Raw genomic sequence first — 111,381 nt, forward strand, 5'->3', positions numbered from 1 at the left:
TCAGTAACGCCGAGCGAGTCGGAAAGTGATCATAAACCACGGGTTTAGAGACACCGGCACGTACAGCCAAATGTCCCAGAGTCAGTCGATCTGCATTTTCCTCTCGCACGATCATCAGCGCGGTGTCGAGGAGTTGCTGTCGCCGTTCTGCCTTCGATAATCTCCGTGCAGGCGACCTGGCTAACGAAGCGTTTTGTTCTCTCATTATATTTTTCTCATACAACCTACTAAAAGTAGCTTATGCTCGCAAGTGGTGCTACCTTTCCTACTATTGGTAGCTTATCACGTAAATAAGGAACCACGCTTATGTCATTTGACCCTGTGTTACTACTGGGCGGCTCCGGAGCAATTGGCCGTCAGACTGCTCGGGCAATCCACGCGACTTATCCTCACCTTCCTTTGCTGATAGGCAGTCGAGATCTTTCCAGAGCGCAGAACGCAGCGAAAGAAATGGGTGGCGCGCAAGGGGTAGTCATCGATACCGCATGCGCAGATCTCGGCCTCGGCGAGCAAAAAATCAGCGCGGTGGTCGTTCTCTATAAAGACCATTCTCTCGCTGCACTCCGTTTTGCTCAATCCCGTGGCGTATCACATCTCAGTATTTCTTCTGGTGTGTTCGAGATTGCTCCGGAAATTGCTAACTTTATGAATGCCCCGCATGCGGCGGCAGTGGTGCTTGGCTATGAGTGGTTGGTAGGTGCCACGACAGTTCCTACGCTTCATCTGAGCAAGGCGTTCAGCCGGGTACATAAAATCCGTATTGGGGCGTTAGTCGATGAAGAGGATGTCGGCGGCCCAGCGGTCGCCGCTGATTTCGAACATCTGAATCACTTGATGCCTGCAGCGCTCACGCGCCGGGCCGGCGTCTATATATGGCGGGAGGGCAATAATGCCAGGACTACATTCTCATCAGTCGACGGCACCGAAATAGACGCTACCGGTTTCTCGTCGATTGACGTTGCTGGACTGGCATCAGCAACTGGCGCGCATAGTGTCCAGTTTGACCTGGGCACGGGTGTCAGTTCGAGTCGGCGTAACGGCGGAAAATTCTCGACCGAAATCATTATTGAAATTTCGGGGCTGGATCTGGCTGGACAAGCTCTTCATACCCGACATGCGGTAGTACATCCGGGTGGCGCAGCACCCTTGACAGGTATTGGAATTGCCTTGCTTCTTGAGCGACTGGTCGGCCTGGATGGAAAGCCACCGGTTGCGCCAGGCCTCTATTTCCCTTATCAGATTCTGGAAACGTCGCACTATTTAGCCCGGCTTGCGGAAGAAGGAGGGCAGCTTATGGAACTGTCGTTTCCATCCGTGTCAGGAACAGAGCAATAACTGAAAAACTTATCCCGCACCTGCGTTTCCTGAATATTTTTCCTGTGAACGTAACGATCTAATATCGGGGTAAGCGTGAAAGCTGGCTGATAGCTTTTCAGCCAGCATGTATACCGTCGCGTCCGAGCAGGAACTCAGTTACGGTCCATTTTAGGCACCCGCCTGGCACGCTGGGCAATGCGTCTTTCAGATAACGAAACACCGGGTGCGTTAAGGCGCCGTTGACCTCAACTTTCTCGAACATCGGGAAGCTCACGCCATAATTGATGTGGCAGGTCTGCGCGATTTCGTTAGCCCCGCCGAGCTCCATGGCACAACTTTCTCTAAAACTGTTTAAAATAGCTGGAAAAACAGGCTGTTAAGGGATAATGCATGAAGTTTTGAAAGTCAGATTTTTTTATGTAATCCATTGAATGATGATGGAATCACTCCTTCTCTATCCCGTGCTTCTTCATCATCGCCCGCAGCTGATGATAGGTCACGCCCAGCAGCTCCGCGGCGCGGCGCTGATTATATTTCGCCTGCTGCAGGCTGGCTTCTACCAGCGCGCGCTCCTGCTGGTTCTGCCACAGCCGCAAATCAAGCGGCAAAGCGGGAAGGGAGCCTGAAGAGTCATCCGGCGCGGCGGCCGTCGGCTGCGTGCGCGGCGCAAAGGGATTGATAATAATCCGGTCGAGCGGCTCGTCGCTGCTGTGATGACGGTAGACCGAGCGCTCCACTACGTTTTTTAGCTCGCGCACGTTGCCAGGCCACTGATACCCCAGCAGCGTCTCCTGCGCCTCGGGCGTAAAGCCCGGAAACAGCGGCAGGCCCAGCTCGCGGCACATCTGAATAGCGAAATGCTCCGCCATCACCAGAATGTCGCTGCGCCGCTCGCGCAAGGGCGGCAGTTGCACCACGTCAAAGGCGAGGCGGTCAAGCAGGTCGGCGCGGAATTTCCCCGCCGCCGCCAGCGCGGGCAGATCCTCGTTGGTGGCGCACACCAGCCGCACGTTAACCTGCAACGCGTGATTGCCGCCGACGCGCTCCAGCTGGCCATACTCGATGACGCGCAGCAACTTCTCCTGCACCAGCATCGGCGCCGTCGCCAGCTCGTCGAGAAACAGCGTGCCGCCATCTGCCCGCTCGAAGCGGCCCAGATGGCGCTTCTGCGCACCGGTAAAGGCGCCCGCCTCATGGCCGAACAGCTCGGAGTCGAGCAGATTTTCATTCAGCGCGGCGCAGTTAAGCGAAATAAAGGGGCCCTGCCAGCGGTCGGAGAGGTAGTGCAGACGGCTGGCGATCAGCTCTTTGCCGGTGCCGCGTTCTCCTACCACCAGCACCGGCTTCTCCAGCGGCGCCAGCATGGATACCTGCTCGAGGACTTCAAGAAAGTTATTGGATTCGCCTAACAGGTTATCGTTGCTGTCTGCCATGATGAAATTCACCACCTCTTAATCAATTTAACTACCTTACGCGAGCTGTGCGACGCTGTAAAATATAAATGCCTTTATAAATCAAAAACATAAAAATTGGCACGCCTTTTGAATATAACAATCAGCGCATGGCGCACCAACATAATCAAAGAGGAACATCATTATGGGTATTTTTTCTCGTTTCGCCGACATCGTTAACGCCAACATCAATTCGCTGCTGGAGCGTGCGGAAGATCCGCAGAAACTGGTACGCCTGATGATTCAGGAAATGGAAGACACGCTGATTGAAGTACGCTCCACTTCGGCGCGCGCGCTGGCGGAGAAAAAACAGCTGAACCGCCGCATCGAACAGGCGGAAATCCAGCAGGCCGAATGGCAGGAAAAAGCCGAGCTGGCGCTGCGCAAAGAAAAAGATGACCTGGCGCGTGCGGCGCTGATCGAAAAACAGAAGCTGACTGACCTGATCGCCTCGCTGCAGCAGGAAGTGGTTCACGTCGAAGAGACGCTGGAGCGCATGAAGGGCGAAATCGGCGAGCTGGAGAAAAAGCTGAGCGAAACCCGCGCTCGTCAGCAGGCGTTGACCCTGCGTCATCAGGCCGCTTCTACTTCGCGCGACGCGCGTCGTCAGCTCGACAGCGGCAAGCTGGATGAAGCCATGGCGCGCTTTGAATCTTTTGAGCGCCGCATCGACCATATGGAAGCAGAAGCGGAAAGCCAGCGTTTCGGCAAGTCGAAATCGCTGGACGCGCAGTTCGCCGATCTGCAGGCCGATGATGAAATCAGCCAGCAGCTAGAAGCGCTGAAAGCCAAAATGAACCGTAGCGAATAACACTATTTGATCTGCGAGAGTGATTAAGGAGAGTCAATGAGCGCACTTTTTCTCGCTATACCGCTGACCATATTCGTGCTGTTTGTCGCGCCGATCTGGTTATGGCTGCACTACAGCAATCGCCGCAGCGGCAACGAACTGTCGGCAGGCGATCTTCAGCGCCTGCAGCAGCTGACGCAGGATGCGGAACGTATGCGCGACCGCATCCATGCGCTGGAGTCTATTCTGGACGCCGAGCATCCTAACTGGAGGCAGCCATGATTAAACGCAAGCTGTGGCGCAAGCCGGACGAAGGGAAGCTGATGGGCGTCTGCGCCGGCGTGGCGGAGTACCTGGATATTCCGGTGCGGCTGCTGCGCGTTATCGTGGTGCTGTCGCTGTTCTTCGGCCTGTTCGCGATTACCATCTGCGCCTACTTCATTCTGGGGTTCGTGCTTGACGTGAAACCGGCGGATGCCGAAGAGGGCGCGGCGAAGCCCAACGCCGGCGAACTGCTCGACCGGCTGGAAAGCGCGCTGCGTCGCGATGAGTACAGCGTGCGCGAGATCGAACGCTACGTCACTTCTGAAACCTTCAGCGTGCGCAGCCGCTTTCGCCAGCTCTGACTTTCCCTGAACGGGGCCGCTTCGGCCCCGTTATACCCGTCAACCGGAGGTATACTTTGTTATATTCACGCACGTCCTCATTTCGCCGCCGCGCGACCCCCGCGTTGAAGTCGGTCGGGAAATTCATCATTATCAATGCCGTGAGCTATGGACCGGCCGGACTGACCGGCTGGGCGGTAAAATCGGTGGCGCGTCGCCCGCTGCGCATTCTGCTTTCCCTGGCGCTGGAGCCGTTGCTGCAGCGCGTCATGAAGCGGGCGGCGGCGCGCTTCATCAGGGAAAAAGATGATAAACAAGTCTGAACTACTGTCACTCCTCAACCGCGGCGCGGATCGTCATCTGCGCCTGGCGGTAACCGGCCTGAGCCGCAGCGGTAAAACCGCCTTTATCACTTCATTAGTTAACCAGCTGCTTAACGTGCACAGCGGCGCGCGGCTGCCGCTCTTTTCCGTAGTGCGCGACGAACGTCTGCTGGGCGTCAAGCGCATCCCGCAGCGCGATATGGGCACGGCGCGCTTCACCTACGACGAAGGGCTGGCGCAGCTCTACGGCACGCCGCCCGCATGGTCGACCCCGACGCGCGGCGTCAGCGAAATGCGGCTGGCGCTGCGCTACCGCTCGCAGGATTCGCTGCTGCGTCACTTCAAAGAGAGTGCCACGCTCTATCTGGAAATCGTCGACTATCCCGGCGAATGGCTGCTCGATCTGCCGATGCTGGCGCAGGATTATGTCGACTGGTCGCGGCAGATGGTCGGGCTGCTGCAGGGCGATCGCGCCCAGTGGGCCCAGCCGTGGCGCGAACTCTGCGCCTCGCTCGATCCCTTTGCGCCCGCCGACGAAAACCGGCTGGCCGCCATCGCCGCCGCCTGGACCGACTATCTGCACCGCTGCAAAGCCGAAGGGCTGCACTTTATCCAGCCGGGGCGCTTTGTGCTGCCGGGCGAGATGGCGGGCGCGCCCGCGCTGCAGTTTTTCCCCTGGCCGCTGGCGGACGAGGCGGAACGCGGCAAGCTGGCGCAGGCTGACAAAGGCAGCAACTTCGCCATGCTGCAGCAGCGTTTTCGCTACTACTGTCAGCATGTGGTGAAGGATTTTTACCGCAATCACTTTTTGCGCTTCGACCGCCAGATCGTGCTGGTGGACTGCCTGCAGCCGCTGAACAGCGGCCCGCAGGCGTTTAACGATATGCGGCTGGCGCTGACTCAGCTGATGCAGAGTTTCCACTACGGGCAGCGCACCCTGTTCCGCCGGCTCTTTTCGCCGGTGATCGACAAGCTGCTGTTCGCCGCCACCAAAGCGGACCATATCACCGCCGATCAGCACGGCAATATGGTGTCGCTGCTGCAGCAGCTGGTGCAGGACGCGTGGCAAAACGCCGCCTTCGAAGGCATCAGCATGGACTGCGTCGGCCTGGCGTCGGTGCAGGCCACCCAGAGCGGACTGGTGGATCACCGCGGCGAAAAGATCCCGGCGCTGCGCGGCGAGCGGCTGGCGGACGGCGAGGCCCTGACCTTCTATCCAGGGGAAGTGCCGCCGCGCCTGCCGGGACACGCCTTCTGGCAGCAGCAGGGATTTCAGTTTGAACAGTTCCGGCCGCAGCCGCTCGATATCGATCGACCGCTGCCCCATATCCGCATGGACGCCGCGCTGGAATTTTTATTAGGAGACAAGCTGCGATGAACGACGAACAACTCAAGCCGCGTATCGATTTCGCCCGTCCGCTGGACGCCCCGCGCGAGCCTGCGCTGCGTCCGGCGCAGGCGTTCGACGGCGAGGCGCGGCAGGCGTTTCTCGCCGTCGACGAGCAGGCCGACGAGGTGGTGGAAGAGGGCGCGGGCGAGCGGGCGGTGGAGCAGGCGCTGCGGCCGAAGCGCAGCCTGTGGCGCCGGCTGGTCGGCGTGGGCGCGGCGCTGTTTGCCGCCAGCGTCGCGGCGCAGAGCGTGCAGTGGATGCACGACGCCTGGCTGACGCGCGACTGGTTTGCCCTCGGCAGCGGCGCGGCGGGCGCCTTGATTGTGATTGCCGGCGTCGGCGCGCTGACCAGCGAGTGGCGCCGCCTCTATAAGCTGCGCGCCCGCGCCGAAACGCGCGACGTCGGTCGCGAACTGCTGCACAGCCATAGCGTCGGCAAAGGGCGCGCCTTCTGCGAAAAACTGGCGCAGCAGGCGGGTCTCGATCAGGCGCATCCGGCGCTGCAGCGCTGGCACGCGTCGCTGCATGAAACCCAGAACGACCGCGAAACCGTCACGCTCTACGCGCAGCTGGTGCAGCCGGTGCAGGATCGCCAGGCGCGACGCGAAATCGGCCGCCACGCCGCGGAGTCAACGCTGATGATCGCCGTCAGCCCGCTGGCGCTGGTGGATATGGCGTTTATCGCCTGGCGCAACCTGCGGCTGGTAAATCGCATCGCCGCCATCTACGGTATTGAACTGGGCTATTTCAGCCGGCTGCGGCTGTTCCGGCTGGTGCTGCTGAACTTGGCGTTCGCCGGCGCGTCTGAGCTGGTGCGCGAAGTCGGCATGGACTGGATGTCGCAGGATATCGCCGCCCGGCTCTCTGCGCGCGCCGCGCAGGGCATCGGCGCCGGTCTGCTCACCGCGCGGCTCGGCATCAAGGCGATGGAGCTGTGCCGTCCGCTCCCCTGGCTGGAGGAGGATAAGCCGCGGCTGGGCGATTTTCGCCGCGATCTTATCAGCCAGCTTAAAGAGACGCTGCCGAAAAGCGGCGCGAAGCGCGAAGGCTAAGCGCTTTCCCCTGCTGGTGCGCCGCTGCTCGCGCGGCGCGCACCCCAGGCTGAACACCACTGTCAACTTTTGCTTCCACGCCTCTTCAGACCTGCCGCAAGTTAGCGTATTATCTCCAGATTCTTCACCTGACTAAGGCCATCGCAATGCGTCTTGAAGTCTTCTGCCAGGACCGCATCGGTCTGGCGCGCGAGCTGCTCGATCTGTTAGTCGCCCGTAACATCGATTTACGCGGCATTGAAATCGCGGCGCTCGGCCGTATTTATCTTAACTTCTCTGCGCTTGAATTTGACCAGTTCAGCAGCCTGATGGCGGAGATTCGCCGCACGCCCGGCGTGACCGATGTGCGCACCGTCGCCTATATGCCCTCTGAGCGGGAGCACCGCGCCCTGAGCGCGCTGCTGGTCGCCATGCCGGAGCCGGTTTTTTCCATCGATCTCAAAAGCAAGGTGGAGCTGGCTAACCCGGCGGCGCAAAACCTGTTCGACCTCGACGAGCAAAAAATTCGCAACCACAGCGCGGGCAACCTGATTAACGGCTTCAACTTTCAGCGCTGGCTGGAAAGCGACCGCGTCGAGGCGCAGGCGCAGCATGTGGTGATCGACGGCCGCGACTTCCTGATGGAGGCACGTCCCATCTACCTGACCGCCGACGAGGGCGCGGGCGACCAGCCGGTCGGCGCGATGGTGATGCTGAAATCCACCGCCCGTATGGGACGTCAGCTGCAAAACCTGGTGGTGACCGACGAGTCGGAGTTCGACCATATCATCGCCGTAACGCCGAAGATGCGTCAGGTGATCGATCAGGCGCGCAAGCTGGCGATGCACGATGCGCCGCTGCTGATCGTCGGCGATACCGGCACCGGCAAAGATATGCTGGCGCGCGCCTGCCACCTGCGCAGCGCGCGCGGCAAAAAGCCGTTCCTGGCGCTTAACTGCGCCTCGCTGCCGGACGACGTCGCGGAGAGCGAACTTTTCGGCCATGCCGCCGGCGCCTATCCCAACGCGTTAGAGGGGAAAAAGGGCTTCTTCGAGCAGGCCAACGGCGGCTCGGTGCTGCTCGACGAGATTGGTGAAATGTCGCCGCGTATGCAGACCAAGCTGCTGCGTTTTCTCAACGACGGCACTTTCCGCCGCGTCGGGGAAGAGCATGAGGTGCATGTCGACGTGCGCGTCATCTGCGCCACGCAGAAGAACCTGATCGAGCTGGTGCAGCGCGGCGAGTTCCGCGAAGATCTCTTTTACCGTCTGAACGTACTGACGCTGCATCTGCCGCCGCTGCGCGAGCGCCCGCTCGATATCCTGCCGCTAACCGAGATGTTTGTGGCGCGCTTTGCCGACGAGCAGGGCATTCCGCGCCCGCGCCTCTCGCCGCAGCTTAACGGCCTGCTGACGCGCTACAACTGGCCGGGCAACGTGCGCCAGCTGAAGAACGCGCTCTATCGTGCGCTGACGCAGCTGGAGGGGCATGAGCTACGTCCGCAGGATATCGTGCTGCCAGAACAGGCGCTGGACGCCTCGCTGGGCGAAGAGGCGATGGAGGGCACGCTCGACGAGATCACCAGCCGCTTCGAGCGTTCCGTGCTCACCCGTCTTTATCTTTCCTATCCCAGCACCCGTAAGCTGGCGAAACGCCTTGGCGTCTCGCATACGGCTATCGCCAACAAGCTGCGTGAGTATGGATTAGGACAGAGGCGCGGCGAGCAGGAAGAGAAAAACGGCGGCTAATCGCCGCCGGGGTTACGCTATTTCAGTACGGCCAGCGCCGCGTCGTAATCGGGTTCCGTAGTGATCTCGTCGACCAGCTGGCTGTACAGCACCTTGTCATGCTCGTCCAGCACCACCACCGCGCGCGCCGTCAGGCCCGCCAGCGCGCCAGCAGCAATCGCCACGCCGTAATCCTGTTTGAATTCCGCGCCGCGCAGCGTCGAGAGCGTCACAACGTTATTCAGGTTGTCGGCGCCGCAAAAGCGCGACTGCGCAAAAGGCAGATCGGCTGAGACGCAAAGCACCACCGTGTTGGTCAGCTCGCTGGCCAGCTGGTTAAAGCGGCGCACCGAGGCGGCGCAGACGCCGGTGTCGACGCTGGGAAAAATATTCAGAACCTTGCGTTTTCCTGCATACTCAGAGAGCGACACGTCGGAGAGATTTTTCGCCACCAGCGAAAAGGCTTTAGCCTGCTCGCCTGCATGGGGAAAGTGACCAGCAACCTCAACCGGGTTGCCCTGAAAATGAACAGTGTGAGACATAGCGATTCCTTAAACGTCAGATAACTGGCTACAGGTAAGTATGGTTTCAAAAAAGGTTTATGACATATCTATAAAAGACTTACGAGCGGAAAACGCAGATTATCCGAGACGACGCGCAGTTATCGAATGACATGGAGAGAGTATGAGAACGGTAAAAAGCTATCCCGAGTCCTGGCCGCTGCATACCCCATTTGTCATTGCCCGCGGCAGCCGCACCGAAGCGAAAGTGGTGGTAGTAGAGATTGAAGAGAATGGCGTCAAAGGCACCGGCGAGGCGACGCCCTATGCGCGCTACGGCGAAACGGAAGCCTCGGTGCTGGCGCAGATCGCCGAGATCCTGCCGACGCTGCAGCAGGGAATGACGCGCGACGCTCTCCAGCAGGCGATGCCGGCCGGCGCGGCGCGCAACGCTATCGACAGCGCGCTGTGGGATCTGCAAAGCCGCCAGCAGCGTCAGGATCTCTGGGCGCTGAACGGCGTTGCGGCGCCCGCAGAGGTGGTGACGGCGCAGACCGTCAGCATCGATACCCCTGAAGCGATGGCGAGCAGCGCCCGGGCGCTCTGGCAGCATGGCGCGACGCTGCTGAAAATCAAACTGGACGACTCCTTTATCACCGAGCGGCTGGTGGCGATCCGCACGGCGGTGCCGCAGGCGACGCTGATTGTCGACGCCAACGAGTCCTGGCAGGCCGAAGGGCTGGCGGCGCGCTGCCAGCTGCTGGCGGATCTGGAGGTGGCGATGCTGGAGCAGCCGCTGCCTGCCGGACAGGATGCGGCGCTGGCGAACTTTATCCATCCGCTGCCGATCTGCGCCGACGAAAGCTGCCATACCCGCGACAGCCTGCCTGCGCTGCAGGGACGCTATGAGATGGTGAATATCAAACTGGATAAAGCGGGCGGGCTGACCGAAGCGCTTGCGCTGGCGGCAGAGGCGAAGGCGCTTGGACTGGAGGTAATGCTCGGCTGCATGATCTGCACCTCGCGCGCGATTCATGCCGCGCTGCCGCTGGCGCCGGCGGCGCGCTTCGCCGATCTCGACGGGCCGACCTGGCTGGCGGTGGATGTCGAGCCCGCCATTCAGGTCAGCGCCGGCAAAGTGGTTATCGCTGCCAGCGCAGCAGGCTGATCATCGACTCCAGATAGCGCTCTGTCGCTTCATCCACTGAAATCGCCGGCATTTCGGCGGTTATGCAGGGCAGACCGAGGTCGTTGCACCAGCTGCCGAACGAGCCGGGCGTGTCGTAACCGACGCTGCCCACCAGCGGCAGCGCGGTCTGCTGCGCCAGCCAGTGGCCGAGCTCGCTGCTGCGCGGATCGTCGATACAGGCCAGCGGCTCGTGCCAGGAGACCACCCAGCGCGGCTTCAGCCCGTGGATCAGCTCGCACAGCGCCTGGGTCTCCGGCTCGGAGCCGGGCCGCTCCCCGGTCGAGAGCAGCACGTCGCGCGCTTCGGCGGCGCTGTTCCAGCGATAGACCGTCTCGCCGCTCTGCCAGTTGGCAGCCGGAAAGTTGCGGTTGAGATCGACGCCGTGCGCGTTGGCGCGCAGGCCCAGCTGACAGCCGTCCGGATTGACCGCCAGCACCACGTGATGACGGCGCAGCCGGTCCGGCAGCGTGCGCATCGCGGCGGACAGAGTGGCGACGGCGGCGTTTTCATCGCCATGGGTGCCCGCCAGGATCAGCCCGCTGTCGCTATCGGCGGCCGGCGCGGGAAACCAGAGCAGCGGCGCACCCAGCACGCTGTCGCCGTAGCGCTGATACGGAATCTCAAGTTTGCCGCGTCGTGGTCGCGGGTGTAACACCGTCATCGGCTTTCTCCTTTATTGCCCTGTTCAGACAAAGTAGCGGAAAAGCCGCGCGCGGAAAATCGCTATTTATCCTTCAGGCATTTGCGCTACAGTGCCTGGGTCATGCTGCGCCCTGCAGTGCGTTGCGCAGCGCTTCATTAGGGTAAGGGAGTGAAGATGAAAAGCACATTTCGCAAGACGCTGACGGCGCTGATCCTCGCCGCCATCGCAAGTCCGGCGCTGGCGGCGCAGCTGCCGGCTGGCGCGCAGCTGGCCGCCCAGCAGGAGATTATCCGCCATATCAAAGACGAGCCCGCCTCGCTCGATCCGATGAAAGCGGTCGGCCTGCCGGAAATCCAGGTGATCCGCGATCTCTTCGAAGGACTCACCAGTCAGGATGCGCAGGGCAATATCGTGCCGGGCGTGGCTGAAAGCTGGAGCAGCAGCGACAACAAAACCTGGATCTTTACGCTGCGCGGCAATGCGAAATGGTCCAACGGCGAGCCGGTGACGGCGCAGGATTTCGTCTATAGCTGGCAGCGACTGGTCGAGCCGAAAAACAGCTCGCCTTTCGCCTGGTTCGCCGGGCTGGCGGGCATCAGCAACGCGGGCGCGATAACCAAAGGCGAGATGCCGGCGGATCGGCTCGGCGTCAGCGCCGTCGACGCGCAGCATCTTAAAGTGACGCTGGATCGTCCGGTGCCCTGGTTCCCGGCGCTGGCGGCCAACGTGGCGCTCCTCCCAGTGCCGCAGCGCGTTATCGCCAGCGCAGGCGATGGCTGGACCGCGCCGGGCAAGCTGGTGGGCAACGGCGCCTATCAGCTGGAATCGCGCGTGGTGAATGAGAAGATCGTGCTGACGCGCAATCCAGCCTACTGGGATGACGCGCATTCGGTGCTGACCAAAGTGACCTTTATTCCTATCAACGAAGAGTCCAGCGCCACCAAGCGCTACCGCGCGGGCGATATCGATATCACCGAGTCGTTCCCGAAAAACCTGTATGCGCAGCTGAAAAAAACGCTGCCGGGCGAAGTCTATACGCCTGACCAGCTCGGCACCTACTACTACGCCTTTAACACCCAGAAAGGCGCCACGGCGGATGCGCGCGTGCGTAAGGCGCTGTCATGGAGCATTGACCGCCGCATTATCGCGGAAAAAGTGCTGGGCACTGGCGAAAAACCCGCCTGGCGCTTTACCCCCGACGTAACCGCAGGCTTTAAACCGGCGCAGTCGTATATCGAGCAGCACAGCCAGCAGGAGCTTAACGCTCAGGCGAAGGCGCTGCTGGCCGCCGCTGGCTACGGCCCAGGCCGACCGCTGCACCTGACGCTGCTCTACAACACCTCGGAAAGCCATCAGAAAATCGCTATCGCCGTCGCGTCGATGTGGAAGAAGAACCTCGGCGTTCAGGTTACGCTGCAGAATCAGGAGTGGAAGACCTATATCGACAGCCGCAACAGCGGCAATTTCGACGTGATCCGCGCCTCATGGGTCGGCGACTACAATGAGCCGTCTACCTTCCTCAGCCTGCTGACCAGCGGCAACAGCAGCAATATCGCGCGCTTCAGCAACGCTGACTACGACGCGGTGCTCGCCAGAGCGAGCGGCGAAACCCAGGCTGAGGCGCGCAACAGCGACTACAACAAGGCGGAGCAGATTCTGGCGGACCAGGCGCCGATCGCGCCAATCTATCAGTACACCAACGGACGCCTGATCAAGCCGTGGGTGAAAGGCTATCCCATCAACAACCCTGAAGATGTCGCCTACAGCCGCGAGCTGTGGATCGAAAAGCACTAAGCCCTGCGCGGCCTGCCTGGCAGGCCGCCTGCAGACACCTTTGCTCACAGCCTGAGGATTGCAACTCAACCGCGCCGCGCTAGACTGTATCGTATTGATTTTTGTAGTGAGGCAAGTGAGTGAACGTCATTGAAGGCAAAGCGTTGCAGGTATCCGACGCCATAATCGCCTGCCAGCTTGATGGCAAGGGCGGCTTGATCCCCATCGAAGATAAGGACGTTATTCACTGCGAGCGTCCCTGCTGGCTGCATCTTAACTATACCCATCGTCAGAGCGCCGACTGGCTGCAGTCTACGCCGCTGATCCCCGACACGGTGCGCGACGCGCTGGCGGGCGACAGCATGCGGCCGCGCGTCAGCCGCCTTGGCGACGGCTTTATGATCGTGCTGCGCAGCGTCAACCACAACGCCGACTCCCGGCCGGAACAGCTGGTGGCGATGCGGGTTTTTATCAACGACAAGCTGATCGTGTCGACGCGTCGCCGCAAGGTCTATGCAGTGGATGCGGTGCTGACCGATCTGCAGAACGGCAACGGTCCGGAAGATGGCGGCAGCTGGCTGGTGGATATCTGCGACGCGCTGACCGATCACGCCAGCGAATTTATCGAAGAGCTGCATGACAAAATCATCGTGCTGGAGGACGCGCTGCTGGACCAGCGCGTACCGGCGCGCGGCGAGCTGTCGCTGCTGCGCAAGCAGCTGATCGTGATGCGGCGCTATATGACGCCGCAGCGCGACGTCTATTCGCGCCTCGCCAGCGAGAAGCTGCCGTGGATGGATGACAGCGACCGTCGCCGTATGCAGGAGGTCTCCGACAGGCTAGGGCGCGGGCTGGACGATCTCGACGCCGGCGTGGCGCGCACCGCCGTGCTGGCCGATGAGGTCGCCTCGCAGATGGCGGAGGCAATGAACCGCCGCACCTACACAATGTCGCTGCTGGCGATGATCTTTCTGCCGACAACTTTTCTGACCGGGCTGTTCGGCGTTAACCTCGGCGGCATACCGGGCGCCAACTGGCATCTCGGCTTCAGCATGTTCTGTCTGCTGCTGCTGATTATGATTGTCGGCGTCGCCTGGTGGCTGAAACGGCGACGCTGGCTGTGACAATAATGTAATCAATCAGATGCAAAGGTTAACGTAAGGGCAATAATGCGCGGCAAAAGGCAAAAAGGGAAAAAAAGCTGATCGATGTCAATACCCCTCCAGGGCAATAGCGGCAAACTCAGTTCCGCAGGTGAATGCAACGTCAAGCGATGGGCGTTGCGCTCCATATTGTCTTACTTCCTTTTTTAGAATTACTGCATAGCACATATTAATTCGATACGCCGGCCTTATCCGCCGGCTTTTTTTTTGCCCCTGCGGCTGAGTTATATCTATGCTTGAAGGACAACGACCACAGAGGAGCAGGGTATGACATCCATTTTCGCCAGCGATCCGATTCCCACCGATCCCGTCCCGATCCCCGAGCCAATACCGCAGCCGCCGCCGAGTCCGCAACCGGATCCGCAGCCAGAACCGGGCTATCCGCCAATCCTCGATCCGCTGCCGCACAGGTAAAAAAAGGGCGCGCTGACTGAACAGCGCGCCCTTTTTAGTTCGGCTGCGAATCAGGGCAGCTGCAGCACGTCGAGGCGTACCGCCGGTGCAGCATCGTCCTCTTCCTGCCAGCCGGCAGGCTGAACGGGCAGCGTTTCGCGGTCAAAGGCGAGATCGCCGCCGTCTACGACCGCATCGCCATGCTGGATGCCTTTAAAATCGAACAGCGCGGTATCCGCCAGGTGCGACGGCACGACGTTTTGCATCGCGCTGAACATCGTCTCGAGCCGTCCTGGATAGCGCTTATCCCAGTCGCGCAGCATATCGCCGATCACCTGCCGCTGCAGGTTCGGCTGCGAACCGCAAAGGTTGCACGGAATAATCGGAAACTTGCGCGCCTCAGAGAAGCGTACGATATCTTTTTCCCGGCAGTAGGCCAGCGGACGGATCACGATATGCTTGCCGTCGTCGCTCATCAGCTTCGGCGGCATGCCTTTCATTTTCCCGCCATAGAACATGTTCAAAAACAGCGTCTGCATAATGTCGTCGCGATGGTGGCCCAGCGCGATTTTCGTGCAGCCCAGCTCGGTGGCGGTACGATAGAGAATGCCGCGGCGCAGGCGCGAACAGAGCGAGCAGGTGGTTTTGCCTTCCGGGATTTTCTCTTTAACGATGGAGTAGGTGTCTTCCTCGACGATTTTGTATTCGACGCCCAGCGATTCCAGATATTCCGGCAGGATATGCCCCGGAAAGCCCGGCTGTTTCTGGTCGAGGTTGACCGCCACCAGCGAGAAGTTAACCGGCGCGCTCTGCTGCAGATTGCGCAGGATCTCCAGCAGCGTATAGCTGTCTTTGCCGCCTGACAGGCAGACCATAATGCGGTCGCCCTCTTCAATCATGTTGTAATCGGCGATAGCGGCGCCGACGTTGCGACGCAGGCGCTTCTGGAGTTTGTTGAGGTTGTACTGTTCTTTCTTGTCAACCGTTTGATTTTCTTGCATTAAGTTATATCTCAGCAACCAAAAGAGGGCAGATAACGCGCAGCGCTTCGGCGCGCCATCCTGCTATTCAGCATAGCCAGCAGGCAAAAGTATGCCGCGTATGGTACGGATTACGGCGGCGAATGCCAGCACGTTTTATCGCGACGTCTCAGCGTGAACCGATACGTTCCAACGCGGGCAGATACTGGAAAGCGAGTAAAAGGGGCAGGGGCTTATCTCCTGCCGCTGGGGTTGTGAGATCTGAAGGGACGAGACTACAGGAAGTACTGCCTGCGTAACATTAATGAAGTACAGAGGCATATAGCGGGATATCGGCTTTAATTTTTTACTAATTTTTAATAAGCGTAAAATTTTGTTAATCCCGTCTGCAGGTTGCTTTTTTATCTGGGCTCTGTAAAAGGCTGCTTTTTATTTAAGTTTATCTGCTTGTCGTTTGGCTTAATATCCCTCTTGATTCGACTCGCTTATTTAAATTTACCGTCTGGTTTACCTGATCTCGCTTGAAAATGGCGGCGCCTCTTCTAGAATAAAAACCGTAACACGAAAACGGCTGGCATAACTGATTTATGCTGGTTGCCATTTTTAATAGCACTATATATCCAGGAGGATAATATGGCCGAACATCGTGGTGGTTCAGGTAATTTTGCAGAGAATCCTGAAAAAGCATCAGAAGCAGGCAAAAAAGGCGGGCAGAACAGCGGTAGTAATTTCGCCAATGACCGCGAGAAAGCTTCCGAAGCGGGTAAAAAAGGTGGCCAAAACAGCCACGGCGGCGGGCGTAAGTCTGAATAATCAGTAAGATAAGAACTGATTAAACCGCAGGCCCCGGCATTCGTGCCGGGGCTTTGAGTTTGCTTTCTTTTAAACTGACTTCATAAGTTGCCAGGCAATATATTTGCATTGTATAGCATTGCGTTTACAAATTATTAATGACCAACTACCTGGTATGAAAGCATGGGTTAAATGCCGTTCACATATTGAGTGGTATTATATCCCCACAAAATTTTCGGGAGATAAGTGGCGCTTTATCAAAAGGTTCGATTAAATATTTCGATTATTTATTATTGCGCAGTTTTTGTCTGGGAGGGGCGTCAGGATTTAGCTCGCTTTTTTCGGCGTACGTAATGCATTTCAGAGTCGGTTTTTCGCTTTTGTTGTCGAAGGACGCGGCGACGGCCAAAAGCGGTAGCGGTTAACTATTTTCCTGGTGTCATAGATACTTAATGCGTGGATTTGGACGGGGGCTTTTCCATGCCATATTTATGCTCTGGTACTGACTCGCTTTTTAGTCAGGCAGGTAATCCGTTACCATTATCAGAACATGTCGTTCGTTTGTAACGACTCCATAAAAAAGCCCGCGTTACACGGGCATGAATTCGTTCAAGGGGACAGGGAAATCCAGAATGCCAGACTTGCTGGCAAGGCCACCATACAGCGTTCACGTCAGATAGATACCATTAGTCAGCGTTTGCCTAAAATTCAGCACTAAGTGGGGCTGGGACACAACAAAACAGCACGCGACAGGCTAGTTGGCATAGGCTCGTCAGCTGAACCTGAGGCCTTCAATGTGCCGAACGCATGTTTTTCATCGCAGAAACCAGCCTGTTTACGCTTTTTTATCCCGAGCTTTTTTAGCCCGTCTGTATTCTTCGAAGTAGGGAAGCATCTCCAGAAAAAAAATTGATATAAAGACAAACGCAATATAGCCCGTTGGTAGCGGATCTGCTCTTAGCGTTAGCTCATACCTTGCAGGTTCGTTACCAAATCCAAACAGTGCCTGAAACTGACCCCAGTGCCTTGAAATGACCAGCAGCAGAGCCATTAGCGGAACCATTTCAAGGAAGCTGTGTATGTGTTGCTCGACGGGAGAGACTTTCCTGGCTGTAACCGCATAACTAACATCCCACAGAGCTGTAGCCTCATGGCAGAAAAAAAGAACAATCATACTTAATATAACCAGCGCGTTAACATCCAGGAAAAATGCCGAGAGCAACGGAATACTCATCTCCAGAAACATAAGTATATGAATATAAGTCTCCTTTAATCCTGTTGTCGTTTCAATATTCGTTGCTCGGTGACAAATCCAGTCAGCAAACCCGGCGATAAGCCACACGGGTAATACAAAGTAGAGCAACAGAAACATTTGTGGATCCAGTGGGTTCATATAAGCATCCTGTCGGTTTAAATTTCTGAACATAACGCTGCCAATCTGCCTGGGTTCGCCTGAATTTTGCAGGTTGAAGCTTAACCTGACATGCAGGATATATTCATGCATCCTGATAAATAGCCATCCTCATATTAGCTCACTCTTTATACGAGCAGCTTAACATCGTTTGCAATCAACAGAATATAATTCTTATCCAGCTGATGTCAGAGACTCTGGTTCGCATTCCTGTGGCTGATTAAGGCAGGGTATTAGATCCGGTGTAACTGGAGTTAAAAAGGTTATTCGACCTTTTTAAATGCCAGGCGAACATCCCGAGGCATGATAATAAATGGCACTTCTGGCTATAAATGCGCTAATGAATGTATGCTTATGATTTAAGTTTTATGACTAAAACCTATCAATGAAAATCGGATGTTGCTTTTTTTATCATAAAATCATCAGCTTGAATTAAATCTCAGTAACGATATGTGAAAGGAGCAGGTGATTATATCTGTTTTTATGATGGCCATTATTGTGAGTAAAATCACATTATGGCACATTTTGCAAAATTGTACATCTGGCTATTATGTTGTACAAAAAGGCGGAAATTTTTGTGTTGCATGAGTTATTTATACTGAGTGATAAAGAGGTGCTTATTATTAGCGTAACGGCTAACCGGATGAGGTGTTGTATTTTTTTGTTGAATTTTTTCTATATCAAATCCATATTTCATTCATCCTGACTAAATAATCTTTTTAAGCCTGAGGTGATGATATGGAAAAGCGTCGTGGTGGGGCAGGTAATTTCGCAGAAAACCCTGAGCGAGCCCGTGATGCGGGTCGTAAAGGTGGTCAAGTTAGCCGCGGTAATTTCAAATATGACAGAGAGCGTGCCGTCGAGGCTGGGCGAGCAGGCGGAAAGGTAAGCAAGAGAACGTCAAGCAATAGTATTGAGTAAATTTTTATCTGGTTGATATCATATCGACTGGTTACATTACCTATTTACTATTCCCTGTATTTACACTGTCAGTGTCATAAAAGTAGTGAGCATTTTTATTTTTTTTTTTTTTTTTCGGGCGCAAAACAATTTTAAGCTGCGCCTGGACTATTAAGCCGGGGTAATTATGCATAATAGCGGCAACAGAAAACCGGCGGACCGTTTCAGAAATCATTATGCCAGCGACGAGGCTGAGGCTCGTGCTTTCAATATGGGCACCGTTGTTTATGAACTGATAGATTCAGGAACAGTAATAAGCAGAAAATCTGTCTGTTGTAAATTGCTGGCAAGACTGGAACGCTGTGAAAGCCCGGAGGAAGAGCATTTATATTTCCGTATGATTCGATCGCTTTTTGGTCGCCATTAAACCGGCGGCAAGAAGGTGTAATAAATTCAGGTTGCGTTCTTCTTTCCTTATGGTTTTTCTGTGGTAAAGCGGGCAGTAAGAGTCAATTCAGCTGTACCTCACTGTATCGCAGTATGGCTCTCTGCCCGTAGTGCCTAATCAGCAGCGCTTCTTACCAGGGGTACAGATTAGCCTTTTGATTCAGTCAGAATCTTGATCTCCGCGTTTCTATGAGCCAGCAAAGGCACCGCGGCGTTAGCGTACTTCACTGTTACAGTCTCCGTTATGTGAGCTTAAGGCTATCTCGATTCATAAACCAGATCCCCAGCGCCAGAAATCCCGCCGCGCCGATCATGACCGCGCTCCAGCCGCCAGCGTGCCACAGTATGCCCGCCAGCGCTGATCCTATCGCCGCGCCGATAAAGTTAGAGACGACAAAGATGGTGCTCAGGCGACTACGCATCGCCGGATTAATTGAAATGATGCGTGTCTGATGCAACACGTTCAACGTCTGTACGGCGATATCGATCAGGATAATCGCCAGGATGATCAACCAGATGCTATTGCGGCCCCACGCGGCCACGCCGATAGCCACCAAGGCCAGTAACAGCGCCATGCCAGTCGCCGCCACCGAGTGACCCCGATCATGCAGAATGCCTGCCCGTCTGGCCATCAGCGCGCCGGCCAGTCCTGCCAGCCCCGTCAGGCCGATCTGGCTGACCGTATAAGAGTAGGGTGCAGCACTTAACAGAAACGTCAGGCTGGTCCAGAACATCGTGAAAACCAGAAAGCCGCAGGCGGCGATAAGCAGGGTGATACGCACCGTGGCGCTTTCCGCTATCACCGACAGCAGCGAGCGCATTAATGCACTGTAACTGAGATGCTGGCGAGGAATATCGGCTGGAAGCATACGCAGCATCAGAAACGCCAGGATGAAAGCGCCGCCCGCAGCGATAAAATAGACCGCACGCCAGCCGAGCAAATCGGCAATTACTCCGCTGACGGTTCTGGACAAGAGAATGCCGATAAGCATCCCGGAAATGATAGTGCCCAACACTTTTCCTAACTGCGGCGGGCTCGCCAGATCGCCGGCAAACGGCGTCAAAAGCTGGCCAGCAACGGTCGTCAGCCCTGTCAGCGCCATCGCCGCCATCAGTAATGGCATAGAGGGCGCGACCGCTGTCAGACACAGAGAAAGCGCTGAGAGAAACAGGATGGCAGGAATAAGCCTGCGGCGATTCCGGATGTCACCCAGCGGCACCAGCAGCAAAATGCCAGTGGCATAACCTAACTGGGTGAAGGTGATTAGCATACTTGCTGAGTCTGGCTGAGCGCCAAATGAGAGGGCGATATCATTCAGCAGCGGCTGTGCCCAGTAGAGATTACCGACCGCCATCCCGCCAGTAATGGCAAACAGCAGGATAAGCATGCGGTTTAAAACTGACTTTTCTGACGTGTCGATATTCTCAGGGCTATTGATCTTCACTCAACCTCCATTTCATCCGTTACGGGCTCATTCCCCTGTCTTATGGCTCAGAAATCCCACTGCCGGACTGCATTGCCCGATCACCACTGAGGCGAGGGGAGGCGCGGCAGAGGAATTTCTCCAATGATGCGAGCCATATAATCCGGATGTTCAATAATAGCCTGCTCCGCCCTCGGCGTATGAGCCGCGCGATTTTTCCATCCCCCCAGATAATACAAAAGCCGCCATCGCTGGCGGCTTTAAAATAATCTCATCGCGATAAATATTGTCAGCCAGGCTGCCGTTGGCGCTGTGCTATTAACTCGCCGTCGCGGTCTTCATCGCCGCACGCTGCGGCAACAGCCAGAGAAACGCAATGATAATCAGCGCCAGCGTCAGCGAGGCGCTATAGCGGCTCAGCGCAAGGCCGCCCGATGCGACGGGCTTATCCAGGAAGTCGCCCACCACCGCGCCCAGCGGTCGGGTCAGGATAAAGGCGGCCCAGAACAGCGCGGTACGCGAAAGCGCGGTAAAGCGGCTGGCGGCCCAGATAACGGCCAGCGCGCCGACAAACAGCAGGATCCCGCCGTCGTAGCCCAGTCCTTCACTGTCTGCGGTCCAGTCGCCCAACGCCGTGCCCAAGGTTTGCGAGAACATAATGGTGACCCAGTAAAAGCACTCGGTCACGCCGTTGTTGACGGAATTCACGGCGATAGTGCCGCAGGTAATGCGCCAGATAAACAGCGAGAGAACCAGCAGCGTGCTCAGCAGCAGGGTGCCGCCCAGATAGCCTATCCCCAGCGAGCGATCGGCAAAGTCCGCCAGCGTGGTGCCGACGGTGGTGGTGGCAACCACGGTAAACCAGTAGATCCACTTATTAAAGCTGTCACGTTTAATCTGCACCACGACAGCGACTAAAAAGATAATGGCGAAAATCAGCGTACCGGTCAGGTAGCCCAGATTCATCGACATGGTCACCGCATCGCCGCCAGTTTCACCCAGCGTGGTTGCCGCGATTTTAGTTAACCAGAAGGCCAGAGTAACGGCAGGTACTTTGCTGAGGGATTGAGAATCTGCGATCTTATTTTGCATGAGGGTAGGCTCCGGAAAAGCCCGAATTGGGCTAATACAGTGGCCACTTTATAAGATTATTCTTAAGCGAAGATTAAGCGCTATGAATGTTTAAGCGAAATTATGAGGTAAGCAGAAGCTGTTTTAGGGCGGTCAAACAGAGATGTCTGCCGTTTCCGCCAGCCGCGTCGACTGGACGCAGGGACAGCGAATCCTTAACGGCTGCATTATCCGTAAGCAACGGTGCGTTCAAGGGTTGATAACGCAGGCGCTCAGCATCACTATGCCTCTCCTGAGAGAGTAAATGGACGTTCTGAACGACAAGGGGGAAAGATGACAAACCGAGCCCTGGCTTACCGACGTTTCGGCCAGCCGGAAGAGGTATTGCATCTGGAGGCGGGAGAAAAAGGCGAGCTTGCTGCCGACGCGATCAGGGTAACGATGCACTACTCACCGGTTAACGCTTCCGACCTCATCCCGATGACGGGCGCCTATCAGCACCGTATCACGCTGCCGCAGGTTGCCGGCTACGAGGGTATGGGCGTGGTCACAGACGCGCCGGCAGCATACCGTCATTTAATGGGGCGACGGGTACTTGCTCTGCGAGGCGAAGGCACCTGGCAGAGTCAGGTAGATATTCCCGCCGCGCTTGCCATTCCCGTCCCCGATAATATTGACGACAGGCTGGCTGCGCGAGGTTATATCAACCCTCTTGCCGCAAAGCTGATGCTCGAGCACTTTTCACCGGCAGGTAAAGATATCCTGCTGACAGCGGCCGGGAGTGAGTGCGCCATGCTGCTAGGCCAGTGGGCGCTCCGCGCCGGCGCGCGCTCAGTGACGGGCATTCACCGCTCGCCAGTGCATGCGCTGAAGCTTGAACAGTGCGGCATTACGCCGGTTCAGGAGCAGGAGAGTGAGGCCATCGGCTATTATGCCGCGCGCGCTGGGGTCGTTTACGATGCCACCGGCGGCAGGCTGGCAGAAACGCTCCTTGAGCTGATGCCGCTGACCGCGCTGTTTATCAGCTATGGTCTTCTCTCCGGCGAGGTGTTCCGCGCTAAACATCACCTGCCGAAGATTCACTGGTTTCATGTGCGGCATTATCTTGCGGCAGCGGGCACAGACGGCTGGCAGCAGATGTTCAGAGCGCTGTGGCCGCTGCTCGCTGAAAGTCATACTCACGACGTGCAGATATTTGCCGTTGAGGAGTGGAAAGCCGCCATAGGGGCTTACCGCACAGCGGGAAGGTCGGCTAAACCGCTTATTAAGCTGGACCCTTAAACGGGATTTCCCCCGCAGATTGCGCCATGCGTCTGGCATAGCGCAACCTGCACGTCAGAGACCAGACAAGCTCTTTGAACATAAAGCGACCCGAGGCCGACGAGTTCCGCTACAATACTGTTTCCTTTAACAGCAGGAAAAAAAAGTGAAAGCTTTCATGGCCGCCGTTTTAATGCTGGCGCTGATAGCCTGCTCCAGCTCCACGGGGCGAAATTTTGATACGGCGAGCATTCAGAAAATACGCGTGGGAGCGACCACCCGCGCCGAGCTTATCGCGATGTTCGGCCCGCCCGATACGGAAACGCCTTATCCCAACGGGCAGCAGCTGCTGATGTGGAACTACAGCGAAGCGAGAACGCTTGATACGACGGCAGGCAAAACGCTTACCGTGCAAACCAAAAATGGCCGCGTGTTTAATTACACGCTGAGTAAAAGCTGACCGGCATAGCGCCGTCTCTCTCAGCGCAAAAAAAGCGCATAAACGGGGTTTTTTTCGCACCATTGCCAGCTGCCGTGCTGGGGTAGTCTGTCCCTCTTATCTCAAGGGGGAAATTATGGATACACGCACCATCGCTGTTTCGCTTGTCATGGCCATCAGTTTGCTCTGGATACGGGCTTCGGCGGCGCAGTCGCCGCAGCAGACCGACGATCAGGTCCGTCAGCTGATTATTGAAGACTCCATCGCCTCTTACCCGGGCGTATGCGCGTGTCCCTTTAACTCAGCGCGCAATGGCAGCAGTTGCGGTAGGCGAAGCGCCTGGAGTAAACAGGGCGGCTATGCGCCAGTATGTTATAAAAAAGAAATAACCCAGGAAATGGTCGATGAGTGGCGTAACAGTCATGGTGCCTGACCGAACTTCAGGTACCCGGCGCTACGCCGTGCGATAAACCTGCCAGGATAGTCTATTGAAAAACGATCGCCGCAGCGCCGCCTCACTGATCATGCTAATGAGCTTTAGCGCGCTAGCGGGCGTGGCGCTGCTCTCTCTTTTCGCCCGGCACTGGGGCGAGTTTGTGCAGTATTGTCTTACCCTGCAAATTTCACTGCATCGCTATCTGGTGCAGTACCTGCTTCTGCAGCGCGACCATCACATCAAAGGCGGACTGATGCTGATAGCAGGCAGCTTTACCTACGGGTTTCTGCATTCGGTCGGTCCCGGCCACGGCAAGTTTGTCATTACCACCTGGCTGGCTACGCACCGGGAAAAACTCAACGCCAGCCGCCTGATTACGCTGGCAGGCAGCCTGATGCAGGGCCTCGTCGCGGTTCTGTTTGTCCTTATTCTCGCCATCTCGCTGAATCTCTCTATGGGCGATCTCAGCGTAAGCCGCTTCTGGATGGAAAAAGCGAGCGCATTGCTTATCGCGGGCTTTGGTATCGCGCTTATCGGACGGGCGATCGGTCGCGATCGCCTGCGACTCTTCGGTGCCAGAGCGTCACGCCATCAGCATGATGCGGCCTGCGGCTGCGGACATCAGCATCAGCCAAACGCCGCAGATCTGACCGGCGGCTGGCGCAATGCGGCCTGGGTTATTGCCGGTATCGGCATCCGTCCCTGTAGCGGGGCGCTGATGATTCTGGTCTTTGCCAACGCCGTAGGCATGTTCAGCTGGGGCGTGGCGGCGGTGATGGCGATGTCGCTGGGCACGGCGGTGTCGATTATCATCCTGGCCACCTGGGTGCATCACTTCAGAGAGTGGATGCTTGCCGCAAACCAACCCGTGATAATGCGCTACGCGGCCACGCTCGGCAGAGTGGCGATAGTCGCGGGCGGAATGGCGCTTATCCTTTTTGCGGCGGTGCTGTTTTCCACCGTGATCCCGATCAGTGCGAACGGCGATTTTATCACGGCAGGCTGCTAGGCCGTCTGGCGCAACCCGTTCACCAGCAGCGTGAACACCTGAACGACTTTCGGCAGCGCTCGCTGCGGATCGTCGCTGGCGGCAATCCACTGGGCGGCATTGAGCGCAGCGCTATTCAGCAGGCAGGCGGTTGCGTCCGGGTCTACCGTTTTAATCACGCCGCGTTCCAGCATCTCGGCAATGCGCTGGCGGGTGGATTCAAGGCAGCTGTTCTGGCTTGGCCACTGGGCCGGATTGCCTAAGAAAGCGGGGCCGTCCAGCAGCACGATGCGCCGCACTTCCTCATCCAGCGCCATCTTGATGTAGGCGACCCCTTCCGCCAGCAGCTTTTCCCACTCATCTCCAGCATCCACCGCGGCATCCCTGGCGCGCTGCGCCATCTCGCTATCTATCTGGGTGACGACGGCGGCCAGTAACCCCTTTTTATCGCCGAAATTATGGTACAGCGCGCCGCGCGTCAGATTAACGCTGGCGGTCAGCTCATCCATCGATGCGGCGGCAAAGCCCTTTTCCGCAAAAGCTTTTCGCGCGGCGGCAATCAGCCTGGCGCGGTTTGCCTCCATGGTTTCGGCGCGGCGTTTCACAGCCATAGCGACTCCTTTTCACATACGTAGCGTATCTGAGTTGACATACGGCGCGTATGTGTGATTAATGTGACATACGCCGCGTATATTAAATGTTTTATGCCGGCTGCGCATCCCGCTTCATGACCTCACAGAAGGAAATACCATGAACCAGCCTCAACCCGTTTTCCCGGCTAACCGCCACGCGCTCTATGAAGAGCATGGCTATTCCGCCGCCATCCGCTCCGGCGATTTGCTGTTTGTCTCAGGCCAGGTCGGCAGTCGCGCCGACGGAACGCCGGAGCCCGATTTCGCCGCGCAGGTAGCGCTTGCTTTCGACAACCTCCGGGCGACGCTGGCCGCCGCCGGATGTACCTTTAACGATCTGATTGACGTCACTACCTTTCATACCGATCCGGAAAAGCAGTTCCCGACCATTATGCAGGTCAAACACGCCGTATTCCCCGAACCGCCTTACCCGAACTGGACGGCCGTTGGCGTCAACTGGCTGGCAGGCTTCGATTTTGAAATCAAGGTGATTGCCCGCATCCCCGCCCAGTAAACAGGGCGACGCCTTTACTCCATTTTTATTTGCGCGCGTCCCATTAATACAAAATTTTTATACGCCCCATGGTTGAATCTCCTGCAGCACCTGCTTAAGGAGAATCAACCTGATGACATACCTCAACCTGACCTGTCCGCGCTTCCCTTTAATCTGTCCAGTTCACGCTCGCCGTCCGGTAATAATCTGGAGGCACTACAGGATCCTTCCATGTCAGGCTTAATTCTGGTTTCACATAACTACTCTCAGCACGCCACGCTCTCGGCGCTGTATGAAACTATCCTGTCGCGCCGCGGCGGACTATGGGTTAGCTGGAACGGGAAATGCGAAGCGATCGCGCCCGACACGCTGCGCACGCTTTCATTCCGCCACGGAAATAAGTTCGACACCCTGACGTTTCCGCTGACGCAGGAAGAGTCGGATGCCGGCTACCACGGCTACGTGCATCAGGGGCTGTGGCCCGTTTTTCATCAGCGCCCCGATCTGGCGCGCTTTACCCACCACAGCCGGCATCACTACCAGAAAATCAACGAAGCCTACGCCCGGGCGATCGCGGAGTATGCGATGCCGGACGATCGGCTCTGGATTCAGGACTATCATCTGATTCCCTGCATAAAACTGCTGCGCGAGGCGGGGCTGCTCAACCGCATCGCATTTTTCTTTCATCAGCCGTTTCCTGCGGGACAGGGATTCGAGGCGATTCCAGACTGGCAGTGGCTGGCCGAGTCGCTGCTGTGCAGCGATCTGATCGGCTTTCAGACCCTTCAGGACATGAATAACTTCCTGCTGTGGATCGAAAGCGAATACCGCACCGAGCGTCTTAGCGCCACTCGCGTACGCGTCCATGGCCGCATCATTACGACCGGCGTCTTTCCGGTGGGGATCGACCTGGAGGATGTGGAATATCTAAAAGAGAGCAACAGCTGTCGCCTGATGGAGCAGCAGTGCCGCGACACGCTGCCGGAACATACCGTGCTTAGCGGCGGCCATCTGGATAGCAGCGCCGGGCTGCCGTATCGCCTCAGCGCCATGGAGGTGCTGCTGCGCGCCCATCCCGAGCATGAAGGATCGATTCGCCTGCTGCAGCTCGCCTCAAAGGCCGCCGGGCATCTTCCGCGGGTCAGAGAGGTCGCTCAGGATCTGGAAAGCCGGTGCGGCGAAATGAACGGCGCGCACGGCATGCTAGGCTGGTATCCAGTTAGCTGTCTGACGCACGCCTACAGCCGGGAAGAGCAGGCGGGCATCTACCGTGCATCGCGCGTCGCGCTGGTGACGCCGCTGATGGCCGGCATGAGCCTGATGGCGAAAATGTATGTGGCGCTGCAGGACCGCGCCAATCCCGGCGTGCTGATTCTGTCGCAGTTCGCGGGCGCCTCGGAGCACATGGACGGCGCGATTGTCGTCAATCCATACGATCCCGACGCCATTGCCGACGCTATCCATACCGCGCTGCGGCTGCCGCCAAAAGAGCGTCAGAACCGGCACGCCAGACTGATGAAAGGCATCCGGCGCCTCGACTGCCACTGGTGGGCCGACAGCCTGCTCGCCAGCCTGAACGAGGCGGAGGGCAATGACCGCCAGGCCTCGCCGGAGCACAGCCTCTACGTTACGGCGCCAAACGGACGCATCCGCTACTAGCAGACATCGCCTGCTAATCTTGCCGCAGGCGCGCCGCCCGCATCGTGCGCCGGTACAGGCCGGGAGGCATGCCGTATTGACGGCTAAACGCCCGGGTAAGCGTCTGCTGCGACTCAAACTGATAGCTGACGGCAATATCGGCAATACGGCGATCGCTGGTTATCAGTTCGCTGGCGATCGCTTTCATGCGTTCCAGACGAATAAACGCGCCGAGGCTGATGCCGTGATAAAGAAGAAAGCGCCGGTTTAAATACCACTGCGAATAGCCAAACCGGGCGGCAATATCCCGAAGGAGGAGGCGATGAGCAACATTTTCCCCTATCCAGCGCGCAAGGTCGGCGTACATCTGCTGTTCTGGCAACATAGAGAGATTCCCTTTTGAGGCTTCAGCCAGCGTCTGCTGCGATATCAAAAGAGATAGATCGCCCAGGCTAGCAGATAGATCGCTACGCACGCTAAATAGACGGCGACAAGCGTGAGCAGGTCCTTTGTTGAATACATCGTCAAAAGCTGTAGGTGATGGCGATCGTGCCCACGCCTTCGCCGCGGCGGAAAACCACCGGACTCTCCGCCGCACGATCGCCGAGCCAGCTGTAGCCTGCGCTGGCCAGGCTTCCCCAGTTGGCATCAAACTGATGACTCCAGCTGAGCGTGGTTTGCACCCCATAAAATCCGCCGGGCGCGCGATAGCGTTCAAAACCGGCGCGGCGGCTTTGCGCGGCGCTGACGCCATACCAGCTGTTCATATAGCGCGCATCGCCGAACAGCGCCGCCGACTGCAGCGCCAGGGTATCGCGCGTGGATTGCAGCGGCACCAGCGTCAGCGACGCCTGATAATTGACCCCTTGATCGTCGCTGAGCGGCAGCACCGCCTTGCCCTCAGCGCTAAGCCAGGGCGTGACCTGCCAGCCCAGCGCCAGCGCAGTATTGACGCTGGCGTCGATGTTGCCCATACCTTTGAGCCTGTCGGCGCCGTCGCGCCAGTCGGCGTCTTTATCGGCGCGGCCCAGGCTGTAGCCCAGCGTATGCTCAAGGTAGAAGCCGCCGTCGCTCTGCAGATCGTAGCCGACGCCTTTCTGGGCATCGGCAAAAAAAGCGCCGCGCCTTGCCTGAAAAATCGGCACCGGCTGCAGCCGCATCTTATCGGAGCCGCTGTAGCGCGGGGCAGACTGCGCGCCCAGGCCGACCATGACGCCGTCCTGCGTCTCGCCGTCATCAGCGCGCGCCGCCGCGGCGCTGGCGAGCAGTGCCAGTCCGGCCATGTACAGCGTCGTATTTCTGGTTATCATCATCTCTCCTCGTCATCCGTTTTCTCCGCCCTGTGACGGGCGATCGTACCGCCAGCCGCAACTATCCGGCGGACGTGTCAATAAACGGCCAGGGATTTATGAAGAAAGTGTCAAGGTGAGCCATGCAGAACAAAAAGATTCTGATTATCGAAGACGACGCCAGCGTGGCGGAGGTGCTGGAAGCCTATCTGCGCCGGGAAAACTATCTGGTCAGAGTGGCGGCGGACGGCGTGTCCGGGCTGGAGCAGGCCGAGCGCTGGCGGCCCGATCTGGTGCTGCTCGACGTTATGCTGCCTGGCCTGAACGGCACAGAGGTGCTGGCAAAGATCCGACGCGGCAGCGATGTGCCGGTTATTATGGTCACGGCGATGGGCGATACGCCGGATCGCATCGGCGCGCTGCGCTACGGAGCGGATGACTACGTGGTCAAGCCTTATCATCCCGGCGAGGTGGTGGCGCGCGTGCAGGCGGTATTACGACGCAGCCACCCTAAGCCGCCAGCGGAAGAGGTGCTGCGATGGGGCGCGCTGGAGGTCAATACCGCGGCCATGACGGTGACGGTGGAGCGAGGAGAGGGCGTGGCCAGCCTCGATATCACCCCGACAGAATTTTCCTTGCTGGCCACCCTGATGCGCGCGCCGGTGCGCGCGCTGAGCCGCCAGTATCTGCTTGAGCAGTGCCTGCCCGAAAGCGACGCGCTGGAGCGCGTCGTGGATACGCACATCTATAACCTGCGGCGCAAGCTGGAGGCGGCGGGCATCGCGGAGGTGCTGCTGAACGTGCGCGGCATCGGCTACCGGTTCCGGCAGCCATGAAAAAAACGTATCCGCAAACCCTGTGGCGCTGGCTCTGCGTACGCATTCTCACCCTGGCGATCGGCACCGTGGTGCTCATCGCGCTGTGCATGTGGCTGCGCTTCACGGCGCAGTATCTCTGGATCACCTGGCATATGCCGCCTGATGTGCTGAAAACCTTTTTGATCCTGCGTGAGAATCCGCAAATCGATCCCGCTCGCTTTCACCAGATTGTCGATAGCTGGTGGGGCATTCGCTATTCCGATCCCTCTATCGCCTCGGCCGACTGGATCACCGTCGGCATTCTGGTGCTGGTGACCATTCCGTTTATCGCCTATTTTGGCCTGCGTCACGCCCGGCCGCTTTCGGCGCAGTTCAGCCAGCTCAGACGCGCCGCGGAGAGCGTAACGGAGGGGGATTTCGGCGCGCAGGCCGCGCTCACGCCGGGCGCGCCGGCGGAGCTGGCGCATCTGGCGCAGAACTTTAACGCCATGACGCGACAGCTGGCGCGCTATGACAAAGAGCTGCGCGCCTCTCACGTCGCTATGGCGCATGAGCTGCGCTCGCCTCTGACGGCGGCGATGGTGCGGCTGCAGGCGCTGATCGACGGCGTATTCACGGCGGATCGACGGCAGCATGGGCTGATTATGGAGCAGTTAAGCTGTCTGCGCAGGCTGATTGATGAGTTGCATCTGCTTTCGCTGGCCGATGCGGGGCAGCTCAGCCTGGACACGAAACCCTGTAATCCAGCAGATCTGCTGCGCGAGCGCCTGCTGTGGATTAGGCCGCAGCTTGATGCGGCGGGCATGCGCGCGGAGACGGGGGTAACGGAGAACGCGATGCTGAATATCGATCCGTTTCGGCTGGGACAGGTATTGACCATCCTGCTGGAAAATGCGCTGCGCTATGCTGGCTCCGGCGGCAGGATAATGCTCAGCGCCCGCCGCTGCGATGAGGGATATGAAATCAGCGTTCAGGATAGCGGCCCCGGCGTGCCGCCCGCCTTTTTGCCGATCATGTTTGAGCGCTTTACGCGCGGCGAGGCGTCGCGGGCGCGTCACTCCGGAGGCAGCGGGCTGGGCCTCTCTATCGCACAGGCGATCTGCCAGGCGCACGGCGGCGCCATCGCGGCGTCGCTTCCGCCTGAAGGCGGGCTGCGGATGCGCATTCTGCTGCCCGAACGTCTCTTGACACACTCTTGATGGTTCACCGCAAGAATCTCGATAATTAAGCGGTGTAATGGCGCAAACGTTACTAAGGAACTGCGCCATGTCTGATGAACTTACCGCCCTGATCGAGCAGGGCGCCGGGCATTTGCTCGTTACCCGCCATCTCAACTGGCTGCCGCCGCTGCTGCCGGGCCTGATGCTGATGGTCGCCATGCTGACCGGCTGCGATCGGCAGCGGCCAGCCAGCGCGCCGCCGCCCCCGCGCCCGGTTAAATGCGTGACGGTCGCGCCTGCCGCCGTCACGGCGCCTCTCCTGACCGGCGACATACGCGCTCACGATGAGACCACGCTGAGCTTCAGGCTTGAGGGCAGGATCCTGACGCGCAGCGCTGAACCGGGCGCGCGATTTCGGCGCGGCGACCCCCTGGCCACGCTCGACAGCCCGCTGGCCCTTAGCCAGATGACCCGCGCGCAGGCGGACCTCGACAGCAGCCGCGCAGCCGAAAAAGTCGCCGCGCTTACGCTGCATCGCATGCGGCTGCTGATGCCGTCCGGCGCCGTTGCGCGGGCGCAGCTCGATACCGCTGCGGCGGACTGGCAGGCCGCGCTGTCGCGGCTGCAGAGCAGCGAGGCGGCGCTAAAAAATGCGCAGGGAAACCTACGCTGGCGCGCGCTGACCGCGCCCGATGATGGAATAGTGATCGGCGTCAGCGCCTCGGCAGGTCAGGTCATCAGCGCCGGAGAGGCGGTTTATAGCGTCGCCTTCGGTAGCCGTCGGGACGTGGTATTTGACGTCGCCGCGCCCGACAGCGTTTCCCGACGGCCCGGCGCGGTTTTTCAGGTCGCGCTGCTGCGTAATCCTGCCGTCGTTACCACCGGCCATTTGCGCGATGTCAGTCCGCAGGCCGATGCCCAAACGCGCAGCTGGCGGGTACGCGTCACGCTGGATAACCCGCCGTCGGACATGGTACTGGGCGCAAGCGCCACGATCGCGCTGCCAGCAGGTGAGGGCGAGCCGCTGATAAGGCTGCCGGCCGCCGCGCTGACGCGGCTGGCGGGAGAGCCGGCGGTGTTCGTGCTGGATCCGCTTCGCAGCCTGGTCCGCCGTCGCGCCGTGCGCATCGCCGGCTATGCGTCTGAGTCGGTGCTGATTCGCGCTGGCATTGCGCCGGGCGAGCGAGTCGTGACGGCTGGAGTCAGAACCCTGCGCGACGGCGAGCGGGTGACGCAGACAGAAGGAATATCTTTATGACGCCCGCCTTCAATCTTTCCGCCTGGGCGCTGCGCCGCCAGCAGCTGGTGGCGTTTCTGATGCTGCTGATCGTGGCCGCCGGCGTCGTCAGCTACCAGCAGCTTGCGCGCAACGAAGATCCCGCCTTTACCATTAAAACGGCGGTGGTCTCCGCACAGTGGCCCGGCGCGACGCTTGACGACACGGTTCATCTGCTCACCGATCCGCTAGAGAAAAAGCTGCAGGCGATCCCCATGCTCGACTACGTTCAGAGCGAAACGCGCGCCGGACGCAGCGTGATCTTCGTTAATCTGCGCGATGAGACGCCGCCGGCGCGGGTTGCCGATATCTGGTATCAGGTACGAAAAGCGATGCAGGACGTCGCGCCCGCGTTACCGCAGGGCGTGCAGGGTCCCGCCGTCAACGATGAGTTCGAGGATACGTTCGGCACAATTTACGGCTTCACCAGCGACGGCTTTAGCCTGCGAGAAGTGCGCGACCGCGTCGAGGCGATCCGCCGCGACCTGATGAGCCTGCCCGACACAGGCAAAGTGCAGCTGCTGGGCGAGCAGCAGGAACAGCTGGTGATCGCCTTTTCACCGCGCCAGCTCGCATCAATGGGGCTGGATCTACAGCAGGTTGCGGACGCCCTGCGCGCGCAGAATGTGGTGGCGCCAGCAGGGACGGTGCGCACAGCGGAAGATAATATCGCCCTGCGCGTCAGCGGCGCCTTCCGCGATGAAGCGAGCCTGCGCGCGGTGACGCTGCGCCTCAACGGGCGCTATGTGCCGCTTACCGATATCGCCACGGTGACGCGCCGGGTGGCGGAGCCTCCGGCTCCGCTGTTTCGCATCAACGGCCAGCCGGCAATCGGCCTGGCCATTTCCATGGCGCCCACCGGAAACATGCTGGCGTTCGGCCAGGCGCTGCGCGCGCGCATGCGTCAGGAGGGCGCGCAGCTGCCGCACGGCATAGAGATGACCCAGGTTGCCGATCAGTCGGCGGTGGTGAAACAGGCGGTTAGCGGATTTCTCCGCGTGCTCGCCGAAGCGGTGCTTATCGTGCTGGCCGTCTCCTTTGTTTCGCTGGGAATGCGGGCCGGCCTGGTGGTAGCGGCTGCCATTCCACTGGTGCTGGCAATGACCTTTGCCTGTATGCATCTGGCCGGTATCGGACTGCAGCGCATCTCGCTCGGCGCGCTGATTATCGCGCTGGGTCTGCTGGTCGATGACGCCATGATCGCGGTGGAAACCATGGTGGCGCGCCTCGAAGCGGGCGAGTCGCGCGCCGACGCTGCGATCGGGACCTTTAGCGCGACGGCCTGGCCGATGCTGACCGGCACGCTGGTCACTATCGCGGGTTTCATTCCGGTTGGCTTTGCAGCCTCGAGCGCCGGCGAATACTGCTACACCCTGTTTGCGGTGGTGCTTATCGCGCTGATCTGTTCGTGGATCGTGGCGGTGCTCTTCTCGCCGTTGACCGGCAGCTGGCTGCTGCCGGCCCGACTGCCGCCGCAGGCGTCAGGCCATCGCGGGCTGAGCGCGCGCTATCGTCGTCTGCTTGAGCGCATTCTCCGGCATCGGCTTATCACCCTTGCTCTCGCTCTCGCCGCGTTGTTGCTGGCGGGCGTGGGCGCCACTTTTATGCAGGGCGAATTTTTTCCGGCCTCTGATCGGCCTGAACTGCTGGTCAGCCTGGCGCTGCCGGCGAACGCCTCGCAGGCGGCGACGCTGCGTCAGACCCAGCGGCTGGAGCGCGCGCTGTCGGCCAGCCGCGATATCGATCGCTACTCCGCTTACGTCGGAAGCGGGGCGGTGCGCTTTTATCTGCCGATGGATGTTCTGCTGGAGGATGAAAACACCGCCCAGCTGGTGGTGGTGGCGAAAGACCTGGCGGCACGGGCGCGGCTTCAGCGCTATCTCGCCGCGCTGCTCGCCCGGGAATTCAGCGATATCACTACCCGCGTGTCGCCCCTTGAGCTGGGGCCGCCGGTCGGCTGGCCGGTGCGTTATCGCGTCAGCGGGCCGGATGACGGACGCGTTCAGGCGCTGGCGGAACGGCTTGCCGCCGCGCTCGGCCGCTCCTCTCTGACGCGTGAGGTAAATCAGACGGCAGGCGAGCCTGAGCGGGTGGTGACCCTGAAGGTTAACCAGACGGCCGCGCGCGCGGTAGGGCTCTCCTCAGAGCAGATCGCCAGCTATCTCAACACCATCTGGTCTGGCGCGACCATTACTCGCGTGCGCGATAATGGCCGGCTGGTTGACGTGGTGTTGCAGGGCAACGCGGCGGAGAGAAACGATCTCAGCAGCCTCCAGGCACTGATGATAACGGCGCTGACGGGCGTGAAAATCCCACTGGCGCAGGTCGCTACGCCGCAGTGGGCGCTGGAGGATCCGGTAATCTGGCGTCGCCAGCGTCTGCCGTTTATCACCGTGCAGACCGACCTGCCGCCCGGCCTGCGCGCCGAAGCGGTGTCGGCCGGCCTGGGCCCGATCCTCGACAGATTCAGAGCCAGCCTGCCGCCAGGCTACAGCATCAGCGAAGAGGGTGCCGTAGCCGAGTCGAACAAGGGCAACGGATCGGTTTTCGCCGTGCTGCCGGTCACGCTGCTTTGCATGCTGACGCTGCTGATGATCCAGCTTCAGCGCTTCTCCCGCATGCTGCTTGCGCTGCTGATGGCGCCTTTTGCCCTGCCGGGCATCGTCCTGGCGATGCTGCCGACCGGCACGCCGATGGGGTTTGTGGCGCTGCTGGGCATTATCGCGCTGGCAGGCATGATTATCCGCAATGCGGTGATACTCATCACCGAAGCGGAGAGCCAGCTAAGCGCGGGACGCCCCTGTAACGAGGCTATTGCCGCCGCCGCCCTGCACCGCGCGCGTCCCGTGCTGCTGACCGCCAGCGCAGCCATTCTGGGCATGATCCCGGTTTCGCATCAGATTTTCTGGGGCCCGATGGCGCTGGCGATTATCGGCGGGCTGATTGCAGCGACGCTGGTTACGCTCACGGTGCTGCCGGCGGCGCTCAGCCTGGTGATGCAGGCGGAAGCACGTATCAGGGCGAGGCGCTGGTCCGACAGGCATCCTTCAGCGAGCTGACACGGCCGCCAGCGAGGCGGCCGCTTTTCAGCACGACGTCAGACGCTGCCTTCGACCAGCACAAAGGTGCCGGTGGCCGCGCCTGCGCGCAGCTTTCGTGCGGCCTGATAGGCCGGGCTTTCATAGAAGCGCTTCGCCTCGGCAAAAGAGGCGAATGCGAAAATCACGTGCCGCTCATGCACCTCGCCTTCCAGATTTTCATATTGTCCGGACCAGGCGACGATTTCCGGGCTGAATTCCCGCATCGCCTCGCCGGCTGCGCTGGCGTATTCCGCGTAGGCCGCGGCGTCCGATACGGTGACGTGAGCGATTAAATAACCTTTTGCCGTCATGATAAGTACCTTCATTGATGAACAGAGTTTAAAAGCAGGGTGTAAAACCACTCTATTGACTATTAAACTGCGCATAAACAGTCGAAATAAGAACGCGCTGTTACCGGAAAAGTGAACAATGAAGAATCTTGATGCGCTAATGGTGTTTGCGCGCGTGGCGGAGATGACAAGCTTTACCCGCGCGGCGGAAAGCCTGGGTATGCAGAAAGGACGCGTATCGGCGGTGATACGCGAACTGGAGGCGGAGGTCGGCGCCACGCTGCTGCACCGCACCACGCGCAGCGTGCAGCTCACCGAGGATGGCCGCGCCTTTTATTCCCGCGCGCGGGACCTGCTGGCGGAGGCGGAAGAGTTGCAGTCGATGTTCGCGAATCAGGGCGCGCCGCTGCGTGGGCGGCTGCGCGTCGATATGCCCACCGTGCTGGCGCAGTCGGTGGTGATACCGGCCTTGCCGCAGCTGATGGCGGCGCATCCGGCGCTGGAGATTGAGCTTTCCAGCACCGATCGCCGCGTCGACCTGGTGCAGGAGGGGTTTGACTGCGTGATCCGTCTTGGCCCCGTCGCGGATGAGACGCTGATTGCCCGGCCCTTAGGCAAGCTGCGCATGATCAATGCCGCAAGCCCGGCCTATCTCGCCCGTTACGGCACGCCGCACACTCTCGAGGAGCTGGTCACTCAGCAACACAGCATGGTGCACTACGTGAGACATTTCGGCGCGAAACCCGACGGATGGGAATATCCGTCGGGCGACGGCTATAAAACGCTGATGCTGCCGGGCATGATGAAGGTGAACAGCGTGCAGACTTATCACGAGGCCGGGCTGGCGGGGATGGGACTCATCCAGGCGGGCTACTCCGCGCTGGCGCCGCATCTCGCCGCCGGCGCGCTGGTGGAGGTGCTGCCCGATCTGCGTCCCGCGCCGCTGAACGCCTTTTTCGTGGTGGCGCACCGCCGAAGCCTGTCGCAACGCGTCAGAGCCTTTATGCACTGGACGGAGGCGCTGCTCAAACCCTATTTTGACTGAGGGGTCTCCAGCGGACGCAGACCGTTGCGGCTTTCTTCAGGCCCGGCGATGCGTTTTACCTCGCCTACCAGCAGGATATAGGAGAGCGCGCCGATCAAGGCCACCGCCGCGATATAGATCAGGGCCGGGCCAAAGCCGTAATCCTGCGCCAGATAGCCAATCACCAGCGGAACGGTTATGCCGCCCAGCCCGCCGACGAAATTGAACACGCCGCCGGTCAGGCCAATCAGACGCATCGGCGCCAGCGACGATACCAGCGACCAGGTGATTGAGGCGAAGCCGTTGCCGAAAAAGGCCACCGCCATCAGCGTCATAATCCAGACGGGATCGTTGGTGTAGTTGGCGCCCATAATGCAGGTGGAGATCAGTAGTCCGCAGATAATCGGCGTTTTACGCGCCGCGCCGAGCGAATAGCCTCTCTTCACCAGTCTGTCCGCCAGCCAGCCGGAGAGCAGCACGCCAACAAAAGCGGCGAGAAAGGGCACCGTGGTCATAAAGCCCGCTTTCAGCGCGGTGATACCTTTCTCCTGTGTCAGATAATTAGGGAACCAGGTCAGGAAAAACCACAGCGTCGAGGTCACGGCGAACTGTCCCAGATAGACGCCCAGCAGCTTGCGATGAAACACCAGCTTCCAGTCGGGTTTGCTCAGCGGCTGACGCGCCTCGCGGGTGGCGGGCGCATCGCCGTCAACCAGGCCGCCGCCGCGCTGTATATAATCGAGCTCCGCTTTGCCGATACCTTTGGTAAGACGCGGCGGCTGATAAACCCTGAACCAGACCAGCGACCAGATAATGCCGATACCGCCGGTGACGATAAAGACCCAGTGCCAGCTCAGCAGCTCCTGAATCCAGATTAACAGCGGCGTCAGAAAAGCCAGGCCGACAAACTGCCCGGAGGTGAAGAAACCCACCGCGGAGGCGCGCTCCTGTTCCGGAAACCAGCTGGTGACCATGCGGTTATTGGTGGGAAAGGCGGGCGCTTCGAAGATGCCGGTTACGGCACGCAGGGCGATCAGCGATATCAGCCCGGTGGCGAAGCCCTGCAGCAGGGTCGCCACCGACCAGCCCAGAATGGCGATAAAATAGGTCAGCCGCGAACCAATGCGATCGAGAAACCAGCCGCCGGGGATCTGGCACAGGGTATAAAGCCAGGCGAATGCGGAAAAGACATAGCCCATCTCCGCTTTCGTGATGCCGAACTCCTGCTGAATATGCGCGGAAGCCACGGCCAGATTAGCCCGGTCGACGTAACAGATCACGACGGTAATAAAGATCATCAACAGCGTGAGATAACGACGTCGCCCTGGTTTTGCATTATTTACGGAAATATCCATCGCAATCTGTCTCCAGATTTTGGGCATGGCGAAGCCGTTCACCATGCCCTGTTATTTACAGAGGGTGTGTTTTCTATTTATTTATTGTCAGAGAATCCGCGACGAGCGGAGCCGGGTTAAATAATCCGCCTTACCACTCCGCGACGGAACCGTCCGCATGGCGCCACAACGGATTACGCCAGTCTGGCGCGTTTTTGCTGCGTTCGATCACCTGCTCCTCGTCGATTTCCACGCCGAGTCCCGGTTTCATTAAGGGTTTAAAGAAGCCGCCTTCCATGCTGAAGTCCGCTTTGTTTTTCACAAAGTCGAGCAGCTCCGCGCCTTGGTTGTAATGAATGCCCATGCTCTGCTCCTGGAAAACCGCGTTGCGCGAGACGAAATCGACGTGCAGACAGGCGGCAAGGGCGATCGGGCCGAGCGGGCAGTGCGGCGCGAAGGCGACGTCGTAGGCTTCCGCCATCGCGGCGATTTTTACGCACTCGGTGATGCCGCCGGCATGGGAGAGATCGGGCTGCAGAATCGCCAGTCCGCCCGCCTCGAGCACGCGTTTGAACTCAAAACGCGAAAACATGCGTTCGCCCGCCGCGATAGGGATAGCGGTTTGCGCCGCCAGCCTGGGGTAATATTCCGCCTGCTCCGCCAGTACCGGCTCCTCGATAAACAGCGGGCGGTAGGGTTCAAGCTCTTTAATCAACACCTTCGCCATCGGCGCGCTCACGCGGCCGTGAAAGTCGAGGCCGAACTCAATCTTATCGCCGAACGCATCGCGAATTTGCGCGACGGTATTCACCGCGGCGTCGACTTTGCGCGAGTCGTCGATAATGCCCAGCTCTTCGCAGCCGTTAAGCTTGAAGGTGTCAAAGCCGATTTCGCGTAACGTATGGATGCCGGCGATCACGTCCGCCGGTCGATCGCCGCCCACCCAGCTATAAGCTTTGATTTTATCCCGCACCAGGCCGCCCATCAGTTGCCATACCGGCGCGCCCAGCACCTTGCCTTTGATATCCCACAGCGCCTGATCGATGCCGGCGATGGCGCTCATCATGATCGGGCCGCCGCGGTAAAAACCGGCGCGGTACATCACCTGCCACAGATCGTTAATGCGCGCCGGATCCTGACCAATCAGGTAGTCGCCGAGTTCATGCACGGCGGCTTCGACGGTGCGCGCGCGTCCCTCGATAACGGGTTCTCCCCAGCCGACGACGCCTTCGTCGGTTTCGATTTTAAGAAACATCCAGCGCGGGGGTAAACGGTATGTGGTGAGCCGGGTTATTTTCATTTCACTGCCTCTCTGTATGCCTGAACAAATGCGGCCGCCTGCTGCGCGGTTCGCTCCACGGGCTGACCGGCGCGATAGAGATCGCTGCCGAGCCCGGCCCCTGCGCAGCCCGCCTCAAGCCACTGCGCCAGGTTTTCCGGCGTAACGCCGCCCACGGCCAGCACCGGCACGTCGTCGGGCAGCACCGCTTTTAGCGCCTTGATGTAGCCCGGGCCGAACGCGGAGGAGGGGAATATTTTTAACGCCTGCGCGCCGGCCTCCAGCGCGTTAAAGGCTTCGCTGGCCGTCGCGCAGCCAGGACAGACGATCATGCCGAGGTTTACGGCGTGGCGGATTAGCGCCGGCTGAATATTCGGCGTCACGATAAGCTTGCTGCCCATCTCCGCCAGCCTGTCCACCTGTTCGGTTTTCAACACCGTTCCGGCGCCTATCAACGCCCTGTCGCCGTAAGCCTCAAGGATCAGTGGGATGCTGAGCTCCCACTGCGGCGAATTGAGCGGAATTTCCACCGCATCGAAACCCGCGTCGATAACGGCGCCGACGTGCGCCACGACCTCGTCTGGCGTGACGCCGCGCAGAATCGCGATAAGGGGAAGTTCAGTTTGCCATTGCATTAACGATGCTCCTTATGCCTGCCTGAAAGGCGGTATCGCCGGCTATTACGCTGGCCTGCTGGCCAGCGGCGGCCAGCGCCTGTTGATATCGGCGGGTCAGCGATTCTCCGCCGACGAGGGCGATCGGCTGATGACCAAAGCGTTCGCGCATCGTGGCGACCTCCGCACCAATCAGCAGACCGGATAAAAATTCGCTGACCTCTTCAGGGGCCAGGCTGCCGAGGATATGCGCGGCGCGGATCTCGAAGAGCTGCGCCAGCAGCGCCGGTGTCGCAATTCCGCGCGCCAGTCCGGCGTCAAACGCTGTCTGCGACGGCTGCTGTTCAGGCAAACCGGCGCCAAGTAGCGAGTGGCGCAGCAGCAGCGCGTGAAGTTCGCCGGTCATCACGGTGTGAAAGTCGAGAATACGTTCGTTGTCGATCTGCACCCACTTACAGTGGGTGCCCGGCATCACGTAAACGGGCGAGGGCGCCAGCGCGTGGGCGCCGAGCAATTGCGTCTCTTCGCCGCGCATCACGTTATGGTGATCCTCGCGGCTGACGCACATACCGGGCACGATCCAGACGTTCTCGGCGACGGGCGTCAGCTGCTCGCCGATGGCTGATAAGCGGGCAGGCAGCGGCAGATAGGGCACGCTTTTCCAGCCCACGTTGCTCCCTACCATCCCGGCCATCAACACCGGCGTCGCGCCGTCGCGCCACCCCTGCGTGATCTCGTCTAATACCGCCTGCGGGCGCTTCCCGTTCAGCCGGGTGACGCCCGCTTCTGACTCTCTGCTTTCCTGACAGCGTTCGTTGTCGAAAAGCCAGGCGCGCAAATTGGTGGAGCCCCAGTCAACGGCGATATAGCGAGATCTCATGTAATGTCCTTTAACCTGTGTGTCGAGCTGGCGATCATGGTGTACGCCGCCTGCTCTGCCGCATCGCCGTTCTGCAGCCGTATGGCGTCGAACAGCGCTTTATGTTCGCTTAGCGTTTTCGGCATATTGGCCTCGTCGCCCTGCCAGGTACGCTCGAAGACGGCGCGCTGGAGGGAGCTGATCGCCACGCTAAGCTGTTCCAGCACCGGGTTGTGCACCGCGCGCAGCACCGCTTCGTGATAGCGAATGTCCGCTTCGTTAAAGGCGTCCCGGTCCTGGTTGTTGGCGATCATGTCGTTGAGCGCCGATTCAATCTGCGCCAGATCCTGCGACGTCGCGCGCTCCGCCGCCCAGCGGGCGATGGCCGGTTCAACCAGATTGCGCACTTCGCTCATGGCCGCAATCAGGCGCGGATCGTCGTCGTTTTCCAGCACCCACTGCAGTACGTCCGAGTCCAGGTAGTTCCACTGATTGCGCGGCGTGACGAAGGCGCCGTAATAACGCTTTATTTCAATAAGCCGCTTCGCCGTCAGCGAACGGAACACCTCGCGGATGATATTGCGCGAGGTGGCGAATTCGTCACACAGCTCCGCCTCGGCCGGCAGCGGCGCGCCGGGCAGATATTTTCCGCTGACGATCTGCTGGCCCAGCGTAATCACGATACGGTCGGTTTTGTTGAGGGTCATAGAAGCTCCTTGTGCCTGCCTGTTTGCTTCTACTTTACCCTGAACGCTCAGTTTCGCCTCATATTTGAAGTACAAAGTAGAGGTAAGCAGCTATCAGTGTGGCGTCATTGTAGTACGATAAATAATATGTGTACTACAATGTGGATCACAAAACAGCCATATTGATAATGGTGTTTGTCGTCAGCGCGTTGCGCAAAATGTGATCAACTAAAGAGAAAGATGTTTTGTAATCGATTACTTTTTTAGCGGGCATTAATTGTAATCGATTACTTTTCTCTGCGAGGCTGCTATGGTTTCTTATACGCAAAGTAATGATAACGCCGTAGCGGCGCAGCGCATGCTGGTGCCGCGGCTGTCGCTGATGATGTTTCTGCAGTTCTTTATCTGGGGCAGCTGGTCGGTGACGCTCGGGCTGGTGATGACGCAGCACAATATGTCGCTGCTGATTGGCGATGCCTTCTCCGCCGGGCCAATCGCGTCGATACTGTCGCCCTTTGTGCTGGGCATGCTGGTGGATCGCTTCTTCCCGTCGCAGAAGGTGCTGGCAGTGATGCATCTGGCGGGCGCGGTAATTCTGTGGTTCGTGCCGCAGGCGGTGGTGGCGGAAAACGGCGGCCTGCTGATCGCCTTACTGTTCGGCTACACCCTGTGCTACATGCCGACGCTGGCGCTGACCAACAATATCGCCTTTCACAGCCTGGCGAGCAGCGAGAAAAGTTTCCCGGTGGTGCGGGTATTCGGCACCATCGGCTGGATCGTGGCGGGAATTTTTATCGGCGTTGTCGGCATAGCCTCCAGCGTCGCTATCTTTACGCTGGCGGCCATTAGCTCGGTCGCGCTGGCGATCTACAGCCTGACGCTGCCGCATACGCCAGCGCCGGCGAAAGGATCGCCTTTTCACCTGCGCGATCTCTTCTGCGCTGACGCCTTCGCGCTGCTGAAAATCCGCCACTTTTTTATTTTTTCGCTCTGCGCCACCCTGATCTCTGTCCCGCTAGGTACCTATTACGCCTTTACCGCCTCCTGGCTGGCCGACGCCGGGGTGAAAAACGTCAGTACCCTGATGTCGTTTGGTCAGATGTCGGAAATCTTTTTTATGCTGGTGATCCCGCTGCTGTTCCGTCGCCTCGGCGTGAAAATCATGCTGCTGGTGGGCATGGCCGCCTGGTTTGTACGCTATGCGCTGTTCGCCATGGGCATGGGCGAAGAGGGTCGCGCCCTGATCTGGCTGGGCATCTTGCTGCACGGCGTCTGTTACGACTTTTTCTTTGTGGTCGGCTTTATCTATACCGACCGCATCGCGGGCGAGAAAGTAAAAGGGCAGGCGCAGAGCATGATCGTGATGTTTACCTACGGCATCGGCATGCTGCTGGGGTCGCAAATCTCCGGCGCGCTCTATAACCATCTGGTAGCCGGCCAGGTTTCCGCCGCCAGCTGGGCGCTGTTCTGGTGGATCCCGGCGATTGCCGCCGCGGCGATCGCTGTGCTGTTCCTGTTCACTTTTAAGTATCGCGACTGAGCTGTTTTTATGGGAGGTGATTTTTGAAAACGTTGAAAGGTCCGGGCATTTTTCTTTCGCAGTTTATCGGGCTGCAGGCGCCGTTTAATTCGCTGGAGGGGCTGGCGCAATGGGCAGCGTCGCTCGGCTATAAAGCTCTGCAGATCCCCTGCAATCATCCTGGGATATTCGATCTGCAGCGTGCCGCCAGCAGCCAGACCTACTGCGACGAGGTGCGCGGATTGCTGCAGGAGAAGGGGCTATGCATCAGCGAACTCTCAACGCATCTGGAGGGACAGCTGGTAGCGGTGCATCCGGCGCACGACGCCACCTTCGACAACTTCGCGCCGGCAAGCGTGCGCGGCAAGCGCGAGGCGCGCACCGCCTGGGCGACAGAGCAGGTGGCGCTGGCGGCGGCCGCTTCGCAAAACCTCGGGCTGCGCGCCCATGCGACTTTCTCCGGTTCGCTCGCCTGGCCCTATATCTATCCCTGGCCGCCGCACAATCCGCAGCTGTTCGAGGAGGCGTTCGCCGAGCTGGCGTGCCGCTGGCAGCCCCTGCTCGACATCTACGATCGCCACGGCGTTGACCTCTGCTATGAGCTGCATCCCGGCGAGGATCTGCATGATGGCGTGACCTTTGAGCGCTTCCTGGAGAAGGTTGATCATCATCCGCGCTGCAATATTCTCTTTGACCCCAGCCATCTGCACCTTCAGCACATCGATTACCTGCAGTTTATCGATATCTATCACGCGCGCATCAAAGCCTTTCACGTTAAAGATGCCGAGTACTTGCCGAACGGCCGCAGCGGCGTCTACGGCGGCTATCAGAAATGGATCGACCGCGCCGGACGCTTTCGCTCGCCAGGCGACGGCCAGATTGACTTTAAGGGCATTTTCAGCAGGCTGGCGCAGTACAACTATGATGGCTGGGCGGTGCTGGAGTGGGAGTGCTGCCTGAAAGAGGCGGAGACCGGCGCACGCGAGGGCGCGGAGTTTATTCGCCGCCACATTATTCCGGTGGCGGAGCATGCCTTTGATGACTTCGCTGCCCGACAGAGCAGCGCCAGCGTGCGCGCCGCGCTTGGCCTGCCGGAGTGATACTGGCCTGACCGGCAGCAGCGGCAGTGAGGTTGCGCTCTGGCTCACCGGCGCGTACAGGCGCGCCTTGCTGCTGCACGACAGCGGCCGATTTGCACTAACGTCTTGTCTCGCGGGGGATTATGATAGCCAGCAGACCAGAAACCGACCCAGGAAGTCATCCCACCATGTCCATTCAAAAAATCGCGAAGCTGGCCGGCGTCTCCGTTGCCACGGTCTCTCGCGTCATTAACAACAGCGACAGCGTCAAGGAAATCAACCGGGATAAAGTGCTAAAGGCGATTGAAGCCAGCAACTATCAACCTAATCTGCTGGCGCGGCAGCTTCGCACCGCGCGCAGCTCGATGGTGCTGGTGCTGGTTTCCGATATTTCCAACCCGTTTTGCGCGGAAATCGTCAAGGGGATAGAGGCGCAGGCAGAGCAGAACGGCTATCGCATTCTGCTGTGCAACTCCGGTGCCGATATCAATCGCTCACGCTCCAGCCTGCAGCTGCTGGCGGGGAAAATGGTGGAGGGCGTGATTACCATGGACGCCTTCACCCGGCTGCCGGAGCTGACGCAGCTGATCGGCGATATGCCCTGGGTGCAGTGCGCGGAGTATGCTGACGCTGGCGATATCTCCTGCGTAGGGATCAACGATACCGACGCGGCGCGCCAGCTGGTCGCCCATCTGGCCGACGGCGGCCGTCGTCATATCGCCCTGATTAACCACGATCTCAGCTACAAATATGCCCAGCTGCGCCAGCAGGGCTATCAGCAGGAGCTGGAGAGCCGGGGTTTGAGCTGGCAGGCGATCGGCTACGCCAGCGATCTGAGCTTTAGCGCCGGCAAACAGGCGATGCAGGCGCTGCTGAGGCGCAACATCCGGCCCGACGCGGTGTTTGCCGTATCAGATACGCTGGCGGCTGGCGCGATGTCCGCCATCGAGTCGGCGGGTCTGCGCATTCCGCAAGATATTGCCGTGGCCGGTTTTGACGGCACCGAACTCGCTGAAATCGTTTCGCCGGCGCTCACCACCGTCGCTCAGCCGTCGCGCGAGATTGGCCGCACGGCCTTTGACCTGCTGCTGAAGAAAATAGCCGATCCGCAGGCGCCCACGGAACGGGTAATGATGGCATGGCGGCTAATTTTGCGCGCCAGCGCCTGAGGCAAACCCGTGCGCCGTTTATGTTAATTTATTAATAGCGTATTAATGCCTTACATATTCAGCGGGCGGATTTCTCTCATCCATACATTTTTATTGATTAAAGTCAGCTAATTATCAGGTCTGAAAATATCAGCGCAGGCTGTTTAAGACTGGTTTAATTTTTACGCGCCAGGATTGCAGGCGAAATTAACACTTTTTGATTCTGTTTAACAAAAGGAGCATGGTCATGCTGATTAAAAAGGCAGCGGTTAGTTTAATTATGCTGGCGGCAGCGTCAACGCTTTCAGCCTGCGCGGGACGCTATATTATTTCCACGAATGACGGACATATGATTAATGCGAAAGGTAAGCCCGTCATTGATAAAGAAACAGGCATGATCTCCTATGAAGATGCCAGCGGAAATATGCACCAGCTACAGAAGCATGATGTAAAAGAGATCGTAGAAGAATAATGACGCGGCGTCTTTACAGTGCCGCACCTTAAACCCTCTCGCAAGAGAGTCTTTCGAGACGTAAGCGAATAACGTTGCGTTTTGCCGCAGCAGGTTCAGGTTTTATATTGAATCAGGGTTGAAAGTAGTAATGAAAAAAATGATTTTGCTGATATTGCTTCTCTTGCTGACAAGCTGCGCAGAATATAAATGGGTAAAGCAGGGGGCAAGCGACCGCGATGAGACAGTGGTTGAAACCGCCTGCGAGGCTCAGGCGCTGCGCGACTTGCCGCCGGATAACGTCGTGAGCGGCAAGTCCGTATCCCATGATAAAAAACATGACGAATCTGACGTTAGCTATACCGTAAGCGATTCCAATCAGTATCAAAGAGAGGTTTTAGTTAAAGACTGTATGTACAAACAAGGCTGGAGCCAGATCGAGGTTCAGCACTAATTGATCGCCATTCCGATGCCTGCCGTGGCGCGCCGTTCAGGCATGGCAGACTGAATGTATCTTTATCATCCTGCAGGGACAGGCGAGCGCCAGCGCCTCCCAGCGGCTGATTTCTTCTGAAAAACGGAGGTAAACACGTGTCTAAAACCGCTAAAGCGATACTTCTCTCAGCCGCTATGCTCGTCACCGGCAGCGGCATCGCATCGGAAAGTACGCCTGATATTACCGTTTTTGCTTCGAAGGATGCGCAGGGCAGCGTCTGGAACAGCGTGACGGATAAAGCGCAGTACCAGGTTTCCTACAAAGTGACGATCAATAACAATGGGAAGCAGGCGTTTACGCCGGGAAAAAATAATAAGATGTGCCTGTTTCTCTTCGATAGTCAGGGACATCAGTTGATGAGCAACGGTATCCAGCTTGAACTGCTTTCGCCTTATAAAGGAGGAGAGTCGCGTTATGGCACCGTGATGTTTACCAGCGATAACGATGCGCTGTTTGATCTGCCTTTTGTGAAGCTCGCGACGGGGGAGAAATGCCTTACCGCGGCGGTGAAACGCTGACAATAATGGCAGGTCATGGGCAAAAAAAATCCCGCTTCGTGAGTCGTTGGCGACCGGTAGGTTGAAGCGGGAGAGCCATAATGGCTGACACCAGGGAAAGGCATAACACATACTCCTTACAGATTAATCTAACAATTTTATTTCGCTAACTAATTATTTGGCGATAGCTACTGGCGTTGATCTAAGTCAAAACCGGACGTAAATAATTATCAAACGAAATGCTGTTTATTTAATGCGTTTATTTATTATTCGTATTGGTGCTGCAATATTATCGTCAGCTCTTTCAGACGGGGCGAGTATTAAAATATCGGTCTTGATCAAAAATCAGAGGAAATAAAATGTTTAAGCAATTGATCGCGAGTCTGACAATAATGATGGGATGTACCGCAGTGTCGGGCTGCGTAATGGCTGACGGAGGTGGGCATCGTCACTATGCACCCGCCTCTGATAAACATCATCGCAGCGCGCCCAGCGCTTCGCACCATATGGGGCCGCCGCCCGCGCAAGACAGCGCTTTTCAACATATGGGCCCGCCGCCCGCGCCAGGTAGCGCGGCTCAGCATATGGGGCCGCCGCCCGCAAACGGCATTCACCGCCGCTAAGCCACAGGCTCGCTCGCGCGGGCAGCTGGTTTCTGCTTAACCCGGCCCCTCGCTGCCCGCCGCCAGCAGCGGCACCAGCACATCGCTAATGGGCGTCGCGATGCCGTGCGCGCGGCCGTAACGCTGTATCACGCCGTTGCGGATCTCCCACTCCAGCGGACGATTCGCCTGCCGGTCGGCAAGTATCGAGGTGCCTAAATCCGCTGGCGCCTGATGAAACACGTCAAGGATCTCCTGCGGCACTCTATCACTCAGGATCGCGCCCTGCGCCCGCGCGACGCTCAGGCACTCGCGCAGGTAATCCAGCGCCAGCGCGGTGATATCGGCGCGCGCAAACATGCCGGCACGACGGTTAGCCAGCACCATCAGACCCGCCACTGCGTTTTGCAGCAGCTTGCGCCAGGCGATCGAGACAAAGTCTGCTGTGAGCGCTACCGCACAGCGCGTGCCGCTCAGCGCCTCCACCACCCGCTGAGCCTCCGGCCGATCCGGCAGCGTCAGGCGCGGCGCGGCCCGCAGCCAGACCGAGGCATCCGGCTCGCGCTGCGCCGGAAACCAGACCACCGCCGGCAGCACGACGGCGCCATTTACCCAGGATTCCAGCTGCGTCTGCTGCTCCACGCCGTTTTGCAGCGCGCACACCACGCTGTTTTTGTCGCACAGTTGCGCCAGCCAGTCGGCACAGTCGGCGACCTGGGTGGTTTTCACCGCCACGAAGAGCAGATCGACCGGGCGCTCAATAGCGGCCGGATCGGTCATGACGGGGCCAGGCACCACGATTTCACCCCGATCGTGACGCAGGATAAGCTGCGGATGCGCGGTGCGCCCGCACAAACGTGGCGTGCGGCCCGCTTCATGCAGTGCGGCGGCGATGGTGGTGCCAATCGCGCCCGGTCCCAGCAGCGCAGTGGTAAAGCGATCTGACATGGTAAGCTCTCCTGACTGAATTAATTCATCATAAAGGTGCCCGCGGCTATCACCGCGCACGCCAGCATTTTCCTGATCGTTAAGGCCTCGCCAAGGAACAGATAGCCCAGCACGGCGGCAAACAGCACGCTGGTCTCGCGCAGCGCGGAAACCGCACCCATCGGCGCAGAGGCCATGACCTCAATAATAATGCCGTAGGCCAGCAGCGATACCAGCCCGCCCGCCGCCGCGACCGGCAGGCCCGGGCGCCAGCGCAGCAGGCTTTTCGCATCGCGCAGCGCAATATAGATCGCCGGCATCAGCGCGCCCCAGCAGGCGCTCATCCACAGCGTATAGGAGAGCGCGCTGCCGGAGAGGCGCACTCCGATACCGTCCACCACGCTGTAGGCGGCAATAAACGCGCCGGTCGCCAGCGGATAGCGCAGATTAGGCATTCGCCCTTTGCCGCCGCTTATCGCCAGCAGCAGGATGCCGCCGGAAATCAGCGCGATGCCGATCAGCGTGCGCAGCTCGATCTTCTCCCCGGCGACGATGGCCGCCGCGCAGGTCACCATCAGCGGCGACGAGCCGCGCGCAATCGGGTAGCTCTGCCCCAGATCGCCGCTGCGATAGCTGCGCACCAGGCAGAGGTTGTAGCCGACATGCAGCAGCGCCGATAGCAGCGCCCAGGGCCAGCTGGCGCGCGCTGGCATCGGCATAAAGGGCGCGATAAGGACGCAAACCGCGGCGATGGCCACGCACATGATGTTCATCGACCAGAGCCGATCGTCGCCGCCGCGCAACAGGACGTTCCAGCCTGCATGCAGCAGGGCAGCAAATAAGGTCAGTAAAATAAGATAGCTGGGCATGGGGTGATGCTATCAGCCCATACCCTAATGAAAAGCGAAGTCTCATCATTGCGGTATGAGCAATAGCTCATGTCTCAGACATAGCTACGTTGCGCTTCGCGGGATTGCGCCAGCAGCCAGCGGCGAAACGTCACGATATGCGGCTCGGCTTCTGTCCCTTTCGGGCAGACGAAGTAATAGGCGGCGGGCGAGGGAAATGGGATGGCGAACAGCCGCACCAGCGAGCCTTCCGCCAGCTCTTTTTCAACGTGTCCGCTGCGCGCCAGCGCGATGCCCTGGCCCAGCAGCGCGGCCTCAATTGTCATATTGGTGTCGGCGAAGCGCACGCTTTCGTGCAGCACATCGATCGGGATGCCATTCAGTCTGAACCAGACGTCCCATTTCGGCACCAGATCGGCGCCGTCGCGCGTCAGCAGCGGGTAGCGCAGCAGCTCGGCTGGCTCTTCCGGAACGCCGAAGCGCTGTAGCAGCGCCGGACTGGCGACCGGAAAGAGCTGCTCGCGGAACATAAACTCCGTGTGCAGCGCCGGGTAATCTCCCTGACCGAAGCGAATGGCCACGTCTGCATCGGTGCTGGCGAAGTTGATGGCGCTGTCGGTGCTCTCCAGCGTTACCAGAATCTCCGGGTGCAGGCGCGCTAAATCGGGCAGGCGCGGCAGCAGCCACTTCAGGGCGAATGAGTAGGTGGTGCTGACGCGCAGCCGCACGCGCCCCTTTTGCTCGCGCAGATCGGCAAGCGTCGTATCCAGCTTGCTGAAAAACTCGCGCACCAGCGGCGCGAGGGCGGCGCCTGCGGGCGTCAGGCTCAGCGTTTTACCGCGCTGAAAGAGCTGCACGCCCCAAACGGCTTCCAGGTGCTTCAGCTGGTGGCTGACCGCGCTTTGCGTTACGCACAGCTCTGCGGCGGCCGAGGTAAAGGTGGTGTGGCGCGTCGCGACTTCAAACGCGCGCAGCGTCGCGGTAGGGGGCAAATCACGCATCATCGATTCCAGTTTATGAGCTAAGACTCATGACACATTAAGGCGAACGCCGCTGAAAAGACAGCTGGGCTTCTTAAAGCCGGAAGCCAGCGTCGCCAGCGCGGGCAAAATTCGCTACTATCCGCGCTCATCTCTCAACGGACCGCCTGATGTCAGCTATTGTCGATACCTTTATCGCCCCGCCGTGTCTGGAACAGATAGAGACGCTCTATCAGGACGACCATCTGGTGCTGATCAACAAACCCGCCGGGCTGCTCAGCCTTTCGGGGAAAAATCCGCTTAACCTCGATTCGGTGCACTACCGGCTGGCGGCGCGTTTTCCCGGCTGCACTCTGGTGCATCGGCTCGATTTCGGCACCTCAGGGCTCATGGTGATCGCGCGCAATAAAGCGATTAACGCTGCGCTCTGCCAGCAGTTCAGCCAGCGCACGGTGAGCAAGGGCTACAGCGCGCTGCTGTGCGGACATGTGTCGGAGGATGAGGGGATGATCGAGGCGGCGATCGCCAAAGATCCGGCGCGCTTCCCGCTGATGGCGATTTGCGCCGCAAGCGGCAAGCCCGCGCGATCTCGCTATCGTGTCGTTGAGCGCTTTTATCAGGCGGGGGAAGGCGGCGTGGCGCTGCCGTTAACGCGCGTCGCGCTGACGCCGGAGACCGGGCGTACCCATCAGCTGCGCATTCACTGCCAGCTGATAGGGCATGCTATTTTGGGCTGCGATCTCTATGGCGGGCGTCTGCTGCCGGGGGCCGACCGCGCGCCGCGGCTGATGCTGCACGCCAGCGAGCTGCATTTTACCCATCCGGTGAGCGGAGAGCGGATAGCCGCGCGCCATGCCAGCCCGTTTTAACTGCGTTTCAGCGGACGTTTGCCTCGACAGCGCGCGTTGGGGCGGGCATTACCACATCAGATCGTCAGGCACCTTAAAGTCGGCGTAGGGATCGTCTTCATCCTGCTCTTCCTGACTGAGCGCGCTGTTTAATACGATGCTGTTGGCGTCGCGCTGCGCGATCTTATCGGCGACGCTGGCGGGGATAATGGCGTACTCGCTTTCACCGTTCTCCGCCGCCAGGCGCGCAATGGCGAGTCGGCCGCTAATCAGCTGCGCCTGGGTCGCCTTATCTACCTCGATTTTTTTGATCAGATTATTATCGGTGAAGTTAAAACCGATATTGCCGCGTGAAATGTCGATGCGGTTCATCTCAATCAACTGCTTGATCTGCGCCTTATACTCGCGCGACAACACCGCCTGCTTTTGCTGTTCGTTAAGCAGCTTATCGCGCTCCTGTTGCGCTTTTTTATTCTCTTCCACTGCCTGTCGCGCCTCACGCGCCTGAACGCGCGATTTTTTGGCGGTTCTCTGCACCTTGTCCATTTTCTTGCTGCTGACCAGGCCAGCTTTGAGCATCTGCTCTTGTAAGGTAAGTTTCGTCATCGTTGTTTCTAAGCCCGTTGAAAAATTTTTCTGATTATACCTGTAAATCGGGTGGCCGCCGAGGGCCGCTCGCCCAATCCCGTACCGCGCGCCAGCCTGCCGCTGCGCTAGCGATAGCGCCAGGACGCCTGTTCTCGCCGACACACCGCGATAAGCGTCTCCCGCAGCCAGCGGTGCAGCGGATCCGCCTGAAGTCGGGGATGCCAGATAGCGGCGATGCTAATGGCGGGCGTGACGACGGGCAGCTCAAAGGGGACCACATCGCCTGCCGCCATGCCGGACGCGACGCCGTTGAGCGAGGAGAGCGTCACCAGACCGAGCATATCGGAGGCGCGAACCAGCGGGAGCGCGTTGGCAAAGGCGGGAACCACCACGCTCACGCGCCGCTGCCAACCCAGCGAGGCGAGCGCGACATCGACTGGGCCCCACTGTTTATTGTGGCGCGAAACCACAACGTGTGGGTAGCTGGCGTAGCGTTCCGCCGTCACGCCTGGCGCCTGCAATAGCGGGTGATCGCGGCGGCAGATGCCGACAAAACGATCGCTGAAGAGCGTTCTCAGCTTCAGCTCAGGCGCATCCGTGCCGAGCACGCCGATCTCCAGGTCGATTTCACCGCTGCGCAAGGCGTGCGGCGCTTTGTCACGTTTGGCGACGAACACCAGCTGGGTCAGCGGCGCTTGTTGCTGCAGCTCCGACGCCAGCGCGGCGGCGGCGAGATCGACAAAGCTTTCATTGGCGCGAATAAGAAAGGTGCGCTCAATGCTGGCGAGGTTTAGCCGATCGGCTGGCGGCTGTAGGATCGCCTGCGCGCTGCGGGCGATATGGGCGACGCGCCCGGCCAGCTCAGCGGCGTAGGGCGTCGGCACCATCTGGCGGCCGGCCTGCACCAGCAGCGGGTCGCCGGTTGCCGCCCGCAGGCGGGTCAGGGCGCGGCTCATGGCGGAGACGCTGAGGCCCATCCGCCGCGCCGCGCCGGTCACGCTGCACTCTGTCAGCAGGGCATCCAGCGCGGTCAGCAGATTCAGATCGATATCAGGCATAGGGATAAGGTTGGTTGCGTGCGATGCAAACTATTGTTGCACGTAGCGCGTCTGGTGTAATGGTTTGCTGCCGATTAGGGTGGAGATCCCTGAATTCCCCGTGGAGATCGCCATGACCCTTAACAACGAAGAGACCACATCGCCCCATTTTTTACTGATCGGCGCCTCGCGCGGCATCGGACTGGCTATGGCCGAAGCGCTGCTCCGGCGCGGCTGGCGGGTCACCGCCACAGTGCGCGCGGCCGCGCCAGCGCTGGCGAGCCTGGCGCTGCGCTATGGGCAGGCGCTAACCACCGAACAGCTGGATATCACGGATGAGGCGCAGCTGGCCGCTCTGCGTCATCGTCTCCGGCATCAGCGCTTCAGCGCGCTGTTCGTCAATGCTGGCATTACCAACCACGACCAAAACCAGACTATTGCAGAGGTCAGCACCGAAGAGTTCGCGCATCTGATGATCACCAATGCGCTGGCGCCGCTGCGGGTGATTGAGGCGCTGCAGGACCGGGTGGATGCGGACGGACTGATCGGCGTGATGTCTTCCGGACAGGGGAGTATCGGCAACAATCACCAGGGCGGCAGAGAGGTTTATCGCGGCACCAAGGCTGCGCTGAATCAGTATATGCGCAGCTACGCCGCGCGGCAGGCGAAACTCGCGCCCGCTCGCGCGCTACTGCTGCTGGCGCCAGGCTGGATCCGCACTGCGCTGGGCGGAGAGGAGGGGGCCTACAGCCTGGAGGAGACGATTCCCGATATCGTCAGCGTCATCGAAAGCCGGCGCGGTCAGCCCGGCCTGGCCTTCCTGGATCGCTTCGGGAAGAGCGTGCCGTGGTAACCCCGCGCTTCGCCGCGCATAATAAAAAACCTCGCCATAGCGAGGTTTTTTATTATGCGAGTTTAAAGATCGCGGTCGAACGGCTGAGCTGCGCTGCCTGATCTTCCAGTGACGCGGCGGCGGCGGCGGCCTGTTCCACCAGCGCGGCGTTTTGCTGGGTCACCTCATCCATCTGGGTGATGGCGATGCCGACGTGCTCGATGCCGTTAACCTGCTCGCCGGAGGCGGTATAGATTTCCGACATGATCGTCGAGACGTCGCCGATCGCGGTGACGATGCCGGTCATGGTTTTGCCCGCCTGGGCGACCAGGTCGGTGCCTTCCGCTATGCGATGGTTCGAGGCTTCGATCAGCGATTTAATCTCTTTCGCCGCTGTCGCGCTGCGCTAGGCGAGGGCGCGCACTTCGCTGGCCACCACGGCGAAACCGCGGCCCTGCTCGCCGGCGCGAGCCGCTTCCACCGCGGCGTTGAGCGCCAGGATATTGGTCTGGAAGGCGATGCTTTCAATGGTGCCGATAATATCGACCACGCTCTTCGAGCTGTCGAAAATAGCGGCCATAGTCGTGACGACTTTTTCCACCACCTCGCCGCCCTGCTGCGCGACCTGTGAAGCGTCGGACGCCAGGCTGCTGGCGTTTTGCGCGTTAGCGGCGTTTTGCCGGACGGTGGCGGTCAGCTGCTCCATGCTTGCTGAGGTCTCTTCCAGCGAGGCGGCCTGCTGCTCCGTTCGCGCAGAGAGATCGGTATTGCCCAGCGCAACCTCTTTAGAGGCGTTGTCGATAGAGAAGGCGGCGGTCTGAATATCGGAAACCACCTTTTTGAGCTGCTCCTGCATAGCGGTAAAGGTGGCGATCAAAATACCGGTCTCATCTTTTGACCGCGCCACCAGCGTGGTGGAGAGATCGCCGGCGGCAATTGCCTTAGCCGCTTTTACCGCTTCTTCAAGGGGAAGGGTAATCGAGCGGGCAAGAGCATAGCCTAATGCGGAGGCGATGCCTAAGCCCAAAAGCGCGCCGATACACAGCGTCAGCCGGGTCTGGGTTTCAATGGAGTCGACAGAGTGCTGCCGTTCGCCGAGCAGGCTTTTTTCGCCGTTGACGATCTCATCGATGGTTTTACGCATCTGATCCATCTGCGGCTTACCGGTATTGGCTTCGAAAGCGGCATTGAAATCCATCTGCGTCATCGAACCGGCATTTAACGCGCGGCGGTGCGCCAGCAGTTCAGCGACAAATTTATCCTGCCAGGCTTGCTCCTGGCGGAGTAAATTATCCAGACGCTGCTGCTGAGCAGGGTTATCCGCGGTTAAGCCTTTAGCTTCCTGCAGCAACTTAACGAAATCTTCTTTGCCCGCCTTCCAGGGATCGAGCATCTCCTCTTTGCCGTTAATCGCATAGCCGCGCAGACCCGTTTCCATATTCACCAGGCTTTGGGTCAGGGCGCGGCTTTTATCGACGACGCGCCAGCTATGAATGTTCCAGTCGTTGGTATTAACAATGCTGGAAAAGTTGTTGTAGAAGGTTGCGGACAGAGCCAGCAATAAAACCACAACGGCGCCAAAGGCAAAAAAGAACTTTTTCTTAACAGGTAAATTTCTGAACATTTATTTCTCGTTCCACATACGTTAACAGAGCAGTTTGAAGAGCCGTAAAACCGATAAGTTATCGGCATGGATATCTGCGGCTTCAATTAAAGTTCTGAAAGCATGCATAATGAGAAATAGATCCTTTATTTCTCTTTTGTTTTTTATTTTCAGACGGATAATTAGGCGTGCGCATCAAAATTTGCGTAACTATCTATAAGCTGAGGCACTAGCGGGGCGCAAGAGTGAAATGGGGATGTTTGCCAGCCAGCAACAGCAGAAGCTCATATTCTCCCTGGCTGAGCAATCCAGGGTTGGATGTGGCTTCCTTAAGCTGCCAGCCACGCAGACTTAGATCGAACCGTTCGGCGGCACGCTCCTGCGTCAGGCCCGCCGCGATACGCAGAGAACGGACATCAGGCTGAACAATCACGCCTGGCTTAAAGGATTTATTGGTCATAATTTTTCTCTTTTATGCAACAAGCTCTGCTCCAGCGGGGCGTTTTGCGGCATACGCTAAAGGGTTAACAGACGTTATGCATCATAGACGCTTGCTTCTGCTGTTTCTGGGTTATGTTGTCACGCGTTATGCACATTTGCGCGAAATAAACTGATTGTTTCGATTAGCGTAACGGCTAATTCAGCGTGCTGAATTTGATTTTAATGCGTCCTGAGAGGCGCCACCCGATTTAATGCAGGCTGTGCCTCTCAGAACCCTCTCATAATTCCGCTACAGAATCGTTTAGGGATAAATCCGCTTTATATCCTGTGTCAGACATTCAGGATGTGTGGCTTCGCAAGCTGAATATTATCCCGGCGTTTATGCATTGCCGGTAATAAGGACCCTGATATGAGAGACCCAATCGTTCGTCGCGTCCCTGCCGATCTTTCCTGCGTGGAGGTCAACGAACAGTGGCAAATCACCTTCTGGATGCTGACGCTGCACATTACTCAGGACAGGCTCATCCGGGCCGTAAAGGAAGCGGGCCCGGATGTGGAAAAGGTGCGCCGCTGGCTGAAAGACAATCCGCCTTCGCGCCGCCCCTGTTCCTGATGCCGTCAGTCAGACAGCGACGGCAGCGGCTTGCGGCGTCAAAAACGCATCGGCGCCGCCGGTGCCTGCGTAACGATGTTCGTCGACCGGCGTTTTAAAGTGGCTGATAACGGCGGCGAGGGTTTCGGTGCGTCCGTTCAGGCTGCCCGCTGAGGCGGTGACCTGCTGAACCAGCGAGGCGTTCTGCTGCGTAACGCGGTCTAAATCGGCGATAGCCAGCGTGACCTGAGAAATGCCTTTGCTCTGCTCCTCTGAGGCCAGCGCAATTTGGCCGATAAGATCGTTCACCGCTGAGACGCGCTGCGTGACGCTGCCCATGGTCTCTCCGGCCCGGCCGGCTGCCGCCGCGCCTTCCTGCACGCGCATCACCGCGCCGCCGATTAAGTCCTCGATCTCTTTGGCTGCCGCGGCGCTACGCTGGGCGAGACTGCGCACCTCGGAGGCGACCACGGCGAAGCCGCGTCCCTGCTCGCCCGCGCGCGCCGCCTCAACGGCCGCATTGAGCGCCAGAATATTGGTCTGAAAAGCGATGCTGTTGACCGTGGCGGTAAACTGTCGAATTTTCTCCGCTTCTTCAGCGATATCGCGCATCAGCGTAGAAACCGAGTGAACCAGCGCCTCGCCCTGCCGGGTGGTCTGCGCGGTGGCGCCCGCCAGCTCGCGCGCTTCCCGTGCGCTCAGCGCGTTATTCTTCACCGTGGCAGTCAGTTCCTCCATGCTGGCGGCGGTCTGTTCGAGCGCCGCCGCCTGGCGAGTGGTGCGATCGGAGAGATCGGTATTGCCGGCGGCGATATCCGCCGCTTCCCGACGCAGCACGCCGCTATTATCACGTACCGCCTGCACCGTCGTGAGCAGGCTTTGCTGCATCAGTCGCACCAGCGGAACCAGCTGTCCGACGCAGTTGCGGCCAAACTCCTGCGGCTCGTGAGAGAGATCGCCTGCGGCCATGCTTCTGAAATGCTCGCGCATCACGCCAAGCGGCTTCACCAGATGGGTGACAAGAAAGCGGTCGCAGAAGGCCAGCAGCCCCAGCATCATCAGCGCGGCGACAAGAAACGCCATCTCCAGACGCTGGCGATCGCGGGCGGTCGCCGCTTCGTCCGATGCAACCTGACGCTGCAGAAAGCTAAGCCGCTCGTTTGCCGCGGCGGAAAAGCGGGCAGGCGTTTCGTTCAGGGCGACGCTAAGGCGTGCCCAGTCGGCGCCGGCGGGCGCCTCAGCCTGTAGCGCCGCTTTTTCCTCTGCGGAGCCTGAGGCCATCGCATTTCCGGCGCGCGTCAGAAAAACCAGCTGCGCGCTGGCGATGTCTCTCGCTTCGGCGCGCTGATGCAGGTCGCGCATAACACCAGAACCGTAAGCGCCTGCCAGCGCCACGACCAGCAGCGCAGCCAGCAAAATAGCCTGTACAACCCGACGAATAGTAAAATTTCTGAGGAAGTGCATATAGGATTCCCTGGTGTTGTTGCTGCTGTGTAAAGAACGGCGAAATGTTGTTTTTTATGTAGCTTGCTATTTTATTGTGTGCAATCTTATTGAGCGCTTTAGTGTGGCAGTGAATCAGGAAAAAGGAAACGATCATTTTGTGATTTTTTTATTTTTCGGATTATTTGATATTGTTTGAAAGAATTTATTGTGCCAAAGGGACGAAAAGCGCTTAAGATTTCGTACCAGATAAAATCAGATAATTTGCCTTGTACTTTAGTCGGTTTTTCCCGGTCCGTTTTTAAACGTTTTTATTTTCTGTTCGTTCCAGAACTGGAGCGGACCGGAGGAACCATGCAAACATATTCCGGCGACGACGAAGGTCGCCTGCGCGCGCTTGAAGCGCTGCGCGAACCTGATGAAAGTCGCGATGGGGTACTTGAAAAGTTTGTTCGGCTGGCAAGCCAGGCGCTCGGCATTCCCGGCTGTTTTATCTCTATCGTCGACGATGAATTTCAGTACATCCGCGCGGCGCGCAACTTTTCGCTTAAGTACTCGACGCGTGAAGATTCGCTCTGTCGCTACGTGATTGACTCCGAAGCGCCGATGGTGATCGCTGATACCTGGCAAGATGCCCGCTTCGTTAAGCACAAGTTCGTTGTCGGCGATCCCTGGATTCGCTTCTATGCCGGCGTGCCGCTGAAAAGCCGCGCCGGCCATATCCTCGGCACGCTGTGCGTAACCGACGGCGAGCCGCATCAGCTAAATCCAGAGCAGCTGACCGCGCTGACGCTGCTTGGCGCGCTGGTGATCTCCTTTCTGGAGGCCTGGCACTCCGCCGGCTTTACCGATCCGGTGACCGGATTGCCAAATCGTCAGCGGCTGATCCGCGATCTGCACTACCTGACGGCGGGCGGCGAAACGCTGCCGCGGCGGCTCATCCTGATTGACTGCATCGACATGCCGCGCGCCTACGAACTGGCGCGCTCGATGGGAATGGGGCCGGTCGAGGGGTTGCTCAAAGACGTCGCCACGCTTTTGCCACTGCGCCTGCGTCTGGGGCCCGGCGATCTGCTCTACACCGTGGCCACCGGCCGGTTTGCGCTGTTGACCAGCGCGAGCAGCTCGCTCAGCGCGGCCTGGGTGGCGAATCGCATGGAGGGCATCAGCGCGGATCTGGGCGAGGGCCTGTCGGTGACCCTGAATACTTTCACCGGCGAAGTGGACTTCACGGCCGTGGCGTCGCCGGCGCAGGAGATACTGCGTCGCGGCCTCAGCGCGCTACATGAGGCGATCGGCAGCGGGGTGGCGACGCGGACCTTTAGCGCGTCAGAGGATGTGCGCCGCACGCGCGATTTCAACCTGATGCATGAACTCGCCTCAGCGCTGAGAAACGAAGAGGGGCTCTATCTGGCCTACCAGCCCAAGATCTGCCTGCAGAGCGGTGCGCCGGTCGGGCTTGAGGCGCTGATTCGCTGGCGGCATCCGCAGCTGGGCGAGCTGTCGCCCTCGGCATTCGTACCGCTGGCGGAGCAGACCGAACTGCTCTCCGAGCTGAACGCCTGGGTAATCGATCGCGTCATTGCCCGTCTGGCGCGGCTGCGAAATCACTGCATCCAGCTGCCGGTTTCCGTTAACGTCAGCCTGCATGATTTCGCCCGGCAGGGGTTTGCCGACACGCTGGAAGATAAGATGCTGAAAGTCAGGCTGCCTAACGCGCTGCTTGGCGTGGAGTGTCTGGAAACCGAACGGCTGATTGAGAGTCCGGCCGCGATGCGCGGACTGGAAATGCTCAAGCTGCGCGGCTTCGGCATTTCGCTGGATGACTTCGGCACCGGCTACAGCAATATCAGCTATCTGCGCCGCATGCCGCTGGACGTGATTAAGCTGGACCGTTCGTTAATCAGCGGCCTGGCTTCCGACACCGCATCGCGCATTATCGCGCGCAACATTATCACCATGCTGAAAGAGCTGGACTATGTCGTGCTGGCGGAAGGCATCGAGTGCGGGGACGTGGCCAGTATGCTGTGCGAATATGGCTGCGACCAGGCGCAAGGCTATTTCTATGCCAAACCGCTGCCCGACCGCGAGCTGGATGCGTGGCTCGACTGGCGGCTGCGCAACAAATGCAGCTGAGGTGTGCCTGCGCTATTGCGCCTCTGCGGCCGCCTGAGCCTGCGGATTATCGGGCACGTCGTTCCAGGTGCAGTCGATCTCGCTGTCGTGGGAGATGCACTCGGGCGGGGCGTTGAGGTTTTTCGCCTGATGATGGCGCGGCACCGCGCAGCCGGAGAGCAGCAGGCAGACAACAAGCGCAGCAGGTTTCAGCATAGAGAGATTTCCGTTCACCATGTAACCGCTATTTTCCCGCCTTACGTCTTAACGGACCTTTAACCGCCCAGGCCCGCCAGCGGCTTTTTCGTCAACCCTGCATCAACCACGCCACTCTTTGCCCGCTTCTCGCCTCTAACGCGATCTAAATCAATAACGATAATTGTTCGCAATTGCATAGTTGCGGCACAGAAATATCGGAGATGAGATCATGCTGATAAAACCCGGGAGTCAATGGCGTATTACAGGGTTCAGGAGCGACCTGTCCGAGCTTTTCCGTCGTAAACTTTTATCGCTGGGCTTCGTGCCTGGCGCGGTAATCGATATCGTCAGGTTCGCGCCGCTGGGCGACCCGGCGGAAGTGCGTCTCAGCCACAGCAGCTATGCGTTACGTAAAGCTGAACTGGCGATGCTGCGTCTCGAGGCCGTTGACGGAGGCGAGCAGGCATGAAGCGTATCAACGCCGTACTGGCGGGCAACCCTAACGCCGGTAAAACCACGCTGTTCAATCTGCTGACCGGGCTGCGCCAGCGCACCGGCAACTGGCCCGGCGTCACCGTCGAGCGCAAGCAGGGCGCCTTCACCACCGGCGAGGCTGCCGTCACGCTGATCGATCTGCCCGGCATCTATTCGCTGGAAACGGTGCAGGCCGAAGACGGGCTCTCCGCCGACGAGCGCGTCACCTGCAGCTATGTGATGAGCGGCCAGGCGGACGTGCTGATCAACGTGGTCGACGCGTCGAGCCTGGAGAAGAGCCTGTGGCTCACCCTGCAGCTGCGCGAGCTGAACCTGCCGATGATCGTGGTGCTTAATATGGCCGATGTCGCCAGAGCGTGCGGCGTCGAGCTGGATGCCGATGAGCTGGCCGCGCAGCTTGGCTGTCCGGTGGTGCTGATGTCCGCCTCGACCTCGGAAGGGCTGACGGCGCTGCTGGACGCCATCGATCGCGTCGCCGCCGCGCCGCCTGCAGATCTGCTGCTGAACCGAACGGACGTCGACGCGGAAGCGCGGCTGGCGCGCATCAGCGCCATCTGTCAGGCCGTCTGCGATCGCGCGGCGCATCGCGCCCATCGTCTGACGCGCGCGCTGGATAATCTGTTTCTCAACCGCTGGCTCGGTTTTCCCCTGTTTTTAGGGGTGATGTACCTGATGTTTTACTTCTCCATCAATATCGGCGGCGCGCTGCAGCCAGTATTCGACAAGGGGTCCACGGCGCTGTTTATCGACGGCACCGCGCAGCTTTGCGCCACGCTTCGCTTTCCCGACTGGGTCACCTCTTTTCTGGCGCAGGGCATTGGCGGCGGCATCACCACCGTACTGCCGCTGGTGCCGCAGCTGGCGCTGATGTTCTTCTTTCTGACGCTGCTGGAAGAGTCGGGCTATATGGCGCGCGCCGCGTTTGTGGTCGATCGTCTGATGCGCTGGCTGGGGCTGCCGGGGAAATCCTTTGTGCCGCTGATCGTCGGCTTTGGCTGCAATGTGCCGTCAGTGATGGGGGCGCGCACGCTGGAAACCGAGCGGGAAAGGCTGGTAACCATGCTGATGGCGCCTTTTATGTCCTGCGGCGCGCGGCTGGCGATATTCGCCGTGTTTGCCGGCGCCTTTTTCGGCAACGCTGGCGCTGGGGTGATCTTTTCGCTCTATCTGCTCGGTATCGTGGCGGCGGTCTTTACCGGGCTGGTGCTAAAGCATACCTTGCTGAAGGGCGGATCTTCCTGTGCGATCATGGAGCTGCCGCTGTGGCATGTGCCGGTAATGCGCAGCCTGCTGCTGCAGACCTGGTTTCGTCTGCACGCCTTCGTTATCCGTGCCGGCATGGTGATCGTCGCGGCCTGCGTGGCGATCGGCCTGCTTTCCAGCCTGACGGCCAGCGGCCATCAGGCGCAGCGCGTCGACGACTCGGTACTGGCTTCCGCCAGCCGCTACCTGACGCCGTTGTTTACGCCGATGGGCATTCGGCCCGACAACTGGCAGGCGACGGTGGGGCTGGTGACCGGCGCCATGGCGAAAGAGAGCGTGGTCGGCACCCTGAACGCGCTCTACCTGGCGGAGCCGCAAAACGCGCCGGACGCCGAGCCAGCGCAGAGCCTGTCGGCGGTTTTCGCCTCGGCGCTGGATGAAACCTGGCAGAACCTGAAGCAGGCGTTCAGCCCGCAAACGCTGTTCAACCCGGTCGAAGCGAGCAAAGGAGACGGCGAGATGAGCCAGGGCGCGGTAGGCGTTATGCAGACGATGTTCGGCAGCTCGCTCGCGGCCTACAGCTATCTGGTCTTCGTCCTGCTCTACGTGCCCTGCGTCTCGGTGATGGGCGCGCTGGCGAAAGAGGCGGGACGACAGTGGATGTGGTTCGCGCTGATCTGGGGAACCGTTATGGCCTATAGCGCCGCAACGCTGGTTTACCAGATCGGCACTTTTACTCAGCATCCCGGCTTCAGCCTGATCTGCCTGGCAGCCATTGTCGCCGCGGGTATGGCGGCGGTGACCCTTTTACGCCAGCTGCGCGTCAGTCTTCAGCCTGGGTTGCAGCCGGTTAAAGAGGGCGGATGCGGCGGCTGTAAAGGCTGCGGGCATTAACCCGGCAAATAAAAAACGCTCCTGTCGTGGAGCGTTACCGGAGGACCCGGCTAAGTGAATCAATAGCCGTACTTGTTGTAGTGAGGCGTTGCCTCGGCGCCCACTATAGTGCGGCGTTTCTTAACCGGGGCTCAATAGCATCGGGTCAGGTGCGCCCTTTATTGCACAGGATCAATTAATAAGCTAATCAGACAAAGAAGGGCTGACGCACGCTTGAAACGAAGTTTATGAGCAGGTTGGAATAACGTACAGGTGACGGCGTCACTTATCTGCCTGTGGCTTCAGCAAGACGCCAGACGCGGCCAGTACTGGCGCAAAAGCGGACGGCGGTAAAGACGCGGGAAAAAGCTTTAGCGAAGCGAAACAGGACTATTCTGCTTGCAAAGCGCCAGAGAAAATTTTGTAAAAAGCTGTGTCGCCTATCGACCGGCTGCCGCGCCTGCCTTATGCTTGACCAGCCTCTAACCCTAACACTTCCGGAGTCCGACTGATGAAAGCAGCCACCTTTCTGCTGGCCGGTGCCGCGCTGCTGCTCTCGGCATGCAGCAGCAACAGCGATAACGAACCGCCGCAACAAGCCACCGCAGCCCATATTCAGCCGCACGTCATTATGTCGTCGCTGGCGGAAACCAACTGCGCTGGCGCCGGAGGCACGCTGGCATTTTCTCACCAGCTGGACGGCACGCGCATCGGCATGTGCCAGCTGGCGAACGGACGCCGCTGCGACGAACAGGCGCTGATCGGCGGCAACTGCGCCCGCTAATTCAGCGGCAGGCGCGCCTCGACGGCAGCGCCCGCCAGATCAGGCCGACGCCGACAGCTGATTCGGGCAGGCTTCGCCTTTTTCAAGCTGGCTAAGATTCGACAAGGTCGTTTCCGAAATCGCCGTTAGCGCTTCAGCGGTCAGAAAGGCCTGATGGCCGGTAAATAGTACGTTGTGGCAGGCCGACAGCCGACGGAACACGTCGTCCTGAATGACGTCGTTAGACTTATCTTCAAAGAAAAGATCGCGCTCATTTTCGTAAACGTCCATGCCGAGCGAGCCGATTTTCTGCTGCTTGAGCGCGTCAATCGCTGCCTGGGAGTCGATCAGTCCGCCGCGACTGGTGTTGATAATCATCACGCCATCTTTCATCTGGCTAAAGGCGCTGGCGTTCAGCAGATGATGGTTTTCCGGCGTCAGCGGGCAGTGCAGCGTAATCACGTCTGATTCGGCGAACAGGGTTTTCAGATCGACATACTCTGCGCCCAGCTCAAGCGCCTGCGCGCTCGGGTAGGGATCGAACGCCAGCAGGCGCATGCCGAACCCTTTCAGAATGCGCATCGTCGCCACGCCGATCTTGCCGGTGCCGACCACGCCCGCGGTTTTGCCGTGCATGTTAAAACCGGTTAAGCCGTCGAGCGAAAAGTTGGCGTCGCGCGTGCGCTGATAGGCGCGATGGATACGGCGGTTAAGCGTCATCATCAGGCCGACCGTATGTTCCGCCACCGCTTCCGGCGAATAGGCGGGCACGCGCACCACCTTCAGGCCCAGCTCCTCAGCCGCGGCTAAATCGACGTTGTTGAAACCGGCGCAGCGCAGCGCGATATACTTCACGCCCAGCGCCGCCAGTTCCTCCAGCACCGGACGGCTGGCGTCGTCGTTAACGAAAATGCAGACGGCGTCGCAGTCGACGGCGTTTTTCGCCGTCGCTTCCGTCAGTAAAAAGTCGAAGTACACCAGATCGAACCGGTAGCCTTCGTTAACGTGATCGAGATACTTCTGGTCATAGTGCTTCGTGCTGTAAACCGCGATTTTCATCGTTACGCTCCTGCATTCGGGTATCCACACAGCATAACGTTTTATTGTGGATTTTGCTGCCGTCGGCGGCACGCCTTCACCTCTGACCGATTACGTGCCATCATCAGGGGCAGGATCCTGTCAGGAAAAGGAATAGTGCTGCCATGCCGCGGAGCCTCCGCCGACTACTTGCTGCATTACTGGCGCTGACGCTGCTGGTGCTGGGGCTGCTGCTCACCGTGACGCAATGGCTGCCGCAGCTGGCCGGCATCTGGCTGCCGGCGGATACGCGCATCGTGCTGGAAGGATCGCCGCGCTGGCGCAACGGCGGCCTGTGGTTTCCGCAGGTGCGCTACCTGGCGGGCGAGTGCGCGCTGGCAAGCGTCGAACAGGCCTCGCTTGGCTGGCACGACCGGCGCTGGCGGCTCGCCGCGCGGCAGGTGACGCTCGACAGCGACTGCCTGCAGAAGCTGCCGCAAAGCGAGCAGCCTGGTGCGCCGAAAAGCCTGGCGGAATGGCAGCAGCTGTTGCCCGGCGCCGATATCCAGCTTGAGAATCTTACTATTGCGCCCTGGCAAGCCTACGCCGGACGTTTCGATCTCAGCCTCACCCCCGCTAAACAGACGCTGCGCTATCGCGGCGACAATCTCAATATCGACGCCAGCCTGCAGGGGCAGCAGCTCAGCATAGAGCAGCTAACGCTGCGCCATAACGCGCTGCCGCAGCCCGTGACGCTGCATGGCCGGTTCGATCTGCCTGAGTTCGCCAACGGCCTGCCGGTCGGCGGCCAGCTAGAGGGTGAACTGCAATACGCCGGCCAACCGCTGCGTCTGACGCTCGACTGGCAGCAGCAGCAGGGCGAACTGGCACTCTACGCCACCGGCGACGGCCAGCCGCTGCTGATGCTGCCGTGGCAGGCCGACGCGCGGCAGATCCGTATTGTTAAAGGACGCTACCGCTGGCCGACCGGCGAGCAGACGCTCTCCGGCTTTCTCGATCTCACGCTCGACAACTGGCGACAGGGCCTGGAAGAGACGCAGATTACCGGCCGCCTCAACGTGCTGACTCAGGGGCGCGGCGGCAAAGGCAACGCGGTGCTGAATATCGGCCCCGGAAAGCTGAGCATGACAAACAGCGCGCTGCCGCTGCGGCTTACCGGCGAAAGCAAGCTGGCGGCGATGCAGCTCTACGCCGCGCTGCCCGGCAATCTCAGCGGGCCGCTGCTTGACCCGCAGCTCCGGTTCCAGCCTGGCGCGCTGCTGCGTCTGCGCGGGCGCATTCTCTCCACGCTGGAGGTGGATGAGGCGCGCTGGCCGCTGGCGGGGGTGCGGCTCGCCTCGCAGGGCATTGACGGCCGCCTGCAGGCGATACTCAAGGCGCACGATCCGAGCTTCGGCCAGTTCAGGCTGCACCTCGACGGGCGCGCCAGCGACTTCTGGCCCGATAAAGGGGAGTGGAAATGGCGCTACTGGGGCGCTGGCGAAATGCTGCCGCTTAACGCCGCCTGGACTATTCAGGGCGCGGGCGGCTGGCGCGACACCCTTATCCATCTCGACAGCCTGAGTGCCGGTTTCGATCGGATGCAGTACGGCATGGCGCAGGTGGTGCGGCCGCGGCTCACCCTCAGCGCGCCGGTCAACTGGCAGCGCGACGCGCAACGACCCGCCTTTAACGGCGGCTTCCGCATCGACGCGGGAGAGACGCGGTTCGATTTTGGCGGGCGGCTGCCCGCTTCGTCGCTGAGCTTCGAGGCAAAAGGCCAGGATCCCAGCCACTTTATCTGGCGCGGCGCGCTGCAGGCGCAGGCGATCGGGCCGCTGCGCGTACACGGCCGCTGGGACGGCAAGCGCCTGCGCGGCGAGGCCTGGTGGCCGACGCAGTCTCTGACGGTGTTCCAGCCGCTGCTCAATCCCGAACTGAAGATGAAAATCCGCGCGGGCGAGCTGCGCGCGCAGGTGGCGTTTTCCGCCGCGGTGAAAGAGGGATTCAGCGCGGGCGGCCACTGGACGGTGACGCAGGGCAGCCTCTGGACGGCGGACAACCAGATCAACGGCGTCGACTTCTCGCTGCCGTTCCGCCTGAAAGATCAGCAGTGGCAGCTCGGCGTGCGCGGGCCGGTACAGCTGCGCATCGGCGAAATCACCAACCAGTTCGCGATGCAGAATATCCGCGCCGATCTTCAGGGCTACTATCCCTGGAGCGAGGCGCAGCCGCTGACGCTGCAGGCGGTCAGCATGGCGCTGCTGGGCGGCAAGGTCACGCTGCCCGCGCTGCGGCTGCCGCAGCACCAGGCGGCGACGCTGAGCCTGCGCGATATCAGCCTGAGCAAGCTGGTCACCGCGCTGAAGCCTAAGCAGTTCGCTATGTCCGGCAGGATCAACGGCGAGCTGCCGCTGTGGGTGAATAATCCGCACTGGCTGGTGCAGAACGGCTGGATCGCCAACAGCGGCTTCCTGACTTTCCGTATGGATAAAGATATGGCCGACGCGATCACTGCCGGCAACGTCGCAGCGGGCGCGGCGATGGACTGGCTGCGCTATATGGAGATCTCCCGCTCGTGGGCGACGCTCGATCTCGACAATCTCGGCAACCTCGCCATGCAGGCGCAGGTACAGGGCGTCAGCCGCTTCAGCAACCGCAAACAGACCGTGAATCTCAACTACCGCCATCAGCAGAACCTGTTTCAACTCTGGCGCAGCCTGCGCTTTGGCGATAATTTGCAATCCTGGGTGGAACAGAACGCCACTCTGCCGACCAAAAGGGATCAACAACCATGAGCCTCAGGGCGTTACTGGTGCTGGCAGTCGGACTGCCGCTGACCGGCTGCGTGCCGCGCATCGAAGTGGCCGCGCCGAAGGAGCCGATCACCATCAATATGAACGTAAAGATCGAACATGAAATTCATATCAAAGTGGACAAAGACGTGGAGGCGCTGCTGAAGAATCAGAGCGATCTGTTTTGATGCGCGCGTTCCGCAAGCCGCTGCTCGCTGCGCTGCTGCTCATCAGCGCGGCGCAGCCGGCGCTGGCGCTGACGCTGGATGAGGCGCGCCATCAGGGCCGGGTCGGGGAAACCTTTAGCGGCTATATTGCCGCGCGCCAGCAGGACGGCGAGACGCAGGCGCTGGTAAAGCGCATCAACGCCGGGCGTAACGTGGAATATCAGCGCATCGCGCAGCAGAACAATCTCACCACCGATCAGGTGGCGCGTATCGCCGGCGCAAAACTGGTGGAGCGCGCGGGCGAGGGCGAGTACGTACGCGGCCTCAACGGCCTGTGGATGCAGAAATAAAAAAGCCAGGCGTCATGCCTGGCAATCGAAACACAGAGCGAATAATAATAATGATTAGGCAGAAACAATCTGTTTGATGGCGTTTTTGGCGTCGTCGGTGGCTTTGGTTGCCACTTCCGGACCGTAGGCGATGCCTTCGGCGAAAACGAATTCAACGTCGGTGATGCCGATAAAGCCCAGGAAGAGCTTCACGTACGGCGTCAGCAGATCGCTCGGGGTATCTTTGTGAATGCCGCCGCGGCTGGAGAGAATCACCGCGCGCTTGCCTTTCACCAGGCCTTCCGGACCCGCTTCGGTGTAGCGGAAAGTGACGCCGGCGCGAGCAACCAGGTCAAAATAGTTTTTCAGCTGAGTCGGGATGTTGAAGTTGTACATCGGCGCGGCGATCACGATTACGTCGTGGGCCTGCAGCTCGTCGATCAGCGCGTTGGAGAGATCCAGCGCTTCCTGCTGACGCGGAGAGAGCGGCGCGTCTGACGGACGCAGCGCGCCGACCAGTTCGCCATCCAGCACCGGAATCGGATCCGCAGCCAGGTCGCGCACGGTAACCTGATCGCCTTTGGCTTTCGCTTCTTCAACGTAGAAATCGGCCAGCTGGCTTGACTGTGAGTAACCAGCGAGGATGCTGGATTTAAGAACCAATACTTTGCTCATTGCTGTTTCCTGTTTGTTACGCGGAAGGCTTCCCGCTCAATGGGTTACACTCTACGGTCATTAGCGACGCGGTAAAAGCGCAATATTTCGAGAGCTATGTTCGAATTTCTTGAATAAGCATGGCATGGAAGGCGCAGCTGGTCGTGTTAAAATGTGTTACGCTTTGCTCAATACAATTTTTAGAATCAGTCGGTTAACCCGGCTATCGGACGCTGCGACGTGCAGCGGCTCCGTCTGAGAAGGTACTCCATTACTATGTCATCACCGGTTTCCTCTTCCTTTGCGCCGCTGTGGTCGCGGCTCGACAATCTGATGCTGCGCGACCGCCAGCGCCTGCAGCGCCGTCTGCGCGGCGCCGGTAAAGTGGCTAACCCCGCGGCGCTGCAGGCCGTCGTCGACGAACTCAGCCAGGAGATCGCGGCGGCGGAGCAGCGCGTCGCCGCCCGTGCCGCCGCGACGCCGAAAATTACTTTTCCCGACAACCTGCCGGTCAGTCAGAAGCAGCAGCAGATCGCCGAGGCGATCCGCGATCATCAGGTGGTGATTGTCGCCGGTGAAACCGGTTCGGGCAAAACTACCCAGCTGCCGAAAATCTGTCTGGCGCTGGGACGCGGCGTTAAAGGGCTGATCGGCCATACGCAGCCGCGTCGTCTGGCGGCGCGCACCGTCGCCAACCGCATCGCCGAGGAGCTTGAAACCTCGCTCGGCGGCTGCATTGGCTATAAAGTGCGTTTTAACGATCAGGTCAGCGACACCACGCAGGTGAAGCTGATGACCGACGGCATCCTGCTGGCGGAAATCCAGCAGGATCGCCTGCTGCTGCAATATGACACCATCATTATCGATGAGGCGCACGAGCGCAGCCTGAATATCGATTTCCTGCTCGGCTACCTGCGCGAGCTGCTGCCGCGCCGTCCCGATCTGAAAATCATCATCACCTCGGCGACCATCGATCCGCAGCGCTTTTCGCGCCACTTCCACAATGCGCCGGTGATTGAGGTTTCAGGTCGTACCTTCCCGGTGGAAGTGCGCTACCGCCCGGTGGTGGAAGAGGCGGACGACAGCGAGCGCGATCAGCTGCAGGCGATTTTCGACGCGGTCGACGAGCTGGGCGACGAAGGGCGCGGCGATATTCTCATCTTTATGAGCGGCGAGCGCGAAATTCGCGACACCGCCGACGCGCTGGCGAAGCGCGATCTGCCGCATACCGAAATTTTGCCGCTCTACGCGCGCCTGTCGAACGCCGAGCAGAACCGGGTTTTCCAGTCGCACAGCGGACGACGCATCGTGCTGGCGACCAACGTGGCGGAAACCTCGCTGACCGTGCCCGGCATTAAATATGTGATCGATCCCGGCACCGCGCGCATCAGCCGCTACAGCTATCGCACCAAGGTGCAGCGTCTGCCGATCGAGCCGATTTCACAGGCCTCGGCCAATCAGCGTAAAGGGCGCTGCGGCCGCGTCTCCGACGGCATCTGTATCCGTCTCTATTCGGAAGATGACTTCCTCAGCCGTCCGGCCTTTACCGACCCGGAGATCCTGCGCACCAATCTGGCGTCGGTGATCCTGCAGATGACGGCGCTGGGACTGGGCGATATCGCCGCCTTTCCCTTCGTCGAAGCGCCCGATAAGCGCAATATTCAGGATGGCGTGCGCCTGCTGGAGGAACTGGGCGCGCTCACGCTCAACGATGAGACCGGCCACTACAAGCTCACCAGCTTGGGCCGCCAGCTGGCGCAGCTGCCGGTAGATCCGCGACTGGCACGCATGGTGCTGGAGGCGCAGCGCTTTGGCTGCGTGCGCGAAGTGATGATTATCGCCTCGGCGCTGTCGATTCAGGATCCGCGCGAGCGCCCGGTCGAGAAACAGCAGGCCGCCGATGAGAAACATCGCCGCTTCGCCGACAAAGAGTCCGACTTCCTCGCCTTCGTCAACCTGTGGAACTATCTGGGCGAGCAGCAGAAAGCGCTGTCGGGCAACCAGTTCCGCCGCCAGTGCAAAGGGGATTTTCTCAACTATCTGCGCGTGCGCGAATGGCAGGATATCTATACCCAGCTGCGTCAGGTGGTGCGTGAGCTAGGGATCCCCGTTAACAGCGAGCCGGCGGGATTCCGCGAGGTGCACTGCGCGCTGCTCACCGGACTGCTGTCGCATATCGGCATCAAGGACGCCGAAAAGCAGGACTTTACCGGCGCGCGCAACGCCCGCTTCGCCATCTTCCCCGGCTCCGGGCTGTTTAAAAAACCGCCTAAATGGACCATGGTGGCGGAGCTGGTGGAAACCAGCCGCCTGTGGGGACGCATCGCGGCGCGTATCGATTCCGAGTGGATCGAGCCGCTGGCGCAGCACCTGATTAAACGCAGCTACAGCGAACCGCACTGGGAAAAAGGCCAGGGCGCGGTGATGGCGCAGGAGAAGGTCACGCTGTACGGCCTGCCGATCGTCGCCGCGCGTAAGGTCAACTACGGCAGCATCGACCCGACGCTGAGCCGCGAGCTGTTTATCCGCCATGCGCTGGTGGAGGGCGACTGGCAGACGCGCCACGCCTTCTTCCGCAATAACCAGAAGTTGCGCAGCGAAGTCGAAGATCTCGAGCATAAATCGCGCCGCCGCGACATCCTCGTGGATGACGAAACCCTGTTCAACTTTTATGACCAGCGCGTCGGCCAGCAGGTAGTCTCGGCGAAGCATTTCGATAGCTGGTGGAAGCTGGCGAGCCGCGACACCCCTGATCTGCTCAGCTTCGACAAACAGATGCTGATCAAAGAGGGCGCGGACAAGGTCAGCCAGCTCGACTACCCCAACTTCTGGCATCAGGGCAACCTCAAGCTGAAGCTCAGCTATCAGTTCGAGCCGGGCGCGGACGCCGACGGCGTCACGGTGCATATTCCGCTGCCGCTGCTTAATCAGGTCGAGGACCAGGGCTTCGAGTGGCAGATCCCCGGCGTGCGCCGCGAGCTGATTATAGCGCTGATCAAGTCGCTGCCGAAGCCGCTGCGCCGCAATCTGGTGCCTGCGCCTAACTATGCCGACGCCTTTCTGGGCCGCGTCACCGCCATGGAGCTGCCGCTGCTCGACGTGCTGGCGAAAGAGTTTCGCCGCATGACCGGGGTTACGCTGGAGCGGGAAAACTGGCAGTGGGAACAGGTGCCCGATCACCTGAAAATGACGTTCCGCGTGGTGGACGAACATAACCGCAAGCTGAAAGAGGGCAAAGATCTCAGCGCGCTAAAAGCCGAACTGAAAGAAAAAGTGCAGGAGACGCTGTCGAAGGTGGCGGATGACGGGCTGGAGCAGCACGGCCTGCATATCTGGAGCTTCGGCGATCTGCCGCGCAGCTACGAGCAGAAACGCGGCGGCTATCAGGTCAAGGCCTGGCCGGCGCTGGTCGACGAGAAAGAGAGCGTCGCGATCCGCCTGTTCGACAGCGAGCAGGAGCAGCAGAAAATGATGTGGCGCGGCCAGCGTCGCCTGCTGCTGCTCAATATTCCTTCGCCAATAAAATATCTGCATGAAAAGCTGCCGAACAAAGCCAAGCTGGGGCTCTACTTCAACCCTTACGGCAAGGTGCTGGATCTGATCGACGACTGCATCGCCTGCGGCGTCGACAAGCTGATGGCGGAAGCGGGCGGCCCGGCCTGGCAGCAGCAGAACTTCGAGCAGTTGCACGAGAAGGTGCGCGCCGAGCTGAACGAGACAGTGGTGGAGATCGCCAAACAGGTTGAGCAGATCCTGACGGCGGTGTTCAACATCAACAAGCGTCTGAAAGGGCGCGTCGATATGACCATGGCGCTGGCGCTGTCGGATATTAAGGCGCAGATGAGCGGCCTGGTCTATCGCGGCTTCGTTACCGGCAACGGCTGGAAGCGCCTGGGGGATACGCTGCGCTATCTGCAGGGTATTGAGCGTCGGCTGGAAAAATTGCCGGCCGATCCGCACAGCGATCGCGCGCGCATGCTGAAGGTGCAGGCGGTTGAGCAGGCCTGGCAAGCCTGGCGCAATAAGCTGCCGCCGCAGCGTCAGGATGATGAAGAGGTGCGCGACATTCGCTGGATGATCGAGGAGCTGCGCATCAGTTATTTCGCCCAGCAGCTCGGCACGCCTTATCCTGTTTCCGACAAGCGCATCCTGCAAACGATGGAGCAGTTCGCGGCGTAACCGCCTGGCGCTCTCGCAAGCCGCAGCCTAAAACGCTGCGGTTTTTTTTGCCCTGAAACGGCGTTATATCGCCTGTGCTAAAACTTATTTACAAGCGTGCTAAAAACAGACGCAAATTATCGCGCGGGAATCGGCCGTCGCCGCACTTTTTGGATAAAATCAATGGCGGCGCGAGGCACGCGCCGGATGATTAAATTTAATTAAGGAAGATAAATATGAAGAAGTCTGTTTTATTCAGCCTCATTGTGGCTGCTCTGGGAATACACGCCAACGCGAATGCCGATCAACAGACGGTGACTCTCGGCTATGCGCAAAGTAAAGTGCAGGATTTCAAAAATATCCGCGGGATTAACCTCAAGTACCGCTATGAGTGGGATTCGCCGTTGAGCCTGATTGGCTCGCTGACCTATATGAGCGGCAGCGGCAGCTATACGCCTTTCACCGGCTCGATGGATATAGTCGACGGCGATGCGAAGGTAAAATATTATTCGTTATCTGTCGGCCCCGCCTGGCGCTTTAATCAATATATCAGCGTCTATGGGCTGCTCGGTCTTAATTATAATAAAGTCGACTATCGCGAAAGCTGGTACAACTATGAAGGGCGTTACGTTTATATGGGCGACACCTCTCTCAGCGAGAAAAAGACGTCCCTGATGTACGGCGCAGGCGTGCAGATTAATCCCATGGAGAATCTGGCGATCGATATCGGTTATGAGGGATCGCGTCTCGACGTAGCCGATAAAGAGATGTCGATTGACGGCTTTATTCTTAACCTTGGCTACACCTTCTGAAGCTGGCGTTCCGCAATAAAAAAAGGCGCGGCTGGCAAACCGGGCGCGCCTTTTCTTTTCTTTCTTCGTCTTACTGCGCCAGCGCTTCCAGCCTGTCGCGGAACGAGGTTACCGCGATAGCGCGGTTATCGGCCAGGTAGCGATCTTTCGCTGCCGGCGCCGAACTCTGCACCGCGATCAGCTGCCAGCCGTTCTCGTTTTTCAGCAGCAGCGGCGAACCGCTGTCGCCCGGCAGCGTGTCGCACTGGTGCGACAGCACGGCGCGCTGCGCCCAGCCGGTAATCAGGCAGTCGCTGTGGGAGTAGAGCGTATCCAGATGATCTTCGGGATAGCCCGCCTGAGTCACTTTGCGGCCCGCCTCTTTAAGGGCCGCGGTGAGATCGCTGCGCGACCCGTCGAATAGCGGAATTGGATTAATGGCAGAAGGGGGATTGCGCAGGATCACCAGACCGTAGTCGAACGGCGCGGCGTCGCTGGGGACGATCCAGCCTTCGCCGTCTGCTTTCAGCTTGCGCGCCAGCGCCGGCTCGACGCGCGCGTCGATATCGTGAATTTCATAGCGCCAGCCGCTGTCGCTCGCCATAAAGCGCAGCGCCACCGGCTTGTCGAATTTGCCCGGCGGCGTCAGCAGACAGTGTCCCGCCGTCAGCGCCAGATGGGCGGAGATCAGCGTGGCGGTGCACAGATTGCCGCTCTCGGTTTCCAGCTGGCCGATGGCGTCCCAGGGCGCGGCCGTGACGTCGCCGATCGCCTTGCGGTGATCTTTGCCAAAGAAAAGCATTTTGATTTCATCGGGATTCGGCGCATCGTCATCATCATCGGCGTGGGCCAGAGTGGTGAAACAGAACAATCCAGTCAACAGCAAAATAGCCAGGCGCATAGGTCTCTCAATGGCGAGATTTAAGAAGAGGTTATTGTCATCACGCTTGCGCAATAACTATAGTCGGTGAGCGGTAAAAAAGGGAGATTTATTGGAATAATCAGCACGCTACAACGACTAAATAAAAAAGAAGGCCGCGATGACGCCGCAGAGGATCATCACCAGCAGGATTATTTCAAAACGATAGCGACGCACCATTTCCGCAACTCCAGTAACGAAACACCCGGCAGAACCGGGTGTTTTTATTAGTCAACGCTTCTTAAGGCGCAGGGTGCGCGACCTTAATTATTTAGCAGCGGCTTTCTTGGCAACTTTGTGGTGCTTTTTAGCAGCCTGAGCTTTCTGCGGCGCAGCGGCTTTCTTAGCTACTTTGTGATGCTTTTTAGCAGCCTGAGCTTTCTGCGGCGCAGCGGCTTTCTTAACTACTTTGTGGTGTTTTTTCGCAGCCTGGGCTTTCTGTGCAGTTTCTGGCTTAGCGGCTTTTTTGTGGTGCTTTTTAGCGGCCTGAGCTTTCTGCGCAGCATCTTTTTTCACTGCTTTTTTGTGGTGCTTTTTAGCAGCCTGCGCTTTCTGAGCGGCTTTGTGTTTCTTGTGAGCGACTTTGTGCGTGGTTTTAGCCGGCGCAGCGGTAGTGGTGGTCGCAGTAGGGGCAGCAGCCGGCGCAGCGGTGGTGTCAGCAGCGAAAGCAACAGAAGAGAGACCCATAGCAGCGGCGATGACCAGTGCAAACAATTTTTTCATTGCAAATTCCTCGAACATTTTTTTCATGTGTAGCCCACTGCGGGGCCGGTGAAAAGACTATAAAAAAAACGAGGATCGGTTTCCGTGGGTGTTTGGTATCGGCGTGTAACCGATTGTACAAGACGGGAAAAGGGCGGCCGCGAAGGCCGCACAGATTAACGATTCAGGTAGCGTTGTTCAAGATGCTGGCGGAAAAAGCGCGGGTTCAGCGCTTCGCCGGTGGCGTTGATCAGCAGCTGCTCGGTGGGGAAACGGCTGCCGTGCTGCCAGATGTTCTGCTGCAGCCAGTCGAATACCGGCTGCAGGTCGCCATGCTGCAGACGTTCGCTCAGGTCTGGCAGGGCTTTCTTCACCGCCTGGAACAGCTGCGCCGCGTACATGGCGCCCAGCGTGTAGGTCGGGAAGTAGCCGAAGGCGCCGTCGGTCCAGTGAATATCCTGCATGCAGCCGTCGCGGTAGTTGCCGCGGGTATCCAGCCCTAAAGCCTGCATCATCTTCTCATCCCACAGCGCGGGAATGTCCTCGACCTCGATGTCGCCTTCGATCAGCGCGCGCTCAATCTCGAAGCGTAAAATCACGTGCGCCGGATAGCTCAGCTCATCGGCGTCGACGCGGATAAAGCCGGGTTTGACGCGCTGCGTCAGGCGCACAAAGTTTTCCGGCTGCAGCGCCGGCTGCGCGCCCAGCTTGTCGCACACCTGCGGCAGAATGCGCTGCAGGAACTCGCGGCTGCGGCCCAGCTGCATCTCCATAAACAGGCTTTGCGACTCGTGGATAGCGGTCGATCGCGCCAGGCCTACCGGCTGGTTGCGCCACTGCTGCGGCAGGCCCTGCTCGTAACGCGCATGGCCGGTCTCATGGATCACGCCCATCAGCGCGCTGAGAAACTCCTCCTGATTGTAGCGCGTGGTGATGCGCACATCTTCCGGCACGCCGCCGCAGAAGGGATGCGCGCTGACGTCGAGACGGCCGTGGCGGAAATCGAAGCCCAGGGTCGTCATTACGCTCAGGCCGAGCTCGCGCTGCGCGGCGATAGCGAAGGGGCCCTGCGGCTGCTCGACAGGCTCCTGCGCCTGCTTCTCCACCACGCGCTGCAGCAGATCGGGCAGCCAGCTTTTCAGTTCGCCGAAGGTGGCGTCCAGCTTCGCGCCGGTCATGCCCGGCTCGTAGAGATCGAGCAGGGCGTCATAGCGCGAGGTGTTGTTCGCCTCCGCGCGCAGCTGCGCCTCTTCGCGGCTCAGGCGCACCACCTCTTTCAGGTTGGCGGCAAAGCCCTGCCAGTCGTTCGCTGGACGCTGTTCGCGCCAGGCGTGCTCGCAGCGCGAACCGGCCAGCGATTTCGCCTCGACCAGCGAGGCGGGCAGCAGCGACGCCTGCTGCCAGGCGCGCTGCATCTCGCGCAGGTTGGCACGCTCGACGTCGTTCAGGTCAGCCTGCTCGGCTTCCTGAATCAGTTCGCCGACGCGGGGATCGGTCAGGATCTCATGACGCAGCACGCCCATCTCCGCCAGCGCTTCGCCGCGCGCCTGGCTGCCGCCGGTCGGCATCATGGTCTGCATGTCCCAGCCCGCGACCGCCATCAAATGGCCGAAGCGGGAGAGTCGCTGGAATGTCGCACTAAGTTGTTGATAAGCAGTAGTCAACCGAAACTCCTTGTGAAGGTTTATCGCGCCGAAGGGTCACGCAAAGGTAGATCAACCGGCCAGCAAAAGCGAACGCTGGCGCCGCCTAGCGGGCTGCCTTCGATGCTCACGTGGCCGCCGAGCGCCTGCGCGATAGAGTGAACGATAGCGAGTCCCAGACCGCAGCCGCCGGTAGCGCGGTCGCGGCTCGGATCGAGGCGAACAAAGGGCTCGAAGACGCGTTCGCGCTCCTCGGCCGGAATGCCGGGGCCGTCATCTTCTACCTGCAGGCAGCCGAGCGCGCCGTCAAACCACAGGCTGACGCGCAGCCGACGATCGGCGTAGCGCAGCGCATTGTTAACGAGGTTGTCCAGCACGCGCTCCATCAGGCGGGTGTCGGAAACGCCGTGATTTTCGCGCTGCGGCAGGTCGAGATCGATCTGCGTGTGCGGATTCAGGGCGCGCACATCGTTAATGTGTTCGCGCAGCCAGTTCGCCAGGTCGAGCGAGGTGAGGTTGAGATCGACGCGCGGGCGGTCGAGCCGCGCATAGGTCAGCAGCTCCTCAATCAGACTCTCCAGCTGACCGATATCGCGGTTGATGGCGGCGGACTCGCCCGCGGTGAGGTTATCGCTCATCTCCAGCCGGTAGCGCAGGCGCACCAGCGGCGTGCGTAGCTCGTGGGCGATGCCGTCGATCAGCTGTTTTTTGCTCGCCACCAGCGTATTGATATTCTCCGCCATCTGGTTAAAGGCGACCCCCAGGCGGAACAGGCTGGAAGTGTTGTCGAAATGGGTGCGCACATCCAGCTCGCCGCGACCGAAGCGCTGCGCCGCAATCTCCAGGCGCTGCATCTCTTTCCAGTGCGGCCGCATCCAGATAAACACCGGCAGCGCCAGTGACATGCCGATAAACACCAGCAGCGCGATATCCAGCAGCCGCATCTGATGCAGATAAAAGAGGTAGGGGATCGGGCCGACGGAGAGCACATAATGGCTGCGCGGAATATGCTGCAAAAAGGTGTACTGATCGTCCAGCGCGACAATTTCGCCAGCGCGCAGCCGGCGCATATCGGGCTCGTCGAGCTGATATTTGCTCATCGGCTCGATATGCAGGTCGAACGACAGACCGAGATCGAGACTTTTAATGGTTCGGTTCCAGTCGCGCGGCGGAATTTCGCGCAGTTCGCTGCGGATCAGATAGAGCGAGCTCGCCATCAGGTCGTTCATCGACTGTCTGCCGGCGCGCTCGGCGGTGAATTTGTAGACCAGGCCCACCAGCAGCGCCATCACCAGAAAGCAGACGAAGAGCAGCAGATAGAACTGGATAAACAGTTTTCTCATGCCTGGGTATCCCACGCCTGCGGGGCGAACAGATAGCCCTTGTTGCGGATGGTTTTGATGCGGAAAGGCTCGGTGGCGCTGTCGTGCAGCTTTTTGCGCAGGCGGGAAATCGCCACGTCGATGCTGCGATCCAGGCCGTCGTAGCTGACGCCGCGCAGGGTCTTCAGCAGCGCGTCGCGATTCAGGATCTGTCCGGCGTGCGTGGCCAGCTCCCACAGCAGGTCGAAGTCGGCGGTGGAGAGCACGATCTGCTCGCTAAACAGCGTCACTTCGCGATTCAGCGCGTCGATGGTGAGCGAGCCGAAGCGCAGCAGCTTCTGTTTTTGCGCCGGAGCAGGCGCGGGCGCATCATCGCCCTGACCGAGTTGCGCCTGGCGCAGATGCAGCCTCAGCCGCGCCAGCAGCACCGCAGGCGGGGTAGTTTTCAGAATATAGTCCTGCGCGCCCATCTCCAGCGCCAGAATATGGTTCATGTCGCTGTCGAGCGAGGTGAGCAGCACAATCGGGCCCTGCCACTGGCTGCGCAGATCGCGGCACAGGGTCATGCCGTCTTTGCCGGGCAGCATAATATCCAGCATCACGAGGTCCGGCTGTTCGGCCGCAATCACCGCTTCGGCGCGGTCGCCGCGCGTCTCGACGATCACCTCAATATCGTGGCGGCCAAGGTAGGCCGCAATCAGCGAACCCACTTCCGGTTCGTCTTCTACAAAAACGATTTTATTCATAATCCACTGCGACAAATAAGCCTGGCGAGCAGCATAGCTTTTCCCGGTCCTGAGCACTATGCCACCGCACGAAATATCCCTGCGCGACTGGTATCCGCACGGCAAAATGTGCCATCATTAACAGCGCGTTTAAGCAAGGTTCTGAACCATAATGAAAAACAGAGGGAGAGAGAGGGTGTCTGATAAAGAGCTGGCTTCAGCCGTATACAGTGACCGCATCTGCCTGAACTACAGTGATTTTCTCTCTGCCTCCTGCAAAAAACGCTGGAGTTTCGTTGACGCCATCTACGGCGTGATGCCGATTTTCGGCATGGTGACGCGTAAATCCTCGGCTCGCAGTCTACAGGCGAGCGACGAGCATCTGAAAGAATTAGCATTACAAATCATTTCGACTCAGGTCAGCGACGAAATCAATATCGCTCGCCTCATTACCCTGGCCGAACAGCAGCACATCAGCCGTTTCGATATCCAGCTGCCTTATCCGCTCTCCGCGCAGCAGCTGGAGGCGATCCATCAGGAATACCGTAAACCGCTCAACCTCACACAGCAGGATGACCTGCTGTATGTGGCGATCCCCGGTCAACCGCACTAAACCATTAGCTGCCACATCGCGGGCAGCGACGCCGCCATCAATAAGCCAATAGCCACGCGCTCCAGCTGGGTCAGCGAGACGTCGCCGCGTCCGCCGCGACGGGCGAAGAGAAACAGCAGCAGGCCTGGCGCATAGAGCACCACCGACAGCAGCAGATGCAGCGGCCCTGAGGCGTAGAGCAGCCAGAGTCCATAAAGGCTGGCGCCGAGACCGACCGCTAGCGCCAGCGGCTGCGCTTTGCCACGCGTCAGCTTCACCAGATAGAGTCCCACCAGCAGGTAGGGCACCAGGATCATCTCTGAGGCGATGGTCAGCAGCGTGTTGTAGTCGGCGTGGGTCAGGGCGATCAGGATCAGGCAGATCTGCACGCTGCCGTTGGTCAGCCACAGCGAGGCGGCAGGCGCGCCGCGCGGGTTCTGACGCGCGATGCTGCGCGGGAAGGCACCCTGCTGCGCGGCGATCAGCGGCACTTCCGCCGCCATAATCGTCCAGCTCAGGTAGGCGCCGCACACCGATACGATCAGGCCGGCGGCGATCACCGCATCGCCCCAGTGGCCCATCAGGCGCGTCATCAGGCCCGCCATCGACGGGTTGCGCATCTGCGCCAGTTCGGCGCGCGGCACGATACCGAGCGACAGCAGCGTCACCAGCAGATAGACCAGCAGCGCCGCCAGCACCGCCAGCAGCGTGGCGCGGCCCACATCCTTTTTATGCCGCGCGCGGGCGGAAACCACCACCGCGCCTTCCACGCCGATGAATACCCACAGGGTAATCAGCATGGTCTGCTTCACCTGCTCCCACAGCGGCACGCCGAGCGTAAGGCCGGAAAAGTCGAAATGAAACTGGTCATAATTAAAAGCCGCGACCGCCAGCACGACGAACAGCAGCAGCGGCACCAGCTTGCCGAGCGTCGCCAGCAGATTGATGCCTGCTGCGGTCTGCACGCCGCGCAGCACCAGAAAATGCACCATCCACAGCAGCAGCGACGCGCCCAGCATCGCCTGCCAGGTATTGCCGTCGCCGAACACCACGCGGTCAGGCGTGTCGGTAAAAAAGCTCAGCGCCGAGAAAACGATCACCAGATAGGAGACATTGGCGATTACCGCGCACAGCCAGTAGCCCCAGGCGGAACAGAAGCCGAGCAGTTCGCCGAAACCGGCGCGCGCATAGGTAAAGATACCGCCGTCGAGGTCCGGCTTTAGCCGGGTGAGCAGCAGCATCGCCAGCGCCAGAAACAGGATGCCGACGCCGGTGATTAGCCAGCCAATCAGCAGGGCGGCCGGACCCGCCACCGCCGCCATATTCTGCGGCAAACTGAACACGCCCGCGCCGAGCATTGAGCTGAGCACCAGCGCAGTAAGCGCGCTGAGACCTAATTTTTTCTCCAAAATACCCTTCCCGCTAGCATAAGTGGCTGGATTGTGTTCTGAGCGACGAATTTAACCGTGCTGTTTTGCTTTTACATGACGGATTCGCCTAAAAGCAGGGCGCAGATTCTACGGAGTGCGAAAAGGGATGGCAATGCGTGGTTATGCAAAATTGTGAAGGGATAATGCAAACAGCAGGGCGGCAGGCACCGCCCTGAGGGAGATTACTTGAAGAGATCGGCGGTGACGGTGAGGTTGCCGCCGCTCTGGTTCTGCCACTGGCGGGTCACGTGGTAGTACTTCGCCCCTTTATCCGCGGCGCGTTTCGCCACTTCTTCCGAGATTTCGGTCGGCGTGCCGAAGTGGCCGGTAAAGGTCACGGTGTCAAACGGCTGCATCTGCGCGGCGGTAATGGCGTTCACTTCCTGAATCGACTGGCCGTTGGCGAGTTTTACGGTATAGCGCTGGCCGGTAGAACTCTGGGTTTCGAAGAAGCGACCAACGCTGTTGCTCGGGGTTTCCGATGAGGCGACGCCCGGGATCTCAACGCGTTTCGCCGCTTCGCCGCCGGCCGCCAGCGCCGCTTTGCCCGCATCGGAGTCTGCCGGGATCAGGTTCGGGCTCTGCACCTTACGCTCTTTCGCGTCGGCCTTATAGACATAGGCGGTCACGTACTGGTTGCCGCCGTTGTTGGCGTCGACCTGGCGCACGATAAAGAACGCGGCGGCACCTTTCTCTTTCGCCGCTTTGCTGATGGCGTCGTTAACGTCTGGCTGGCTGGCGAAGAAGCCGCTGACGCTTACGGTGTCGAACGGCTCCAGACGGAAGGCTTCCGCCTTCGGCAGCTCTTTCACGCCGTTCATGACGCGGTAGGTTTTGGTGTTGTTTGCTTTCGGCGCGTCTGCTTTATAAAGATCGGCCGTCACGCGCCAGTTGCCGCTGTTGCCGTTGCTGTCGTTGATGCCCTGAATGTAGTAAGAGGCGGCACCCAGCTCATCCGCACGTTTCGACACGGCGTCGGCCGCGTCGTTAATCGCATTAAATCGGCCGGTGACGTTAATACGTTCGAATGGTTTCAGCTCGGCCGCTTTTTCCGGCGTCAGTTCCTGCGCGGCGAATGCGTTGCCCGCGAGCAGGGATAACAAGGTTGACGCCAGAATGGTGTTCTTCAGCTTCATAAAAATGATCCTTCGCCTTACGCAAAATGAGTACGAAAACGTGCTGGACTCTTGATGTATAACAGATTAGCCGATGATTATTGCATGTTATAAACAGGCTGTCGCAGCCAATTTATGCGACAAATCACGGGAAATTGATAGCGAAATTCATCATGGCGTCATGCAAATTTGCTAAGGACGTTTTTTGTACTGATTATCAGTAAAGGTGGTAATGCTTAGTGCTGAAACAGTTAATGCATTGTTAAATAAAGGTTTTTATTAACCGGATATTCGTCATGACACGATTCTGCTAAGCAGAATATATTTCAAACTTTTCAATTTGCAGTCGCATAGCGCGGCTTTTCTCTTTTGACGCTGAATAATCGTATGAATGTCACTGACAGAGGTTCTGATTGTAGATCGCTGTTCATATTTTCAGTAGGTTATAAATACTTTGATACAAGTGCATTTCGTTCATAAGCGCCTGAAACCCTGTTTCAGGCGCTGCGTCGTTATGCAGTCGACAGGCCATCATCAATTGATGAAAGGGATGAATATGTTAATTGGAATACCCAAAGAGCGATTGCCCAACGAGGCGCGCGTGGCGGCGACGCCGAAAACCGTGGAGCAGCTTATCAAACTGGGTTTTAGCGTTGCCGTCGAGCATGATGCGGGCAAACGCGCCAGTTTTGATGACGAGAGTTTCGTCGCCGCAGGCGCCACCCTTTGCGACAGCCAGCAGATCTGGCAGTCCGATATCGTGCTGAAGGTCAATGCGCCCGACGACGAAGAGATCGCTCTGACCCGTGCGGGAAGCACGCTGGTGAGCTTTGTCTGGCCAGCGCAGAACGCGGCGCTGCTGGAGAAGCTGGCGGCGCGTCAGGTGACCGTGATGGCGATGGATGCCGTGCCGCGCATCTCTCGCGCCCAGTCGCTGGATGCGCTCAGCTCGATGGCCAATATCGCCGGCTATCGCGCTATCGTCGAAGCCGCCCATGAGTTTGGCCGTTTCTTTACCGGACAGATTACCGCGGCGGGAAAAGTGCCGCCGGCGAAAGTGATGGTGATTGGCGCAGGCGTCGCCGGTCTGGCGGCTATTGGCGCGGCGGGCAGCCTCGGCGCCATTGTGCGCGCCTTCGATACCCGCCCGGAAGTGAAAGAGCAGGTGCAGAGCATGGGCGCCGAATTCCTTGAGCTCGATTTCGAAGAGGAAGCGGGCAGCGGCGACGGCTATGCGAAAGTGATGTCAGAAGCCTTTATCAAGGCGGAGATGGCGCTGTTCGCCGCGCAGGCGAAAGAGGTCGACATTATCGTGACCACGGCGCTGATTCCGGGCAAACCGGCGCCGAAGCTGATTACCGCCGAGATGGTGGCCAGCATGAAGCCAGGCAGCGTCATTGTCGATCTGGCGGCGCAAACCGGCGGCAACTGCGAACTGACCGTCGCCGATCGCGTTACCGTCAGCGACAACGGCGTGAAGATCATCGGCTATACCGATCTTCCCAGCCGCCTGCCGACCCAGTCCTCGCAGCTTTACGGCACCAACCTGGTGAACCTGATGAAGCTGCTGTGCAAAGAGAAGAACGGCGAAATCGCCATCGATTTCGACGATGTCGTGGTGCGCGGCGTGACGGTGATCCGCGACGGCGAGGTCACCTGGCCTGCGCCGCCGATTCAGGTCTCCGCCGCGCCGAAAGCCGCGCCTGCGGCCGCGCAGCCGGTAGTCAAGGAGGCGGCGAAGCCCGCACCGACCTGGCGCAAGTATCTGCTGCTGGCGCTGGCGATCGTGCTGTTCGCCTGCCTCGCCAACGTCGCGCCGGCAGAGTTCCTGTCGCACTTCACCGTGTTCGCGCTCGCCTGCGTGGTCGGCTACTACGTGGTATGGAACGTCAGCCACGCGCTGCATACGCCGCTGATGTCGGTCACCAACGCCATTTCCGGCATTATCGTGGTCGGCGCGGTGCTGCAGATGGGGCATGGCGGCTGGGTCACCTTTATTTCGTTTATTGCGGTGCTGATTGCCAGCATCAATATTTTTGGCGGTTTCACCGTCACCCAGCGCATGCTGAAAATGTTTCGTAAGGGGTAACCGATGTCTGGCGGATTAGTAACTGCAGCATACATTGTTGCCGCGATTCTGTTTATTTTCAGCCTGGCAGGGCTCTCAAAGCATGAGACCTCGAAGCAGGGCAATCTCTTCGGCATCAGCGGGATGGCGCTGGCGCTGCTGGCGACCATTTTTGGTCCCGACAGCGGCAACGTCGCCTGGATTTTGCTGGCGATGGTGATCGGCGGCGCTATCGGCGTGCGTCTGGCGCAGAAGGTCGAAATGACCGAAATGCCGGAGCTGGTGGCGATCCTGCACAGCTTCGTCGGCCTGGCCGCGGTGCTGGTGGGTTTCAACAGCTTTATCGATCATGGTCCGGGCCTGCCTGCGGTGATGGAGAATATTCACCTGACCGAAGTCTTCCTCGGCATCTTTATCGGCGCAGTGACCTTTACCGGCTCGCTGGTGGCGTTCGGCAAACTGCGCGGCAAGATTTCGTCGCGTCCGCTGATGCTGCCGCATCGCCATAAACTCAACCTGCTGGCGCTGGTGGTCTCTTTCCTGCTGCTGCTGTGGTTTGTACGCACCGAAAGCACCGGCGCGCAGGTATTCGCGCTGCTGCTGATGACGCTGATCGCGCTCGCCTTCGGCTGGCATCTGGTGGCCTCTATCGGCGGCGCCGACATGCCGGTGGTGGTGTCAATGCTTAACTCCTACTCGGGCTGGGCGGCGGCGGCGGCGGGCTTTATGCTGAGCAATGACCTGCTGATCGTTACCGGCGCGCTGGTGGGGTCGTCGGGCGCCATCCTCTCTTACATTATGTGTAAGGCGATGAACCGCTCCTTTATCAGCGTGATCGCCGGCGGCTTCGGCACCGACAGCAGCGCGGGCGGAGAGAGCGAAGAGGCGGGCGAGCATCGTGAAATCAGCGTGGAAGAGACGGCCGAACTGCTGAAGCACTCTTCATCGGTGATTATCACCCCAGGCTACGGCATGGCGGTAGCGCAGGCGCAGTACCCGGTGGCGGAGATCACCGAGAAGCTGCGCGCGCGCGGCGTCAAGGTGCGCTTCGGCATTCACCCGGTCGCGGGTCGTCTGCCTGGTCATATGAACGTGCTGCTGGCGGAGGCGAAAGTGCCTTATGACGTGGTGCTGGAGATGGATGAGATTAACGACGATTTCGCCGATACCGATACCGTGCTGGTCATCGGCGCCAACGACACCGTTAACCCGGCGGCGCAGGACGATCCGCGCAGCCCTATCGCGGGCATGCCGGTGCTGGAAGTGTGGAAGGCGCAGAACGTCATCGTGTTTAAGCGTTCGATGAATACCGGCTATGCCGGGGTGCAGAATCCGCTGTTCTTCAAAGAGAACACGCAGATGCTGTTCGGCGATGCCAAAGCGAGCGTGGAAGGGATACTGAAAGCGCTGTAACGACAAGGGCGGCCAGCTGGCCGCCCTGAAGTCTCTGCACATCATAAAATGCGAGTGACAAGGACCGAAGAGCAAAGCGTCCCGCGCCAGGGAAGGCGCGGGTCGAGCTGCCAGGGATGGCGATTTTGCGTCTTTGCGATCGGGCTTTGTCACTGGCATCAGCACAGGGTCAAAATTAAAGGGCGGCCAACTGGCCGCCCTTGCTCTTATTCCTCATCATCCTCTTCGTCGTCATCATCGAGCGTAATGGGCGAATTGAAATCGTCAGGCTTGATCGCCAGCAAATCGCAGCGCAGATGGTCGATAACCTGTTCCGCCGTATTGCCGAGAAACGCTGCCGACAGGCCGGTGCGCCCGATGGTGCCGAGCACTACAATCCCGGCGCTGAGCTGGCTGGCGATATCGGGGATCACCTCTTCAGGCAGCCCCTTGGCGACGTGGGTAAACTCTTCGCGGATCGCGAACTTCTGACGCAGCGCCTTCATCGCCACCAGATGTTGACCGCGGATCGCGTCGTTATAGACGCTGGGATCGAAGTCGGGCAGTTCAATCGCGATATTGATCGGGGTAATAGGATAGGCGCCCACCAGATGCACCTCGGTATGGTTCACCATCTCCGCCAGCCGCGTGGTTTCGCGGATTAGCTTCTGATTCAGCTCATCGTGGTGCGGCTCCTCGCTGGCGAGATTGACCGCTACTACCGCTTTGCCGCCTTCCGGCCAGGGCTGATCTTTCACCATCCACACCGGACAAGGGCATTTACGCAGCAGATGCCAGTCGGTAGGGGTGAAGATCACCGCTTCCAGCCGGTCGTGCTGATGCGCCATCTTCAGCACCAGATCGTGCCCGTGCGCCAGCACCTCCTGGATAATCGCTTCATAGGGGCGATTATGCCAGACCACCTTGATTTCGATCTCCACGCCCGCCTCAAGATAGGCGCGCGCCTGCTCGCGGATCCACTCGGTGCGCTGGCTGATCACGCCTTGCCGCATCGAGGCGCGCTCGTCAGGGGAGAGCAACGTGGTCATCTCATATGAGAAGTCGTAAATCGGCAGATAGGCTTTGATTTTGCCGCCGATACGCTGATTAAGGTAAACCGCGCGGCGTAGCGCCGGCTGATCGTCTTGCTGGGGATCGATAGCGACCAGCATATTTTGGTAGCGGGACATAGGGAATAACTCCTTAAACCAAGGCGAACTGGTTTAAAGATAGCCTAAGTTAAGGACGGGAAGAAGCGGAAAAGTTGCTGTGGGATCAATAAACTAACAAATTTGCGGCGCGAATCAGAGTTGCAGAGGCGTTGCGCCCATACCTGCAACTCTAATCATTAGGCGGCCAATTAATTAAGCAGCCTGAACGCTCTGACCGGCCAGTTCGGACAGCAGGTCATGGTTTTCAATAGTGATATATTTGCCTTTCACCGCCAGCATGCCCGATTTCTGAAAACGACCCAGCAGGCGGCTGATGGTCTCGACGGTCAGGCCGAGGTAGTTGCCGATATCGCCGCGCGTCATCGTCAGACGGAACTCGCGCTGCGAGAAGCCGCGCTGGCCGAAACGGCGCGAAAGATTCCAGATAAACGCGGCCAGTCGTTCTTCGGCGTTTTTCTTCGACAGCAGCAGGATCATATCCTGGTCGCCTTTGATTTCGCCGCTCATCAGACGCATCATCTGCTGGCGCAGAGCCGGCATTTTGCCTGACAGATCGTCCAGCGTTTCGAATGGGATCTCGCAGACCATCGCCGTTTCCAGCGCCTGCGCGAAGCTCGGGTGGCTGCCGCTCATAATGGCGTCGAAGCCCACCAGATCGCCCGCCAGGTGGAAGCCGGTAATCTGCTCATCGCCCTGTTCGGTGATGGTATAACTTTTGATAGTGCCGGAGCGGATAGCGTAGAGCGATTTCAAATCATCGCCCGCTTTAAACAGCGTCTGGCCTTTTTGAATCGGTTTTTTGCGCTCGATAATATTGTCGAGCTGATCCAGCTCATGTTCGTTCAGGGTGAACGGAATGCACAGCTGACTAATGCTGCAGTCCTGACAGTGGATGGCACAGCCACCTGACTGAATACGGCGAATGGTGCGTTTTTCAGTGATCATAATGTACGCTCGACGATTATTGACTGGGGTCAATTTTAACATTTTTTGTGCTGAAGGGAACTCGTCCGAGCAGTTTTAGGCTTATAAAGAGTAGGGATGTCAGACGTGGCGCGGAACCGCGCTGTAGCAAGCCCTGCGCGTCACATTTTTGCGATTTGGCACGAAAACTTTCCACTTTTTTTGATCCCGATGCGCATTTTCTAAACAGCAATCTGGCGCGATTCAGCGCTGGCGCACCTTTTTTGGCGTTTGCTACTATTGCATCTGCAGAGGCGGATTTGATCTCTGTTTCCTTGATAACCTGGAGTGAGAAATGACTATGAACCTGGACGATGAAGACCTGTTTCGGGATGCCATGGGTGACGTCACTCCATTGAAAGACAGCGCCAGCACCCTGTGGCTGAAATCGCCCTCGACCAAAGCGCCGCGTCGGCCTGACGCAGAGGCGGAAGAAGAGAACTTTCTGACGCGTGGCTACCTCGACATCATTCCCCTTGCAACGCCGCTGGAGTATAAGGCCGACGGCATTCAGCAGGGGGTGCTGGATAAGCTGCGCAAAGGGGAATACAAGCTGGACGCCAGCCTGAACCTGCTGCGCCAGCCGGTGGAGACCTGCCGGCAGGCGGTATTTAGCTTTATGCAGCAGGCGCGTAAGGATGGGTTGCGCAATTTATTGATCATTCATGGCAAAGGACGCGACAACGAATCCCATGCCAATATCGTGCGCAGCTATCTGGCGCGCTGGCTGCGTCAGTTCGACGACGTCCAGACCTTTTGCACCTCGCAGCCGCAGCACGGCGGCGCGGGCGCGCTCTATGTCGGCCTGCGTAAGACCGAAAAGGCGCGGCTGGACAACCGCGAGCGTCATGCGAAACGTAGCCGTTAATCCGGCGCCTTGCGGATGGTCGCCATCAGGATCTCAGCGCTAAGGCTCAAAGGATAGCCGGTGCGGGTAATAATCCCTACCGGTTCCCCTGGCCCGGATGAGCTGATGGGCAGGGCGCACAGCGCGTTATGCGCCAGATCTTCCTTAATAGCGCCCGACGGCACAAACCAGACATAGTCATAGCGCAGCGCCAGCTGACGCGCCAGCGAGGTTGACGAGGTTTCAACGCAGGTGCTCGGCAGGGTGCAGCCCTGTTCATCGAGCATCTGCTGCGCGATGCGGCGCGGCGCGGTGCCTTCAGGCGAAATTACTACCGGCCACTGCATCGCGCGGGAAAGAGTGACGTTGTCACTTAAAAGCGGGTGTTCAGGGCGCACCACCAGCTTGAGGGATTCAAGAAACAGCAGCTCGTAGGTGAGTCCGGCCATCATATCGCTGTCCGCCATACGACCGATGCCGATCTCGAATTCGCCCGCGCGCAGCCCGGCGAGCAGCACGTTATTGTGCAGAGTGGCGACCTGCACGGTCGCATGGGGCTGCTGCTGGTGAAAACGATCGAGAATTTGCGGCAGCATGCCCATGGCTGCGGTGGTCAGCGCGCCGAGGCGGATCACCACCGGACGCGTCGAGACCGGCAGATTAACGCTCTGGCCCGCGTGGTTGAGCGCATCCAGCACCTTCACCGCGTGGATCAAAAACTGTTCGCCCATGGTAGTGAGCTGCGCGCCCAGTCGGCCGCGCTCAAACAGGCGAACGCCCGTCAGCTCCTCAAGCTCGTTAAGGGTTTTTGACAGCGCAGGCTGGCTAAGGCTCAGCGTTTCCGCCGCGCGTCCCAGGGTTCCCTGCTGCGCCACCGCAACAAAGGTATGAAGATGGCGCAAGCGAATGCGCTGATTGAAAAGGATATTTTTGTCCATCTCTCAAACTTAATGAGTTTTAACGCCGGTCGGCAACCAGTAAAGCTGGGTTTTGTTAACTTTGCTGCAAAATAAAATTAACAAAAAGCGTCCTTTTACGCGAGTTATTGATAAAGCGAAAAAATTAGCTGACTAATCAGCAGGTCCTGCTCATTGAGTTGATCCCACCAGCACAAATTCAACAGGTTAGCGCTTTAAAGTTGAATAATTCTCAATATCATATAAAAATCTGGCGTCTTATCGTTAACGATGGGCTATCATAACCGCCGTTTTTTTTACCAAAACTGATGCCTCAGGGTGAGCGCAGTGAGGAGTTCGCAGTGACCAGCGTCGAAGCCGTGGACGTTCGCCAGTTAATCAATCAGTCAGCGCTCAGCCGCTGGCAGAAGCGTCTGATCGCGCTCTGCTTCATCGTCGTTGCCCTTGACGGCATGGATATCGCCTTAATGGGCTTTATCGCGCCGACGCTGAAGGCGGGCTGGGGGGTAACTAACCATCAGCTTGGCGTGGTGATCAGCGCGGCGTTGGTCGGGCTGGCGCTCGGCGCAATGCTGGCGGGGCCGCTGGCCGATCGCTACGGTCGACGCATGATGATTATTCTGAGCGTCTTTTTCTTCGGGCTCTGGACGCTCGCCACCGCGCTGGCGAACAACATCGAGCAGATGATGCTGTTTCGCTTCCTTACCGGTCTGGGGCTGGGCGCGGCGATGCCCAACGTCGGCACGCTGGTGGCGGAGTATGCGCCGGAGCGCCGCCGCGCCTTTCTTATCACCGTGGTGTTCTGCGGCTTTACCTTCGGCGCCGCCAGCGGCGGTTTCGCCGCCTCCTGGCTGCTGCCGCGCTATAACTGGCATGCTGTGATGATGCTGGGCGGCATTCTGCCGCTGGCGGTGCTGCCGTTTCTGGTGCGCGGCCTGCCGGAGTCGGTGCGCTTTCTGATCAGCCGCCGCGCGCCAGCGACGCGCATTCACGCCATTCTCGAGCGGATGCTGCCGGGCGCGACGCGGCCCGACAGCGCGTTTCACTCTCAGGAGCCGACGCTGCCGACGCAGGGCGCAATCGCTACCGTGGTATCGCGTCGCTATCTGTTCGGCAGCCTGATGCTGTGGGGCGGCTATTTTATGGGGCTGTTTCTGGTCTACCTGATAGGCAGCTGGCTGCCGTCGCTGATTAATACGCTCGGCATGTCGGTCACCGAAGCGGCCATTATCACCGCGATGTATCAGGCGGGCGGCACCCTCGGCTCGCTGTTCGCCGGCTGGCTGATGGATCGCTTCAACGCCACGCTGGCGCTGGCGGCAATCTACTTCTGCGGCGGGCTGGCGATCGTCGCGCTGGGCTTCTCTCCGGCGGAAGTCGGGATGATGAGCGGCATCGCTTTCCTTAGCGGCTTCTGCTTCAACGGGGCCAACACCGGCATGAACGCGCTGTCGGCCAGCTACTATCCCACCCATGCGCGCGCGACGGGCTCTAGCTGGATGCACGGCGTCGGACGCGTCGGCGCTATCCTCAGCGCCTTTGTCGGCGCGGAGATGCTTTCGCTTGGCTGGTCATTCAGTCTGATCTTTGTGCTGCTGGCGATCCCTGCGCTGCTGACCACGTTGATGCTGGTGATGAAAAACCGCTTCGGCTTTAAGCCGATCACAAATCCGTAACTTTTTCGCCTGCCGACAGCGCGTTGCTCTACAGTAGCAGCAATCTCGATCACGTCAGGAGCAGGCAGCATGAATCACTTCCTTAGCGCAGACGCTATTCGTACGCGCTTCTCGCAGGCGATGTCCGCTATGTATCAGCAAGAAGTGCCGCAGTATGGCACCCTGATGACGCTGGTGCAGCGCGTCAACGAGGACTGTTTAACCGATTGTCCGGCGCTGAAAAGCCGGCTGGCTGCGGCGGACGAGCTGGACCGCCTTAACCTGGAGCGTCACGGCGCCATTCGCGTTGGCACGGCGCAGGAGCTTTCGACGCTGCGGCAGATGTTCGCGGTGATGGGGATGGAGCCGGTCGGCTATTACGATCTCTCGCAGGCGGGCGTGCCGGTGCACTCCACCGCGTTTCGGCCGGTGAGCGACGCGGCGCTGCGGCGCAATCCCTTTCGCATTTTTACCTCGCTGCTGCGGCTGGAGCTGATCGACGATCTCTCGCTGCGGGAAAAAGCGGCGGCGATTCTGGCGCAGCGCGATATCTTCACGCCGCGCTGCCGGGCGCTGATTGCCCAGTACCAGCAGCAGGGCGGCCTGGATGAAGCAGACGCCGACGCCTTCGTTAAAGAGGCGCTGGAGACTTTCCGCTGGCACGCGCTGAGCACCGTCGACAGCGCCACCTATCAGGCGTTAAGCCAGCAGCATCGTCTGGTCGCCGATGTGGTTTGCTTTCCGGGATGCCATATCAACCACCTGACGCCGCGCACTCTCGATATCGACCAGGTACAGACGCTGATGCCGGAATACGGCATCGATCCCAAGGCGCTGATTGAAGGCCCGCCGCGGCGCGAGGTGCCGATTCTGCTGCGTCAGACCAGCTTTAAAGCGCTGGAGGAGCCGGTGATTTTTCAGCAGGGCGAAAGCGGCACCCATACCGCGCGCTTTGGCGAAATCGAGCAGCGCGGCGCGGCGCTGACGCCGAAAGGCCGCGCGCTCTACGATCGTCTGCTGACGGCAGCTGGCACCGGCGTCGACAACCAGCAGCATCAGCAGCACCTGGCCGAGGTGTTTCGCGCTTTTCCCGATGATGAGCACAGCCTGCGCGAACAGGAGCTTGCCTGGTTTGCCTACCGGCTGAGCGAACAGGGCGAGGCGCAGCCGCCGCAGCCGGGCGAATCGCTGGCGGCGCTGATTGAACAGGGCCGTATCATTGCCGATCCGATCGTGTATGAGGATTTCTTGCCGGTCAGCGCGGCAGGCATCTTTCAGTCAAATCTGGGCGATCGGGCGCAGGGCCGTTCTGCCGGCCACGCCAGCAGGGCCGATTTTGAAGCAGCGCTGGGCGCGCCGGTACAGGATGAAATGCAGCTTTATCAGGCGCGCCAGCAACAATCGCTGGCCCGATGTGGTTTCCACGACGCTTAGCGGCGTCGATTCAGCATAATCTGCAAATGCACTAAGGACATAGACAACATCTTAACGGCCTGTAGATAATGCCTTAACGCTTTATCAGGGAACAGGTAATGAAAAACAGACGACCTCTGCGCCTCAGCACAGCCGAAGGCGAGCTTAGAGGAAGTATGGATGATGATCTCTTTGTCTTTAAGGGTATTCCATATGCCGCCGCGCCAGTGGGCGCGCTGCGCTGGCGCGCGCCGCAGCCGGTAGCGCCGTGGCGCGAGGTGCGCGACGCGACCGAGTTCGGCGCCGCCTGCTGGCAGAATCGCGCGCTCTGCGCCGTCGCGGGCGGCGGCGATCCCGGTCCGCTCAGCGAAGACTGCCTTTATCTCAACGTCTGGACGCCGGACATCGAACCTGCGCGGCCGCTGCCGGTCATGGTGTGGCTGCACGGCGGCGGCTTCGTAATGGGGTCGGGCGGGCTGGCGCCTTATAACGGCAAGCCGCTGGCGGCGCGCGGCGCCGTAGTGGTGACAATTAATTACCGCCTCGGCCACCTCGGCTTTTTCGCTCATCCGGCGCTGGACGCGGAATATCGCGACGGCGGCATAGTCAACAATTTCGCCTTGCTCGATCAGATTGCCGCGCTGCAGTGGGTGCAGCGCAACATCCCCGCGTTTGGCGGTGATCGTGACAACGTCACGTTATTCGGCGAATCCTCTGGCGCGCGCAGCGTCCTTTCGCTCTGCTGCTCGCCGCTGGCGGAGGGGTTGTTTCATAAAGCCATCGTGCAGAGCGCCTACAGCCTGCCGGACAAACCGCGCAAGGCGGCGCTGCAGCAGGGCGAGCAGGTCGCGGCGCATTTCGGTCTGCCCAATGCCACCGCGCAACAGCTGCGCGCGCTGCCTGCCGACGCCTTCTGGCCGCTGGAGTCGCCTTTATGGCACGGGCCGGTGCCGATTGCCGGCGATGCGGTGCTGCCCCAGCCGATGCTGAATACCTTTATGGCCGCGCGCCAGCATCGCATTCCGCTTATGGCGGGCAGCAACAGCGACGAAGCGAGCGTGCTGGAATACTTCAAGGTCGACAGCGCCGAGGTGATGCGCCAGCTGCGCGTCAACCGGCCGTTCAGCTACCGGCTGCTGAAGTGGCTTTACGATATTCACGATGACCGCCTGCTGGGACGCGCGGCGGCGCGCGATATGGCCTTCAGCGTCATGCCGTGGATCCTGATGCGCGCGCAGCACAATGTCGGCATGCCGGGCTGGCGCTACTGGTTCGACTATATCTCCGAGCAGTCGCGCGATCTCTATCCGCACGGCGCCTGGCACGGCAATGAAGTGCCCTATACGCTCAATACTCTTACGGCGATGCAGCCCGTCGACAGCGAACGGCCCTATACCGCCGCCGATCGCGCCTTTGCGCAGCGTATGGCGGATTACTGGTTCGCCTTTGCGCGCGACGCGAGCGCATTCAGCCATCGGCTGGAGGGGGAAATTAGCTGGCCTGTCTGGCATCCCGGCGATGACGTCACGCTGGCGTTCGGCGAGGGCGGAAAAGAGGCGCTACTGCTAAAGCGCAATTTCTTACGCGCCCGACTGAGGCTGTTTCGCCTGATGATGAAAAGCATGGTGAAGCTTTGACGGCTAATTAATAAGGCGCCAGCAAGGTTTATCACCCATTCTTGCCGAGACGAATGCTGTTAAATCATCAGGTTATCTCTGCGCCGCGCTGGCGCATTGAGCAACTTTATTGCTAACTAAAAGGCTGTACCTTCCTTAATCCCTGCCGATAACGCCTGTATGCCCGAGATTATCGGGCCCCTCTCGGTTTTCACCGTCAAGGATTTGGCTATGGGTATATTAAAAAACTTCACGATTCGCGCCGTTATGCTGTGGATTCTCGGCCTGTTTTGCCTGCTGTGGTGCGCAGTGGGCTGGTTCAGCGTCCATTCGCTCGGCGAGCTCAGCAACGGCAATGATGTCGACCGCCATCTGGTCGCGCAGATGACCACCTTAAGCAAGGGTAACGACCAGTATTTCCGCGTCATTACGCGCCTGTCGCGCGTGATGGAGATGAAAGCCGGCGGCGCGCAGCCAGCTGACGCCGACTGGAAGCCGGTACAGCAGGCGCTGGACAATATGACCCAGCAGCTGGCGCAGTTTAAGCAGATGGCGCCCGGCCCGATGAAGCCGCAGATCGTAGACCAGACCATCGCCAGCTGGCAAAAGCTGCTCGACGAGGGCGTGACGCCGCAGCTGGAGAAGGCGCGCCAGGGGTCGCTTGAGGTCTATCGTCAGCACGCCAGTACGGTGACGCCCGCGCTGAGCCGCGCCTTTGGTGCCAGCGCCGAAGCCTTTAACCAGGCGGCGGCGATTAAGCTCGATCAGACCCGCGTTAACGTCGATCGCCTGACCGTGCTGACCAAAATCACGCTGATGGCGGCGGTGTTCGCCGGCCTGCTGATCCTGCTGTTTACCGATCGCTATCTGGTCACCATGCTGGTTAAGCCGCTGGACCGTATCCGCGAGCATTTCGCCGTGATCGCCACTGGCGATCTAAGCCAGCCGGTCACGCCGTTCGGCCGCAACTGCGTCGGCAAACTGGTGCCGCTGCTGAGCGCCATGCAGGATAGCCTGCGCGAAGCGGTAAGCGCCATTCGCAGCGGCACTGAGAACATTTCCCGCGGCGCGGCGGAGATTTCGGCAGGCAACAACGATCTCTCTTCCCGCACCGAAGAGCAGGCGGCGGCGCTGGAGCAGACCGCTGCCAGCATGGAGCAGCTGACCGCGACGGTAAAATTCAACGCCGACAACGCCCGCCAGGCCAGCAGGCTGGCGGAAACCGCCTCGTCGACCGCGCAGCAGGGCGGCCAGCTGGTGAGCGAAGTGGTCTCTACCATGAACGGCATCTCCGGCAGCTCGAAAAAGATCGCCGAGATCACCAGCGTCATTAACGGCATCGCCTTCCAGACCAATATTCTGGCGCTGAACGCGGCAGTGGAAGCGGCGCGTGCCGGCGAGCAGGGTCGCGGCTTCGCGGTGGTCGCCAGCGAGGTACGCAATCTGGCGCAGCGTAGCGCCGCCGCGGCGAAAGAGATCGCCGCGCTGATTGAGGATTCGGTGCAGCGCGTCGACAAGGGCGCGGCGCTGGTGGGCAATACCGGCAACACCATGCACCATATTCTTAAGTCGGTGCAGGACGTGGACGCCATCATGAAGCAGATCGCCGCCGCGTCGGAAGAGCAGAGCAAAGGCATTTCGCAGGTAGGCGTCGCCGTCACCGAAATGGACAGCGTTACGCAGCAGAACGCCTCGCTGGTGGAAGAGGTCTCCGCCGCCGCTGCCGCGCTGGCGCGTCAGACCGAATCGCTGGAAGCCTCCGTCTCCCGTTTCCGCCTCTCGTCGCAGGAGCCGCTGGCCAGCGCGCCGGCACGCAACAGCCGTCCGATCCCGACCGCCGGCGTCACGCCGCGTCCTAAAGAGGAGTCAAGCGCCGACTGGGTCACCTTTTAAGCGCGTGACAGCCACGCCGCCAGATCCGCAAGGTAAGGCGGCGCTTCCCTGACCGGGCGCTGCAGCAGACTGTAGGCCGCCCCGGTTTTCACCCGGCTGGCGAACGGCGCAATCAGACGCCCGTTCGCCAGATCGCTCTCCACCAGATTGATATCCGCCACCGTTACGCCAAACCCCTGTATCGCCGCGCTGATCGCCAGATCCATGGTGCTGAAGTGTTGGTTGCGCGCCATCGTCAGCCTGGTGTTCTGGGCGCTCAGCCACAGCTGCCAGTCGCGGGAATCGCCGGTGGGGTGCAGAAAGGTCATGGAGGCCAGCGCCTCGGGCGAGGCGGGCGGCGCGGCGTCGGCCGCCATCACCGGCGTAATCGCCTCGTCAAACAGGTGGATCGCCCCAGGCGGCGGCGTGCCGTACAGAATAGCGGCGTCGAACCCCTCCAGCTGCGCGTGATGTTCCAGCGTGGTGGTCAGCGCGACGTGCAGCTCAGGCCGCTGCTGCTCCAGCGCCACCAGCCGCGGCACCAGCCAGCGCATGGCGCAGGTCGGCGCCTTAAGCCGGATCACCCCATGCTGGCGCATCGCCTTGTCCGTCGCGCCCGCTATCAGCTCGAACCCTTGACGCAGCTCCGGCAGCAGCGCCGCGCCCTGCGAGGTCAGGCGCAGACCGCGCGCGTGGCGCTCGAACAGCGTGAACCCCAGATAGTGTTCAAGGGTGGCGATTTTGCGGCTCACCGCGCCCTGGGTAATACAGAGTTCGCCCGCTGCCCGCGTCAGGTTGAGATGACGCGCGGTCACCAGGAAAGCGTGTATGGCGTTAAGCGGCAGAGAACGCGGCATCATCACTCCAGCTATGCAAATTAGTCATGGCTATTATGACAACAATTCGCTTGTCGGCTCAAGCGCCGGGTCGTTGAATAGATATCAACGAAATCGACATTTTTATGCAGCCGAGCAGGAGCCCGCCCGATGAAAAGCAGCGTTAACGTGACCTCGAAACTGCCCGACGTAGGCACCACCATATTCAGCGTTATCGGCCAGCTCTCCGCGCAGCACCAGGCGATTAACCTGTCGCAGGGCGCGCCCAATTTTCCGTGCGATCCGGCGCTGGTGGAAGCGGTCAGCCGCGCCATGCGTGAAGGCTATAACCAGTACGCGCCGATGACCGGCTGGCCCGCGCTGAAAGAGGCGCTGGCGGCGAAGGTCACGGCGCTCTATGGCCAGCACTACGATCCCGCGACCGAAGTGCTCATCAGCGGCAGCGCCAGCCAGGGCATCTATATGGCGATTACAGCGCTGGTGAACCCGGGCGACGAGGTGATTTTTTTCGAGCCCGCCTTCGACAGCTACGCGCCGGTGGTGCGTTTGCAGGGCGGCACGCCGGTTGGCCTGAAGCTGCAATTCCCTGACTACGCCATCGACTGGGAAGCGCTGCGCGCCGCGCTGACGCCGCGCACCCGCATGATCATTATCAACACGCCGCACAACCCGAGCGCGCAGGTGCTGACGTCTGCCGATCTGGCGCAGTTGGCGGCGCTGACGCGCGGCACCGATATCGTGGTGCTTTCTGATGAAGTCTACGAGCATATTCTGTTCGACGGTCGCGCCCACTGCGGCATGGCGACCCATCCGGAGCTGGCGCAGCGCAGCGTCATCGTCTCCTCTTTCGGCAAGACCTTTCACGTAACCGGCTGGCGCGTCGGCTACTGCCTTGCGCCGGCCGAGCTGATGGAGGAGCTGGTGAAAGTGCACCAGTTTATGATGTACGCCGCCGATACGCCGATGCAGATCGGATTTGCGCACTATCTGCAGCGCGCCGAGAACTATCTGTCGCTGTCGGCGTTCTATCAGCAGAAGCGCGATCGCCTGGTGACGCTGCTGCAGGATTCGCCCTTTAAACTGCTGCCGTGCGCCGGTTCGTTTTTTGTTTTGGCCAGCTACGGACATTTCAGTGACGAACCTGACAGCGAGATGGTAAAACGTCTTATCGTCGAACACGGCGTGGCAACCATTCCGCTTTCGGCGTTTTATATGGACGGCACCGACAACAACGTGATTCGTCTCTCTTTTGCAAAAGACGACGCCACCCTGCAGCGCGGCGCAGAAGCGCTCTGTCGGGTGAAGGGTTAATCTCAGGGGAAAACAAAATGAAAAAAATCAATGCGCTCTTTCTTGCGCTGGGCATGATGAGTTCAGTGCACGCGCTGGCAGCGGAAACGCTGCGTTATGGCCTTGAATCGCAGTATGCGCCGTTTGAGAGCCGCAATGCGCAGGGCGAGCTGGAAGGGTTCGATATCGAGCTGGGCAAGGCCATTTGCGCCACCGGCAATTTCAACTGTCAATGGGTAGAGAGCAGTTTCGACGCCTTGATCCCGGCGCTGCAGGCGAAGAAGTTTGACGCCATTAACTCGGCGATGAACATCACCGAGGCGCGGGCGAAAAGCATCGACTTCACGAAGCCGATCTACCGCATTCCAAGCATGCTGATCGTGAAAGAGGGCGAGAAGCTGCAGCCGACCGCTGAGGCGCTGAAAGGCAAGAATATCGGCGTGCTGCAGGGCTCGATTCAGGAGACCTACGCCAAGAAGCACTGGGAGCCCCAAGGCGTGACCGTGACCTCCTATCAGGATCAGAATCAGGTCTATAACGATATGGTCGCAGGCCGTCTGGACGGCACGCTGGTGATGTCTGCCGCCGGCCAGTCGGGCTTCCTCGATAAACCCCAGGGCAAAGGCTTTGTTTTTGCCGGCAAGGCGGTCGAGGACGACGCGATTCTCGGCTCCGGCATCGGTTTCGGCCTGCGTAAGGGCGATACGAAGCTGAAGCAGGAGCTGGATGCGGCGATTACCAAAATTCAGGATGACGGCACGGTGAAAAAGCTGGCGGCGAAATATTTCCCCGGCATTGACGTCAGCGCGACGAAATAGCAAAAAAGGCGGCCGAATGGCCGCCTTTTTTCTCACCTGCGCAGCCTTTAGCCCTGCGCCGCCAGTAAGCAAAGCCTTTCCGCCACCTGATAGGACTTCACAAAAGATGAAATCGGCAGAAACTCGAAGCGGGAATGAAAGTTGTGCGCGCCGGTAAAGAAGTTCGGCGTCAGCAGCCCTTTCGCCGACAGCGCCGCGCCGTCGGTGCCGCCGCGCATCGGGATCACCTTCGGTTCGATATCGAGATCCGCCAGCGCGGCGAAGATCAGATCGATCGCGCGACGATCCTCGCCCACGGCGTTGCTGATGTTGCTGTAGATGTCGCTGATACTGATGGCGACGCTGCCGGTTGGATAGCGCTGCGCAATCTCCGCCACGGCCTGCTGCAGCTGCGCTTTACGCGCGGCAAACTGCGCCAGATCGAAATCGCGAATCGAGGCCTTCAGCGTCGCCTGGCTGGCGCCCGCCTGCAGCTCGTTAAACCAGATATAGCCTTCACGACCCTCGGTATGTTCCGGGGTTTCCCGACGATCGAACAGGCTGATAAAGTCGTGCGCCATCAGCAGCGGATTAACCAGCCCCCCTTTGGCCGACATCGGATGCGCCGGCACCCCGGTAAAGGTGATCTCCGCCGACGCGCCGTTGAAGTTCTCATAGACCACTTCGCCCAGTTCGCAGCAGTCGATGGTCCAGGCGAAGTCGACGTTGAAGCGCTTTTCCAGATCGAGCGCCTTCGCGCCGCGCAGGCCAATCTCTTCGTCGGGCACAAAGGCCACCACGATATCGCCGTGATCGCCCTGCAAATTTTCCATCAGCGTCATCACCACCGTCACCGCGGCTTTATTGTCCGCGCCCAGCACGCTGGTGCCGTCGCTGAAAATAACCTCCTCGCCGAGATAGGGTGCGATCTCCGGGTGCGCGTCGCGACGCAGCCAGATATCTTCGCGCGCGTTGAGCAACAGATCTTCGCCTTGCCAGGTGAGGATCTGCGGATGAATATCGGGCGAGAGCCCTACATCAACCGTATCGATATGGGTGATAAACCCGATGCGCGGCGCACTGGGGCGGTTGCCGCGCTTCACCGCCGTCACCGTGGCGCAGTCGTCGATTTCCACTTTATCCAGCCCGAGGGCGGTCAGCTCCTGCGCCAGCAGCTGCGCCATGGCGTGCTGGCTCGGCGTGCTCGGCAAGGTGGCTGATGTCGCGTCGCTCTGGCTGCTGACCGCCAGGTAGCGAAAAAAACGTTGAGTTAACTGAGTTGCAAGGGCTGTCATCACCGATCCTTATTTGTCTGCCAACAGCGGGATTCGTTATGTTACGAAAACGTGGTATCCATAAAGCGTCTGGATCATTTAGGGAATCTGACCAACGGAAGTCAATAAAAAGTGAGGAAATGATGAAAGTGAAGATAGCGATGCTGGCGTTGCTGACCGCGACTCTGGCGCATAACGCCGGCGCGAAAACGCTGGTTTACTGCGCCGAAGGGTCGCCGGAAAACTTCAATCCGCAGCTCTACACCTCGGGGACCAGCGTGGACGCCAGCGCGGCACCGGTTTTCAACCGGCTGGTTGATTTCAAATATGGCACCACTGAACTGGTGCCGAGCCTGGCGGAAAGCTGGGAAATTAGCCCGGACGGCAAGGTCTACACCTTCCATCTGCGCAAAGGCGTTAAGTTTCAGAGCAATAAAGCCTTCAGGCCCAGCCGCGACTTCAACGCCGACGACGTTATCTTCTCTTTTATGCGTCAGATGGATAGCAAAAATCCCTATCACAACGTCTCTGGCGGCACCTACGCGAACTTCGACAGCCTCGAGTTAACCACCCTGATCAAGAGCATCGATCGCATCGACGACCACACCGTGCGCTTTACCCTGAATCATGCAGAGGCGCCTTTCCTCGCCGATCTCGCCTGGTATTTCGCTTCCATCCACTCCGCTGAATATGCTGACCAGATGCTAAAGGCGGGCACGCCGGAGAAGGTCGATATGGATCCCATCGGCACCGGGCCGTTCCAGCTGGTGCAGTATCAGAAAGACTCGCGCATTCTCTATAAAGCCTTTCCAGAGTACTGGGCGGGCAAGGCAAAGCTGGACCGCGTCGTGTTCAGCATTACGCCGGACGCCTCGGTGCGGCTTGCCAAGCTGGAGAAGGGCGAATGTCAGATCATGCCGTTCCCGAATCCCGCAGACCTGGAGAAAATGCGCAGCAATCCGGCGATCAACCTGATGCAAAAGGCGGGGCTGAATACCGGCTTCCTCGCGTTCAACACCACTAAAGCGCCGCTGGATAAGGTGGAAGTGCGACAGGCGCTGGCGATGGCGATCAACAAACCCGCCATTATCGACGCGATTTTCAAAGGCACCGGCACCGCGGCGAAGAACATTCTGCCGCCAGGCGTCTGGAGCGAAAACAGAGACCTTAAAGATTACAGCTACGATCCCGAGAAAGCTAAAGCGCTGCTACAGCAGGCGGGCATCAAGCCCGGCACGGAAATCGCGCTCTGGGCGATGCCGGTTTCGCGTCCCTATAACCCTAACGCGCGCCGTATGGCGGAGATGATTCAGGCGGACTGGGCGAAGGTCGGCATCAAGGCCTCTATCGTCACCTACGAATGGGGCGAGTATCTCAAGCGGGTGCGCAGCGGCGAGCATCAGGCGGCGCTGATGGGATGGACCACCGCCACGGGCGATCCCGATAACTTTTTCGGGCCGCTCTACAGCTGCAAATCGACCCAGGGCGGTTCCAACTCCTCGAAGTGGTGCTATCAGCCGTTTGAAAAGCTGATCGCCGAGGCGCGCGCCGAACCGGATCAGGGCAAGCGCACCGCGCTCTATCTGCAGGCGCAGCAGATCATGCATGACCAGATGCCCGCGGTGATGATTGCTCACTCGACCATCTTCGAGCCGGTGCGCAAAGAGGTGAGCGGCTACGATATCGATCCGTTCGGCAAGCACATCTTCTATCCGGTCGATATTAAAGAGTAATCAGGCCAGTCCGGCGGCGATCGCGCTGATACGCTGCTGGAGAAACGCGAGAAAGGGCGACAGCGCCGCGTTGCGCTGTCGCCCCGAGACGCGCTGTAGCTGCAGCGTGCGCTGGCTGAGCTGGTCAACGCCCATCTCGCGCAGCACCAGCTGCTGGGTTTGCGTTGCGTTAAACAGGGTAAAGGCGCTGCTGATGGTGATCGCCTCAGGGGTATTGAGCAGAAACTGGTAGAGCGTGGCGAAATAATCGCAGGTCAGCACCGGCTCAATCACGCAGCCGCGCATCTGACAGGCGAGATCGAACAGCTGCCGTACCGTGGTGTTCTGCTCCGGCAGCGCCATGGGATAGTGGCTGAGCGCTTCCAGCGTCACCGGCTGTTGCGCCAGCGGATGATCTTTCTGCATTGCCAGCAGCACCGGCGCGGGCCAGGAGCCGATGACTTCCACGCCGCGCTCTGGATGAAGGCTAAACTGCAGCGCCACGTCGCACTCCCCGGCGCGCACGCGTTCCGCTACGCTCTGTGCGCTCTCGACCTTTAGCGCGAAATAGACGCCGGGATTCAGCGCGCGAAACTCCGCCAGCAGGCCTGGCAGCAGGCTGAACGCCATGCCGTCGGTGCAGGCGACGCGAATAAGCGTGCGGCGGATCGCCTTCAGCCCCTTAATCTCCGCCAGCGCATACTCCATATCCAGCTGGCTTTGCCGTACCTGACGGGCAAAAATTTCTCCCGCCTCATTGAGCACCATGCCGCGCGCGTGACGATCGAACAGCGGCGCGCCCACCTGCGCCTCCAGCCGCTGGATCTGTCGGCTGATAGCGGAGACCGCCACAAACAGCTGCTCGCTGGCGGCGCTCAGCGAACCGCTGTTGGCCACGGCAAGGAAATAACGGATCTCACTGCTCAGCATCGTCTCTCCTCTGCACCCCAGCGGTGCATGCTTCTTTATCGGGCATTTTAGCGTTGCTTTTAAAGCAAGGCTATGTCGATAAATTGATAATTGTGGCAACGCCAGCCTTTTGGCAAAGATAGAGCAACACACAATAAAAAAAGACAGGGCAAACATGACGGAACAACAGGCAATCCAACAGGCGATGCGCTATTTCGACAGCGGAGAATTCCAGCGGCTTCTGGCGCGTCGTGTGGCGTGCGCCACCGAAAGTCAGCGGGCGGATCGCGACGGCGAGCTGAATCACTATTTGCAGCAGGAGATCGCGCCGCAGCTGGCGGCGCTCGGCTTTACGCTGCACCTTATCGACAATCCGGCAGCGGAGAATCCTCCCTTTCTGGTAGCGACGCGCATCGAGGATGAGGCGTTGCCGACGCTGCTGGTTTACGGACACGGCGACGTGGTGTTCGGCGACGATGAAAACTGGCGCGACGGCCTGAATCCCTGGCAACTGACCGAAGAGGGCGATCGCTGGTATGGCCGCGGCAGCGCGGATAATAAAGGCCAGCACTGCGTCAATCTGGCGGCGCTGGAGCAGGTTTACCAGGCGCGCGGCGGCCGTCTCGGCTTCAACTGCAAGATCATGTTCGAGATGGGCGAAGAGATCAGCTCGCCGGGCCTGGCCGAGCTGTGCCGCCAGCAGCAGGCGCTGCTGCGCGCCGATCTTTTTATCGCCTCCGACGGCCCGCGCGTCAGCGCGCCGCGGCCGACGCTGTTTCTCGGCTCACGCGGCGCGGCCAATTTTCGCCTCACCATCCGCGCGCGCGACAACGCCTATCACTCCGGCAACTGGGGCGGGCTGCTCAGCAATCCCGGTATCCAGCTGGCGAACGCCATCGCCTCGCTGGTCAACGCGCGCGGCGTACTGCAGGTCGAGGCGCTGAAGCCTGACTCGCTGAGCGCGGCGGTACGCGCCATCCTCAGCGATATCGAGGTGGGCGGCATGCCGGGCGATCCGGCGCTGGACGCCGGCTGGGGCGAACCGGGCCTGACGGCGGCGGAGCGCCTGTACGGCTGGAACACGCTGGAGGTGCTGGCCTTCGAGACCGGCAATCCGGCGCGCCCCATGAACGCGATCCCCGGCGAGGCGACCGCAGTATGCCAGCTGCGCTTTGTAGTGGGCACCGACTGGGAAAACCTGGTGGCGCACGTCGAGGCGCATCTGCGCGCCCACGGATTCGACTCTGTGCAGGTCGAGTTTTTGCGCGGCTCGCCCGCCACGCGTCTCGATCCGCAAAGCCCGCTGGTCGCCTGGGCGCTGGAGAGCCTGGCCGTCAGCAGCGGCAAAAAGCCCGCGCTGCTGCCGAACCTGGGCGGTTCTCTGCCGAACGAGGTCTTTTCGGAGATCCTCGGCCTGCCGACTCTGTGGGTGCCGCACTCCTATCCCGCCTGCGGCCAGCACGGCGTCAACGAGCATATGCTGAAGTCCGTGGCGCGCGAAGGCCTGCAGATCATGACGCGGCTGTTCTGGCAGCTGGGCGAAGAGGGCGAGGCGCTGCTGGCGCGGCAGCAGGCTTACCAGGGAGCGCGGGTATGAGCACGCTGACGCAAGCAGCAACGCAGGTTCAGGCGAAGCCGAGCCTGCACAAAACCCTGTTCGCCACCTGTATCGGCAACGCGCTGGAGTGGTTCGATATTGCGGTCTACGGCTTCTTCGCCAGCTATATCGCCCACGCCTTTTTCCCCACCAGCGATGCCTCCGTATCGCTGCTGTTAACGTTCGGCAGCTTTGGCGTCTCTTTTCTTATCCGCCCGCTCGGCGCGGTGGTGCTGGGCAACTACGCCGATCGCCACGGCCGCAAAAAGGCGCTGCTGCTCTCTATCAATCTGATGATGCTGGGCGGCGCGATCATCACCTTTATGCCGGAATACGGCACCATCGGGCTGGCGGCGCCGCTGCTGATCATGCTGGCGCGCTTGATTCAGGGCTTTTCGGCAGGCGGTGAGTTCGGCAGCTCGACGGCGTTTCTGGTGGAGCATTTCCCCGAGCGCAAAGCCTTTATCGCCAGCTGGCAGTTCGCGACGCAGGGCGCCAGCACGCTGATGGCCTCCGCCTTCGGTCTCGGGCTGACGCAGATCCTCAGCGAGGCGCAGATTCAGTCCTGGGGCTGGCGCATTCCTTTCGCCTTTGGTCTGTTGATCGGTCCGCTGGGGATCTATATCCGCCGCCACGTTCACGAGCCGGCCAGCTTTGCCCGGCAGGAGAAAAACGCGGCGCCGTTGAAGCAGCTGTTTGGCGGTCAGAAAGAGCTGATGCTGCTGGCGGTCGGGCTGATGGTGATCTCAACGGCGGTTAACTACATGCTGAACTATGTGCCGACCTACGCCACCAAAACGCTGCATCTGCCGGGCAGCGTCGCGTTTAGCGCTACGCTGCTGGCGGGGGCGATCCTCACCCTGGTGACGCCGCTGATGGGGCTGTGGGCCGAGCGCGTAGGGCGCGTGCCGCTGATGTGGGGTTCGCTGCTGCTGTTGCTGGTGACCATCTATCCCGCCTTCCGCTATATGGTGAATCACACTTCGGCGCTGACGCTGATGCTGCTGGTGGGCTGGATGGCGCTGCTGAAATCGATCTACTTTTCCACCGTGCCGTCCGTGATGGCGGATCTCTTTCCCTCCGGCACGCGCGCCAGCGGCATGGCGATCAGCTACAACGTCGCGGTGACGATATTCGGCGGCTTCGCGCCGCTGGTCTGCACGCTGCTGATAAACGCCACCGGCAGCAGTCTCGCACCGGGCTACTACCTGATGGCGGTATCGCTGCTGAGCGCCGCGGCGTTGCTGCGCAGCCTGTCGCGCGTAGCCTGAGCGCCGAGTGGCAGGCGGGTAAGCGGGTCCGATCGCAAAGGCGCAATACGCCTTCCCTGGCAGCTCGGCTCGCGCCCTCCCTGGCGCGAGACGCTTTGCTCTTCGGACCCGCTCACTCGCCCGGGCGCTCAGACCGCCCGGAAAGGGCGGTCTGAGCATTACAGCGAAAACTGCAGATAGGCGACGTGCGTCTGCAGATACTCTTCCAGCCCATGTCGACCGTCGGCGCCGCCGATGCCCGATTTGCGCCAGCCCGCATGGAACCCCTGCATCGCTTCGAAATTCTCGCGGTTGACGTAGGTTTCGCCGAACTTCAGCTTACGTAGCGCCACCATGGTGGTATTCAGATCCCGCGTATAGAGAGAGGAGGTGAGGCCGTACTCGCAGTCGTTGGCCAGCGCAATGGCCTCGTCCAGCGTTTTGAAGGTCATCACCGGCAGCACCGGCCCAAAGATCTCCTCGCGCATAATCTCCATATCCTGACGGACGTCAGCGATAATCGTCGGCTGAAAAAAGAAGCCTTTCTCACCGGCGCGCTTGCCGCCCAGCACCACCTTGCCGCCCGCCGCCACAGCGTCCGCCACTTTCTTCTCGACGCGCGCCAGCGCGGCGGCGTTAATCAGCGGCCCCATATCCAGATCGCGCTGCTCCGCCGGATCGCCGAAGGTTATCCCTTTGAACGCCTCGGTTAACGCGGTCATAAAGCGATCGTAAATGCCCTCCTGCACATAGACGCGCTCCGCGCAGTTGCATACCTGGCCGCTGTTGATCACGCGGGAGCTGACGATCGCCTTAACCGCTAGCTCGATGTCGGCATCGTCCATCACGATGGCGGGCGCCTTGCCGCCCAGCTCCAGCGACACTTTAGTCACGTTCTTCGCTGCTGCCGTCATGGTGGCGATGCCTGCGCCGACGCTGCCGGTCAGGCTGACCAGACCGACCTTCGCGTTTGCGGCCAGCTCCTGTCCAATCTCCGGGCCGTAGCCATAGACAAAGTTAATTACGCCCGGCGGCAAACCAATGTGATGAACGATCTCGGCAAAGATGCCGGCGTTAAGCGGCGTCAGTTCGCTAGGCTTAATCACGATGGTATTGCCGGTGATCAGCGCGGGCGCGGCTTTACGGGCGATTAAAAAGAAAGGGAAGTTCCACGGCAGAATTCCGGTGGTAACGCCGATCGCCTTTTTAAAGACGAAAATATTTTCATTGGGCCGATCGCTGTTGACGATCTCGCCTTCATAGCGGCGCGCCCATTCGGCCATATATTCCAGATAATCTGCGGTGAACAGCACCTCGGTCTGCGCCAGCCCCTGCGTTTTGCCGCCTTCGGCGACGATGGTGGCAGTAAGTTCCGGCTCGCGGTCGCGAATAGCGGCGGCCAGCTTGCGCAGCCAGCCGCCGCGCTCTACGGCGGGCAGCGCCTCCCATGCCGGCTGCGCGGCTTCGGCGGCGTCAATGGCGCGGCTGGCGTCCTGCGCACAGCCTTCAGGTATGCGAGCCAGCAGCGCTTCGGTGGCGGGGTTAATCACCTCAATCCAGCTGTCTGCGCTGTGCGCGACAAACTCGCCGTTAATGTAATGTTTGAGTTCTGTTGTCATCTGCCGAATCTCCGATGTCGGGTACGTTAATAAAATGTTTTATAAATGCAGCGTGAAACAAAATAGAAGAGGACACCTTAGTCTGATTGCCACAGGCGGCGCGGCGCTGGCAAACAGACGCAGATTGGAACGATGAGGGCGGCAAAAGGTTGTATTCAGCGGCGCTGGCCCGCATATCTTCTATACGTTGCGCAAAACGGAATTTGGGCCAACACTTTCAGGAGGCATGAGGAGGATGTTATGGCTAGCGGATGGGCGTCAGACGGCGCCGTTCAGGAACAGATCGAAAGTACGGTTAACGATGAGATTGCGCGCGTGCGCGGCACCATGAGCAAGGGTGAAAGCGCGGAGTTTTGCGACGAGTGCGGCGAGCCGATCCCGCAGGCGCGCCGTGAAGCAGTGCCGGGCGTGCGCTTCTGTCTGGCGTGTCAGCAGGAGCACGATAAAGAACTGAAGGGCAGCGCGCTCTTCAACCGCCGCGGCAGTAAGGACAGTCAGCTGCGATAGCTCAGGAGCCTGGCATGGCGAGTCCGCTGCCGATAAACCATGCCAGAAAGCCGACGCCAGCGACGATAATTGCGATCGGAAACAGAATACCCACTCTCATAGAAACCTCGTTATCTCCGCGTCAGGCGACCTGCATCACCGCGCGGTGCGTTTTCAGCATGCTAAATAGTTGAAACTGGGTGGCGTCGCTGACGTCGCGCAGCACTTCGCCTTTTTTATAGGTAATGCTGTGCACCTGGCCCAGCTGACGCCACACCACCAGCGCAGAGGCAATCAGCGCGCAGTTCTCTTCCGCCTGCTGGCACTCCAGCGTGGCGTACTGCGCCTCTTCCAGTCCATTAATAAAAATCTTAAGCGCGCTGGCGGGCAGGATGGCGCGCAGATCGTCCAGCATCACGCGACTCACCGCACGCGTTAAGAACAGCGTTAACCATTTACCCGTCATCTCAATTCCGGCCGTCGAAGATTTTCTACGTTTTATACGGCGTTAAGCGTCATTAGTGAAGCGATCTTTCTGTCGCTGCCAGGAACGAGAGAAAAGCGGCAGCCAGCTGATATATGTGCTGCGCGGCACAGCAATTTGCAAAAAAAACCTGAATAATAAGTCACTTAAAGGAGTGGTTCGCTGCTAGTCCGACAAAGTCGAAACTGTGATCCGCATAGGGAGTAACCGGCGAATATTGCCATTTCGGCTTTGCGATCGGCAGCCATCTAAAGGCTGAGGCGTTCAGGCGCGCCGTAGACTGCCTGCTAATCAGGAACCGGGTTTCCTGTAGGCCTCAACCTTATGCAAGGAATAACAATGAACAGTGCCATTATTGCAGGTATCTTCTGGCATCTCGTCGGAGCTGCCAGCGCCGCGTGCTTCTACGCGCCGTTTAAACAGGTGAAAAAGTGGTCATGGGAAACGATGTGGTCGATAGGTGGCTTTATGTCCTGGCTGATCCTGCCGTGGGCGGTAAGCGCCGTGCTGCTGCCGAACTTCTGGGCTTATTACGGCAGCTTTAGCTTCTCTCAGCTGCTGCCGGTGTTTCTGTTCGGCGCAATGTGGGGCATCGGCAATATTAACTACGGCCTGACCATGCGCTATCTCGGCATGTCGATGGGCATCGGCATCGCTATCGGCATTACGCTGGTGGTCGGCACCCTGATGACGCCGCTGATCCAGGGGCGCTTCGGCGAGCTGTTCGCCTCGACCGGCGGCCGTTTAACGCTGCTCGGAGTCGCCGTGGCGCTGGTGGGCGTCGCCATCGTTTCGCGTGCCGGTTTGCTGAAGGAGCGCGCGCTGGGGATCAATGCCGAGGAGTTCAACCTCAAGAAAGGGCTGGTGCTGGCGGTAATGTGCGGCATCTTTTCAGCAGGCATGTCGTTCGCGATGGATGCGGCTAAACCGATGCATGAAGCGGCGGCGCAGCTGGGTATCGATCCGCTCTACGTCGCGCTGCCAAGCTATGTGGTGATCATGGGCGGCGGGGCGCTGGTCAATCTGGCGTTCTGCTTTATCCGCCTGGCGATGAAGCCGGAACTGTCGCTGCGCCGGGATCTCTCCGTGGCGAAGCCGCTGCTGATCGCCAATATCGCCTTTGCGGTGCTGGGCGGCACCATGTGGTATCTGCAGTTTTTCTTTTACGCCTGGGGCCATGCCAGCATTCCGCCGCAATATGACTACGTCAGCTGGATGTTGCATATGAGCCTCTACGTGCTATGCGGCGGGCTGGTGGGTCTGCTGATGAAAGAGTGGAAGTCGGCCGGGCGTCGTCCGGTAGGCGTGCTCTCCATCGGCTGCGTGGTGATTATTATCGCCGCCAATATTGTCGGGCTTGGCATGGCCGCGTAAGTCTGCAGAAATAAAAAGCGACAGCTTCTGGTTGGAAAACAACGCGCCCGCACGGGCAAGAAGGCCCGAGGAGCAAAGCGTCTCGCAACAGGGATGTTGCAGGACGAGCCGGCATGGATGCCGCTCGGCTGACGCTTATATTAAGACGGCGTTCTGTCCTGCGCCGCACTTCCCGACCGCTGCGGCACAAACTGCTGGCGCCAGGCGCTGGGGGTTAAGCCAGTGTCGCGCGTAAACACCACCGAAAAATAGTTGCTGTCGTCGAAACCGCAGCGCGCCGCCACTTCACCGATCAGACAGTCCTGAGTGCGCAGCAGATGCTTCGCCTGACAGAGCTGTAGCTGACGCAGGTAATGGCCGACCGTCATGCCGGTCTGCTGACGAAACAGCTGCTTTAGCGCGCGCTCGTTCAGCGAATTCTGCTGACAAAACGTCGCCAGGTCGAAGGGACGCGCCACAGCGCCCTGCAGCGCCGACATCAGCAGATCGAGCTGTTCCCCCTCCGGCAGCGCCCAGGGGCGATCCGCCGCATAGCCGTGACGACGCAGGATCAACGCCAGCTGCAAAAAGAGCGCTTCCGTCAGCTGAATAGAGAGCGAATCGCTCTTACAGCTCTCGCGCTCCAGCTGGCTGATGACGCCGCGCGCCAGCGCCATGCCACGCGTGGTCAGCCGCCAGCAGCCCGGCGCGTCGACGCCCTGCGGCGGCAAGAGCTGCGTCCAGTCGAGAGCCAGACCGAAGCGATCGCGGCAGTAAAGAATATTATCCAGCACCAGATCGTTGACGCTGTCGTAGCTGTGGCAATCCTGGTCGCGGATATAGAAGACGTCGCCGCAGGTAATTAGCCAGGGGCGATCGTTAAGGATATGCAGGCCGTTGCCGCGCCAGACGATGACAATTTCGCTAAACTCATGCCGGTGAGGGGGAAAAGAGGGTTGCGGCATACGTTCAGCCACCGTAACCGGCAGGCCTGGGGCGGCAAAATAGTCGTCCCGACTCAGTATCAGCGTCATCGCTTGCTCCTTTTACATCATCTGCTGGCGCTCCGCTCGCGGGGCGCAGCCAAATTCACGCCGAAACAGGGTGGAGAAATGGTTGCTGTCGCCGAAGCCGCACTGAAAGGCGATATCGGTGATGCGCAGATCGCTGTGGCGCAGCAGGTGGCGCGCCTGCAGCAGACGCAGACGGTTCAGATAGCGCTGCGGCGTGCTGCCGGTCTGCTGCTTCATCTGACGGTGCAGCGTGCGCAGCGACAGCGAAAAGCGGTCAGCCAGCGCTTCCCACAAAATTTCTTCACTGTAGTGATCGTTAAGCCAGTCGAGCAGGCGGTGCAGGCGCGCCTCCTGATCCTGCGCCTGTTCGTTGCGGCACGCTTCGCGCAGCAAAACCAGCAGCTGCAAAAAGAGCTGCTCCTGTCGCGCCTGCTTCTCCAGCGACCAGCCATCATCCTGCCGCATCTTCGCCACCACATCCAGCGCCTGCGTCATGACTTTATGATTTATCCGCCAGTGCGAGGCGTAGCTGCCGTCTTGATCGTTCGGCAGCAGCGCCTGCAGTCCCGAGAGAAAGCGAAACGCGCCCGGGCTGCGGTAAAGCACGTTGGTCAGGCAGAGATTCTCCGTCTGTTCATACAGATGGCGATCGTGATCGCGCACGAAGCAGACGCAGCCGGCGCACAGCGTTTGCGGCTGTCCGTTGAAAACGTGAATCCCCGAACCCTGTTCCACCAGCACGATTTCATGAAAGTCGTGGTGATGTTCGGGAAACGCCTGCTGCGGCACCCGGGGTTCGATAGCGATGGCGTATCGCCCTGAGGGAAGAAATCGGCGCTGTGTAAAATCGTCATTGGAGCCTCGGTCGTTTAACAAAAGCGTAACCGAGTCTACTCAGCGCCCGCGCGGCTGACCTTGAATTTTCAACCGCGAAGCGCAGGAAATTCGCTTTTTTTTCAAGATATTCCCACCAGTTAAAAGAATTGAGGCGAAGCTCACATCCCGCGCCCTTACGCCTCTGTGATCTCTCTCACGAACTTCTTTGCAAACCTGCCAGCGGCGTTGCGGCGCTGGCAGTACGAGGAAGGTGGCGCGCGCTCAAGGTTCCTACTCTGTCAACATCATATCTAAGGAAGAACGGGCCATGAGTAAGCGAAATATCGTTGCGGTTGATTTGGGCGCATCCAGCGGACGCGTGATGCTCGCCCGGTGGGACGCCGCATCACAGCAAATCGATCTGCGCGAGGTGCGTCGTTTCGCCAGCCGTCGCGAACGTCGCGCCGGCTATGACTGCTGGGATCTCGATCATCTGGAGCGCGAAATCCGCGCCGGGCTGGCGCAGCTGGATGAGGAGAACATCGTGCCGGACAGCATCGGCATCGACACCTGGGGCGTCGATATGGTGCTGCTGGACAAAGCGGGCAACCGCGTCGGCGAAGCGGTGAGCTATCGCGACAAACGCACCCACGGCGTGATGGAGCAGGCGCTGCGCGAGTTGGGCAAAGAGGCGATCTACGCCCGCACCGGCATTCAGTTTCTGCCGTTCAATACGCTTTATCAGTTCCGCGCCCTGAGCCAGCAGCAGCCGGACTGGAAAGAGAGGGTCGCCCACGCGCTGATGATCCCCGACTATCTGCACTATCGCCTGACGGGTAAGCTTAACTGGGAGTACACCAACGCCACCACTACGCAGCTGCTGAATATCGACAGCGGCGAATGGGACGCCGAACTGCTTGACTGGGCGGGCGCGTCGCCCGCCTGGTTCGGCAAACCGACGTCGCCGGGCAATGTTATCGGCTGCTGGCAGAACGCCCGCGGCGTCGAGATCCCGGTTATCGCCGTCACCACCCACGACACCGCCAGCGCGGTGCTCGCCACGCCGCTAACCCAGGACAACGCGGCCTATCTCAGCTCCGGTACCTGGTCGCTGATGGGATTCGAAAGCCTGCTGCCTTACGCCTCCGCGAATGCGCTTAAAGCCAACATCACCAATG

Annotated in this window: 104 protein-coding genes and 4 pseudogenes (2 of these 108 only partly in view); 60 read left to right on the plus strand and 48 right to left on the minus strand. The window is 59.7% G+C overall.

All coding sequences use genetic code 11. The features are described from left to right. Positions 1-205: the start of a TetR/AcrR family transcriptional regulator gene (locus JS46_RS01030; RefSeq protein ID WP_072010378.1), read on the minus strand. Its footprint begins 410 nt before the window's first position; the window shows 205 of its 615 coding nt (coding positions 1-205); it begins with the start codon at positions 203-205; the stop codon falls past the left edge of the window. A gap of 101 nt (positions 206-306) precedes the next feature. Here JS46_RS01030 and JS46_RS01035 point away from each other — a divergent pair, with 101 nt between their 5' ends. Next, positions 307-1,335, plus strand: a complete 1,029-nt coding sequence (locus JS46_RS01035; RefSeq protein WP_033746936.1) for a saccharopine dehydrogenase — start codon at positions 307-309, stop codon at positions 1,333-1,335. Between the two features lie 112 nt (positions 1,336-1,447). Here JS46_RS01035 and JS46_RS01040 read toward each other — a convergent pair. Both JS46_RS01040 and pspF read right to left on the minus strand, forming a co-directional pair. Beyond that, positions 1,448-1,642, minus strand: a pseudogene (locus tag JS46_RS01040) (glutathione peroxidase); the annotation flags it as partial. Between the two features lie 118 nt (positions 1,643-1,760). After that, positions 1,761-2,750: a phage shock protein operon transcriptional activator gene (gene pspF / locus JS46_RS01045; protein WP_033747957.1), complete on the minus strand. Its 990-nt coding sequence runs from the start codon at positions 2,748-2,750 to the stop codon at positions 1,761-1,763. A gap of 163 nt (positions 2,751-2,913) precedes the next feature. Here pspF and pspA point away from each other — a divergent pair, with 163 nt between their 5' ends. The 7 genes from pspA (at position 2,914) to tyrR (ending at position 8,655) form a co-directional block, all read left to right on the plus strand. Next, positions 2,914-3,579, plus strand: a complete 666-nt coding sequence (pspA, locus tag JS46_RS01050; RefSeq protein ID WP_033746938.1) for a phage shock protein PspA — start codon at positions 2,914-2,916, stop codon at positions 3,577-3,579. 36 nt (positions 3,580-3,615) lie between these two features. Continuing rightward, positions 3,616-3,840, plus strand: coding sequence for an envelope stress response membrane protein PspB (pspB, locus tag JS46_RS01055; RefSeq protein ID WP_033746941.1), 225 nt, complete (start codon positions 3,616-3,618; stop codon positions 3,838-3,840). Next, positions 3,837-4,184, plus strand: coding sequence for an envelope stress response membrane protein PspC (pspC, locus tag JS46_RS01060; RefSeq protein WP_033746944.1), 348 nt, complete (start codon positions 3,837-3,839; stop codon positions 4,182-4,184). The genes pspB and pspC overlap by 4 nt, the downstream gene beginning before the upstream one ends. Positions 4,185-4,240: 56 nt before the next feature. Next, entirely contained in the window at positions 4,241-4,486 is a 246-nt protein-coding gene (gene pspD / locus JS46_RS01065; RefSeq protein WP_033746947.1) for a phage shock protein PspD, read from the plus strand. Further along, the gene (locus tag JS46_RS01070; protein WP_033746949.1) at positions 4,470-5,864 is read left to right on the plus strand and encodes a YcjX family protein; all 1,395 of its coding nucleotides are present in this window, start codon (positions 4,470-4,472) and stop codon (positions 5,862-5,864) included. Before pspD ends, JS46_RS01070 begins: the two co-directional genes overlap by 17 nt. Next, positions 5,861-6,928, plus strand: a complete 1,068-nt coding sequence (locus JS46_RS01075) for a TIGR01620 family protein (protein WP_033746951.1) — start codon at positions 5,861-5,863, stop codon at positions 6,926-6,928. The genes JS46_RS01070 and JS46_RS01075 overlap by 4 nt, the downstream gene beginning before the upstream one ends. Before the next feature lie 146 nt (positions 6,929-7,074). Continuing rightward, positions 7,075-8,655: a transcriptional regulator TyrR gene (gene tyrR, locus JS46_RS01080; RefSeq protein WP_033746954.1), complete on the plus strand. Its 1,581-nt coding sequence runs from the start codon at positions 7,075-7,077 to the stop codon at positions 8,653-8,655. Positions 8,656-8,672: 17 nt separating this feature from the next. Here the strand turns inward: tyrR and tpx are convergent, their stop codons facing one another. After that, positions 8,673-9,176, minus strand: coding sequence for a thiol peroxidase (gene tpx, locus JS46_RS01085; RefSeq protein ID WP_033746957.1), 504 nt, complete (start codon positions 9,174-9,176; stop codon positions 8,673-8,675). Between the two features lie 142 nt (positions 9,177-9,318). Between tpx and ycjG the strand changes: the two genes are divergently transcribed. Next, positions 9,319-10,302, plus strand: a complete 984-nt coding sequence (gene ycjG / locus JS46_RS01090) for an L-Ala-D/L-Glu epimerase (protein WP_033746960.1) — start codon at positions 9,319-9,321, stop codon at positions 10,300-10,302. Here ycjG and mpaA read toward each other — a convergent pair. Further along, positions 10,277-10,984, minus strand: a complete 708-nt coding sequence (mpaA, locus tag JS46_RS01095; protein ID WP_033746963.1) for a murein tripeptide amidase MpaA — start codon at positions 10,982-10,984, stop codon at positions 10,277-10,279. The genes ycjG and mpaA overlap by 26 nt on opposite strands. A 156-nt stretch (positions 10,985-11,140) precedes the next feature. Here mpaA and JS46_RS01100 point away from each other — a divergent pair, with 156 nt between their 5' ends. The 3 genes from JS46_RS01100 to JS46_RS24415 all read left to right on the plus strand — a co-directional run bounded on the left by JS46_RS01100 (position 11,141) and on the right by JS46_RS24415 (position 14,316). Next, a complete protein-coding gene (locus JS46_RS01100; protein WP_033746966.1) occupies positions 11,141-12,760 on the plus strand; it encodes an ABC transporter substrate-binding protein in 1,620 nt (539 codons plus the stop codon). A 119-nt stretch (positions 12,761-12,879) separates the two neighbouring features. Next, the gene (gene zntB / locus JS46_RS01105; RefSeq protein ID WP_033746969.1) at positions 12,880-13,863 is read left to right on the plus strand and encodes a zinc transporter ZntB; all 984 of its coding nucleotides are present in this window, start codon (positions 12,880-12,882) and stop codon (positions 13,861-13,863) included. A gap of 306 nt (positions 13,864-14,169) precedes the next feature. Next, positions 14,170-14,316: a hypothetical protein gene (locus JS46_RS24415; RefSeq protein ID WP_187143635.1), complete on the plus strand. Its 147-nt coding sequence runs from the start codon at positions 14,170-14,172 to the stop codon at positions 14,314-14,316. A 50-nt stretch (positions 14,317-14,366) separates the two neighbouring features. On the opposite strand, the gene ttcA is transcribed toward JS46_RS24415, so the two are convergent. Together ttcA and JS46_RS24500 are read right to left on the minus strand one after the other, a co-directional pair. Further along, positions 14,367-15,296 (minus strand): tRNA 2-thiocytidine(32) synthetase TtcA, encoded by a 930-nt coding sequence (ttcA, locus tag JS46_RS01110; RefSeq protein WP_033746970.1) that lies wholly within the window; start codon positions 15,294-15,296, stop codon positions 14,367-14,369. Positions 15,297-15,369: 73 nt separating this feature from the next. Beyond that, positions 15,370-15,500 (minus strand): annotated as a pseudogene (locus JS46_RS24500) (hypothetical protein); the annotation flags it as partial. Between the two features lie 408 nt (positions 15,501-15,908). On the opposite strand from JS46_RS24500, the gene JS46_RS01115 reads away from it, so the two are divergent. After that, positions 15,909-16,088, plus strand: coding sequence for a general stress protein (locus tag JS46_RS01115; RefSeq protein WP_033746972.1), 180 nt, complete (start codon positions 15,909-15,911; stop codon positions 16,086-16,088). 814 nt (positions 16,089-16,902) lie between these two features. On the opposite strand, the gene JS46_RS01120 is transcribed toward JS46_RS01115, so the two are convergent. Then, entirely contained in the window at positions 16,903-17,460 is a 558-nt protein-coding gene (locus tag JS46_RS01120) for a hypothetical protein (protein ID WP_033746974.1), read from the minus strand. A gap of 756 nt (positions 17,461-18,216) precedes the next feature. On the opposite strand from JS46_RS01120, the gene JS46_RS23155 reads away from it, so the two are divergent. Together JS46_RS23155 and JS46_RS24010 are read left to right on the plus strand one after the other, a co-directional pair. Beyond that, positions 18,217-18,399 carry a general stress protein gene (locus JS46_RS23155; protein WP_072010379.1) on the plus strand — a complete coding sequence of 61 codons (183 nt, stop codon included), beginning with the start codon at positions 18,217-18,219 and terminating at the stop codon, positions 18,397-18,399. A gap of 166 nt (positions 18,400-18,565) precedes the next feature. Continuing rightward, positions 18,566-18,805, plus strand: coding sequence for a two-component-system connector protein YcgZ (locus JS46_RS24010; RefSeq protein ID WP_152560652.1), 240 nt, complete (start codon positions 18,566-18,568; stop codon positions 18,803-18,805). 262 nt (positions 18,806-19,067) lie between these two features. Here JS46_RS24010 and JS46_RS01125 read toward each other — a convergent pair whose 3' ends face one another. Together JS46_RS01125 and JS46_RS01130 are read right to left on the minus strand one after the other, a co-directional pair. After that, positions 19,068-20,270: an MFS transporter gene (locus JS46_RS01125; protein WP_200879014.1), complete on the minus strand. Its 1,203-nt coding sequence runs from the start codon at positions 20,268-20,270 to the stop codon at positions 19,068-19,070. Between the two features lie 297 nt (positions 20,271-20,567). After that, complete coding sequence (locus JS46_RS01130) at positions 20,568-21,341, minus strand: membrane protein (RefSeq protein ID WP_033746978.1); 774 nt, start codon at positions 21,339-21,341, stop codon at positions 20,568-20,570. Positions 21,342-21,653: 312 nt separating this feature from the next. On the opposite strand from JS46_RS01130, the gene JS46_RS01135 reads away from it, so the two are divergent. The 4 genes from JS46_RS01135 (at position 21,654) to JS46_RS01150 (ending at position 24,464) form a co-directional block, all read left to right on the plus strand. Further along, positions 21,654-22,601, plus strand: a complete 948-nt coding sequence (locus tag JS46_RS01135) for a zinc-dependent alcohol dehydrogenase family protein (protein ID WP_033746981.1) — start codon at positions 21,654-21,656, stop codon at positions 22,599-22,601. Between the two features lie 157 nt (positions 22,602-22,758). Then, positions 22,759-23,040 carry a hypothetical protein gene (locus JS46_RS01140; protein ID WP_033747964.1) on the plus strand — a complete coding sequence of 94 codons (282 nt, stop codon included), beginning with the start codon at positions 22,759-22,761 and terminating at the stop codon, positions 23,038-23,040. A gap of 148 nt (positions 23,041-23,188) precedes the next feature. Further along, a complete protein-coding gene (locus JS46_RS01145; protein WP_369799128.1) occupies positions 23,189-23,452 on the plus strand; it encodes a hypothetical protein in 264 nt (87 codons plus the stop codon). A gap of 91 nt (positions 23,453-23,543) precedes the next feature. Then, the gene (locus tag JS46_RS01150) at positions 23,544-24,464 is read left to right on the plus strand and encodes a nickel transporter (RefSeq protein WP_033747966.1); all 921 of its coding nucleotides are present in this window, start codon (positions 23,544-23,546) and stop codon (positions 24,462-24,464) included. Here the strand turns inward: JS46_RS01150 and JS46_RS01155 are convergent. Continuing rightward, complete coding sequence (locus JS46_RS01155) at positions 24,461-25,054, minus strand: TetR/AcrR family transcriptional regulator (RefSeq protein ID WP_033746985.1); 594 nt, start codon at positions 25,052-25,054, stop codon at positions 24,461-24,463. The genes JS46_RS01150 and JS46_RS01155 overlap by 4 nt on opposite strands. 139 nt (positions 25,055-25,193) lie before the next feature. Here JS46_RS01155 and JS46_RS01160 point away from each other — a divergent pair, with 139 nt between their 5' ends. Together JS46_RS01160 and JS46_RS01165 are read left to right on the plus strand one after the other, a co-directional pair. Further along, positions 25,194-25,589, plus strand: a complete 396-nt coding sequence (locus JS46_RS01160; protein ID WP_033746988.1) for a RidA family protein — start codon at positions 25,194-25,196, stop codon at positions 25,587-25,589. A 210-nt stretch (positions 25,590-25,799) separates the two neighbouring features. Next, positions 25,800-27,227, plus strand: a complete 1,428-nt coding sequence (locus tag JS46_RS01165; protein ID WP_033746990.1) for a trehalose-6-phosphate synthase — start codon at positions 25,800-25,802, stop codon at positions 27,225-27,227. A 13-nt stretch (positions 27,228-27,240) separates the two neighbouring features. Here JS46_RS01165 and JS46_RS01170 read toward each other — a convergent pair whose 3' ends face one another. Both JS46_RS01170 and JS46_RS01175 read right to left on the minus strand, forming a co-directional pair. Further along, complete coding sequence (locus JS46_RS01170; protein WP_033746992.1) at positions 27,241-27,591, minus strand: helix-turn-helix domain-containing protein; 351 nt, start codon at positions 27,589-27,591, stop codon at positions 27,241-27,243. 139 nt (positions 27,592-27,730) lie between these two features. Continuing rightward, positions 27,731-28,516, minus strand: coding sequence for a MipA/OmpV family protein (locus JS46_RS01175; RefSeq protein WP_033746995.1), 786 nt, complete (start codon positions 28,514-28,516; stop codon positions 27,731-27,733). A 122-nt stretch (positions 28,517-28,638) separates the two neighbouring features. Here JS46_RS01175 and JS46_RS01180 point away from each other — a divergent pair, with 122 nt between their 5' ends. The 4 genes from JS46_RS01180 (at position 28,639) to JS46_RS01195 (ending at position 34,808) form a co-directional block, all read left to right on the plus strand. Beyond that, on the plus strand, positions 28,639-29,331 hold the full coding sequence (locus JS46_RS01180; RefSeq protein ID WP_033746998.1) for a response regulator transcription factor: 693 nt from the start codon (positions 28,639-28,641) through the stop codon (positions 29,329-29,331). Continuing rightward, complete coding sequence (locus JS46_RS01185) at positions 29,328-30,512, plus strand: cell wall metabolism sensor histidine kinase WalK (protein WP_033747001.1); 1,185 nt, start codon at positions 29,328-29,330, stop codon at positions 30,510-30,512. The genes JS46_RS01180 and JS46_RS01185 overlap by 4 nt, the downstream gene beginning before the upstream one ends. Positions 30,513-30,579: 67 nt before the next feature. After that, positions 30,580-31,731 (plus strand): efflux RND transporter periplasmic adaptor subunit, encoded by a 1,152-nt coding sequence (locus tag JS46_RS01190; RefSeq protein WP_033747003.1) that lies wholly within the window; start codon positions 30,580-30,582, stop codon positions 31,729-31,731. Then, entirely contained in the window at positions 31,728-34,808 is a 3,081-nt protein-coding gene (locus JS46_RS01195; protein WP_033747006.1) for an efflux RND transporter permease subunit, read from the plus strand. Before JS46_RS01190 ends, JS46_RS01195 begins: the two co-directional genes overlap by 4 nt. A gap of 38 nt (positions 34,809-34,846) precedes the next feature. Here the strand turns inward: JS46_RS01195 and JS46_RS01200 are convergent, their stop codons facing one another. Further along, positions 34,847-35,140, minus strand: coding sequence for a DUF1330 domain-containing protein (locus JS46_RS01200; protein ID WP_033747008.1), 294 nt, complete (start codon positions 35,138-35,140; stop codon positions 34,847-34,849). A gap of 118 nt (positions 35,141-35,258) precedes the next feature. Between JS46_RS01200 and JS46_RS01205 the strand changes: the two genes are divergently transcribed. Then, positions 35,259-36,164, plus strand: a complete 906-nt coding sequence (locus JS46_RS01205; RefSeq protein WP_033747010.1) for a LysR substrate-binding domain-containing protein — start codon at positions 35,259-35,261, stop codon at positions 36,162-36,164. On the opposite strand, the gene JS46_RS01210 is transcribed toward JS46_RS01205, so the two are convergent. From JS46_RS01210 to dgoR, 5 genes are all read right to left on the minus strand, one after another. After that, positions 36,152-37,543, minus strand: coding sequence for an MFS transporter (locus JS46_RS01210; protein ID WP_152560653.1), 1,392 nt, complete (start codon positions 37,541-37,543; stop codon positions 36,152-36,154). The two genes, JS46_RS01205 and JS46_RS01210, sit on opposite strands and share 13 nt — an antisense overlap. Before the next feature lie 85 nt (positions 37,544-37,628). Then, on the minus strand, positions 37,629-38,777 hold the full coding sequence (gene dgoD, locus JS46_RS01215; RefSeq protein ID WP_033747013.1) for a galactonate dehydratase: 1,149 nt from the start codon (positions 38,775-38,777) through the stop codon (positions 37,629-37,631). Next, the gene (locus tag JS46_RS01220; RefSeq protein ID WP_033747015.1) at positions 38,774-39,391 is read right to left on the minus strand and encodes a 2-dehydro-3-deoxy-6-phosphogalactonate aldolase; all 618 of its coding nucleotides are present in this window, start codon (positions 39,389-39,391) and stop codon (positions 38,774-38,776) included. Before JS46_RS01220 ends, dgoD begins: the two co-directional genes overlap by 4 nt. Then, on the minus strand, positions 39,375-40,250 hold the full coding sequence (locus JS46_RS01225) for a 2-dehydro-3-deoxygalactonokinase (protein WP_033747018.1): 876 nt from the start codon (positions 40,248-40,250) through the stop codon (positions 39,375-39,377). Before JS46_RS01225 ends, JS46_RS01220 begins: the two co-directional genes overlap by 17 nt. After that, a complete protein-coding gene (dgoR, locus tag JS46_RS01230) occupies positions 40,247-40,936 on the minus strand; it encodes a D-galactonate utilization transcriptional regulator DgoR (protein WP_033747020.1) in 690 nt (229 codons plus the stop codon). The genes JS46_RS01225 and dgoR overlap by 4 nt, the downstream gene beginning before the upstream one ends. A gap of 289 nt (positions 40,937-41,225) precedes the next feature. Here dgoR and JS46_RS01235 point away from each other — a divergent pair, with 289 nt between their 5' ends. The 6 genes from JS46_RS01235 to JS46_RS01260 all read left to right on the plus strand — a co-directional run bounded on the left by JS46_RS01235 (position 41,226) and on the right by JS46_RS01260 (position 46,126). Continuing rightward, positions 41,226-42,455, plus strand: coding sequence for an MFS transporter (locus JS46_RS01235; protein WP_033747022.1), 1,230 nt, complete (start codon positions 41,226-41,228; stop codon positions 42,453-42,455). Between the two features lie 23 nt (positions 42,456-42,478). Next, positions 42,479-43,534 (plus strand): sugar phosphate isomerase/epimerase, encoded by a 1,056-nt coding sequence (locus JS46_RS01240; RefSeq protein WP_033747024.1) that lies wholly within the window; start codon positions 42,479-42,481, stop codon positions 43,532-43,534. A gap of 167 nt (positions 43,535-43,701) precedes the next feature. Further along, on the plus strand, positions 43,702-44,682 hold the full coding sequence (locus JS46_RS01245; RefSeq protein ID WP_033747026.1) for a LacI family DNA-binding transcriptional regulator: 981 nt from the start codon (positions 43,702-43,704) through the stop codon (positions 44,680-44,682). Positions 44,683-44,908: 226 nt separating this feature from the next. After that, entirely contained in the window at positions 44,909-45,133 is a 225-nt protein-coding gene (locus JS46_RS01250; protein WP_081876024.1) for a YgdI/YgdR family lipoprotein, read from the plus strand. 130 nt (positions 45,134-45,263) lie between these two features. After that, the gene (locus JS46_RS01255; protein ID WP_033747029.1) at positions 45,264-45,566 is read left to right on the plus strand and encodes a hypothetical protein; all 303 of its coding nucleotides are present in this window, start codon (positions 45,264-45,266) and stop codon (positions 45,564-45,566) included. Positions 45,567-45,703: 137 nt separating this feature from the next. Further along, the gene (locus JS46_RS01260; RefSeq protein WP_235212955.1) at positions 45,704-46,126 is read left to right on the plus strand and encodes a DUF4354 family protein; all 423 of its coding nucleotides are present in this window, start codon (positions 45,704-45,706) and stop codon (positions 46,124-46,126) included. Positions 46,127-46,764: 638 nt separating this feature from the next. On the opposite strand, the gene JS46_RS01265 is transcribed toward JS46_RS01260, so the two are convergent. The 3 genes from JS46_RS01265 to gcvA form a co-directional block, all read right to left on the minus strand. Beyond that, positions 46,765-47,655: an oxidoreductase gene (locus tag JS46_RS01265; RefSeq protein WP_033747031.1), complete on the minus strand. Its 891-nt coding sequence runs from the start codon at positions 47,653-47,655 to the stop codon at positions 46,765-46,767. Positions 47,656-47,675: 20 nt separating this feature from the next. Further along, positions 47,676-48,503, minus strand: a complete 828-nt coding sequence (locus JS46_RS01270; protein ID WP_033747033.1) for an EamA family transporter — start codon at positions 48,501-48,503, stop codon at positions 47,676-47,678. A 74-nt stretch (positions 48,504-48,577) separates the two neighbouring features. Continuing rightward, on the minus strand, positions 48,578-49,483 hold the full coding sequence (gene gcvA, locus JS46_RS01275; RefSeq protein ID WP_033747035.1) for a transcriptional regulator GcvA: 906 nt from the start codon (positions 49,481-49,483) through the stop codon (positions 48,578-48,580). 149 nt (positions 49,484-49,632) lie between these two features. On the opposite strand from gcvA, the gene JS46_RS01280 reads away from it, so the two are divergent. Beyond that, positions 49,633-50,331, plus strand: a complete 699-nt coding sequence (locus JS46_RS01280; protein WP_033747037.1) for an RluA family pseudouridine synthase — start codon at positions 49,633-49,635, stop codon at positions 50,329-50,331. A 48-nt stretch (positions 50,332-50,379) separates the two neighbouring features. Here JS46_RS01280 and JS46_RS01285 read toward each other — a convergent pair whose 3' ends face one another. Beyond that, entirely contained in the window at positions 50,380-50,916 is a 537-nt protein-coding gene (locus JS46_RS01285; RefSeq protein WP_033747040.1) for a DUF2058 domain-containing protein, read from the minus strand. Positions 50,917-51,023: 107 nt separating this feature from the next. After that, positions 51,024-51,956 carry a LysR family transcriptional regulator gene (locus JS46_RS01290; protein WP_033747043.1) on the minus strand — a complete coding sequence of 311 codons (933 nt, stop codon included), beginning with the start codon at positions 51,954-51,956 and terminating at the stop codon, positions 51,024-51,026. 112 nt (positions 51,957-52,068) lie between these two features. Here JS46_RS01290 and JS46_RS01295 point away from each other — a divergent pair, with 112 nt between their 5' ends. Continuing rightward, positions 52,069-52,788 carry an SDR family NAD(P)-dependent oxidoreductase gene (locus JS46_RS01295; protein WP_033747045.1) on the plus strand — a complete coding sequence of 240 codons (720 nt, stop codon included), beginning with the start codon at positions 52,069-52,071 and terminating at the stop codon, positions 52,786-52,788. A 52-nt stretch (positions 52,789-52,840) separates the two neighbouring features. Here JS46_RS01295 and JS46_RS24765 read toward each other — a convergent pair. Next, positions 52,841-54,391: pseudogene (locus JS46_RS24765) on the minus strand (methyl-accepting chemotaxis protein). A 208-nt stretch (positions 54,392-54,599) separates the two neighbouring features. Next, positions 54,600-54,830: a hypothetical protein gene (locus JS46_RS01305; RefSeq protein ID WP_033747048.1), complete on the minus strand. Its 231-nt coding sequence runs from the start codon at positions 54,828-54,830 to the stop codon at positions 54,600-54,602. A 390-nt stretch (positions 54,831-55,220) separates the two neighbouring features. Between JS46_RS01305 and JS46_RS01310 the strand changes: the two genes are divergently transcribed. Then, the gene (locus JS46_RS01310; RefSeq protein ID WP_033747050.1) at positions 55,221-55,424 is read left to right on the plus strand and encodes a DUF3606 domain-containing protein; all 204 of its coding nucleotides are present in this window, start codon (positions 55,221-55,223) and stop codon (positions 55,422-55,424) included. Positions 55,425-55,433: 9 nt separating this feature from the next. Here the strand turns inward: JS46_RS01310 and JS46_RS01315 are convergent, their stop codons facing one another. Further along, entirely contained in the window at positions 55,434-56,867 is a 1,434-nt protein-coding gene (locus JS46_RS01315) for a methyl-accepting chemotaxis protein (protein WP_081876025.1), read from the minus strand. 333 nt (positions 56,868-57,200) lie between these two features. Here JS46_RS01315 and JS46_RS01320 point away from each other — a divergent pair, with 333 nt between their 5' ends. Beyond that, the gene (locus JS46_RS01320) at positions 57,201-58,982 is read left to right on the plus strand and encodes an EAL domain-containing protein (RefSeq protein WP_033747052.1); all 1,782 of its coding nucleotides are present in this window, start codon (positions 57,201-57,203) and stop codon (positions 58,980-58,982) included. Between the two features lie 12 nt (positions 58,983-58,994). On the opposite strand, the gene JS46_RS01325 is transcribed toward JS46_RS01320, so the two are convergent. Next, positions 58,995-59,177 carry a hypothetical protein gene (locus tag JS46_RS01325; protein ID WP_102990971.1) on the minus strand — a complete coding sequence of 61 codons (183 nt, stop codon included), beginning with the start codon at positions 59,175-59,177 and terminating at the stop codon, positions 58,995-58,997. A gap of 211 nt (positions 59,178-59,388) precedes the next feature. Here JS46_RS01325 and JS46_RS01330 point away from each other — a divergent pair, with 211 nt between their 5' ends. From JS46_RS01330 to JS46_RS01340, 3 genes are all read left to right on the plus strand, one after another. Beyond that, positions 59,389-59,628, plus strand: a complete 240-nt coding sequence (locus tag JS46_RS01330) for a FeoA domain-containing protein (protein WP_033747057.1) — start codon at positions 59,389-59,391, stop codon at positions 59,626-59,628. Further along, complete coding sequence (feoB, locus tag JS46_RS01335; protein ID WP_051905536.1) at positions 59,625-61,751, plus strand: Fe(2+) transporter permease subunit FeoB; 2,127 nt, start codon at positions 59,625-59,627, stop codon at positions 61,749-61,751. The genes JS46_RS01330 and feoB overlap by 4 nt, the downstream gene beginning before the upstream one ends. A 490-nt stretch (positions 61,752-62,241) precedes the next feature. Next, entirely contained in the window at positions 62,242-62,514 is a 273-nt protein-coding gene (locus JS46_RS01340) for a DUF333 domain-containing protein (protein WP_033747060.1), read from the plus strand. 39 nt (positions 62,515-62,553) lie between these two features. On the opposite strand, the gene JS46_RS01345 is transcribed toward JS46_RS01340, so the two are convergent. Beyond that, positions 62,554-63,552 (minus strand): 2-hydroxyacid dehydrogenase, encoded by a 999-nt coding sequence (locus JS46_RS01345; RefSeq protein WP_033747063.1) that lies wholly within the window; start codon positions 63,550-63,552, stop codon positions 62,554-62,556. Positions 63,553-63,695: 143 nt separating this feature from the next. On the opposite strand from JS46_RS01345, the gene JS46_RS01350 reads away from it, so the two are divergent. Genes JS46_RS01350 through JS46_RS01360 form a run of 3 tightly spaced genes read left to right on the plus strand, consistent with a single transcriptional unit; the run spans position 63,696 to position 66,822 of the window. After that, positions 63,696-66,308: a YdbH family protein gene (locus JS46_RS01350; protein WP_033747067.1), complete on the plus strand. Its 2,613-nt coding sequence runs from the start codon at positions 63,696-63,698 to the stop codon at positions 66,306-66,308. Then, a complete protein-coding gene (locus tag JS46_RS01355) occupies positions 66,305-66,493 on the plus strand; it encodes a YnbE family lipoprotein (protein WP_033747068.1) in 189 nt (62 codons plus the stop codon). Before JS46_RS01350 ends, JS46_RS01355 begins: the two co-directional genes overlap by 4 nt. Continuing rightward, positions 66,493-66,822, plus strand: coding sequence for a YdbL family protein (locus JS46_RS01360; RefSeq protein ID WP_051905537.1), 330 nt, complete (start codon positions 66,493-66,495; stop codon positions 66,820-66,822). The genes JS46_RS01355 and JS46_RS01360 overlap by 1 nt, the downstream gene beginning before the upstream one ends. A 54-nt stretch (positions 66,823-66,876) precedes the next feature. Here JS46_RS01360 and JS46_RS01365 read toward each other — a convergent pair whose 3' ends face one another. Continuing rightward, positions 66,877-67,476 (minus strand): FMN-dependent NADH-azoreductase, encoded by a 600-nt coding sequence (locus tag JS46_RS01365; RefSeq protein WP_033747071.1) that lies wholly within the window; start codon positions 67,474-67,476, stop codon positions 66,877-66,879. Positions 67,477-67,731: 255 nt separating this feature from the next. Here JS46_RS01365 and hrpA point away from each other — a divergent pair, with 255 nt between their 5' ends. Then, positions 67,732-71,634: an ATP-dependent RNA helicase HrpA gene (gene hrpA / locus JS46_RS01370; protein ID WP_033747072.1), complete on the plus strand. Its 3,903-nt coding sequence runs from the start codon at positions 67,732-67,734 to the stop codon at positions 71,632-71,634. Between the two features lie 215 nt (positions 71,635-71,849). Further along, positions 71,850-72,425 carry an Ail/Lom family outer membrane beta-barrel protein gene (locus tag JS46_RS01375; RefSeq protein WP_033747075.1) on the plus strand — a complete coding sequence of 192 codons (576 nt, stop codon included), beginning with the start codon at positions 71,850-71,852 and terminating at the stop codon, positions 72,423-72,425. A gap of 70 nt (positions 72,426-72,495) precedes the next feature. Here JS46_RS01375 and JS46_RS01380 read toward each other — a convergent pair whose 3' ends face one another. From JS46_RS01380 to rstA, 5 genes are all read right to left on the minus strand, one after another. Next, the gene (locus JS46_RS01380; protein WP_033747079.1) at positions 72,496-73,305 is read right to left on the minus strand and encodes a serine protease; all 810 of its coding nucleotides are present in this window, start codon (positions 73,303-73,305) and stop codon (positions 72,496-72,498) included. A gap of 285 nt (positions 73,306-73,590) precedes the next feature. Continuing rightward, positions 73,591-74,046, minus strand: coding sequence for an acid resistance repetitive basic protein Asr (gene asr, locus JS46_RS23160; protein WP_072010383.1), 456 nt, complete (start codon positions 74,044-74,046; stop codon positions 73,591-73,593). Between the two features lie 155 nt (positions 74,047-74,201). Further along, on the minus strand, positions 74,202-75,689 hold the full coding sequence (locus JS46_RS01390; protein ID WP_033747081.1) for a carboxypeptidase M32: 1,488 nt from the start codon (positions 75,687-75,689) through the stop codon (positions 74,202-74,204). A gap of 20 nt (positions 75,690-75,709) precedes the next feature. Beyond that, entirely contained in the window at positions 75,710-77,011 is a 1,302-nt protein-coding gene (rstB, locus tag JS46_RS01395; protein ID WP_033747083.1) for a two-component system sensor histidine kinase RstB, read from the minus strand. Next, positions 77,008-77,736: a two-component system response regulator RstA gene (gene rstA / locus JS46_RS01400; protein WP_033747984.1), complete on the minus strand. Its 729-nt coding sequence runs from the start codon at positions 77,734-77,736 to the stop codon at positions 77,008-77,010. The genes rstB and rstA overlap by 4 nt, the downstream gene beginning before the upstream one ends. A 175-nt stretch (positions 77,737-77,911) precedes the next feature. Here rstA and JS46_RS01405 point away from each other — a divergent pair, with 175 nt between their 5' ends. Continuing rightward, positions 77,912-78,328, plus strand: a complete 417-nt coding sequence (locus JS46_RS01405) for a hypothetical protein (protein WP_033747085.1) — start codon at positions 77,912-77,914, stop codon at positions 78,326-78,328. Here the strand turns inward: JS46_RS01405 and JS46_RS01410 are convergent. Beyond that, complete coding sequence (locus tag JS46_RS01410; protein WP_033747087.1) at positions 78,325-79,716, minus strand: basic amino acid/polyamine antiporter; 1,392 nt, start codon at positions 79,714-79,716, stop codon at positions 78,325-78,327. The two genes, JS46_RS01405 and JS46_RS01410, sit on opposite strands and share 4 nt — an antisense overlap. Before the next feature lie 203 nt (positions 79,717-79,919). Then, the gene (ydgH, locus tag JS46_RS01415; protein WP_033747089.1) at positions 79,920-80,873 is read right to left on the minus strand and encodes a DUF1471 family protein YdgH; all 954 of its coding nucleotides are present in this window, start codon (positions 80,871-80,873) and stop codon (positions 79,920-79,922) included. 535 nt (positions 80,874-81,408) lie between these two features. Here ydgH and pntA point away from each other — a divergent pair. Together pntA and pntB are read left to right on the plus strand one after the other, a co-directional pair. Continuing rightward, positions 81,409-82,941 (plus strand): Re/Si-specific NAD(P)(+) transhydrogenase subunit alpha, encoded by a 1,533-nt coding sequence (pntA, locus tag JS46_RS01420; protein ID WP_033747987.1) that lies wholly within the window; start codon positions 81,409-81,411, stop codon positions 82,939-82,941. A 3-nt stretch (positions 82,942-82,944) separates the two neighbouring features. Continuing rightward, positions 82,945-84,333, plus strand: coding sequence for a Re/Si-specific NAD(P)(+) transhydrogenase subunit beta (gene pntB / locus JS46_RS01425; protein WP_033747091.1), 1,389 nt, complete (start codon positions 82,945-82,947; stop codon positions 84,331-84,333). A gap of 206 nt (positions 84,334-84,539) precedes the next feature. Here pntB and uspE read toward each other — a convergent pair whose 3' ends face one another. Further along, a complete protein-coding gene (gene uspE / locus JS46_RS01430) occupies positions 84,540-85,502 on the minus strand; it encodes a universal stress protein UspE (protein ID WP_033747093.1) in 963 nt (320 codons plus the stop codon). 174 nt (positions 85,503-85,676) lie between these two features. Beyond that, entirely contained in the window at positions 85,677-86,429 is a 753-nt protein-coding gene (locus JS46_RS01435) for an FNR family transcription factor (protein ID WP_033747095.1), read from the minus strand. A 319-nt stretch (positions 86,430-86,748) separates the two neighbouring features. Here JS46_RS01435 and smrA point away from each other — a divergent pair, with 319 nt between their 5' ends. Further along, positions 86,749-87,315 (plus strand): DNA endonuclease SmrA, encoded by a 567-nt coding sequence (smrA, locus tag JS46_RS01440; protein ID WP_033747989.1) that lies wholly within the window; start codon positions 86,749-86,751, stop codon positions 87,313-87,315. Here smrA and JS46_RS01445 read toward each other — a convergent pair. After that, positions 87,312-88,232: a LysR substrate-binding domain-containing protein gene (locus JS46_RS01445; RefSeq protein ID WP_033747097.1), complete on the minus strand. Its 921-nt coding sequence runs from the start codon at positions 88,230-88,232 to the stop codon at positions 87,312-87,314. The two genes, smrA and JS46_RS01445, sit on opposite strands and share 4 nt — an antisense overlap. A gap of 320 nt (positions 88,233-88,552) precedes the next feature. Between JS46_RS01445 and JS46_RS01450 the strand changes: the two genes are divergently transcribed. The 4 genes from JS46_RS01450 (at position 88,553) to JS46_RS01465 (ending at position 94,788) form a co-directional block, all read left to right on the plus strand. Next, positions 88,553-89,887, plus strand: coding sequence for an aromatic acid/H+ symport family MFS transporter (locus JS46_RS01450; RefSeq protein WP_033747099.1), 1,335 nt, complete (start codon positions 88,553-88,555; stop codon positions 89,885-89,887). A 69-nt stretch (positions 89,888-89,956) separates the two neighbouring features. Continuing rightward, entirely contained in the window at positions 89,957-91,300 is a 1,344-nt protein-coding gene (locus JS46_RS01455) for a VOC family protein (protein ID WP_033747101.1), read from the plus strand. Between the two features lie 98 nt (positions 91,301-91,398). Continuing rightward, entirely contained in the window at positions 91,399-92,916 is a 1,518-nt protein-coding gene (locus JS46_RS01460) for a carboxylesterase/lipase family protein (protein ID WP_033747104.1), read from the plus strand. 210 nt (positions 92,917-93,126) lie between these two features. Beyond that, positions 93,127-94,788 (plus strand): methyl-accepting chemotaxis protein, encoded by a 1,662-nt coding sequence (locus JS46_RS01465; RefSeq protein ID WP_033747106.1) that lies wholly within the window; start codon positions 93,127-93,129, stop codon positions 94,786-94,788. Here the strand turns inward: JS46_RS01465 and JS46_RS01470 are convergent. After that, entirely contained in the window at positions 94,785-95,627 is an 843-nt protein-coding gene (locus tag JS46_RS01470; RefSeq protein ID WP_033747107.1) for a LysR substrate-binding domain-containing protein, read from the minus strand. The two genes, JS46_RS01465 and JS46_RS01470, sit on opposite strands and share 4 nt — an antisense overlap. A gap of 126 nt (positions 95,628-95,753) precedes the next feature. Between JS46_RS01470 and JS46_RS01475 the strand changes: the two genes are divergently transcribed. Continuing rightward, positions 95,754-96,914 carry a methionine aminotransferase gene (locus tag JS46_RS01475; protein ID WP_033747110.1) on the plus strand — a complete coding sequence of 387 codons (1,161 nt, stop codon included), beginning with the start codon at positions 95,754-95,756 and terminating at the stop codon, positions 96,912-96,914. Positions 96,915-96,931: 17 nt separating this feature from the next. Next, positions 96,932-97,711 (plus strand): transporter substrate-binding domain-containing protein, encoded by a 780-nt coding sequence (locus JS46_RS01480; protein WP_033747113.1) that lies wholly within the window; start codon positions 96,932-96,934, stop codon positions 97,709-97,711. A 47-nt stretch (positions 97,712-97,758) separates the two neighbouring features. Here JS46_RS01480 and pepT read toward each other — a convergent pair whose 3' ends face one another. Beyond that, positions 97,759-98,985, minus strand: a complete 1,227-nt coding sequence (pepT, locus tag JS46_RS01485; RefSeq protein WP_033747115.1) for a peptidase T — start codon at positions 98,983-98,985, stop codon at positions 97,759-97,761. Positions 98,986-99,107: 122 nt separating this feature from the next. Here pepT and JS46_RS01490 point away from each other — a divergent pair, with 122 nt between their 5' ends. Beyond that, positions 99,108-100,697 carry an ABC transporter substrate-binding protein gene (locus JS46_RS01490; protein WP_033747991.1) on the plus strand — a complete coding sequence of 530 codons (1,590 nt, stop codon included), beginning with the start codon at positions 99,108-99,110 and terminating at the stop codon, positions 100,695-100,697. Here the strand turns inward: JS46_RS01490 and JS46_RS01495 are convergent, their stop codons facing one another. Further along, positions 100,698-101,606, minus strand: coding sequence for a LysR family transcriptional regulator (locus JS46_RS01495; protein WP_033747118.1), 909 nt, complete (start codon positions 101,604-101,606; stop codon positions 100,698-100,700). Between the two features lie 154 nt (positions 101,607-101,760). Here JS46_RS01495 and JS46_RS01500 point away from each other — a divergent pair, with 154 nt between their 5' ends. Next, the gene (locus JS46_RS01500; RefSeq protein ID WP_033747121.1) at positions 101,761-103,182 is read left to right on the plus strand and encodes a M20 family metallopeptidase; all 1,422 of its coding nucleotides are present in this window, start codon (positions 101,761-101,763) and stop codon (positions 103,180-103,182) included. Then, positions 103,179-104,453, plus strand: a complete 1,275-nt coding sequence (locus tag JS46_RS01505) for an MFS transporter (RefSeq protein ID WP_033747123.1) — start codon at positions 103,179-103,181, stop codon at positions 104,451-104,453. Before JS46_RS01500 ends, JS46_RS01505 begins: the two co-directional genes overlap by 4 nt. A gap of 158 nt (positions 104,454-104,611) precedes the next feature. Here the strand turns inward: JS46_RS01505 and aldA are convergent, their stop codons facing one another. Then, complete coding sequence (aldA, locus tag JS46_RS01510; protein WP_033747124.1) at positions 104,612-106,051, minus strand: aldehyde dehydrogenase; 1,440 nt, start codon at positions 106,049-106,051, stop codon at positions 104,612-104,614. 240 nt (positions 106,052-106,291) lie between these two features. On the opposite strand from aldA, the gene JS46_RS01515 reads away from it, so the two are divergent. Further along, entirely contained in the window at positions 106,292-106,558 is a 267-nt protein-coding gene (locus tag JS46_RS01515) for a DksA/TraR family C4-type zinc finger protein (protein WP_033747127.1), read from the plus strand. Position 106,559: 1 nt separating this feature from the next. Here JS46_RS01515 and JS46_RS24015 read toward each other — a convergent pair whose 3' ends face one another. Together JS46_RS24015 and JS46_RS01520 are read right to left on the minus strand one after the other, a co-directional pair. Next, positions 106,560-106,658, minus strand: coding sequence for a YoaK family small membrane protein (locus tag JS46_RS24015; protein WP_143806249.1), 99 nt, complete (start codon positions 106,656-106,658; stop codon positions 106,560-106,562). 21 nt (positions 106,659-106,679) lie between these two features. Then, positions 106,680-107,003 (minus strand): hypothetical protein, encoded by a 324-nt coding sequence (locus tag JS46_RS01520; protein WP_033747130.1) that lies wholly within the window; start codon positions 107,001-107,003, stop codon positions 106,680-106,682. A 357-nt stretch (positions 107,004-107,360) separates the two neighbouring features. Here JS46_RS01520 and rhaT point away from each other — a divergent pair, with 357 nt between their 5' ends. Next, a complete protein-coding gene (gene rhaT / locus JS46_RS01525) occupies positions 107,361-108,395 on the plus strand; it encodes an L-rhamnose/proton symporter RhaT (RefSeq protein WP_033747132.1) in 1,035 nt (344 codons plus the stop codon). 140 nt (positions 108,396-108,535) lie between these two features. Here rhaT and rhaR read toward each other — a convergent pair whose 3' ends face one another. Together rhaR and rhaS are read right to left on the minus strand one after the other, a co-directional pair. After that, a complete protein-coding gene (gene rhaR / locus JS46_RS01530) occupies positions 108,536-109,408 on the minus strand; it encodes an HTH-type transcriptional activator RhaR (RefSeq protein WP_033747135.1) in 873 nt (290 codons plus the stop codon). Between the two features lie 12 nt (positions 109,409-109,420). After that, positions 109,421-110,241: pseudogene (rhaS, locus tag JS46_RS22795) on the minus strand (HTH-type transcriptional activator RhaS). Positions 110,242-110,531: 290 nt separating this feature from the next. Between rhaS and rhaB the strand changes: the two are divergent. Further along, on the plus strand, positions 110,532-111,381 hold the 5' portion of the coding sequence (gene rhaB, locus JS46_RS01540; protein WP_033747138.1) for a rhamnulokinase. Its footprint extends 632 nt past the window's final position; the window shows 850 of its 1,482 coding nt (coding positions 1-850); the start codon lies at positions 110,532-110,534; its stop codon lies beyond the right edge, outside the window.

The sequence above is a fragment of the Pantoea sp. NGS-ED-1003 genome (genome assembly GCF_000738765.1).
Classification (GTDB): domain Bacteria; phylum Pseudomonadota; class Gammaproteobacteria; order Enterobacterales; family Enterobacteriaceae; genus Pantoea; species Pantoea septica.

What these genes read in the sequence shown, in the direction of transcription:
- JS46_RS01035 (WP_033746936.1), top strand. Translation starts at nt 307, where the DNA reads ATGTCATTTGACCCTGTGTTACTACTGGGCGGCTCCGGAGCAATTGGC.
- pspF (WP_033747957.1), bottom strand. Translation starts at nt 2,750, where the DNA reads ATGGCAGACAGCAACGATAACCTGTTAGGCGAATCCAATAACTTTCTT.
- pspA (WP_033746938.1), top strand. Translation starts at nt 2,914, where the DNA reads ATGGGTATTTTTTCTCGTTTCGCCGACATCGTTAACGCCAACATCAAT.
- pspB (WP_033746941.1), top strand. Translation starts at nt 3,616, where the DNA reads ATGAGCGCACTTTTTCTCGCTATACCGCTGACCATATTCGTGCTGTTT.
- pspC (WP_033746944.1), top strand. Translation starts at nt 3,837, where the DNA reads ATGATTAAACGCAAGCTGTGGCGCAAGCCGGACGAAGGGAAGCTGATG.
- JS46_RS01070 (WP_033746949.1), top strand. Translation starts at nt 4,470, where the DNA reads ATGATAAACAAGTCTGAACTACTGTCACTCCTCAACCGCGGCGCGGAT.
- JS46_RS01075 (WP_033746951.1), top strand. Translation starts at nt 5,861, where the DNA reads ATGAACGACGAACAACTCAAGCCGCGTATCGATTTCGCCCGTCCGCTG.
- tyrR (WP_033746954.1), top strand. Translation starts at nt 7,075, where the DNA reads ATGCGTCTTGAAGTCTTCTGCCAGGACCGCATCGGTCTGGCGCGCGAG.
- tpx (WP_033746957.1), bottom strand. Translation starts at nt 9,176, where the DNA reads ATGTCTCACACTGTTCATTTTCAGGGCAACCCGGTTGAGGTTGCTGGT.
- ycjG (WP_033746960.1), top strand. Translation starts at nt 9,319, where the DNA reads ATGAGAACGGTAAAAAGCTATCCCGAGTCCTGGCCGCTGCATACCCCA.
- mpaA (WP_033746963.1), bottom strand. Translation starts at nt 10,984, where the DNA reads ATGACGGTGTTACACCCGCGACCACGACGCGGCAAACTTGAGATTCCG.
- JS46_RS01100 (WP_033746966.1), top strand. Translation starts at nt 11,141, where the DNA reads ATGAAAAGCACATTTCGCAAGACGCTGACGGCGCTGATCCTCGCCGCC.
- JS46_RS24415 (WP_187143635.1), top strand. Translation starts at nt 14,170, where the DNA reads ATGACATCCATTTTCGCCAGCGATCCGATTCCCACCGATCCCGTCCCG.
- ttcA (WP_033746970.1), bottom strand. Translation starts at nt 15,296, where the DNA reads ATGCAAGAAAATCAAACGGTTGACAAGAAAGAACAGTACAACCTCAAC.
- JS46_RS01115 (WP_033746972.1), top strand. Translation starts at nt 15,909, where the DNA reads ATGGCCGAACATCGTGGTGGTTCAGGTAATTTTGCAGAGAATCCTGAA.
- JS46_RS01120 (WP_033746974.1), bottom strand. Translation starts at nt 17,460, where the DNA reads ATGAACCCACTGGATCCACAAATGTTTCTGTTGCTCTACTTTGTATTA.
- JS46_RS23155 (WP_072010379.1), top strand. Translation starts at nt 18,217, where the DNA reads ATGGAAAAGCGTCGTGGTGGGGCAGGTAATTTCGCAGAAAACCCTGAG.
- JS46_RS24010 (WP_152560652.1), top strand. Translation starts at nt 18,566, where the DNA reads ATGCATAATAGCGGCAACAGAAAACCGGCGGACCGTTTCAGAAATCAT.
- JS46_RS01130 (WP_033746978.1), bottom strand. Translation starts at nt 21,341, where the DNA reads ATGCAAAATAAGATCGCAGATTCTCAATCCCTCAGCAAAGTACCTGCC.
- JS46_RS01135 (WP_033746981.1), top strand. Translation starts at nt 21,654, where the DNA reads ATGACAAACCGAGCCCTGGCTTACCGACGTTTCGGCCAGCCGGAAGAG.
- JS46_RS01140 (WP_033747964.1), top strand. Translation starts at nt 22,759, where the DNA reads ATGGCCGCCGTTTTAATGCTGGCGCTGATAGCCTGCTCCAGCTCCACG.
- JS46_RS01145 (WP_369799128.1), top strand. Translation starts at nt 23,189, where the DNA reads ATGGCCATCAGTTTGCTCTGGATACGGGCTTCGGCGGCGCAGTCGCCG.
- JS46_RS01150 (WP_033747966.1), top strand. Translation starts at nt 23,544, where the DNA reads ATGCTAATGAGCTTTAGCGCGCTAGCGGGCGTGGCGCTGCTCTCTCTT.
- JS46_RS01155 (WP_033746985.1), bottom strand. Translation starts at nt 25,054, where the DNA reads ATGGCTGTGAAACGCCGCGCCGAAACCATGGAGGCAAACCGCGCCAGG.
- JS46_RS01160 (WP_033746988.1), top strand. Translation starts at nt 25,194, where the DNA reads ATGAACCAGCCTCAACCCGTTTTCCCGGCTAACCGCCACGCGCTCTAT.
- JS46_RS01165 (WP_033746990.1), top strand. Translation starts at nt 25,800, where the DNA reads ATGTCAGGCTTAATTCTGGTTTCACATAACTACTCTCAGCACGCCACG.
- JS46_RS01170 (WP_033746992.1), bottom strand. Translation starts at nt 27,591, where the DNA reads ATGTTGCCAGAACAGCAGATGTACGCCGACCTTGCGCGCTGGATAGGG.
- JS46_RS01175 (WP_033746995.1), bottom strand. Translation starts at nt 28,516, where the DNA reads ATGATAACCAGAAATACGACGCTGTACATGGCCGGACTGGCACTGCTC.
- JS46_RS01180 (WP_033746998.1), top strand. Translation starts at nt 28,639, where the DNA reads ATGCAGAACAAAAAGATTCTGATTATCGAAGACGACGCCAGCGTGGCG.
- JS46_RS01185 (WP_033747001.1), top strand. Translation starts at nt 29,328, where the DNA reads ATGAAAAAAACGTATCCGCAAACCCTGTGGCGCTGGCTCTGCGTACGC.
- JS46_RS01190 (WP_033747003.1), top strand. Translation starts at nt 30,580, where the DNA reads ATGTCTGATGAACTTACCGCCCTGATCGAGCAGGGCGCCGGGCATTTG.
- JS46_RS01195 (WP_033747006.1), top strand. Translation starts at nt 31,728, where the DNA reads ATGACGCCCGCCTTCAATCTTTCCGCCTGGGCGCTGCGCCGCCAGCAG.
- JS46_RS01200 (WP_033747008.1), bottom strand. Translation starts at nt 35,140, where the DNA reads ATGACGGCAAAAGGTTATTTAATCGCTCACGTCACCGTATCGGACGCC.
- JS46_RS01205 (WP_033747010.1), top strand. Translation starts at nt 35,259, where the DNA reads ATGAAGAATCTTGATGCGCTAATGGTGTTTGCGCGCGTGGCGGAGATG.
- JS46_RS01210 (WP_152560653.1), bottom strand. Translation starts at nt 37,543, where the DNA reads ATGGTGAACGGCTTCGCCATGCCCAAAATCTGGAGACAGATTGCGATG.
- dgoD (WP_033747013.1), bottom strand. Translation starts at nt 38,777, where the DNA reads ATGAAAATAACCCGGCTCACCACATACCGTTTACCCCCGCGCTGGATG.
- JS46_RS01220 (WP_033747015.1), bottom strand. Translation starts at nt 39,391, where the DNA reads ATGCAATGGCAAACTGAACTTCCCCTTATCGCGATTCTGCGCGGCGTC.
- JS46_RS01225 (WP_033747018.1), bottom strand. Translation starts at nt 40,250, where the DNA reads ATGAGATCTCGCTATATCGCCGTTGACTGGGGCTCCACCAATTTGCGC.
- dgoR (WP_033747020.1), bottom strand. Translation starts at nt 40,936, where the DNA reads ATGACCCTCAACAAAACCGACCGTATCGTGATTACGCTGGGCCAGCAG.
- JS46_RS01235 (WP_033747022.1), top strand. Translation starts at nt 41,226, where the DNA reads ATGGTTTCTTATACGCAAAGTAATGATAACGCCGTAGCGGCGCAGCGC.
- JS46_RS01245 (WP_033747026.1), top strand. Translation starts at nt 43,702, where the DNA reads ATGTCCATTCAAAAAATCGCGAAGCTGGCCGGCGTCTCCGTTGCCACG.
- JS46_RS01250 (WP_081876024.1), top strand. Translation starts at nt 44,909, where the DNA reads ATGCTGATTAAAAAGGCAGCGGTTAGTTTAATTATGCTGGCGGCAGCG.
- JS46_RS01255 (WP_033747029.1), top strand. Translation starts at nt 45,264, where the DNA reads ATGAAAAAAATGATTTTGCTGATATTGCTTCTCTTGCTGACAAGCTGC.
- JS46_RS01265 (WP_033747031.1), bottom strand. Translation starts at nt 47,655, where the DNA reads ATGTCAGATCGCTTTACCACTGCGCTGCTGGGACCGGGCGCGATTGGC.
- JS46_RS01270 (WP_033747033.1), bottom strand. Translation starts at nt 48,503, where the DNA reads ATGCCCAGCTATCTTATTTTACTGACCTTATTTGCTGCCCTGCTGCAT.
- gcvA (WP_033747035.1), bottom strand. Translation starts at nt 49,483, where the DNA reads ATGCGTGATTTGCCCCCTACCGCGACGCTGCGCGCGTTTGAAGTCGCG.
- JS46_RS01280 (WP_033747037.1), top strand. Translation starts at nt 49,633, where the DNA reads ATGTCAGCTATTGTCGATACCTTTATCGCCCCGCCGTGTCTGGAACAG.
- JS46_RS01285 (WP_033747040.1), bottom strand. Translation starts at nt 50,916, where the DNA reads ATGACGAAACTTACCTTACAAGAGCAGATGCTCAAAGCTGGCCTGGTC.
- JS46_RS01290 (WP_033747043.1), bottom strand. Translation starts at nt 51,956, where the DNA reads ATGCCTGATATCGATCTGAATCTGCTGACCGCGCTGGATGCCCTGCTG.
- JS46_RS01295 (WP_033747045.1), top strand. Translation starts at nt 52,069, where the DNA reads ATGACCCTTAACAACGAAGAGACCACATCGCCCCATTTTTTACTGATC.
- JS46_RS01305 (WP_033747048.1), bottom strand. Translation starts at nt 54,830, where the DNA reads ATGACCAATAAATCCTTTAAGCCAGGCGTGATTGTTCAGCCTGATGTC.
- JS46_RS01310 (WP_033747050.1), top strand. Translation starts at nt 55,221, where the DNA reads ATGAGAGACCCAATCGTTCGTCGCGTCCCTGCCGATCTTTCCTGCGTG.
- JS46_RS01315 (WP_081876025.1), bottom strand. Translation starts at nt 56,867, where the DNA reads ATGCACTTCCTCAGAAATTTTACTATTCGTCGGGTTGTACAGGCTATT.
- JS46_RS01320 (WP_033747052.1), top strand. Translation starts at nt 57,201, where the DNA reads ATGCAAACATATTCCGGCGACGACGAAGGTCGCCTGCGCGCGCTTGAA.
- JS46_RS01325 (WP_102990971.1), bottom strand. Translation starts at nt 59,177, where the DNA reads ATGCTGAAACCTGCTGCGCTTGTTGTCTGCCTGCTGCTCTCCGGCTGC.
- JS46_RS01330 (WP_033747057.1), top strand. Translation starts at nt 59,389, where the DNA reads ATGCTGATAAAACCCGGGAGTCAATGGCGTATTACAGGGTTCAGGAGC.
- feoB (WP_051905536.1), top strand. Translation starts at nt 59,625, where the DNA reads ATGAAGCGTATCAACGCCGTACTGGCGGGCAACCCTAACGCCGGTAAA.
- JS46_RS01340 (WP_033747060.1), top strand. Translation starts at nt 62,242, where the DNA reads ATGAAAGCAGCCACCTTTCTGCTGGCCGGTGCCGCGCTGCTGCTCTCG.
- JS46_RS01345 (WP_033747063.1), bottom strand. Translation starts at nt 63,552, where the DNA reads ATGAAAATCGCGGTTTACAGCACGAAGCACTATGACCAGAAGTATCTC.
- JS46_RS01350 (WP_033747067.1), top strand. Translation starts at nt 63,696, where the DNA reads ATGCCGCGGAGCCTCCGCCGACTACTTGCTGCATTACTGGCGCTGACG.
- JS46_RS01355 (WP_033747068.1), top strand. Translation starts at nt 66,305, where the DNA reads ATGAGCCTCAGGGCGTTACTGGTGCTGGCAGTCGGACTGCCGCTGACC.
- JS46_RS01360 (WP_051905537.1), top strand. Translation starts at nt 66,493, where the DNA reads ATGCGCGCGTTCCGCAAGCCGCTGCTCGCTGCGCTGCTGCTCATCAGC.
- JS46_RS01365 (WP_033747071.1), bottom strand. Translation starts at nt 67,476, where the DNA reads ATGAGCAAAGTATTGGTTCTTAAATCCAGCATCCTCGCTGGTTACTCA.
- hrpA (WP_033747072.1), top strand. Translation starts at nt 67,732, where the DNA reads ATGTCATCACCGGTTTCCTCTTCCTTTGCGCCGCTGTGGTCGCGGCTC.
- JS46_RS01375 (WP_033747075.1), top strand. Translation starts at nt 71,850, where the DNA reads ATGAAGAAGTCTGTTTTATTCAGCCTCATTGTGGCTGCTCTGGGAATA.
- JS46_RS01380 (WP_033747079.1), bottom strand. Translation starts at nt 73,305, where the DNA reads ATGCGCCTGGCTATTTTGCTGTTGACTGGATTGTTCTGTTTCACCACT.
- asr (WP_072010383.1), bottom strand. Translation starts at nt 74,046, where the DNA reads ATGAAAAAATTGTTTGCACTGGTCATCGCCGCTGCTATGGGTCTCTCT.
- rstB (WP_033747083.1), bottom strand. Translation starts at nt 77,011, where the DNA reads ATGAGAAAACTGTTTATCCAGTTCTATCTGCTGCTCTTCGTCTGCTTT.
- rstA (WP_033747984.1), bottom strand. Translation starts at nt 77,736, where the DNA reads ATGAATAAAATCGTTTTTGTAGAAGACGAACCGGAAGTGGGTTCGCTG.
- ydgH (WP_033747089.1), bottom strand. Translation starts at nt 80,873, where the DNA reads ATGAAGCTGAAGAACACCATTCTGGCGTCAACCTTGTTATCCCTGCTC.
- pntA (WP_033747987.1), top strand. Translation starts at nt 81,409, where the DNA reads ATGTTAATTGGAATACCCAAAGAGCGATTGCCCAACGAGGCGCGCGTG.
- pntB (WP_033747091.1), top strand. Translation starts at nt 82,945, where the DNA reads ATGTCTGGCGGATTAGTAACTGCAGCATACATTGTTGCCGCGATTCTG.
- uspE (WP_033747093.1), bottom strand. Translation starts at nt 85,502, where the DNA reads ATGTCCCGCTACCAAAATATGCTGGTCGCTATCGATCCCCAGCAAGAC.
- JS46_RS01435 (WP_033747095.1), bottom strand. Translation starts at nt 86,429, where the DNA reads ATGATCACTGAAAAACGCACCATTCGCCGTATTCAGTCAGGTGGCTGT.
- smrA (WP_033747989.1), top strand. Translation starts at nt 86,749, where the DNA reads ATGAACCTGGACGATGAAGACCTGTTTCGGGATGCCATGGGTGACGTC.
- JS46_RS01445 (WP_033747097.1), bottom strand. Translation starts at nt 88,232, where the DNA reads ATGGACAAAAATATCCTTTTCAATCAGCGCATTCGCTTGCGCCATCTT.
- JS46_RS01455 (WP_033747101.1), top strand. Translation starts at nt 89,957, where the DNA reads ATGAATCACTTCCTTAGCGCAGACGCTATTCGTACGCGCTTCTCGCAG.
- JS46_RS01460 (WP_033747104.1), top strand. Translation starts at nt 91,399, where the DNA reads ATGAAAAACAGACGACCTCTGCGCCTCAGCACAGCCGAAGGCGAGCTT.
- JS46_RS01465 (WP_033747106.1), top strand. Translation starts at nt 93,127, where the DNA reads ATGGGTATATTAAAAAACTTCACGATTCGCGCCGTTATGCTGTGGATT.
- JS46_RS01470 (WP_033747107.1), bottom strand. Translation starts at nt 95,627, where the DNA reads ATGATGCCGCGTTCTCTGCCGCTTAACGCCATACACGCTTTCCTGGTG.
- JS46_RS01475 (WP_033747110.1), top strand. Translation starts at nt 95,754, where the DNA reads ATGAAAAGCAGCGTTAACGTGACCTCGAAACTGCCCGACGTAGGCACC.
- JS46_RS01480 (WP_033747113.1), top strand. Translation starts at nt 96,932, where the DNA reads ATGAAAAAAATCAATGCGCTCTTTCTTGCGCTGGGCATGATGAGTTCA.
- pepT (WP_033747115.1), bottom strand. Translation starts at nt 98,985, where the DNA reads ATGACAGCCCTTGCAACTCAGTTAACTCAACGTTTTTTTCGCTACCTG.
- JS46_RS01490 (WP_033747991.1), top strand. Translation starts at nt 99,108, where the DNA reads ATGAAAGTGAAGATAGCGATGCTGGCGTTGCTGACCGCGACTCTGGCG.
- JS46_RS01495 (WP_033747118.1), bottom strand. Translation starts at nt 101,606, where the DNA reads ATGCTGAGCAGTGAGATCCGTTATTTCCTTGCCGTGGCCAACAGCGGT.
- JS46_RS01500 (WP_033747121.1), top strand. Translation starts at nt 101,761, where the DNA reads ATGACGGAACAACAGGCAATCCAACAGGCGATGCGCTATTTCGACAGC.
- JS46_RS01505 (WP_033747123.1), top strand. Translation starts at nt 103,179, where the DNA reads ATGAGCACGCTGACGCAAGCAGCAACGCAGGTTCAGGCGAAGCCGAGC.
- aldA (WP_033747124.1), bottom strand. Translation starts at nt 106,051, where the DNA reads ATGACAACAGAACTCAAACATTACATTAACGGCGAGTTTGTCGCGCAC.
- JS46_RS01515 (WP_033747127.1), top strand. Translation starts at nt 106,292, where the DNA reads ATGGCTAGCGGATGGGCGTCAGACGGCGCCGTTCAGGAACAGATCGAA.
- JS46_RS24015 (WP_143806249.1), bottom strand. Translation starts at nt 106,658, where the DNA reads ATGAGAGTGGGTATTCTGTTTCCGATCGCAATTATCGTCGCTGGCGTC.
- JS46_RS01520 (WP_033747130.1), bottom strand. Translation starts at nt 107,003, where the DNA reads ATGACGGGTAAATGGTTAACGCTGTTCTTAACGCGTGCGGTGAGTCGC.
- rhaT (WP_033747132.1), top strand. Translation starts at nt 107,361, where the DNA reads ATGAACAGTGCCATTATTGCAGGTATCTTCTGGCATCTCGTCGGAGCT.
- rhaR (WP_033747135.1), bottom strand. Translation starts at nt 109,408, where the DNA reads ATGACGCTGATACTGAGTCGGGACGACTATTTTGCCGCCCCAGGCCTG.